Raw genomic sequence first — 111191 nt, 5'->3', positions numbered from 1 at the left:
GCCGGAGACGACGAGCATCGGGCCGCGATCGGCGCCGGTCTTCTCGGCCTTGACTTCGGTGGCCGGGTTGAGGTTCGCGAACGCGGCCTGGAACAGCGGGATGCCCGAGCCGGCGACGTGGAACTGCTCGTACAGCTCGTGCGCCTCCTCCTCGCTGACGGCGTTGGCGAAGCCGTACCGGAACTGGTCGAAGGTGAGTGTGACGGCGCGGTGCCGGTTGGCCGGGTTGACCAGCACGGGAGAGGCGGCCTTCAGCGCGGCCACCGGCAGCGGCAGGACCCCGCGCGACGGCGCCGGATCGATGGCGCAGGTGGCGGCGGACAATCCCCGCCCGGCGAGGATCTGCGCGAGCACCCCGCCGAACGAATGGCCGATGATCGCGGGCGTGCGATCCAGCCGGTCGATGATCATCTGCTGGTACCCGGCGACGTCGCCGACGCTCTTGCCCGCGAACACCTCCGGATGCGCGTGCGCCTCCTCGACCGACGCCGGGTCGTCCGGCCAGCCGGGCGTGACAGCCACGTAGCCGGCGTCCTCGAAGAAGGCCGCCCACCGGTCCCAGCTGGAGTCCAGCAGCCACAGCCCGTGCACGAACACCACCGGTTGTTTCCCCGAGGTGTTCGCCCGGTCGATCTCCTCCTGCTCGGCAGGCGTGGGCGTCGGGTGAGTGTCGGTCATCGATCCTCCACGGGTCGGGCGGCACAGAGGATGCTGGACATCCGCACCGTTGCGCGGTGGACTGGAACTGCACAGCGCTGTGCTGAACGTGCACGTCCGGCCCCAGTACCGCTCCGAGGGTGGAACACGTGGCACTGACCTTGCGCATCGCCGACATCCCCGCCGGGGACCGCGTCGAGTTCCTCCACGACGCCGTCCGGAACCACGTCCTGCCGGTGGAGATGACCTTCACCCCGGACCCGGCCGACATCCGGGTCGACCTCCGGGTCAGCCAGGCGGGCCCGGTGAACTTCTCCTCCGCCCGTTCCAGCGCCAACGCGCTGCACCGCACCCCCGCGCTCGTCCGCCGCGACCACGTCCCGCAGGTGTTCCTCGCGGTCCAGGTCGCCGGTACGACGGTCGTCGAACAGGCCGGTAGCCAGGCGGTGCTGCGTCCCGGGGACATGACGATCTACGACAGCACCCGCCCCTACACCGTGCGGAACCGGGGCGAGACCGAGCTGCACTACTTCCGGGTCCCCCGCGACGCGCTCGCCCTGCCGCAGCGCCGGCTCGACCCGCTGCTCGGGGTGCGGATCGGCGCCGACACGAACCCGCTCGCCGCCGCCGTCAGCTCGTTCTTCACGACCCTCGCCCGCACCTCGGCCCTCGACCGGCCGGACGCCGCGGACACGGTCGCCGTGCCGAGCGTCCAGCTCGTGCGGGCGCTGCTCGCCGTGCACGCCGGTGCGGAGGGGCCGGCGGCCGAGCCGCTGGACGCCTCGCTCACCCTCCGCGTGCAGCAGTACGTGCGCGACCACCTGCACGAACGGGATCTCACCGCGGCCCGGATCGCCGCCGCGCAGCACGTCTCGGTGCGGCACCTCTACGCGACGCTGGCGCGGGAAGGTGTCAGCCTGCACGCCAGCATCCAGCAGCAACGCCTCGAGGAATGCCGGCGAGACCTGCGCGACCCGCGGCTCGCCCATCTCGCCGTCGCGACGATCGGCAGCCGGTGGGGAATCGTCGCCCCGTCGCACTTCGGCCGGTTGTTCAAGGCGGCCTACGGCACGACGCCCAACGAGTGGCGGCGGGGCGGGGCGCGGGCGGCCGACGCCCCGGACGCGTAACCGACGACTGCTCGCACGCCCTCGGCGCCGAACGACACCGCAGTCAGCCAGCGTTGACTTATATAAGTTTCATTTGGCATTCTCCTGCGCGTGCACGCGTTCGACGTTCTCGGCGACCCGGTGCGCCGACGCATCCTGGAGCTGCTCGCCGACGGCGAGCGGACCTCCGGCGCGATCACCGAGGCGATCCGGGCCGAGTTCGGGATCTCCCAGCCGGCCGTCTCCCAGCATCTGCGCGTGCTGCGTGACGCCGGGTTCACGTCCGTGCGGGCCGCCGGCACCCGCCGGTTCTACGCCGTCGAGTCCGCGCCGCTGAGCGAGATCGACGCGTGGCTGGACCGGTTCCGCCGGTTGTGGGACCAACGCCTGGACGCCCTGGGAACCGAGCTGGCCCGGGGCCGGCGTGCAGCCGGACGCCCGGCGGGCGACGGGCCCGCCGCACCGGCCGGGCCCGGTGATGCGGCCACCGATCCATCAGCGAAGGGGACATGACGATGAAGGACGTACTCGACGAACTGGCCGCCACACGCCGCACGATGGGGACCGCGGAGCTACCCGCCGGCGACGCCTACACCATCGAGCTGAGGCGTCACTACGGCGCGCATCCCGACGACGTGTGGGACGCCCTGACCAGCCCCGAGCGACTCAGCCGCTGGCTGGGACCGGTCTCCGGCGATCTCCGCCCCGGCGGGACGTTCGCGCTGGACGGCGGCGAGCACGGCGACATCCTCCGCTGCGAGCCGCCGCACCTGCTGCGGGTGTCCTGGATGTTCGGCCCCGAGGCCGACGAGTGGCCGGGAACCAGCGAGGTCGAGGTGCGTCTGTCCCCCGGCCCGTCCGGCGGCACCGCGTTCGAGCTGGTCCATGCCGCGGCCGTCGGGGAGCCGATGTTCCCCACCTACGGCCCGGGCGCCGGCGGCGTCGGCTGGGACCTGCACCTGCTCGCCCTCGCGACGCTCCTGGGCGGCGGCGGGACCCTCGACCACGAGGAGTTCCAGGCATCGCCCGACGGACGCGAGTTCAGCCGGCGCAGCGCCGCGGCCTGGGGCGAGGCCCATCTGGCCGGTGGCGGCGATCCGGACCAGGTCGCGGCCGCGGTCGAGGCGACCACGGCCTTCTACCTGCCCGACCCGAACGCGCCGACCGGCACGGGCCCACGCTGAACGGTGTGTGTCGCGTGAAGGCGCGGGAGCCGCCGCCCTCACCGAGATCCGAACCCGCGACGGCCGCGTTCGATGGCCGCACCCAGCGGCCGGTGTGGCTATCCCGCACTAGCCGAATCCGCTCTCTACCTGTCTAGTGCGGGGTTGACCACACTCATGACGAAGCCGCGGGACAACGTGAAGCGCATCAGCCGCGAGGCGAAGCGCCAGGGCGTGACCTTCGGCCTCGACCGCGAGGGTGCCAACCACACCGTCTACCGGATCGGGACGACCATCATCCCCGTCCCCCGGCACCGCGAGGTCAACGAGATGACCACCCAGGCCATCTACAAGCAGTGCGAGACCGAACTGGGGAAGGGCTGGTGGCGGCAGTGAGCTACACGGTGAACGCCACCCTCGTCGACGACGAGGGCTGGCGCGGCTGGCACGTGGAGGTCCCCGAGATCGACCGCGCGACCCAGGCCCGTACGGTCGCCGAGATCGAGGTGATGGCCCGCGACCTCATCGAGATCATGACCGGCGAGGACGTCGCCGGGCTCGAACTCGACGTGCACCTCGCGCTCCCGGCGATCGTGTCCGAGCGCCTGGCCGAGGTGAACCGGCAGCGCGCAGCGGAAGCCGCCGCCCGCAGCGCCGCGGCTCGCGCGGCGCGAGAGGCCGCCCTCGGCCTGAAAGACCACGGGCTGTCGGTCCGGGAGATCGGGAAGGTACTGGGCGTATCGCACCAGCGGGCCAGCCAGCTGACCAGCAAGTAGGGCCTGCAGGCTCAGGCCTACGCGTCGCCGGCCGGCGCCCGCCACCGTGCGGCGTCGCGCTCCGCCGCAACCTCGGCCGCGCGGCGCTGCTCGGGCGTCCACGGCAGCGCGACCTCGTGCTCGAGCTCGGCGAGGCGATCGGCGGCGGTGACGAGCGTGCCGCGTGATCTGAGCGCCTGGGTGGGCCTCGGTGGTGCCGTCCGCGCGGTGCCCGATCGCCTGGGCCCGGGCCGGGCCGGAACCGCGCAGGTAGGCCGAGAAACAGACCGGCCGGTCCAGCGCCGGCGTCGTGCGGCGCGTCCCGGCCCGCAGGGTGGCGTCGCTCGGCGACTCCGGGAACTGCCAGACGCAGGCACCGGTGACGCCGTCCATGTCGGCCGGCATGCCCACCGTCGGCGAGAACGACGCCGAGCCGCTCGACGACCCGACGTGAACTCCCGCGTCGAGCGGGACTCACCTCCCCCGGTCGACAGGTCCAGCGTTGCCAGGTTCGGCCCGTGCATCGGATCGAGCAGCCGGCGGGGCCGCCGGTCGAGCCCGTGCCAGGCACGGAGGATGCGCTCGACCTGGGCGGGTAGCGGTCCGGCCAGGCGAAATCCCACTCCCGCCGGACACGCCACAGGTCGACGACGGTCGACCCGCCGAGCGACTCCCATATCCCGCCGATCCGGACCGGCGTGACTGCGACGTCCCCGGCCGGGCGCTCGAAAGCTCCCGCATCGCACCGATCGGACCGAGCAGGAACAGGTCATCCCACGCCACGGCTCACCGTCCTCTTCCCCGGCCTGTGCCGGGTTCCGTGTTCACACCGGCAGCGAGTGCCGCGGCCGCTTCTCGCTGGGCTCGCGATCGGCTGGGCTGCCCTACGCGACGTAGGCTGCGTCGGGTGCCAACGTCGATGATCGTTCTGGCCCACCCTCGACAGGGCAGCTTCTCCCACGCCCTGGCTGAGATCGCCAGAGACGCCCTTCGCGGCTCTGGGCACCAAGTCACCTGGCACGATCTCCACGGCGAGGAGTTCGACCCGGTTCAGGTTCCTGACGGCCTCGACACCACTCGGCCAGAAGGACGCTCAGCGTTCACCTCAGGAGCTGACGCGCTGACCACGCAGCATCGCCGCGAGTTGGCCGCAGCCCACACGCTGGTCGTTGTCCATCCGAACTGGTGGGGAAAGCCGCCGGCAATCATGGCGGGCTGGATGGACCGGGTCCTGGTGTGAGGTTCCCCCGCCGGCTCGGAGTGCTGGTTAGCTGACCGGGGCCGGGTCGGCCCCGTTGGCGGGTGTTGCGGGTTGATCGTCCAGGACGTCCTCCTGGGCGCGCCACGTGGCCTCGTACTCATCCGGTGAAAGCCAGCCGAGGCGGGCCTGGATGCGTTCGGTGTTATACCAGCCGTCGATGTAGGCGAACAGCTCGTTCTCGGCCTCCTCACGGGTCCGCCACGATCTCCGGTAGACGAGCTCGGTCTTGAGTGTGGAGAAGGAGTTCTCCATGAGCGCGTTATCGTAGGAATCGCCGACCGATCCCATGGATGCGAGAATCCCGTGGCCCTCCAGGCGCTGCCCGAATCGCAGCGACGTATAATTCGAGCCGCGGTCCGAGTGATGAACTATTTGTCCGCTGGCGATGTTGCGGGTCCAGACCGCGTACTCGAGCGCGCCGAGGATGAGGTCGGTGTCGCAGCGGTCCGAGCAGCGCCACCCGACGATGCGGTTGGAGAACGCGTCCCGGACCGCGGCCAGCCAGAACGCGCCCTCCCCGCAGGGGATGCGGGTGGCGTCGGCGACCCACAGCCGGTCGGGCGCCGTGGCGGTGAAGTCGCGGTTGACCAGGTCCGGAGCTGGGGGTGTGGCGCGGGTTCTGTCTGGTCGAGGCAACACGCCAGCGTTTGCGCAGGAACGCGCCCTGCAGCCCGTCCTCCCGCATCAGCCGCTCGACCCGCTTACGGGACACGTGGAGTCCGCGGCGGCGCAGGGTCGCGTGTACTCGCGGAGCGCCGTAGGTGGCGCCGGAGCGGTCGTGGATCTCGCGGATCTGTTCGAGGAGCTCGGCGTCGGCGCGGCGGCGCTGCGGCGGGTCGCGTTGTTGGGTGAGCCAGCCGTAGTAGGTCGACGCGGCGACACCGAGAACTTTCAGTATCGGGGCGATTCCGAACCGCTCCTTCAGCGCCTCGACGGCTCTCACCACTTCCTCCTTGTCGGGTCCATCTCCTGGGCGAGAAAAGCGCTGGCCGCCTTGAGGATCTCATTTGCGCGGCGCAGTTCGGCGTTCTCCTTGCGCAGCCGGCGCAGTTCCTCGGCCTCGGCCGTGGTCGGGCGGTCGTGGCGCTCGCCATGGTCGGCCTCGGCCTGGCGGATCCAGTTCCGCAAGGCTTCATGGTGCACGCCCAACTGCTCGGCCAGCCGCCGTATCACCGGCTTGGGGTCGGACTCCCGGTAGAGACGCACCGCGCGCTCACGCAGCTCGTCGGGGTACTTCTTCGGTGCTGCCACGGAGACTCCTTACACGGCCCTTCAGCCATGATCGTCGACCTCCGAGCAAGCGGGGGAACCTCAGGCGTCGTCTGATACGACCGCGCGGCCGGGGATCAGGCTGCGGTCGCACTACCGCGAGCCACCGCGTGGATCACCGGCACGGTCGGCACCGAAGCCAGCAGCACTGCCATCACGAGCAGCGTTCTCCACCACGCGCGCACCATCTATCTCCGAGGTCTTCAGCTGTCGGACTGAAGGTAGGAACAAACGGTGCACAGCGCTGGCGAATGGAACTATCTATTCCCAGTTGCGAACGGTGGGAATGTCGGACAGCTCCCGATCACGGCAGCTGGCACGGATTAGACTTCCAGATGGAAACGTACCCGAACTCCTCGTGACGCACGCCGTTATTGTCGACGATCAAGAAGTCTGCTGTTGCACGATAGTCAGCCTTCTGGCACGGCTCATTCGGGGTGGCGTTCATGTAGTTTACGTTCTCACCCTTTCGCTTGGCTGGAATCTGCCACGTGTACTGTGAGCCTGGGAACTTGCGGTGCAGAACCGCACTCACTCCAAGATATCGTTGCGGTGCCTTGCACTTGATGCGCGGATCAACCGTAACACTTCCTCTGCTGTGTCCCGATGCATGAGGAACTTCCATGATGATGTCGCAGTCGCCAACAGTCTTGGTCGCGGCCCGTGCCTCCGCCGGGTTGACTAGCACGGAACCAGCGACGACTACAGGAATTGCAAGTATAGCAACGACGATCTTGAGGGAACGCATTGTTGCCTCCGTATGTCGAGAGGCCCATCGCACCATGATTTCAATCGGTTCGTCCATGCTGGACACTCGATCGAGCGACAGTTGGTCACTGCTCGACGCAACTACTGGCGAGTATGTGCGCTGGGTAGCGTCCCACCTGCTAGCTCAGGCTTGCGTTGCGGGGCAGACGAAGCCAAGCGGTGGACTCTGCGTCCCAGCCGCTGAGCTGAGCCTTGCCAGCGGGGGTTGGGACGCGGAAATGGTGCGCCAATGCGAGGCCTGATGCGCTCAGGCGCACCGCAACAAGATCCTCTGCCGCCCGCTTCCAGTCGATGGCAGCCTGGTTGCTATTGAGACTCCGAAGGTATGTGCAGACAAGACGTTGATAGTCTTCGGGGCTATTAATTACGAAGATTTCCTCAGGTGACGGTTCCTCGAATACGAAGTTGCGGAGCGGCCTGTTCAATCTATTGAACTCACTGTTCTCGCTTCGCGACCATGCACTAGTCCCGTCGGGTAGATACGACGATGTCCAGAACGCTCCTACGGGCTTGTCTCCAAACAAGTTGTTGTCGGGGTTTTCGATCCGGATCGGTCGCAGATTATCCGAGTGTGTGAAGACGCTCTGAGGTGAGTCGACGCCCTCGCCCCTTAGCCATCCCCGGCTGAGAACTTCGGTGAGCTGACGAACCGCTTCATCGAGGGACTCGTCCGCTCGTGCGGTGAATGAGTCGACTGCGTACTGGTGGCCATTGGCAAACACGATGTCCCAGTACGTCTCGGTTTCATCCTGAGCGACCGGCGTTACCTGATGATCAACTAGAGATTGGGCTGCCTGCAGGATAACTGGGCCCCAGATTCTCGCGGTGGACATTAGCGGTTCCTCCACTTCACGGTTGCGTCGATATTTACCCTAGCCCGGGCTCTTCATGGCGGGCCGGGCGCAGATGACCCCCGAAAGAAGAAAGTGCCTCTCGGCCAGGTAGGACAGGGCTTGCTGAGGGCTCTGTTCACCGCGGTCGAGGAGGCACTTTCCGAGTGCAGGCTACAACCACCCGTCCGAAGCTCATCGTGACCGCTGACGGGGCCGGTGTGGTGTCGCACGCCGGTTCCCGTCTGCTGGCCGACGTCGCCGACCACACCACCCTGACCGGCGAGCTGTCCCAGGTCCTGGACGAGTTGCGGCGGCCGGGAACCGGCACGATCCAGGCCGGGTCCTGGTCGACCTCGCGGTCGCGGTCGCCGACGGCGCGACCACGATCTCCGAGATCGACGTCCTGCGTGACCAGGGCGAGTTGTTCGGGCCGGTGGCGTCGGACTCGATGTGCTGGCGGCTGCTCGACCGCCTCGACGAGGCGATCCTGGCCCGGGTGGCAGCGGCGCGGGCGAGGGCTCGGGAGGTGGTCTGTGACCAGCACGCCGAACACCACGGCATGTCCGCAGGGAAGCCGCCACGAAGCAGGCGGCGAACAAAGCGCTGCAGGACGCGCTCGCCGACCGGCCCGGGTTCTCCTCCTCCGGGATCGACCGGGAAACGCGCATCCGGATCGTGGCCGAGGCCTGGATGGCAAAGATCGAAGCGCGGGTCGAGCAGGGCGCCGTCGCACCGAACACACTGCGCGTCTACCGCTCCGTGTGGGACAACCACATCGCCGCCGCCGTCGGGGAGCTCCGGGTTAGGGACGCCACCGTCGGCCGGCTGGATGACTTCCTCATGGCGCTGCGTGCGCACCGGTCAGCATCGGTGACTCAGACGGCGAGGACCCTGTCCGGGGTGCTCGGACACGCAGTGCGAGACGGGGCACTCGCGCAGAACCCGATCCGGGACGTGTCCCGCATCCCCGGCGGCAGCGAGAAGGAGCCCCGCGCCCTGACCCCGCAGGAACGGGAACGATGGCTGGAAGCGCTCTCCGAGGACTACATCGCGCTACGCCACGACGTCCTCGACCTGACGCGGTTCCTGCTCTCGGCCGGGGTCCGCATCGGGGTGCGTGTCGACCACGGCGTCACCCGCGTCACCGGCCACGGCCTCGTGCGGGGCAAGACGAAGACCCGCGCCGGGGAACGCACTCTGGCGTTGACGCCGTGGACGCTGCAGATGCTCGAGGACCGGCTACGGATGCTCGGGGAGGGTCCGATCTTCCCGTCCACGGAGGGGACGTGGCGGGACCCGTCGAACACCGGCCGCGTGTTCCGGGAGGCCCGCAAGCGGGCCGGGTTCGACTGGTTGACCACGCACAGCTTCCGGAAGACAGCTGCGACGGTGATGGACCAGGGCGGGCTGACGGCCCGGGAGATCGCCGACCACATCGGGCACTCGCGGATCTCGATGACCCAGGACGTGTACATGGGCCGGCGTGTCGCTTCGGATCGGGCGGTGTCGGCGCTGGCCGCGGCAGAAGTGCGGGAGCAGCGCCAGGGCAAAGTGTGAAAGTAAGCGGAAAGCGAGATGTGGATCTGTCTGCTTGATCGCGTCCCGGTGCTCTGACCTGGGGGTTAAGCTCCTCCGATTGGACTCGAACCAATAACCGCCCGATTAACAGTCGGGTGCTCTGCCATTGAGCTACGGAGGACCGTTCACGCCGCCCGAACCCTCGTCCCGGCGACGGACAGAACTCTACAACACGCTCCGGAGCACCTCGGCAACCCCCCGTTCGGCCGCCGTTACCGCAGGTCGAGCCGGGATCCGGGTGCCGCACGACGGCCCCCGGCGGTCCGGGTACGGTCGCGGTCGGGAGGTGAGGGGAATGGTCAGGTTCCTCGTGGGGGTTGCCGTCGGGTACGTCCTCGGTACCAGAGCCGGGCGTGAGCGCTACGAGCAGCTCGTCCGCGCCTACCATCGCACCGTCGACCATCCCGCGGTCCAGGGCGCCGCGGGCGTCGCGCAGGCCGGGGTCGAGAACGTGGTGGGCAGGATCGGCGGCGAGCGCCGCGACGGCGAGAGCTGACGCAGACCGGCGGCGCGGGTCAGCGGCGGGCCACCGCGAACACCCGGCGGAACGGGAACCGGGTCCGGCCGTCGGGACCCGGCGGGTAGGCCGCCCGCAGGCGGGGCGCGAGCTCACCGACGAACCGGGCGTAGCCGGCGTCGTCGAGGGTGTCCCGGACCGGCCGCAGCGCGGAGCCTTCGATCCAGCGCAGGACGGGATCGTCGCCGTCCAGCGCGTGCAGGTAGGTCGTCTCCCAGACGTCAGCGTCGGCGCCGGCCGCGGACAGCAGCTCGGTGTAGCCCGCCGGATCGAGCACCGTCCCGGCAGCGCGGAGCGCGAGCCGGTCCCGCCACTGCGGCTGCGCGGCGAGCTCCCGGATCAGCACGTGCGACAGTGCGCCGAAGTTGCCCGGCACCTGCACCGCGAGCCAGGCGCCCGGCCGGAGCGCGGCCAGCCAGCGCCGCAGCACGTCGTCGTGCCCGGGCACCCACTGGAGCACCGCGTTGCTGACGATCGCCCCGGTGTCCGGCGCCGGTGTCCACTCGCGGACGTCGGCCGGTACCGCGTCGACGCCAGCGGCGCGGGCCGCACGGACCATCTCCGGCGAGGAGTCGAACGCCTCGACGGCCGCACCGGGGAACCGGGCGGCCAGCAGCCCGGTGAGGTGGCCGGGCCCGCACCCGGCGTCGACCACCCGGGGCAGGGCCGGATCGAGCGGCCCGATCCGGGCGACGAGATCGACGAACGGGCGCGACCGGTGGTCGTCGAACGCCCGGTAGAGCGCCGGTTCCCAGGTCGGGTTCACGGGCTTCCGGGCAGCCGATCCGCCAACCCCTCGGCGAGCCGGCGGGCGGCGACCGGGTCGGTGCCGGCGTCCGGACGGACCTGCAGGACCAGCCCGTCCCGGCCGGGCACCTTGCGCTGCAGCACCCAGGCCCCTCCCCCGGGCAGCTCGCGCCGGTTGCGGGTACGGATGGACTGGGTGACCCGCTCGTGCACCGCCTGCGGCACCTTCCCCGGCTCGGTCAGCCGGTACCGGACCGGGCGGGAGTCGGTCAGCAGCTCGACGGCCGGCCCGACCTGCTCGGCGACCGTCGGCGTCACCACCAGCGAGGTCTTGTCCCAGGCGGCCTTGGCGATCTCGTGCCAGCCGATCCGCTCACCGGACGGCGGCCACACCCCCCAGGAGGTGACCACGAGCATCCCGCCGCCGGACACCTCGGCCGTCGCGACGACGGCCTCCTCGTCGGCGAGGTTGTCCGCGACCGCGTCCGGCACCGGATCGCGGCCGAACAGCCGGCTCCACAGCCCCGTCACGACGCCACGCCCGATGCCTGTTCGCGGAGCGCGATCCGGTACTGCTCGAGCGGGACGAGCACGCCGAACAGCTCGTTGTACTCCTCGAAGTCAGTGGTCGCGTTGGTCCGCTGCAGCTGCGATTTCAGGTCGGCGATCTCCCGCTCGACCAGGCCGAGCCGCACCCCGGCCAGCACGCCGTTGACGTAGCGCACCTCGTCGGTGTTCCGCTTGGGCAGCTCCAGGTCCTCCACCGCCATCTCGCTGACCAGCCGCTTCACGTCCTCGGTTGCCACCTGCGCGACGACGGCGTCGAGCCACTCCGGGCCGTCCAGCCCGGACTGGACCCCACCGGCGGCCATGATCGCCCGGTGCACGGCCGCGAACTGCGGGTGCGTGAACCCGGCCTCGGGCAGCTCGTCGAACCCGGGCCCGACGACGCCGGGGATCTGCAACGCCGCCTTCAGCGCCTCCCGCTGCAGGTGCAGCCGGGCGTCGCCGCGGGGCGGCGCGGGCGGCGCGGCCCGGCGCCGGGACCGGCCCTCGACCGGGGCGCCCGCGGTCTCCCGCACCCGGCGCACGACGACGGCGATGTCGTCCCAGCCGACCCAGCCGGCGAGCCGGCGGGCGTACTCGTCGCGCAGGTCCTCCCGCTTGATCCGGGCGACCAGCGGGACGGTGCGCTGCAGCGCCGCGACCCGGCCCTCGGCCGAGCTGAGGTCGTGCGAGCGGAGCTCGGTGCGGATCGCGAACTCGAACAGCGGCTCGCGCCGGGCGACCAGGTCCTTGACGGCGGCGTCGCCGTGGTTGTTGCGCAGGTCGCACGGGTCCTGCCCGTCTGGGGCGACGGAGACGAAGGTCTGCGCGGCGAAGCTCTGGTCGCCCTCGAACGCCTTCATCGCGGCGCTCTGACCTGCGGCGTCGCCGTCGAAGGTGTAGATGACCTCGCCGCGGTCGAACGAGTCGTCGCCGATCAGCCTGCGGATGACCGAGACGTGCTCGGAGCCGAACGCCGTCCCGCAGGACGCGACCGCGGTCGGCACCCCGGCCAGGTGCATCGCCATCACGTCGGTGTACCCCTCGACGACGACGACCTGCCGCGACTTCGCGATCTCCCGCTTGGCCAGGTCGAGGCCGAACAGCACGTGCGTCTTGCGGTAGACCGGCGTCTCGGAGGTGTTGAGGTACTTGGCCTCGATGCCGTCGTCGTCGAACAGCCGCCGCGCCCCGAACCCGACGACGTCACCGCCGAGATCGCGGATCGGCCACAGCAGCCGCCGGTGGAACCGGTCGATCGCGCCGCGCCTGCCCTCCTTGGAGATCCCGGACTTGATCAGCTCCTCGAGCTGGAAGCCCTGGCCGAGCAGGTGCTTGGTCACGGTGTCCCAGCCGGCCGGGGCGTAGCCGCAGCCGAACGTCTCGGCGGCGGCGTCGTCGAACCCGCGCTCGGCCAGGAACTGGACGGCGGCCCGGCCGGCCGGGGTGCGCAGCTGCTCGGCGTAGAACTCGGCGGCCTTCTTGTTGATCTCCAGCAGGCGGCTGCGGGTGCCACGGTCGCGCTGCACCGACGAGCCGCCGCCCTCGTAGGTGAGCCGGACGCCGCACCGGTCGGCGAGCCGCTCGACCGCCTCGGGGAAGCCGACCATCTCCATCTTCATGATGAAGTCGATGACGCTGCCGTGCTCGCCGCAGCCGAAGCAGTGGAAGGTGCCGTGCGAGGGCCGGACGGTGAACGACGGCGACTTCTCGTCGTGGAACGGGCACAGGCCCTTCAGCGAGCCGGCGCCGGCGCGGCGCAGCGCCACGTACTCCTCGACGATCTCCTCGATCCGGGTGCGGCTGCGGACCTCGGTGATGTCTGAGTCCCGGATCCGTCCCGCCACGGGGGCGATTCTAGGCGCGCCCGGTCAGGGCGGCGGGACGGCGGCCCCCGCCGGTACCGGCTCGGCGTCGCGTCCCGGCCGGTCCCGGCCCCACCGCCCGGGGAACCTGCCCAGGCCGACGAACATCCCGACCAGCGCGATCGCCAGGCCGAGCACCGCCTGAGCGGTGAGCGGCTCCCCCAGCACCGGGACCGCGGTGAGCGCGGTCGTCGCGGGCACCAGGTTCAGCAGCGACGACACGTACACCGTCGACCGCCAGCGCAGCAGCAGGAACATCAGCACGAACGCGCCCGCCGAGTTGATCACCCCGAGCCAGACCACCGCCAGCCAGCCGCCGGGCGTCAGCGGCAGCCAGGCCACCCCGAGGAACGGGAACACCGCCAGGGTGGCGACCAGGGAGGTCGCCATCTGCACGACCACGCTCGTCACGACGGGGGTGCGGTCGTTGAACCGCTTCTGGTAGAGCGTCCCGGCGGTCAGCGCGAGCATGCCGAGCACCGGGAACACGACGCTCCAGCCCAGGCCGCCGCCGAGGTCGTCGGCCAGGACGACGTACACGCCGGTCGCCCCGATCAGCAGGCCGACCACCGGGGCGGGGCCGAGCCGGGTCGCGAGCAGCAGCGGGGTGAGCAGCCCGACCAGCAGCGGCGCCATGCCGAGGATCAGGCTGGACAGACCGGCGGGCACCCCGGCGGAGAGCCCGGAGTAGACGAACGAGAACTGCCCGACCTGCAGCAGCAGCGCGGTGACGGCGAGATGCAGCCAGGCCCGGCCGACCGGCAGCGCGGGCCGCAGCACCGCCGCGGCCGCCAGCATCACGGCCAGCGCGATCACGAACCGCCACAGCAGGACCGCGGGGACCTCCAGATGGCCGGTGGCGATCTTGCCCGCGATGAAGCCGGACGCCCAGAGCGGGACGAACAGCACGCTCAGTGCGGGCACCGGCCAGCGGGAACGGGTCACCGACCCACTCCATCGCGTTGCTAACGAGGTGGCAAGCCGAGGAGACCCCGGCCTCACCCGCACGGGCGGGGGCCGGGCCGCAGCGGGACTGCGGCCCGGCCGCGCTCAGACTGGGCTCAGACCGCGGTCGGGTCGCGGTCCGGTCGCGCCACCCGCCGATCCGGCTCCGCGCGGTTCCGGCGCGCGGCGGCCCACTCGTCGTACACGGCCAGTACGGCGGTCGCGAGCGGGATCAGCACCAGGGCGGACGCCACCCACACGACGTCCTCGCCCCGGTCGATCCACTCCACCGGGGTCCCCGCACCGAGCACCACCCACAGCACCGCGGCCGCGGCGGCCAGGACCAGCAGCGGCAGCACCGCCCGCAACACCCTCGCCATCCCCTCCTCCTCGCCAGCACGTCATCGACAGGACATTATCTATAGTTGTAGTGGTAGATTTACCTCATCGGCAACTTCACCACCGGCCATCACCGGGAGAACGGACACGCATGGGACTCGACCGGCTCGACGACCCCGACTACCCGTCGATGGCGATGGGCGAGGCCGCCCACGTCCTCGACGTCGAGCCGGCCTTCCTGCGCAGCCTCGACAGCGCGGGCATCGTCAGCCCGCACCGCTCGACGGGCGGCCACCGGCGCTACTCGCGCCGCCAGCTCGAGCACGCAGCCAGGCTGCGCGAGCTGCTCGACCACGGGCACTCCCTGGAGTCGGCGTCCTGCATCGACCAGCTGCGTACAGACCTGACCGCGAGCGAGTCACAGCTCCACGCGGCGCACGCGGAGGTCGACCGGCTGCGGCGGGCGATCGAGGACCTCGGCGGATCGAGCGGGACGACGACACCATCAGATCGATAGTCTTGACAGCCGGAAATCTCTAGTGCAGACTTGAGTTAAGTCAGAGCACACCGGCTCTGACCATCGGAGAAGAGACACAACACAGTCGGCCGGACCGCGGTTCCGCTGGCGCGGGCCCCGACCGGCCGCTGGGAAGGGGTGGTTCGACATGCTGATGCGGACTGATCCGTTCCGCGCACTGGACCGGCTCGCAGCGCAGGCCCTCGACGCGGGCGGGACCTGGTCCCGGCCGGCCGCGATGCCGATGGACGCCTGGCGCCACGGCGACGAGTTCGTGGTCGAGTTCGACCTTCCCGGCATCGACCCCGACGCGGTGGAGCTGTCGGTCGAGCGCAACACGCTGACCGTCAGGGCGGAGCGTCGACCGGCCGGTGCCGCCAACGCCGACCAGGTCGAGTGGGTCGCCTCCGAGCGCACCTACGGCGTCTACTCGCGCCAGCTGTTCCTCGGCGAGAACCTCGACACCGCCAACATCCACGCCTCGTACGAGGCCGGGGTGCTGCGCATCCGGATCCCGGTCGCCGAGTCGGCGAAGCCACGCACGATCGCGATCGCGTCCGGGCACTCCACCGACCGCACGCAGATCAACGCCTGATCCCGGTCGCCCGCAGCGACCGGACGTGAGGGAGGTGGTGGAGGTGACCGCCGATCCCACACCGACGCCCACGACGATCCCGCCCCCCGGGGACGCCGACGGCATCGGGCCCCGGATCGACGCGGTCTTCGACGAGGAGTTCCTGGCGGTCGTCGCCGCCTCCGGGCCGTGGCCCACCGGCACGGCCCCGCGGCGGGCGAGCGGGCGCGGGCGCCGGCCGGTCCGGGTCGGCACCCGGCCCCGTCGACCCGGGTCGCAGCACGGTGTCCGGCCCGCCGGGCGCCGCCGGCCGGCGGGCGGCCGGAACCGGATCCGGCCCGACCAGCGATCTCCTCCGCCGGCCCGCGTGCACTGACCGGCACCGCCCGGGCGGATCCGTCCCACGACCCGCCCGGGCCCGATCCCTCGTACTGTCGTCGGGGTGTCCGATCTCGCCGCGGCCTTCGAGACGCACCGGCCGCATCTGGTCGGCGTCGGCTACCGGATCACCGGGAGCCTCGCCGACGCCGAGGACGCCGCCCAGGAGGCGTGGCTGCGGCTGTCCCGGCTGCCCGATCCCGGCGCGGTCCGTGATCTGCGCGGCTGGCTGACCACCGCCGTCGCCCGGCTCTGCCTGGACCGGCTCCGGTCGGCCGCCGCCCGCCGCGAGCAGCACGTCGGCCCGTGGCTGCCGGAACCGGTCGTCGGCGGGGCCGATCCCGCGCTGGACGCCGTGCTGCAGGCCGACGACGTCCGGATGGCCGCGATGCTGGTGCTCGAACGGCTCTCCCCCGACCAGCGGGTCGCGTTCGTCCTGCACGAGGCGCTCGACCTGCCGTTCGCCGAGATCGCCGGGGTGCTCGGCTGCACCGAGGCCACCGCCCGGCAGCGGGCGTCGCGGGCCCGTCAGGTGCTCGCCGACGCACCCGTTCCGCCACCGGTCCCGGACGCCGAGGCCGCCCGCGTCCTGGCCCGCTTCGGCGCCGCACTGGCCACCGGCGACGCCCGCGCCGTCGCCGAGGTGCTGCACCCGGACGTCGTGTTCGTCTCCGACGGCGGCGGTGCCGTCCGGGCCGCCCTGCACCCGGTGCACGGCCCGGCGAAGGTGGCCCGGCTGCTGGTCGGGCTGGCCGGCCGCGGCGACCTGCCCGCCCGGCTGCGCCCGGCGACGGTCAACGGCACCCCCGGCTGGCTGCTGCCCGGCCCGGACGGCGACCCGCCCGCGGCGGCCGCCGCCGTCGCGGTGCGGGACGGCCGGATCGTCGCGATCTACGGCGTGCTGGACCCGTCCAAGCTCCGGTGACCGGCCGGGACCGCACACGCCGCGTCGAACCCCTGGTCGGTGATGCCGAGCGCGTGGTTCGCCCGGGCCCGCATGTTCTCGACCGCGATCATCTGGGTCAGCTCGACGAGCCCGGCCCGGCCGAACTCCCGTTCGAGCTCGGCCACCTGGTCGTCGGTGACGGTCATCGGCTGGGCGGTCATCGCGTCGGCGTAGCCGATCGCGAGCCGCTCCGCCGGGCTGAAGTGCGGACTGGTCGGGTACTCGTCGATGTGCCTGAGCCGGTCGACGTCCAGGCCGGAGTGCCGCTGCAGCATGGTGCCGAAGTCGACGCACCAGGAGCAGCCGACGACGGTCGCCGTCCGGTAGACGGCGATCTCCCGGACGCCCGCCGGCAGCAGGGTCGCCGCCCGCTCCCAGCCGAGCTCGCTGACCATCGACGCCCAGAACAGCCGGCGATGGTGCCGGGCGACGGCGAACGGCTCGGGCACGGACCCGTAGCGGCGGCGGGCGATGCGGTAGGCGAGACGGCCGAGCGGGCCTGCGTCGGCGTCGGTGACGGCGGGGATGCGGGGCACGGGAACCTCCCGGGTTCGTGCGGACGGGTCACCAGTGGGACGGGACGGGCCGGCGATTCGTGACGGCCGCGCTCGTGACCTGTGTCATGACGCGGTCCGGCGCCGGACGCGGCCGACGGCCCGAGCGCCGCCCGACCGGCGGCGCGAAACGCCTGCACGACACGGTTGCGCGCGGCTGCGCGAGCGGTCCCGGCGCAGCTGCGCGCACGGTCCGTGTGCGACCGGGCGGCCGGCGTGACGAATCCCCCGGCGTGTCCGGCGCGGTCCCGGCGTTCGCGATCGCGATCATCGTCGGGTGCGTGCTCGGGTCGATGTCGTCGCGGTGCTGGCGGCGGTTCTGGTGCTGGCCGGGTGTGGTGCCCCCGGATCATTCGTGGATGTCTGGGCCGCCGGGCCCGGCACTCCGACCGTGGACACCGAGATCACCGACCCGGACGGCCCGCACGGCACGGCCCGGTGGGCTCCCGCCGGCGAGGCGGACGCGGCGGGTGGCGCGGTCCGGGCGGGCAGGTCGGGCGAGACCGACGGCACCGAGGCGGCCGGGAACGCCCTCGCCGTGCTCGGGACCCTCGAGGTCAAAGGCCGCGCACCGAAGACCGGGTACGCCCGCACCGAGTTCGGCCGCCGCTGGGCCGACATCGACCGGGACGGCTGCGACCAGCGCAACCAGGTGCTCGCCCGGGACATGGACCGGGAGACGTTCAAGGCGGGGACGAACGACTGCGTGGTGCTGACCGGCACCCTGCGCGACGCCTACACCGGGCAGACGATCTCGTTCACCCGCGGCCAGGGCACCAGCGAGCGGGTGCAGATCGACCACGTCGTCGCACTGTCGGACGCCTGGCAGAAGGGCGCCCAGCAGCTGGACGCCACCGCCCGCCAGCACATCGGCAACGACCCGCTGAACCTGATCGCCGTCGACGGCCCCACGAACAGCCGCAAGGGCGACGGCGACGCCGCCACCTGGCTCCCGCCGGACACCGGCTACCGGTGCGCCTACGTCGCGCGGCAGGTCGCGGTGAAGGCCAGGTACGACCTGTGGGTCACCGCCGCCGAGCGGGACGCCATTGCCCGGGTGCTGGGCAGCTGCCCGGACCGTTCGGTCCCGACCGACGCCGACGCGATGCTCCCGGCGGTCAGCCTGCGCTGAGCGCCGCCGGGTGGCGGCCCGGTCCGCACACCGGTAGAAGCGGAGGCGTGCAGCCGGACGACGACGTCTTCGTGCCCTACGGCACGACGCACTGGACGGCGCTGACGATCGGCGCGGCGGTCGCCGTGCTGCTGGTGCTCGCCGGGCAGCGGATGCGCGGGACCGCCGCCCAGGTCACCACCGGCCGGGTGTTCGCGCTGGTGATCGTCGGCGTCCAGCTGTCGATGCAGGTCCGGCGGCTCCTCCCGGAGAACTGGGACCTCTACACCTCGCTGCCGCTGCAGCTCAGCGACCTCAGCTGGGTGGCCGCGGCGTACGCGCTGTGGACGCACCGCTGGTGGGCCTGCGCGCTGACCTACTACTGGGGCCTGACGCTCACCCCGCAGGCCCTCCTCACCCCGGCGCTGGACTCGCCGGACTTCCCGCGCATCGAGTTCCTGGACTTCTGGGCGCTGCACCTGTTCGTCACCTGGGCGGCGGTCTACCTGACCTGGGGCGTCGGGATCCGGCCGACCTGGCGCGGCATGCGCGCGACCGTCGCGGCGACCGTCGGCTGGGCGGTCGTGGCGTTCAGCGTGAACTCCTCGCTCGGGACCAACTACGGGTTCCTCGACCACAAGCCGTCGAACCCGTCGCTGCTCGACCTGCTGGGCCCGTGGCCGTGGTACCTGCTCGTGGAGTTCACGCTGGTGGTGGCCGGGTGGTGCCTGATCACCTGGCCGTGGACGCGCAGCCGGCAACGGGCGGACACCCGCGCCGGCTGATCCCGGCGGGTCAGGCCGCCGCGGGTTCCTCGGCCGGCACCGCCCGGCGGGGGAACAGCAGCGCCGTGACCACCAGGGTCGCCAGTGCCGCGGGCAGCGACACCACGACCGAGTTCAGCTCCGACGCCCGGCCCGACACCTCCCACGCGACGGTCACCGCGCCCCGACCACGATCGTCGCGATCGCCGACACGGTGCGGCCCGGCGCCAGAACAGCGCCGCCAGGATCACCGGGGTCAGCGCCGCGCCGTACATCGTGTAGGCGTACATCCGGAGTTCGAGCACGGTCGGGAAGAACTGGACCATCACGAAGGCCAGCACCGCGAGCAGCAGCACCGACAACTGCCCGACGGCGACCCCGAGCCGTCCCCCCGCGCGCTCGGGCCTGCCCAGGAAGACCAGGTCGTAGACGACGTTCGCCGAGCTGGTGAGCAGATGGGACGAGCCGGTCGTGACGATCAGCGCGAACTCCCCGACCAGCAGCAGCCCACCGACGACCGGTGGCGTGAGGTCCCCGCCGGCGAGCGCGAGCACCGCGGTATCCGCCTCGATGCCCGGCAGCAGGAGGCTCCCGCCGAGGACGACGACGTCGGTGGCGAACAGGTAGACCAGGCACACGAACAGGCCGAGGACGACGAGCGCCGAGGCAGCGCATCGGTCGAGGCGACCGACTTCAGACCGCCGGACATCGACAGGACGGTGACCAGCACGGCGGCGACCACCGCTCCCTGGGTATGCGAGACCGGCACCATCAGCGAGATGATGTAGCCCGCGCCGGTGAACTGGTACGCCGTGATGCCGACGAACGCGATGATGATCATGACCGTGCCGATGCAGCGCGCCGCCGCCCCGTAGCGGTCCTGGAACAGCTCCGGCACTGGTGACCTACGACCGGCTCGAGGCCGAAGGCGCCCGGCACGGTCTGCCCGTCGCGTCCCAGCGCAAGATCGGCCAGGTGCTCGCGGGCGGTCTCGACGCGCTGCGGCTGGCCACCGAGGGCGGGGTGAACGTCGTGTTCGGCACCGACCTGCTCGGCGAGATGCAGCAGCACCAGTCCACCGAGTTCAGCATCCGGGCCCGGTGGTGTCCTCGGCCGAGGTGGCGCGCTCGGCGACGACGACGGCCGCCCGGCTGCTGCGCGCCGAGGGTGAGATCGGGGTGGCCGCCCCCGGCGCGCACGCGGACTGCTGGTCGTCGACGGGGACCCGCTCGACGACGTCACCGTGCTGGCCGATCCGGCGCCCGCCCTGCACACGGTCCTCAAGGGGGCGCCCGGTCGTTGACGACGCCGGGATCGCCGGGAACGTCTGAGCACCGGCGGCCGGTCCACCGCGCCGGCAGCTCAGGCCGCTCGGCGGCACGGGGCACCTACCGGCATGCCCTCCGATGCCAGGCGACGGCCTGCTGATCGGTGAGCAGCGCGACCTGGTCGAGCACCACCCGCAGCCGGGCCCGGTCGTCCGGCGCGACGGCCCAGTCCTCGGCGCGGACCGGGTCGAGCCCGGCCGGCCCGCGCGCGACCAGCGTGGCGACCAGCTCGTGCAGCAGCTCGCGCTGCCGGGCCTGCATGGCCAGCCGCTGCGGGTCGCTCATCACGTACCGGGTGGCGAGCTCCTTGAGCAGCACCACCTCGGCCTGCGCCTCGACCGGCACGACCAGGTCGGCGCGGTGCCGGGCGAGCGGCGCGTCGCCGTGGGCGTCGAGGGTGGCGTCGGTGGCGGCGAGCGCGAACCGGCCGACCAGCTCGCTGGTCATCCGCTTCATGGCGACCAGGTCGTCGCCGCCCGCGGTGCGCACGTCGAAGCCGTGCACGGCGCGGACCACGGGCAGCGCGTTCAGCTGCGCGGCCGCCTCGGCGCAGGCCGCGGCGTCGGTGCCGAACCGGCGGGCGGCCTCCGCGGCGAGCGCCTCCCGCTCGGACCGCGAGGACAGCACGGCCAGGTCCATCCGGCCGGCCAGCACCGCGTCCTCGACGTCGTGCACCGAGTAGGCGACGTCGTCGGCCCAGTCCATGACCTGCGCCTCCATACAGCGCGCACCGGGCCGGGCGCCGAGCCGCACCCATTCCAGGGCGGGCAGGTCGTCAGCATAGGCGCCGAACTTGCGCTCGGCGCCGCGCCGGGCCCACGGGTACTTCGTGGCGGCGTCCAGGGTCGCCCGGGTCAGGTTGAGCCCGCCGGGGCCGCGCCCGTCCGACGAGCGGGCCTTGGGCTCCAGCCGGGTCACGATCCGCAGCGTCTGCGCGTTGCCCTCGAACCCGCCGCAGGCGGCGCCCGCCTCGTCGAGCGCGCGCTCGCCGTTGTGCCCGAACGGCGGATGGCCGATGTCGTGGGCGAGCCCGGCGGCGTCGACGACGTCCGGATCGAGGCCGAGCTCCTCGGCGATGCCGCGGCCGATCTGGGCGACCTCCAGCGAGTGCGTCAGCCGGGTGCGTGGGATGCCGGTGACCTCGGCGCCCTCCCCCGGCCCGACGACCTGGGTCTTCCCGGCGAGCCGGCGCAGCGCCGCCGAGTGCAGCACCCGGGCGCGGTCCCGGGAGAACGGGCTGCGCCGCTCCACCCGGCCGCGCTCCCCCAGGCCGGATCCCTTGGGCGGCTCGGGATGACGCCGCTCGGCGTCGGCCGGGGTGTACCCGGGGGACGGCGCGGCACCGGGCCTGGCCGCCGACGAGATCCCCTGCGGCCCGGCCGGCCCGGCCCGCTCAGCCGGCCCGGGCAGCACGGACGGCCCGGGTGTCCCGGACAGCTCCGGCAGCTCGGCCACGGCCTCAGCCCTGCCCGGAGCTCGCCGTGTCGACCGAGGCGTGGGTCAGCGCGTAGAACAGCAGCGCCCCGGTCTCCCGGTAGATGTAGCGCAGCTGGGTCTCCCGGGTCTGCACGATCGGCCCGCTGCGGGTCGGCGACGTCCACGCCTCCAGCCCGGCGTCCCGCGCCATCGTGCGGGCCCGCAGGCTGTGCCACGGGTCGGACACCAGCAGCGCCGACGACCAGCCCTGCGACCGGGCGCTCGCGGCGACCGCCTGCAGGCTGCCGAGGGTGTCCGCGCCCTCCGGCACCGCCTCCACCGCCGACGCCGGGACCCCGCGGGCGACCAGCCAGTCCCGGCTGGCCTCGGCCTCGGTGTAGCGGTCGCCGGTGCGACCGCCGCCGACCGTGACGATCCGCGGGGCGACGCCGTCGGCGTAGAGCTGGGCGGCGTGCCGCAGCCGGGCGGCGAGGACCGCGCTCGGCTCCCCGTTGTACTGGGCGGCCCCCAGCACGACGACCGCGTCGACCGGGCGCTGGTCGTCGACCCGGGCGACCTGCCAGACCCGCAGCGCGGTCACGCCGACGACGGCGATCAGCATCACCAGCCCGCCGACCAGCAGCCGGGCCCCCCAGGTCGTCCCGGTCCGGACCGGGCGGCGGGCGGGGGCCGGGCGGCCGCGGGCCGGTCCGCCGGGCGCCACCGGTGCCGCGCCGCCGAGGCCACGGCGGGAGGAGGCTGCGCTCATCCGCCGATCCGTCCGGTCGAGCCCGCCAGCGCCGCCGCCGATCGGCCGGCCCGCAGCGCGATCACCTGCGCGACGATCGACACCGCCGTCTCGGCCGGGGTGCGGGCGCCCAGGTCCAGCCCGACCGGGCCGTGGATCGCGGCGAAGCCGGCGTCGTCGACACCGGCCGCGGCCAGCCGCTCCCGGCGGGCGGCCTGGGTGCGGCGGGAACCGAGCGCGCCGAGGAAGCCGCGGCCGTGCGCCAGTCCCTCGAGCAGGATCGCGTCGAACGCCGGGGAGTGGTCGAGCAGGACCAGCACATCGGCGTCGGTGAAGGCGGCGACCGCGGCCTGCGCGTCGGCCACCGTGGTGACGGTGCGCGCCGACCAGCCGAGCAGCCCGGCCTGCGCGTGCAGCGCGGCGCCCAGCGCACCCTCGCCGACCACCAGCACCGACGGCACCGGCACCCACACGTCGACCAGCACCGGGGTGCCCGCGGCATCGCTCCGCTCGGTGGCGGTGGCGCCGCGGCGCAGCAGCGCGCGGGCCGCGGCGGTGGCCGCCTCGTCGACCGCGGGCGCGCCCAGCGACCCGTGCCCGGTCGCCAGGTCGGGCCCGGTCAGCACCAGCGCGGAGGTGCCGTCGAGGGTGGACAGCAGGGCCGCGGGGCGGGCCGCCTCCAGCGCCTCGCCGAGTGCCGCGGCCGGGCCGGGCGGCAGCGGGTGCCCGAGCAGGGTGGCGCCGCCGGCGCAGGCCAGCCCGGCTTCCAGCGCGGAGGACTCGGCGACCCGGGTGTCGCGAACCGCCGCCGCACCCGCGGCCGCCTCGGCGGCCAGCGGACCGGCCGCGTCGTCCAGCGCGCCGAGGTAGAGCAGGCCGGCCAGCTCGCCGGCCGGGGTGCCGGCCAGCAGCTGGCCGGACTCGACCGAGCCGAAGCCGTGCCGCTCCAGCACCCGGACCACGCCGATCCCGGCCGATCCGGCGGCCGCCCACCGGCTCAGGGCGGCGCCGAGCGCGCGGCGCGGATCGGCGGGGGGCTGGGACGGACCGGTGCTCACGGCCGCCAGGGTAGCGACGGGGACCGACAGGTTCCGGAGGGGAGCGCGGCCGGCCGCGCCGGGGACCTTCCGGGGCCGCCGCCGGGGTCGCAGTTCCGGATCACAGGGCCGGGTCGCAGGGCCGGGTCACAGGGCCGGGTCACAGTTCGGAGACACGTGAGGAGGCCGACACGACGAGTGCGGCGCGGAACCGTACTATTCCGGCACGCGTTGTACGCGTCGACGACACATCCGATCGCGAGTCAGGAGTCATGGACCCCAGCGACAGTCCCGGCGCCGTCCGGCATACACCCGGACGGCGACCCCGCATCGCCCTCGTTCCCGCCCGTACCCACGGGCCCGACCGCCGGGCGGTGACGCTCCGGTGATCGGCACGATCCTCGGAATCCTGCTCGGCATCCTGGTGGTCCTGGCGATCACCGCACTCACCGGCTACTTCGTGGCGCAGGAATTCGGCTACATGGCCGTCGACCGCTCCCGGCTCAAGGCCAAGGCGGCCGAGGGCGACACCGGAGCGATCCGCGCACTCGACATCACCCGGCGCACCTCGTTCATGCTGTCCGGCGCCCAGCTCGGCATCACCGTGACCGGCCTGCTGGTCGGTTACGTCGCCGAGCCGCTGATCGGCAACGGCATCGGCGAGCTGCTCGGCGTGGTCAACGTGCCGAGCGGCATCGGCGTCGCGATCGGCATCACGTTCGCGCTGCTGCTCTCCACCGTCGTCCAGATGGTCTTCGGCGAGCTGTTCCCGAAGAACCTGGCGATCGCCCGGCCGGAGCCCGTGGCGCGCTGGCTGGCGCTGTCCACGAAGACCTACCTGGCGATCTTCGGCTGGATCATCAAGCTGTTCGACGCCGCGTCCAACCTGCTGCTGCGCGCGCTGCGAATCGAGCCGGTGCACGACGTCGAGCACTCGGCCACCCCGCGCGACCTGGAAGCGATCATCGACGACTCCCGCGACTCGGGCGATCTCGCCCCGGAGTTCGCGGTCCTGCTGGACCGGGTCGTCGACTTCACCGACCGGACGGCGCGGGCCGCGATGATCCCGCGGCCGCGGGTGTCCTGGGTGCGCGACGACGCCACCGTGGAGAGCCTGATCGGCCAGATGGCCGTCCAGCACTCCCGCTACCCGGTGCTCGGAACGCCGCCCGACGCGGCCGACCCGGACAACGCGATGGAGCTGGTCGGCGTCGTCTGCCTCAAGGACGTGCTGGCGCTGTCCGAGCGCACCGACCTGGGTGGCCGCGGCGCGGCCGACGTCCTGGTATCGGAGCTGATGCGGGCGCCGGTGCTGGTGCCGTCCTCGCTGCCGCTGCCGCAGGTGATGGCCCGGCTGCGAGAGGAGGGCGAGGAGCTCGCCTGCGTGCTCGACGAGTACGGCGGCCTGGCCGGCGTCATCACCGTCGAGGACGTGGCCGAGGAGCTGGTCGGCGAGATCACCGACGAGCACGACCAGGCGGGCACCGACCAGGCCCGGCAGGCCGAGGACGGCTGGGTGGTGCCGGGCGACCGGCACGTCGACGAGGTCGGCAGGCTGATCGACGCCGAGCTGCCCGAGGGCGACTACCAGACCGTCGGCGGCCTGGTGATGGCCGAGCTGCAGCGGCTCCCGGAGCCGGGTGACGAGATCGTCATCATGATCCCGGCCGAGAGCCCCGACGACCCGCCCCGGGCGCTGCGGATCAGCGTCCAGGAGGTGGACCGGAGGGTCCCGTCCACGGTGCACCTGGTGTGGACCGAGCCCGCCGGGGCCGATGAGCAGGAGGTGCGGGCATGAGCGTCACCTCGATCGTCGTCTCCATCGCCCTGGTCGGGCTGAGCGCGTTCTTCGTGGCGGTGGAGTTCGCACTCGTCGCCGCCCGGAACTACCGGCTGGAGGAGGCCGCGCAGACCTCGGCGTCGGCGCGCGCCGCACTGCGCAGCGCGAAGGACCTGTCGCTGCTGCTGGCCGGCTCCCAGCTGGGCATCACGCTGTGCACGCTGGGGCTCGGTGCGGTCGCGAAACCGGCCGTCGACTACGCCCTGCGGCCGGTGTTGGAGGGATGGGGGCTGGCCTCCGGCATCGCCGCGGTCGTGTCGTTCATCCTGTCGCTGATCGTGGTCACCTTCGTCCACCTGGTGGTGGGCGAGATGGCGCCGAAGTCCTGGGCGATCTCGCACCCGGAGCGTTCGGCGATCATGCTGGCGATCCCGATGCGCGGCTTCATGGTGCTGACCCGGCCGATCCTGGTGCTGCTCAACGGCCTGGCGAACCGCTGCCTGCGGGCGGTCGGCGTCGAACCGGTCGACGAGATGGCCTCCGGCCGCAACGCCGACGACCTGCGCGAGCTGGTCGACCACTCGGCGAAGACCGGTGCGCTGGACCGGGAGCGGCGTGACCAGCTGGTCACCGCACTGGAGCTGGAGCGGACGCCGCTGAGCGAGCTGGCGCACGAGCCCTCCGGGGTGGCGGCCGACGACGACGTCAGCACCGTCCAGGAGACCGCCCGGCGGACCGGCCACCTGCGGCTGATCGTCCGGGACGGGGACACCCCGATCGGCTACGTGCATGTGCGGGACACGCTGACCCGCGAGCCCGGCACCCGGGCCCGCGAGCTGATGCGGCCCGTCCTCACGCTCCCGGCGGACACCCGCTACAACGCGGCGGTGAACACGATGCGCGAGCAGCGTGCACACCTGGCGCTGGTGGAGTCCGACGGCGACCTGATCGGCATCATCACGCTGTCCGACCTGGTGGAGCGGCTGCTGCCCGAGCCGGTGTAGCACCGGCGGCACGCAGATCGGCCCCCGCCCGTGGCCCCGGGCGGGGGCCGATCCGTGCTGTGCGGGGCCGGTCAGCAGCCGAGCAGCCGGGTGGCGAGGTAGGTCTCGACCTGGTCCAGCGCGACCCGCTCCTGGGCCATCGAGTCCCGCTCCCGGATGGTCACGGCCTGGTCGGTCAGGGTGTCGAAGTCGACCGTGATGCAGAACGGCGTGCCGATCTCGTCCTGCCTGCGGTAGCGGCGGCCGATCGCGCCGGCGTCGTCGAAGTCGACGTTCCAGCTCTTCCGCAGCTGCGCCGCGAGGTCGCGGGCCTTCGGCGACAGCTCCGCGTTGCGCGAGAGCGGCAGCACCGCGGCCTTCACCGGGGCGAGCCTGCGGTCCAGCTTCAGCACGACGCGCTTGTCCACGCCGCCCTTGGCGTTGGGCGCCTCGTCCTCGGTGTAGGCCTCGATCAGGAAGGCCATCATCGACCGTCCGACGCCGGCCGCGGGCTCGATCACGTACGGCCGGTAGCGGGTGTCGGTGGCCTGGTCGTAGAACGACAGGTCCACGCCCGAGTGATTCGAGTGCGTCGTCAGGTCGAAGTCGGTGCGGTTCGCGATGCCCTCGAGCTCGCCCCACTCCTGGCCGGTGAAGTTGAACCGGTACTCGATGTCGACGGTGCGCTTCGAGTAGTGGGAGAGCTTCTCCTTCGGGTGCTCGTACTGCCGCAGGTTCGCACCGTCGATGCCCAGGTCGGTGTACCAGCGGGTGCGCTCGTCGATCCAGTACTGGTGGATCTCCTCGTCCTGCCCCGGCTCGACGAAGTACTCCATCTCCATCTGCTCGAACTCGCGGGTCCGGAAGATGAAGTTGCCCGGGGTGATCTCGTTGCGGAAGCTCTTGCCGATCTGGCCGATGCCGAACGGCGGCTTCTTGCGCGAGGTCGTCTGCACGTTCAGGAAGTTGACGAAGATGCCCTGGGCGGTCTCCGGACGCAGGTAGGCCATGCCCTCCTCGGACTCCACCGGGCCGAGGAAGGTCTTCAGCATCATGTTGAACTCGCGCGGCGCGGTGAACTGGCCGCGGGTGCCGCAGTTCGGGCAGGGCACCTCGGACAGGTCGTTCGGGTCGGCGGCCTCCGGGTCGCGGCCCTTGCGCTCGGCGAACTCCTCGGCGAGCTGGTCGGCGCGGTAGCGCTTGTGGCACGACGTGCACTCGACCAGCGGGTCGGTGAACGCGTTGACGTGCCCGGAGGCGACCCAGGTCTGCCGCGGCAGGATCACCGACGAGTCCAGGCCGACGACGTCGTCGCGGCCGGTGACCATGGTCTTCCACCACTGGCGCTTGATGTTGTCCTTGAGCTCGACGCCGAGCGGACCGTAGTCCCACGCCGACCGGGTACCGCCGTAGATCTCCCCGGAGGCGAAGACGAATCCGCGACGCTTGGTCAGCGCGACGATGGTCTCGATCTTGGCGGAGGTCGGCTTGCTGGCCACTGGCGGTACTCCAGGTCCGGGATTCGGGAATGCCCACCCGCGGATTCGCAAGGTGGGTTCTACAGATTACCGGCCCCGCATGACCCGATTCCGGCCGCCCGGCTCAGCCGAGCAGCGAGGGGTGGTGGACGGCGGACGCGCCCGGAGCCACCGACAGCAGGGTCTCGAGCGTCGACTCGGTCGTGGTGTCGGCCTCGGCCAGCAGCGGGTGCACGTGCTCGCGGACCGGGAACGGCCCGAGCGCCCGCCGGTAGGCGTCGACCGAGTCGAAACGGACCGTCAGCACCCACTGCTGCCGGTCCTCGATCGCCCGGCCCGCCTCGCCGCCCCGGCAGCCCGGCTGGGCGGCGAGCAGCTCCAGGGCGCGGGCGGTGCGCGCGGTGAAACGGGGGGCCTCGTCGGGCGACACGGTGAACCGGCAGACCAGCAGCACGGCGCGACGATAACGAACACGCCTACCATGTCGGGTGCGGCCGGCTGGGCTCGATCAGCGCCGGGGGTGTGGCCGCCATCTCCGGGGACGGGACGGAACCACGATGTCTGCCGCAGCGGAGACCACCCGGACCCCGGGGTCGGACGAGCACGCCGGGGAGCACCACCCCGCGCCGGCTCCCGGCCCGGTCCGCGATCCGCGCACCCTCGCGGCGGCCGGGGACCTGCTGCGCGCGCTGGCGGCGCCGGTGCGGATCGCGATCGTCCTGCAGCTCCTGGAGCACGCGCGCTGCGTGCACGACCTGGTCGACGCGCTGGGCGTCACCCAGCCGCTGATCAGCCAGCACCTGCGGGTGCTGAAGTCGGCGGGTGTGGTCGAAGGTGAGCGCAAGGGCCGGGAGGTGCTCTACTCCCTGGTGGACGACCATCTCGCCCACATCGTGGTGGACGCGGTGGCGCACGTGGAGGAGGACTCGTGAGCGATCAGGCGGTGCAGGACGGGGTGGAACAGGCCGAGCGGGCCGAGCGCTCGACGGCCGGTCCGCGCGGCATCCGGGCGACCCGGCAGCGGGCGGCGGTGATCGCGCTGCTGGACCGGATCGAGGACTTCCGGTCCGCCCAGGAGATCCACGAGGAGCTCCGCCGCACCGGCGAGGGCATCGGCCTGACGACGGTGTACCGGACCCTGCAGACCCTCGCCGAGGGCGGCGAGGTCGACGTGCTGCGGACCGGCTCCGGCGAGGCCGTCTACCGGCGCTGCGCCAGCGAGCACCACCACCATCACCTCGTCTGCCGGCGGTGCGGCGCCGCGGTGGAGATCGAGGGGCCCGCCGTGGAGTCGTGGGCGCAGTCGATCGCCGAGCAGCACGGCTTCACCGACCTGTCGCACACCCTGGAGATCTTCGGGCTGTGCCGAGCGTGCTCGGCGGCCCGCGGCTGATCCCTCAGCGATCGCAGCCCGGCAGCCCGGGCCGCTCCCCCAGCCCGAACGGATCCAGCGGTCGCGGGTCCGGGGTGGGCGTCCAGCGGCCGTCGATGATCGCGTAGGTCCACTGCGGGCCGCTGCGGGCCAGCCGGCCGAGGGCGTCCACCAGCCGGTCGACGTCGGACCCGGTGCTGCGCAGGCCGAGCGAGGCGCGGACCGCGTCGTCGCCGTCGTTGCAGCGGGCGAGCAGCGGGTGCGCACAGAACCGGCCGTCCCGCACGCCGATGCCGTGCTCCGCGGACAGCGCGGCCGCGACCAGCCCTGCCGGGCGATCGCCGAGGGTGAACGAGACGGTCGCGGTCCGGTCCGGCGCGTCGTCGAAGATCGACAGCGTGCGCAGGCCGGGCACTGAGGCGAGCCCGGCGTGCAACCGCATGGCGAGCGCCCGCTCGTGCGCGGGCAGCTCGTCGTCGATCACCGGCTCCAGCGCGCGGCAGGCCGCCGCCAGCGCGGCCGCGCCGAGCACGTTCGGCGTGCCGCCCTCGTGCCGCTGCGGCGCGGGCAGCCAGGCCACCTCGGTGCGGTCCGCGGCGACCGCCACCGACCGCACGGCGCCGCCACCGGCGAGGTGCGGCTCGGCGGCGTCCAGCCAGTCCCGGCGCCCGACCAGCACACCGGCCCCGAACGGCGCGTAGATCTTGTGCCCGGACAGCGCCAGGTAGTCGGCTCCCCAGCCGGCCAGGTCGAGCCTGCGGTGCGGAGCGAGCTGAGCGGCGTCCACGCAGACCCGGGCACCGGCGGCGTGCGCGATCGCCACGACGTCGGCGATCGGCAGCAGCTCACCGGTCACGTTCGACGCCCCGGTGACGGCGACCAGCGCGGCGTCCGGGCGGGCGGTGAGCTCGGCGCGCAGCGCGTCCAGGGTGTCGACGATCGTGCGGCCGGCCCGGACGACCCGGTGCTCGCCGTGCCGCCAGGCCAGCAGCGTCGCGTGGTGCTCCAGGTCCAGCGTCACCACCGGCCCCGGCACCGCGCGGGCGAGCAGGCCGAGCGCGTCGGTGGTGTTGCGGGTGAACACCACGGCGTCGCCGGGCCGGGCGCGGACGAAGCGGGCGACGTCGGCGCGCGCGTTCTCCAGCAACGACGTGCAGACCCGCGAGGTGTAGCCGGCACCCCGGTGCACGCTGCCGTGGTAGGGCAGCACCTGCGCGACGTGCGCGGTGACCGCGGCCAGCGCGGGCGTCGAGGCGGCCGAGTCGAGATCGCAGTACCGGACCGGCCCGCCGTCGACCAGCGGCACGGTGAGATCGGCGCCGGTGACCGCGGGGAGCGCGGCGGCGGGGCGGGTGGTGTCGTGAAGCAGGGCAGCGGTCATGTCCGTCCTCCGGATCACAAGGATCCGGGGCAGCCGTGCTGCGGGTGCCGGATCCGCGCTTGCCGGCGCGGGTGTCGCGACGGCCCGGTCATCACCCGGGGCACCCCACCGCGGAGGAGGGTTGCCGGCCAGCAAGCCGGGGCTTCGCGCTGGCACTCGTGACCTTTCGGTGCACGAGGCTAGCACCGGCCGCCGGATCGGAGGCACGGTGGCCGCCCGGAGAGGCACAGGTCACAGAACGTCTCATAACGCGACACCGTGCCGCGGCAGCCGCCGATACGGTGATCCACCGGAGGTGGGGTCGACGATGACCGACACGCACGACGACGGCGCACCCGGCGACGGTGCCCACGCGGCACCGACCACGGTGCGGCGGATCGACGTCCCGGAGTCCGGCGAGCTGGCACAGCTCGCGGCGGTCTTCGAGGACCTGCAGTACGTGCTGCGCTGCTGTGAGCACCTGGTGACCGCGCTCGGCGGGCCGGAGTCCGGCCCGGTCCGGGTGGACGCCGACCCAGCGCTGGTCGAGGCGCTGTGGACGGGGGCGGTGATCGGCTACGTCCGCTGCTTCTCCGGCCGCACCAAGACCCTCACCAAGGCCGACCTGGAGAAGCTGGAGCTCGACGGCGACGTCGGCGACTTCCACGAGATGGTGGTCAAGCTGCGCGATCACTACGCGTCGCGGCACGTGAACCCGCGCGAGTCGTACTCGATCGGGGTCGCCCAGTCGAACGACGGCACCCCGCGCGGCGTCGCGATCGTCTCCACTCCGCGGCCGCTGGTCGACGAGACCACGGTCCGCCTGCTCGGCCGGGTCGCCTACGGGCTGTCCGGGCTGGTCGACGCCCGGATGACGAAGTCGCAGAACGACGTGCTCGGCGTCGCCCACGACATGACACCCGCCCAGCTCTCGGCGTTGCCGCCGGTCCATCTCGCCGGCGAGGCGGAGGCCGCCGGACCGGCCGACGGGGGGAGCCCCTCCACCGGGTGACGCCCGCGGTGCATGGATCGCCGCACACCGGTAACCCTCCTGTCGACGAGCACGATCACCGACGAGGAGGCAGTCCACAGATGACGACCCGCACGACCACCCCTGACGCCGTCCACACCGCGCTGGACGGCGTCACGTTCCCGGCCGGCAAGGACGAGCTCGCCGCCGGGGCGGAGCGCAACGGCGCCGACGCCGCGACCGTCGAGGCGATCCGGGCAGTCCCGGCCGCGGTCTACGGCTCGGTCGCGGACGTCGTCGCCGCGGTCGACACCGCCGACGAGTCGCGGGAGGAGACCGAGCAGCTGCGGGCCCAGCGGCGCGCCCGGCACACCCACCCGGGCCTGTCCGAGGCGACCAAGGACGTCGACCCGGTCAACCCGATCGCCGAGGAGCTCGGCACCAACCGCAAGCGGTGAGGACGGGGCCGGGCCGGGCGACCGGCCCGGCCGTCCACGAGTTCAGTCGTCCACGAGTTCTGTGCGCATGCTCGACGCCGACGACACGACCAGCATCAGCAGCGTGCCCATCGGCGCCTCGGCCAGGCCGGACGCCGGGAACGCGTAGCGCAGCGTCACGTCCCAGCCGCGCTCGCCGCGCACCACCCGCGGGGTCCCGAACAGACCCTCCCCCACGCCGAGACCGACCCGCGACGGCACGTCCGGATCGGCCAGGTCCCACGCCACCACGCAGGTGATGTTGAGGACCGGCAGGCCCTCCTCCAGCTCGGTGCCCTGCACGACGCACAGCACGCCGCCGTGCGCGAAGGTCAGGGCCCCGTCGTCGTCGACGACGACGTCGTGGAACCGCTCGAGGGCCGCCCGGGCCGTCCCGAGCATCCCGGTGATCACCGCGTCGGTCACTGGCTCCGTACCCCGTCCGCCGTGCCGGCGTTGTCCTGCGCCCCGCCGAACCGTCGGTCGCGGCGGGCGTAGATCTCGATCGCCTGCCAGATGTGCCGGCGGTCGAAGTCCGGGAACAGCGTGTCCAGGAAGACCATCTCGGCGTACGCGCTCTGCCAGAGCAGGAAGTTCGACGTCCGCTGCTCCCCCGACGACCGCACGAACAGGTCGACGTCGGGCATGTCCGGCTCGTCCAGGTGCCGGGCCAGCATCCGTTCGTCGATCTTGTCCGGGTTGATCCGCCCCTCGGCGGCGAGCCGGGCGATCTGCCGGACCGAGTCGACGATCTCCGCCCGGCCGCCGTAGTTCACGCACATCGTGAGGTTCAGGACGTCGTTGTGCCGGGTCCGCTGCTCGGCGACCTCGAGTTCCTTGATCACCGACCGCCACAGCCGGGGCCGCCTGCCCGCCCAGCGGACCCGCACGCCCATCGCGTCCATCTCGTCCACCCGGCGGCGGATCACGTCCCGGTTGAAGCCCATCAGGAAGCGGACCTCGTCCGGGCTGCGCCGCCAGTTCTCGGTGGAGAACGCGTACGCCGACAGCCAGCCGACACCCATCTCGATGCAGCCGCGGGCGACGTCCATCAGCGATGCCTCGCCGCGCTTGTGGCCCTCCGTGCGGGGCAGGCCGCGGGCGTTCGCCCAGCGGCCGTTGCCGTCCATCACGAGGGCGACGTGGCGCGGCACCAGCGCCGCCGGGATCGCCGGGGGCCGCGCGCCGGACGGGTGCGGTGGGGGAGGCTGGAACGGCACGTCCTGCACCCTACGTCGGCCCCCGGGACGGCTCAGATCCGGAACTGCTCGTCCGGTTCCTCGCGCACCGGCCAGGCCGGCACCTCCGAGTCCTCCAGCCGCTCCACGGTCTCCCGCAGCTCCCGCATCCCGCGGTGGCCGCGGGCCCGGTCGACCTCGGACAGCGGCTCACTGTCCTCCGGGCGGATCACCGGCAGCATCGGGATCGCCGGCCAGGCGCCGTCCTCGGTGCGGGCCCGGACCTGGCGCATCGCCCGCGTCGGACCGTCCGGCGGGGACTCGGGCAGCAGCTCGGTCCGCAGCGGGATGAGCTGGGTGGGTGCGACCGGCAGCCGCTGGGTCGCGGCGGCGAGCCGGCGGGTGCGCTCGGTCGCGGCCGCGTCGTCCCGACCGTCCCGGCCGTCCCGGGTATGGGGTGGTGGGGTCACGTGCGCCTCTCCGTCGGATCCGATCGGTCAGCTTCGATCACGGGAGCGTAACGAGCGGCGGAGCGGGGTTGCCCGGCGGAAGCCTGGATCACCCGGTGGAGTCGGCGGATGTCGCGCGATGCGCGACCGGCGGTCCACCGTCGGTCGGCCGGGCACCGGCCGGACCGTTCGACGCCGCCGGGATGCCTTCCGGCGGGCGCTGCGGCGCAACCGGATCCGGCCCGGGACGGGTCCGGGGCCTGCGGTCCACCAGCGGCAACGAACGGAGCTGCCGCTCCAGGTGCCACTGCAGGTGGGCCGCGACCAGGCCGCTGGCCTCGCGGCGGGTCGGGTCGGCCGAGGCGTCGGCGACCGTCCAGTCACCGTGCAGCAGCGCCTCCAGCAGCGTGACCGTCTCGGCGGCCGGGGTGACCGACCCGGGTGGACGGCAGCGCGGGCAGACCATCCCGCCGCCGGCGACGGTGAACGCCCGGTGCGGTCCCGGTGTGGCGCAGCGCGCGCAGTCCGACAGCGACGGCGCCCAGCCGGCGTGGCTCATCGCGCGCAGCAGGAATGCGTCCAGCACCAGCACCGGTTCACGCAGGCCGTCGGCCAGCGCCCGGGTCGCGCCGAGCAGCAGCAGGTACACCCGCAGCGACGGCTCCCCCTCCTCGGAGACCAGCCGGTCGGCGGTCTCCAGGATCGCGCAGCCGCACGAGTACGCCGACCAGTCGGCGACGATCGCCGGGGCGAACGCGTCGACGGTCTGGGCCTGGGTGACGACGTCGAGCGTGCGGCCGGTGTAGCACTGCACGTCGACGTGGTTGAACGGCTCCAGCCGCGCCCCCCAGCGCGACCGGGTGCGGCGCACACCCTTGGCGACCACCCGGATCTTCCCGCGCTGCCGGGTGAGCATCGTGACGATCCGGTCGGCCTCGCCGAGCTTCTGCACGCGCAACACGATCCCGGTGTCGCGGTACAGCTGGGCCATGCACCCAGCGTAGGCGCTGCCCCGCGGCCCGGCGCGCAGGCTCGGCTCAGAAGCCGAGCTTGCGCAGCTGCTTGGGGTCGCGCTGCCAGTTCTCCGCGATCTTCACGTGCAGGTCGAGATAGATCTTCGTGCCGAGCAGCCGCTCGATCTGCCGCCGGGCGTCCGAACCGACCTGCTTGAGCCGGGCACCGCCGCGGCCGATCACGATCCCCTTCTGGCTGGACCGCTCGACCCAGACGATCGCGTGGATCTCCAGCAGGTTCGCCTTCTCGATGGTCTCCTCGACCGTGACCGCGATCGAGTGCGGCAGCTCGTCCCGCACCCCCTCCAGGGCTGCCTCCCGGATGAGCTCGGCGACCAGGGTCTCCTCCGGCTCGTCGGTGAGGTCGCCGTCCGGGTAGAGCTGCGGGCCCTCCGGCAGCTGCGCGACCAGCAGATCGGAGAGCAGCGACACCTGGAACCCGGACTGCGCCGAGGTCGGGACGACCTCGGTGAAGTCCATCAGCCCGGAGACCTCGGCCAGCCGCTCCGCCACCTGTTCCGGCGGTGCCAGGTCGGTCTTGGTGACGACCGCGATCACCGGGGTGTGCGCGGCGACCTTGCGCAGCTCCTCGGCGATGAACCGGTCGCCGCGTCCGACCTTCTCGTTCGCCGGGACGCAGAACCCGACGACGTCGACCTCCGCCCAGGTCTCGCGCACCACGTCGTTCAGCCGGGAGCCGAGCAGGGTCCGCGGCCGGTGCAGACCGGGCGTGTCGACCAGGACGATCTGGGCGTCCTCGCGGTGCACGATGCCGCGGATCGCGTGCCGGGTGGTCTGCGGCCGGCTGGAGGTGATCGCGACCTTCCGGCCGACCAGCGCGTTGGTCAGCGTCGACTTGCCGGCGTTCGGCCTGCCCACGAAGCAGGCGAAGCCGGACCGGAAACCCTCCGGGGAAGTCGGGAGCGTCACGCGGCGGCACCCAGCCGGCCGAGGATCTCCCGGCCGATCGGCAGGGCCGCGGTCGCCGCCGGGGACGGCGCGTTGAGCACGTGCAGGATGGACCCGGCCGCGCCGGCGCCGTCCGGGCCGGGCTGGTCGAGGAACAGGAAGTCGTCGACCAGGGTGCCGTCGGCCTTCACCGCCTGCGCCCGGACGCCGGCGCCGGCCGGGTGCAGGTCCTCCGCGGTCACGTCGGGAAGCATCCGCTGGATCTGGCGGACCATCGCCCGGCGGGACAGCGACCGCTGCACCTCGCCGATGCCGTAGCGCCAGTGCTTGCGGGCGATCCGGATCATGCCGGGGTAGGTGAGGGTGCCGAGCAGCTCGGCGGGCCGGATCGTGCGCCAGTCGTAGCCCTCCCTGGCCATCGCCAGTACGGCGTTCGGCCCGGCGTGCACGTGGCCGTCGATGCCGCGGGTGGCGTGCACCCCGAGGAACGGGAACTCCGGATCGGGCACCGGGTAGATCAGGCCGCGGACCAGCGACGCGGCCCGCTCGGAGAACCCGGAGTACTCGCCGCGGAACGGGACGATGCGCACGCCCGGATCGGCGCCGGCCAGGGTGGCCAGCTCGTCGCAGCGCAGGCCGCCGCAGACCACCACCCGCTTTCCGAGCAGGTCGCCCTGCGAGGTCCGGACCACCACGTCGGACGGGCGCCGGGCGAATCCGGTGACGGCCCGGCCCAGGTGCACCTCGCCGCCCGCCTTCTCCACCAGCTCGCCCAGCTTCTCGGCGATCGCGCGGTAGTCGCAGATGCCGGTGGAGGGCACCCACAGCGCGGCGAGGCCGCGGACGTCCGGCTCGTAGGTCTTCATCCCGTGCTCGTCGAGCCGGTGGTTCTCCACCCCGTTCGCGTCGCCGCGGCGGGCCAGCTCGTCGAGCCGGGGCAGCTCGGCGGGCTCGGTCGCCACGACCAGCTTCCCGCACACCTGGTGCGGCAGGTCGTGCTCCCGGCAGAACGCGACCGTCTCCGCGCACCCGGCGACCGCGAGCCGGGCCTTGTAGCCGCCGGGCGCGTAGTACAGACCGGAGTGGATGACGTTCGAGTTGTTGCCGGTCTGGTGGTTCGCCAGCCGGGGCTCCCGCTCGACGACGGCGACCGACAGCCCGGCGGCGGTCGCGGCGAACGCGGTGGCCAGGCCGACGATGCCGCCGCCGACGACCACCAGGTCGTAGGACGGTGTCGGGGGCAGCCCGGCATCGGCCGGGATCGCCCCCGGGGCGCCGTCGCGGTCGCTTCCAGCCATCGGTTCCTCCTCCGGTCCCGCGGCGGGCGGGGCCGTTGTGCTGCTCGTCCGCACGGCCGGTCCGGGCCGTGCCGGGGTGCTACGCCCGGTCGGCGCGGACCGCGCCGCTGTGCTCCGCCGGGTCGCCCGCGGCCGGGTCGGGCCCGTCGTCGGCCCGCGCGGGCGTGGTCTCGTCGTCTGCCACCGGTTCGAGCGGGCTGACCAGCACCGATGTGATCCGGATCCGGCCGCGGGCGTCCTTGCCGCCCTCGCCCTCCAGGCGGAGCAGGCCCTCCACCTCGGCTACCGCGCCGGGCAGCGGCACCTTGCCCAGGCGCTGGGCGAGCAGGCCGCCGACGGTGTCGACGTCGGCCGTCTCCAGCGCCCGGCGCAGCTCCTCCTCCCGTGGGGTGCCGCGGAAGCGCCCGGCGAACAGCTCCTCCAGGTCCTCGACCGGCAGCCGGGAGGCCACCCGGAACGCGCCGTCGTCGACCTCGGCGACCTCGGGGATCTCCTCGGTGTCGTACTCGTCGGTGATCTCCCCGACGATCTCCTCGAGGATGTCCTCGATCGTCACCACACCGGCCGTGCCGCCGTATTCGTCGACGACGACGGCCATGTGGTTGCGGGTGCGCTGCATCTCGCGCATCAGCTCGTCGCTGCGCTTGGAGTCGGGCACGAACGCGGCCGGCCGGAGGATCTCGGGCAGCGACTTCTGCGGGGCGCCGCGGAACTGCGCGTCGTCCCGGGCCCGGACCAGGTCCTTGAGGTACGCGACGCCGATCACGTCGTCGATGCCCTCACCGAGCACCGGGATCCGCGAGTAGCCGCTCTTGAGGGCCAGCCGGAGCACCTTGTCGACCGGGGTGTCGCGCTCGGCCCAGACCACGTCGGGCCGCGGCACCATGATCTCCCGGACCGGGGTCTCCCCCAGGTCGAACACCGAGTGGATCATCTTGCGCTCGCCCTCGTCGACCACGCCCCGGTTGCTGGCCATGTCGACGAGCTCGCGCAGCTCGACCTCGGTGGAGAACGGCCCGTCCCGGAAGCCGGGGCCGGGGGTGATCGCGTTGCCGAGCAGGATCAGCAGCTTCGCCAGCGGGGACAGCACGGTGCCGAGCGCCCGGATCGGCGCCGCGAGCAGCAGCCCGATCCGGTACGGGTGCTGGCGGCCGAGCGTGCGCGGGCCCACCCCGACCAGCACATAGCTCGCGATCACCATGATCACCCCGGTCAGCAGGAGGCCGATCCACGGCGCGGAGAACAGCGGCGCGAGCGCGACCGCGAGCAGGATGACGGCGACGGTCTCGCAGGTCACCCGCAGCAGCATCAGCAGGTTGACGTGCCGCGGCCGGTCCGCGACGACCGCCGACAGCGCGTTGCCGCCGGCCCGGCCGCTGCGCACGACCGCCTCGACCCGGGCCCGCGAGATCGACATCAGGGCCGAATCGGCGGCCGCGAACACCCCGGCCAGCAGAACGAGAAGAAGTGTGGCGACGATCAGCCAGACGGTGGTCACTGGTCCTCCGGAGCCGCGTGATCAGGGTCGGACGGTACGGTCACCGGCCCGTTTCCTCCTCGAAACCGGCGGCGCCGAGCAGCCGGTCGTCGCTGCGGCGCTGGGCCTCCCGGGCCCGCAGCTGGGCCCGGTCGTCACGCCAGCGGACCAGCAGCCGGTTCTGCAGCGCGAACATCTCACGCTCGTCCTCCGGTTCGAGATGGTCGTAGCCGAGCAGGTGCAGGATGCCGTGCACGGTCAGCAGGTGCAGCTCGTCGGCCAGGGTGTGGCCCGCCTTGCGGGCCTGGTCCCTGGCGAACGCCGGGCACAGCACGACGTCGCCGAGCAGGGCGGGGCCGAGATCCGGCGCATCGGGGCGCCGGCCGTCCTCGGCGAGCGAGTCCATCGGGAAGGCCATCACGTCGGTGGGGCCGGGCTCCTCCATCCAGCGGACGTGGAGCTCCTCCATCGTGTCCAGGCCGACCGCGGTGACCGCCAGCTCGGCGGCCGGGTTCACCTTCATCGCGTCCAACGCGTACCGGGCGACCGACACGATCTGTGCCTCGTCGATCGCGATCCCGGACTCGTTGACGACCTCGATGCTCACCCGTGTCGCCCCGTCCCCACCCGTCTCGTCCGTCTGGTTCCCGGCCAGCGTAGACGGGTGGTCCGACACTATCGGCGGCGCCCGCCGTGCCGGGTCGGCGGACCGTTGCGCGGCGCCCCGTTCCCGGCGTTCACCGCCGCGCGGCGCTCGGACACCGCGTCGAACCGGGCGTAGGCGTCGACGATGTCGGACACCAGCCGGTGCCGGACGACGTCGGCGCTGTCGAGGTAGGAGAAGTGCACGTCCTCGATGCCTTCGAGGATGTCCTGCACCACGGCGAGCCCGGAGCGGGCATTGCCGGGCAGGTCGACCTGGGTGATGTCACCGGTCACCACGATCTTCGAGCCGAAGCCGAGCCGGGTGAGGAACATCTTCATCTGCTCGGGCGTGGTGTTCTGCGCCTCGTCCAGGATGATGAACGCGTCGTTGAGAGTGCGCCCCCGCATGTACGCCAGCGGCGCGACCTCGATCGTCCCGGCGGCCATCAGCTTGGGGATCGACTCCGGGTCGATCATGTCGTGCAGCGCGTCGTAGAGCGGCCGCAGGTACGGGTCGATCTTCTCGAACAGGGTGCCCGGCAGGTAGCCGAGCCGCTCCCCCGCCTCGACCGCGGGCCGGGTCAGGATGATCCGGTTGACCTGCTTGGCCTGCAGCGCCTGCACGGCCTTCGCCATCGCCAGGTAGGTCTTGCCGGTACCGGCCGGGCCGATCCCGAACACGATGGTGTGGGAGTCGATCGCGTCGACGTAGCGCTTCTGGTTCAGCGTCTTCGGGCGGATCGTCTTGCCGCGCCGGGACAGGATGTCCAGGCTCAGCACCTCCGCCGGGGACTCGCCCATCCGGCCGCCCTCGGCGGCGTCGGCGTCGGCGTCGGCGAGCATCGCCACGGTGCGCCGCACCGTGTCCGCCCCCACCAGCTGACCACGCCCGGCGAGGGTGATCAGCTCGGTGAACACCCGCTCGGCGAACGCGACGTCGCCGGGATCACCGGAGAGGGTCAGCTCGTTGCCGCGGACGTGGACGTCGGCGGCCAGCTCGTCCTCCGCGGTGCGGAGGCTCTCGTCGCGCGAGCCGAGCAGCGAGAGCAGGGCGCTGTCCGGTACGGACATCTTCGACCGGACGGTCCCGCCCGGTGCCGCGTCGGACCGCAGGTCGGTCCGGGGGATGGAGCCGGGGTCGGTGCCGGTCAAGGGTGTGATCGCCTGCCTCTGTCTCGCGCGGTCGGTTGCCGGAATGGTACCCGCGCAACGCCGCCCGGCACCCGCCCATTCCGGCTCACCCGTCGACGAGCCCCTCCAGTGCACCCAGCGCCGCGGCCCAGCCGGCATGCGCGGGATCGATGAGCTGCACGTGGTCGGCGCCCTCGACCCGGACCAGCTCCGCGGAGTCGCCCGCCGCGGTCGCCTCGGCGACGAACGCCTCGCTCTGCGTGATCGGGACCGTCTCGTCGGCGGTGCCGTGCACGCACACCGACGGCACCCCCAGCGGCACCCTGCGGATGGGGCTCGCGATCGCGTACCGCTCCGGCGCCGAGCGCGGGGTGCCGCCGACCAGGGCGTCCACCGCGCTGTCGCCCAGGGACGCGGCCGCGGCCAGGTCGAGCACACCGGCCAGCGGGACGACGCCTGCCATCCGCACCACCGGATCGGCACCCGGGTCTCCGGGCTGCTGGCCCGGCCGGGCGGCCAGCCAGGCCGCCAGGTGCCCGCCCGCGGAATGCCCGAGCGCGTAGACCTTGCGGAGGTCGAACCGGGTGCTGCGCAGGGTGGACAGGTGGTCGGCGGCCATCGCGACGTCGTCGAAGGTGGCCGTCCAGCCACCGCCCGCGTCGACCCGGCGATACTCGACGTTCCAGGTGGCGAACCCGGCCGCGACCAGCGCGGCCGCCACCGGGCGCATCAGCCCGAGATCGCTGCCGGCCCGCCAGAACCCGCCGTGCACGACGACGACGATCGCCCGCGGCAGCGGCCGGTCCTCCGGCACCGTGAGCTCGCCGAACTGGTCGGGATGGCCGCCGTAGGCGATCCGCTGCGGCTCGGGCGGGGTGGCGGTCGCGGTGGCCTCCGGCTCGGCGGGGACGTCGTCCCCGCCGCCGCAGGCACCGATCAGCGGCGTCGCGGCGAGACCGCCCAGGAGCACCCCGAAGGTGCGGCGGTCGATCCGCGGAGAGTGGTGTGGATCACGCACGCGGCGGATCATCGCACGTGAACGGGACGACGACGAGCAGATCGACCGGAACGGGACCGTCCGGATGCAGGGCGCGGACCCGGACGGTGGCCTTCCGTCCCGGTCCGCCGGTGGTGCATCTGCGCCCATCCGGTGGCCGGGGCGTGGCCCGTGCCGACCATCATCGGCCACCTGCTGCCGCACGGGGCCGCGCCGGCGCTCAGCCGCCCGGATCGGCGGCGTCCCAGCGCCCGGTCCGGACCGCGATCGCACCGAGTGCCACGCAGGCGGCGGTCGAGGCGCGCAGGACCTCGGGGCCCATCCGGACCGGGACGGCACCGGCCCCGGTCAGCGCGGCGAGCTCGTGCTCGTCCACCCCGCCCTCCGGGCCGACCGCCAGCAGCACCTCACCGGACCGCGGCAGCTCGACGTCGGCCAGGCCGGCCCGAGCCGACTCGTGCAGCACCAGCGCGAGATCCGCCCCGGCGACCCGCTGCGCGAGCTGCCGGGTGCTGACCGGCTCGCCCACCTCGGGCTGCCAGGGCCGGCGGGCCTGCTTCGCGGCCTCGCGGACCGTGCTGCGCCAGCGTTCCAGGGCCTTCGCGCCGCGCGGGCCGTCGTCCCACCGGGCCACACAGCGGGCCGCCTTCCAGGGCAGGAACCCGTCGGCGCCCGCCTCGGTCGCGGTCTCCACCGCCAGCTCACCGCGGTCGCCCTTGACCAGTGCCTGCGCGACGACGACGCGGACCGCCGGCCGGGGAACGTGCACCACGTCGAGCAGGCGGACCGCCAGCGCGTCGCGGCCGACCGGGGCGATCGCCTCGGCGTGCGCGACAGCGCCCCGGCCGTCGGAGAGCATCAGTGCCTCGCCGGGCCGGAGCCGCCGGACCGTCGCGGCGTGCCTGCCCTCCGGGCCGTCGAGGACCGTCTCGGCGCCGGCCGGGGCGTCGATGCCGTCGACCAGGAAGAGCGGCGCCGTCGTCACGACGGCGGGGGGAGGCGGCGCAGGATCTCGCGGAGCATCCCGGTGTGCTCGGCCAGCGTCGCGGTGTGCTCCGCCAGCGTCGCCGCGTGCTGCTCGTGCAGCCGGGTGTGCTCGGCCAGCGTCGCGGTGTGCTCCGCCAGCGTCGCGGTGTGCTGCTCGTGCAGCCGCGTGTGCTCGGCCAGGGTGCCGGTGTGCCCGTCGACGATGTCGCGGACGTCCACGACGGTGTCGGCGACGGCACGGAGGGTCTCGTCCTGGGAGTCGACACGGCGGGTCAGCGTGGCGATCTCGGATCGGGTCACGCCGCCCACCATGACAGCCGGACCGGTCCCACCGCGGCGGTTCGCGAAGATCGGGGAACGGCAGCCGCGGACGTCGGCACGGACGCCCACGGCGGGGCGTCTCATCGCCCGCCCCAGGTGTCGCGCAGCCGGGAGAACAGGCCGTGCCCGTTGCGCGCGCCGCCGACCAGATCGGGCTGCTCCTCGCCGCGCAGCCGCGCCAGCTCGCGCAGCAGCTCGGTCTGCTCCTTGTCCAGCCTGGTCGGCACCGCCACCTCGATGTGCACGAGGAGATCGCCGTAGCCGTCCACCCGGCCGGTGGAGCGCAGCCGGGGCATGCCCTTGCCGCGCAGCGTCCGGACCGCGCCGTGCTGGGTCCCCGCCTCGATCCCGATCTCCTCCACGCTGCCGTCGAGCAGGGTCAGCGGCAGCGTCGTCCCCAGCGCGGCGGCGGTCATCGGGAGCGGCAGCGTGCAGTGCAGGTCCGAGCCGTCCCGGGTGAAGATCTCGTGCGGGGCCTCCTCGACCTCGACGTACAGGTCGCCGGCGGGCCCGCCGCCCGCACCGACCTCGCCCTGGCCGGCCAGCCGCACCCGCATCCCCTCGGCGACGCCGGCCGGGATCTTCACCGCGACGTTGCGCCGGGACCGGACCCGGCCGTCACCGGCGCACTGCCGGCACGGCTCCGGGATGACCTCACCGAACCCGCGGCAGGTGGGGCAGGGGCGGGCGGTGACGACCTGGCCGAGGAACGACCGCTGCACGCTCTGGATCTCCCCGGAGCCGCCGCAGGTGTCGCAGGCGGTCGGGTGGGTGCCCTCGGCGCAGCCGGATCCCTGGCACTGAGTGCACATCACCGCGGTGTCCACGGTGAGATCGCGCTGCACGCCCGCGGCGCACTCCTCCAGGGTCAGCTCCATCCGGATCAGTGCGTCCGCACCGGGCTGTACCCGGCTGCGCGGGCCCCGGCCGCGGCCACCGGCCGCGGTGCCGCCGAAGAAGGCGTCCATGATGTCGCTGAACCCGCCGAAGCCGGCGAACGGATCGCCGCCACCGGCACCGCCGCCACCGCCGCGCGGGTCCAGCGGGTCCCCGCCGAGGTCGACGATCCGCCGCTTCTCCGGATCGGTCAGCACCTCGTAGGCCGCGCTGACCTCACGGAAACGCTCCTGCGCCGCAGCGTCGGGATTGACGTCCGGGTGCAGTTCCCTGGCGAGTCTGCGGTACGCCCGCTTGATCTCCGCGGCGTCGGCGCCCTGCTCGACGCCCAGGATCCCGTAGTAGTCGCGTGCCACCTGGCTCTTTTCCTCTAGGTCCTTCGTTCACTGGCGGCGGGGAGGTCCGCCGATTACCGCCCGGTCAGGATCTCACCCACGTACCGGGCGACCGCATGCACCGCCGAGATCGTGCCCGGATAGTCCATCCGGGTCGGTCCGACGACGCCCATCCCGCCCAGCGGTGTCCCCGAGCCGTACCCGACGGTGACCACCGACGCGGTCCGCAGGTCCTCGGCCTCGTTCTCCTCGCCGATCCGCACCGTGACCAGCCCGGACTCCTGGGAGGCCGCGAGCAGCCGCATCACGACGACCTGCTCCTCCAGCGCCTCCAGCACCTGGCGCAGCGAGCCGGGGAAGTCACCGTGGCTGCGGGTGAGGTTGGCCGTGCCACCGAGCACCATCCGCTCCTCCGGATGCTCGACGAGCGTCTCGATCAGCACCGTCGCGACCTGGGTCAGCGACATCCGAAGGTCGTCCGGGCCGGTCTCGGGGAGCTCGGCGACCGCGGCGGACGCCTCGGAGAGCTTCCGGCCGTTCAGCGCATTGCCGAGCATCTCCCGCAGCCGGGACACGTCGGCGTCGTCGAGGACGTCACCGAGATCGACCACCCGCTGGTCGACCCGGCCGGAGTCGGTGATCAGCACCAGCATCAGCCGGGCCGGGGTCAGCTGGACGACCTCGAGATGGCGGACGGTGGAACGGGTCAGCGTCGGGTACTGCACGACGGCGACCTGCCGGGTCAGCTGGGCGAGCAGCCGGACGCTGCGACGGAGCACGTCGTCGAGATCGACCGCGCCCTCCAGGAACGACTGCACGGCCCGCCGCTCGGCCGCGGACAGCGGCTTGACCTGCGAGATCCGGTCGACGAACTGGCGATAGCCCTTGTCGGTCGGGATCCGCCCGGCACTGGTGTGCGGCTGGGCGATCAGCCCCTCCTCCTCGAGGACGGTCATGTCGTTGCGCACGGTCGCGCTGGACACCCCGAGGTTGTGCCGGTCGACGAGCGCCTTCGATCCCACGGGCTCGTGGGTGGAGACGTAGTCGGCCACGATGGCCCGCAGTACCGCGAACCGCCGCTCGTCGGCATTCATGTCCCGCGCACCTCCCCGGGCGGTGGGTCCCCGTCGGCTGTCCCGTCCATTCTATGCGCCGACGGGCGGTGCGGGCCGGGCCGTCGCCGCGGCGTGACCGGCGTCCCGCTCCGGGGCCAGCAGCAGGTCGGTCACCACCCGGTCGGCCAGCAGCCGGCCCCGATCGGTCAGCACGGCCCGGCCGGCCGCGTGCACGAGGGGTTCCAGCAGGCCATCGCCCGCCGCCCGGGCGGCGGCGTCCCGGCCCGCCGGATCGAGCAGGTCCAGGGCCATCCCCTCGGCCAGCCGCAGCCGCAGCATGACCCGCTCGGTGTAGCGCTCGGCGGCGGTGAGGTGCTCCCGGCCGCCCTCGGGCGACTCGCCCGCGGCGAGCCGGGCGGCCCAGCGCGCCGGATGCTTGACGTTCCACCAGCGCACCCCGGCCAGGTGCGAGTGCGCGCCGGGCCCGACGCCCCACCAGTCGCCGTCGCGCCAGTAGCCGAGATTGTGCCGGCAGGCGGCCCCCGGCAGCGACCAGTTCGACACCTCGTACCAGTCCAGGCCGGCCGCCCGCAGCCGCGCGTCGAGCAGCTCGTAGCGGGTGGCCGCGACGTCGTCGTCCGGTGCGGGCAGCTCGCCGCGACGGACCCGGCGGTGCAGCGCGGTCCCGTCCTCGACGATCAGCGCGTAGGCCGAGACGTGGTCGGCACCCGCCTCCAGGACGGCGTCGGCGGAGCGCCGGAGGTCGTCGTCGGTCTCGCCCGGGGTGGCGTAGATCAGGTCCAGGTTGACGTGGCCGAACCCGGCCGCCCTGGCCTCCCGGGCGGCGGCGACGGCGCGGCCGGGGGTGTGCGTGCGGTCGAGCACGGCGAGCACGTGCCGGGCGGCGGACTGCATGCCGAGCGACACCCGGGTGTAGCCGCCGTCGCGGATGCCGGCGAAGAACCCGGGCGAGGTCGACTCCGGGTTGGACTCGGTGGTGACCTCCCAGCCCGGTGCGGTCCGGAACTCCGACCGGACGGCGTCGAGCACCGCGGACAGCCGCCCGGCGCCGATCAGTGACGGCGTGCCACCGCCGACGAACACGGTCTCGACGATCCGGTCGCCGACCGTGCGCGCGGCCAGCGCGATCTCCCGGCGGGCGGCGTCGAGCCAGCCGTCCGGCGAGGACGCGTCACCGGCCAGCTCGGAGGCGGTGTAGGTGTTGAAGTCGCAGTAGCCGCAGCGGGTCGCGCAGAACGGCACGTGGACGTAGATCCCGAAGGGGGGTGGCACGCCTTCCGAGTGTGCCACCCCGCCGCAGCGCACTCAGCGCACGATCCCCCGGCGGGCCCGCCGCACCGCGGCCTCGAGGGCACCCAGGTCGAAGCCGTGCACCGGGTAGGACACCCGGCCGGGTCCGGTCTCGAGCAGCTCCAGCAGCACGTCGTCGTCCGGGCGGTGCCGCAGCGTCACCAGCAGCCGCGCCGTCAGGAGCCACTCCGCGCCCGGGCGCCGGTGGCCGACGACGTGGAGCTCCGGCTCGGAGACGGCGGACCACGGGAGGCGCACCGGCCGCTCCCGCTCGATCGGGGCGACGAGCTCGATCCCCTCGCCGGTGAACCTCACCCGGCTGTGCCGCCGGATCCGGGCCAGCCCGGCGGCCGTCCCGACCACGCCCAGCAGGCAGATGCCGCCGACCGAGCAGAACAGCACCCATCCGACGGGACCGAGTTCGGTACGGCCGCGCAGGTCGAGCACGATGCCGGCGGCGCAGACCACGACGATCGCGGCCGCGGCCACGGCCGGCGCGGCAACCCGCAGCACCGCTCCCCACGCCGGCCCGAAGGTGCCCGGCACGGGTTCCGGACCGGCGGCCGGGCGGGCGGCCCAGCCGGACCCGTACGCCGCCCCGGCCCGATCGAGCGGGCCGGTCCCGATCTCACCGGACGGCACCCGGCACCGGCGCAGCCGGTCCCGCACTGCCCGGGCGTCGAACCCGGCGAGGCCCGGCCGCAGCCGCCCGGCCGGCACGTCGATCTCGAGCACGTGACCGGCGTGCAGGTACCGGGGCGTGCCCCCGTTCCACCGGCGGACCTCCCGCACCCCGGCGCCCAGCACCTGCGCCGGGGTCAGCCGGACCGGATCCGGCCAGCCGTGGGCGACGATGCCGCCGGCCCCGATGTGCAGTCGCCGGCCCCGCCCGCGCAGCGCGGAGCGCACGGCCAGGGCCGCGCCGAGCCCGAGCACGCCCACCACGATCGCGGCCGCGACGAGCACGCCGGTCAGCCCGTCCCCGGGCCGTCCGGCACCGGTCGCCGCCGTCGGCACGAGCAGCAGCGCGGCCGCACCACCGGCCACGACCCGGGGGCAGGTACACGGCGGAGGGCCACGGCCGGAGCGGCTCGTCGGCGGAGGTGCCCTCGGGCATCGCGGGCGGATCGGGGGGTGCTCATGACGGGATCGTCGGCTGCCGGAGGGGCGTCGCACGGCGGATCGGCCGTCCTCGTTCGCAGGTACGAAGCCCCGGGCGGATCGACAGACCGGGTTCCGCGGTGAATCATCGGGGGCGGGCAGCCCGGTGAGCCCCGTCCCACTATGCGAACTGCCCTTTGGCTCCCGTCCGGACACCGTGAGAGGCTGGACAACGTGCACGCGCTCCGTCTCCGCCTCGTGGCCCGTCGCCACGTGGACCTGAACCGGACACGCAGCGCGCTCTGTCGCCGTCCCTCCTGACGGCCCCGTATTCCCACCCCGGGCCGCTCCGCGTCCGTCCCGGGCCGGGGTGTGCCCGCGCCACCGACACCCGGAGCACCCACCACATGGCGCCCTCGAAGACCGCTCCCGGCCGCGCACGCGGCCAGGGCCAGTGGAAGCTCGGCCACCGCGAACCGCTCAACCCTAACGAGCGGAGCAAGCGCGACGACAATCCGCTCAACGTCCGGTCCCGGATCGAGAACATCTACGCCAAGCGCGGTTTCGACTCGATCGACCCGGCCGACCTGCGCGGGCGTTTCCGCTGGTGGGGGCTGTACACCCAGCGTCGTCCCGGGATCGACGGCGGCCGCACCGCGGCGCTGGAGCCCGAGGAGCTCGACGACTCCTACTTCATGATGCGGGTCCGGCTCGACGGCGGCGCCGTCTCGGCCGCGCAGCTGCGCGCGCTCGGCGAGGTGTCCCGGGACTACGGCCGGGACACCGCCGACGTCACCGATCGCGAGAACATCCAGTACCACTGGATCCGGGTCGAGGACGTCCCGGCGATCTGGACGAAGCTCGAGGGCCTGGGCATGCAGACCACCGAGGCCTGCGGTGACTGCCCGCGGGTGGTGCTCGGCTCCCCGGTCGCCGGGGTGTCCGCCGCGGAGGTGCTCGACCCGACCCCGGCGATCGACGAGATCGTCCGCCGGTTCATCGGTGACCGGGAGCTGTCCAACCTGCCGCGCAAGTTCAAGTCGGCGATCTCCTGGCAGCAGGACGTGGCGCACGAGGTCAACGACATCTCGTTCGTCGGCGTCGAGCACCCGGAGCACGGCCCCGGCTTCGACCTGTGGGTCGGCGGCGGCCTGTCCACCAACCCGAAGATCGCGCAGCGGCTCGGGACGTGGGTGCCGCTCGACGAGGTGCCCGACGTGTGGCACGGCGTCGTGCAGCTGTTCCGGGACTACGGCTACCGCAGGCTGCGGCACCGCGCCCGGATCAAGTTCCTGATCGCGGACTGGGGCGCGGAGAAGTTCCGTCAGGTGCTGCAGGACGAGTACCTGGAACGGCCGCTGCTCGACGGCCCGGCGCCCGAGGTCCCGGAGCGGCCGATCGACCACGTCGGCGTGCACAAGCAGAAGGACGGGCGCAACTACGTCGGCGTCGCGCCGCCGTCCGGCCGAGTGTCCGGCACGACGCTGATCGCCGTCGCCGAGGCCGCCGAGCGGGCCGGCTCGGACCGGATCCGGTTCACGCCGTACCAGAAGATCGTCGTGCTGGACGTCGCCAACGACCGGCTGGACGGCCTGATCGAGGACCTCAACCGGCTGGGCCTGCCTGCCCGGCCCTCCACCTGGCGCCGGTCGACGATGGCCTGCACCGGCATCGAGTTCTGCAAACTCGCGATCGTCGAGACCAAGGAGCGGGCGATCCGGCTGGTCGAGGACCTGGAGAAGCGGCTGGCCGACGTGGTGCCGGACGTCCCGATCAGCCTGCACCTCAACGGCTGCCCGAACGCCTGCGCCCGCACGCAGGTCGCCGACATCGGCCTGAAGGGCCAGATCGTCACCGACGCCGACGGCAACCAGGTCGAGGGCTTCCAGGTGCACCTCGGCGGCGGGCTCGGCCTGGACGCCGGCTTCGGCCGGAAGCTGCGCGGGCTCAAGGTCACCAGCGCCGAGCTGGGCGACTACGTCGAGCGCATCGTCCGGAACTTCGCCGCCCAGCGCGCGGACGACGAGCGGTTCGCGCAGTGGGTGCTGCGCGCCGACGAGGCGGACCTCAAGTGAGCGCGGGAGGCACGGAATGAGCCAGCGAGCCGCACCGTTCTACTGCCCGTACTGCGGGGAGGAGGACCTCCGGCCGGCCGAGCGCAGCCAGAACAGCGCAGGCGGAGCGAGCCTGAACGCCGCGTGGTGGTGCGCCGGCTGCCTGCGCACGTTCGTCGTGACCTTCGTCGGCATCGGCGTCCCGGAGACATCTGGAGCGGATCGATCATGAGTGTTGCCCTGGAGACCGACCTGCGCGCGACCGCCGAGCGCGGCGCGGCCGAGCTGGGCCCGGACGCGACGGCCGAGCAGCTGCTCGGCTGGGCGGCGGAGACGTTCGGCGACCGGCTGATCGTCGCGTCCAACATGCAGGACGCGGTGCTGGTCGACCTGGCCCACCGGGCGAAGCCCGACGTGGAGGTCCTGTTCCTGGAGACCGGCTACCACTTCGCCGAGACGATCGGCACCCGGGACGCGGTCGACGCCGTCTACCCGGAGCTGACGATCGTCAACGCGGCCGCCGAGCAGTCGGTGGCCGAACAGGACAGCGAGTACGGCCGCGACCTTTTCGCCCGCGAGCCGGACCGCTGCTGCGCGCTGCGCAAGGTGGTGCCGCTGCAGCGCACGCTGTCCGGGTACGACGCCTGGGTCACCGGGGTGCGTCGGGTGGAGGCGCCGACCCGGGCGGCCACCCCGCTGATCACCTACGACGACAGGTTCGGCCTCGTCAAGATCAACCCGATCGCGGCGTGGAGCGACGCGGACATGGACGCCTACATCGCCGCCCACGGGATCCTGGTGAACCCGCTGGTCGACGCCGGCTACCCGAGCATCGGCTGTGCACCGTGCACCGCGAAGCCCGCCCCGGGCTCCGATCCCCGCTCCGGCCGCTGGTCGGGCCGGGCCAAGACCGAGTGCGGCCTGCATGGCTGACACGGACTCACGAGGGAGATGGGTGTGACCACCGCTGTCACGAGCCCGAAGCTGGACGCGCTGGACGCGCTCGAGTCGGAGGCGATCCACGTCTTCCGCGAGGTGGCCGGCGAGTTCGACCGGCCGGTGATCCTGTTCTCCGGCGGCAAGGACTCGACCCTGCTGGTGCACCTGGCGGTGAAGGCGTTCGCCCCCGCCCCGGTGCCGTTCCCGCTGCTGCACGTCGACACCGGCCACAACTATCCCGAGGTCATCGAGTTCCGGGACCGCATCGCCGCGACGCTGGGCCTGCGGCTGGAGGTCGCGCGGGTCGAGGACTACCTCGCCGACGGGCGGCTGGTGGAGCGGGCCGACGGCACCCGCAACCCGCTGCAGACCCAGCCGCTGCTGGACGCCATCGCCGAGCACCGCTTCGACGCCGTGTTCGGCGGCGGCCGCCGGGACGAGGAGCGGGCCAGGGCCAAGGAACGCATCATGTCGCTGCGCGACGCGTTCGGCCGCTGGGACCCGCGCAAGCAGCGGCCCGAGCTGTGGAACCTCTACAACGGCCGGCACGCGCCCGGCGAGCACGTCCGGGTCTTCCCGATCTCGAACTGGACCGAGCTCGACGTGTGGCGCTACATCCGCCGCGAGGGGATCGAGCTGCCGCCGATCTACTTCGCGCACTCCCGGCCGGTGTTCCGCCGGGACGGCATGTGGCTGGCCGAGGGCCCGTGGGGCGGGCCGCGCGCCGGCGAGACCCTGGAGACCCGCACGGTCCGCTACCGGACCGTCGGCGACGGGTCGTGCACCGGCGCAGTCGAGTCGACCGCGTCCACGCTGGACGAGGTGATCGCCGAGGTGACCGCGTCCCGGCTCACCGAACGGGGCGCCACCCGGGCCGACGACCGGCTCTCCGAGGCCGCCATGGAGGACCGCAAGAAGGAGGGCTACTTCTGATGGCCGGCACAGACTCGGCACAGCCGCGGGACCTGCTGCGGTTCGCCACCGCCGGCTCCGTGGACGACGGCAAGTCCACCCTGGTCGGGCGGCTGCTCTACGACACGAAGTCGGTGCTGGCCGACCAGATCGAGGCCGTCGAGCGCGCCTCGATCGACAAGGGACTGACGACGCCGGACCTGTCGCTGCTGGTCGACGGCCTGCGGGCGGAGCGCGAGCAGGGAATCACGATCGACGTCGCCTACCGCTACTTCGGCACCCCGACCCGCGAGTTCGTGCTCGCCGACACCCCGGGCCACGTCCAGTACACCCGCAACACCGTCACCGGCGCCTCCACCGCGGAGCTCGCGGTGCTGCTGGTCGACGCCCGCAACGGCGTCGTCCCGCAGACCCGGCGGCACGCCGCGGTGCTGTCGCTGCTGCGGGTGCCGCGGCTCGTGCTGGCCATCAACAAGATCGACCTGATCGACTACGACGAGGCCAAGATCGCCGACATCGAGCGCGAGTTCACCGAGCTCACCCGCTCGCTCGGGTTCGACGACGCGGCCGTCCGGGTGATCCCGCTGTCCGCGCTGGTCGGGGACAACGTCGCCACCCGCAGCGGGCGCACCCCCTGGTACACCGGTCCGACCCTGCTCGAGCACCTGGAGGACGTCCCGGTCGGCGGGGTGGGCGGGAGCGCGGCGGCCGACGCCCCGTTCCGGCTCCCGGTGCAGTACGTGATCCGGCCCCGCAACGGTGCCGAGGCCCGCTCCGCCGACGCCTCGCTCGGGGACCTGCACGACTACCGCGGCTACGCCGGGCAGGTCGCGTCCGGCACCGTGCGGCCCGGCGACGAGGTCGTCGTCCTGCCGGAGGGGCACCGGACGACGGTCTCCGAGGTGCGCACCGCGGACGGCCCGCTGGCCGTGGCCGGCGCCGGACTGTCGGTGACCGTGCTGCTCGCCGACGACATCGACGCGCCGCGCGGCGCGATGATCGCCGCCGCGGGCGATCCGCCCGAGGTCACCACCGAGCTGGACGCGACGCTGTGCTGGCTCGCCGAGAAGCCGCTGACGCCCGGCGCCCGGCTGCTGCTCAAGCACGGCACCCGGACCACCCCGGTGATCGTCGGTGCGCTGGCCGCGCGGCTGGACACCGAGGCGGTCACCTACACCGACGCCCCGGACCGGCTGGAGATCAACGACATCGGGCGGGTGTCGCTGCGGGTCGCCGATCCGCTGCCGGTCGACGCCTACGCCCGGGTCCGGACCACCGGCGGGTTCCTGCTGATCGACCCGCCGACCGGGAACACGCTGGCCGCCGGGCTGGTCGGCGATCCGCTCGCCGCCGTGCCGGGCGCCGGGGGCTGAGAAGACGGGCGCCGGGACACCGGGCGCCCGGACACCGGGCGCCCGGACACCGGAGCCACCCGGCGCGCGGCGACACACCGACCGGCAGACCGACCGACGCATCGTCCGACGCACCGGCCCGGTCACGCAGCACCGCGTGACCGGGCCGGTCGCATTCCGGACGGCGGCGCAGCGCACGCCCGGCACCCGGCCGGCCGGACCGGCTCGGCCCCGTCGGACCCGGTCCGTCCGGTGCCGGCTGCTCCGTCCGGCCGGCCCGGCTGGTCTGGCCGACGCGGCGCACGTTCCTCCGATCGCGGCCAGGGTGTCCGGACACCCTGGCCGCGCTCCCAGCGGCCGGACGCCGGCTTGTCCGCACCGACCGGCCGATTCACCATGGAACGATGCGCCACGACACCGCCCCGGGCACCGCCCGAGCCGTCGTCGCGCGCGTCCGGCCGGTCGATCTCGAGCGGTTCTGGCCCTCGCGCCGCACGGACGCCTTCGACGGGTCCTGTCGTCCCTGCTGACCGGCCCGTAGCGCCCCCGCGCCCGGCCAGGACCGAGCCCCGCCCCCGGCACGGCCCGCGGTGTTCCCGCGCGCCCCCGAACCGCCCCCACCAGAAGGACCCATCGTGCGCACGCTCATCGTCTTCGCGATCGTCGGCTTCGCAGCCCAGCTCGTCGACGGCGCCCTCGGCATGGCCTACGGCGTCACCTCGACCTCGCTGCTGCTGGTCGCCGGGATCAACCCGGCCACCGCGAGCGCGTCGGTGCACCTCGCCGAGGTGGGCACCACGCTCGCCTCCGGCGCCGCGCACTGGCGGTTCGGCAACGTCGACTGGAAGCTCGTGCTCAAGCTGGGCGTGCCCGGCGCGGTCGGCGCGTTCCTCGGCGCGACGGCGCTGTCGGCGCTGTCCACCGAGAGCGCCGCGCCGTACATGGCCGGGATCCTGCTCGCGCTCGGCGTTTACATCCTGCTGCGCTTCTCGATCCGGCCGCCGCGGGTGTCCGCGGCCCGCCGCTCCCCGCACGGGGCGCGCTTCCTGTCCCCGCTCGGCGTGGTCGCCGGCTTCGTCGACGCCTCCGGTGGCGGCGGCTGGGGCCCGGTCGCCACCCCGGCGCTGCTGGGCGCGGGCCGGACCGCGCCGCGCACCGTCGTCGGGTCCGTCGACACCTCGGAGTTCCTGGTGGCCGCCGCCGCCAGCGTCGGCTTCCTGATCGGGCTGGGGCACGAGGTGCTCGATCCGGCCACCATCGGCGGACTGCTGATCGGCGGCGTGCTCGCCGCCCCGCTGGCCGCCTGGCTGGTCACCAAGATCCCCGCGCCGGTGCTGGGCACCGCGGTCGGCGGCATCATCATCCTCACCAACGCGCGGGTCGTGCTGCGGACCTTCGACGCGGGCACCGTCACGACCGTCGCCGTGTACGTGACGGTCGTGGCGCTGTGGGTCGCCGCGATCTCGGTCGCGGTCGCCCGGCTGCGCCGCACCCGCGCCGAGGAGGCCGAGCAGGAGCCGGTGGGCGCCGGCACCTGAGCCGGCAGGCGGGCCCGCTGTCCGGACACTCGTCCCGCCCCGCGGACGCCTCTTGCCCGGATCGTTCCGCCGGATCACGATCGTCGGGTGACCGGTCCCGCCTCCCGCAGCTGCGCGGCGCACCCGGCCCTCACCCGGCACCTCGTGCCGCATCTCGAGCAGTTCTGGCCGTCCCGCCGGCCGGCCGCCTTCGACGAGTTCTGTCCCGGCCCGGACCTGCGCCGCTGAGCGCGGCGCGGTCCCGCCGCGTCCCGGACCGTCCGTCGTCGAAGGAACCAGTCGTGACCCGAACCGTCACCGGAGGCCGCCCGTGAGCGCCCCCGGACATCCCACCGATCCCACCGATCCCGCCGACTCCGCTGGTCCCACGGCCTCCGCGGGCGGTGACGTCCCCGCGCAGCGGCGGCTCGCCCTCAACGAGGACTGGGCGGCGACCGTCGTCGGCCTGCTGCTGCTCGCCCTGATCCTCAGCGGACTCTGGCCCGGGTGGCTGGTCCCGTGACCGATCAGCAGACCACCACCGGCCCCCGTTCGACGACGGCCTGGGCGCTCGGCGGCGTCGCCGTCGTCGTCGCGATCGGGGCTCTCGTTCGGTTCCTGGAGCAGGCCGTCCCGGACGCCGCCGCGGACACCGCATGGGCCGAGATCGCCGAGGCCGTCGAGTACCCGGTGTACGCGATCCTGCTCGGCCTGCTCGGCAACGTGCTGCTCACCGTCACCGGGCTGCGCGAGCGGCTCTCCGGCGGGTTCCGCACCGAGTTCTTCATCAAGACCGGCCTGGTGCTGCTCGGCGCCTCGATCGACTTCTCGGTGATCGTGCGGGCCGCCGGCCCGGCGGTGCTGCAGGCGCTGGTGCTGATCACCGCCGTGTTCGGCTTCACCTGGTGGCTGGGCGGCAAGCTCGGGGTGGACGACAAGCTGCGGGCGCTGCTCGCCTCGGCCGTGTCGATCTGCGGGGTGAGCGCGGCGATCGCCGCCGCGGGCGCGGTGCAGGCGAAGAAGGAACAGCTCGCCTACACCGCCAGCCTGGTGATCCTGTTCGCGCTGCCGTCGATCTTCCTGCTACCGGCCGCGGTGAGCGCCCTCGGGCTCTCCCCCGCCGTCGGCGGCGCCTGGATCGGCGGCAACATCGACACCACGGCCGCGGTCAGCGCGGCCGGTGCAATCGTCGGCGAGGAGGCGCTGCAGATCGCCACGATCGTCAAGACCACGCAGAACGCGCTGCTCGGGGTGGTCGCGGTCGCGCTGACCGCCTACTTCGCGCTGAAGGTCGAGCGGACCGGATCGGCCCGGCCGGGCGTGCGGGACTTCTGGGAGCGGTTCCCGAAGTTCGTGCTCGGCTTCCTGGCCGCGTCGATCATCGCGACGGTCTTCATCGGCGTGGTCGGCTCGGACGCGGCCCGGCCGCTGATCAGCGACGTCAACGCCTTCCGGACGACGTTCCTGATCCTCGCGTTCGTCTCGATCGGGCTGGAGTTCCGGGTGGCGCCGCTGCGCGACGCCGGCTGGCGTCCGGTCGGGGTGTTCGCCGCCGCGACCGGCGTCAACCTGGCCGTCGGCCTGGGGCTGGCGGTGCTGCTGTTCTCCGGGGTCACGATCTGACCGCAGGGCCGGGGCCGCACCCGGTGCGGCCCCGGTTCAGGCGGCCGAGCTGGCATCCGCGCTGCGGCCGGGCAGCGCGCCCAGCACGGCCCGGGCGACGGCGTCGTTGTAGCGCAGGCTCTGCGCGTTCATCCCGGGCCGGGTGAACGCCCCGGCGACCTTCACCGTGGTGTGCGGGCCGACCGCGAAGCGCCGCTCGTGCACCCCGCCGTCCGCGGTGTACAGCGCGCCGTCGGCGGGACGCACGGACAGCAGCCCGGTGTTGCGCAGCGGGCTGCCGTCGTCGTCGTGGAGGATCTCCTCGACGGCCTCGCCGCGCTCCAGCAGCCCGCGGAGCAGCGGATCGGCGGTGCGGGACAGGCTCGGGTCGGGCAGCCGCGCGTCCACCAGCACCTGCGCGGTGACCGGATCGGCACCGGCGAGCGTGGCGCTGGTGGCATGGAAGCCGTCCCGGTCGACGGTCACCTCCATTCCGGCGCCCAGGAACTTCAGGTGCCCGCCGCGGGAGAGCGCGAGCATCTCGCGGACCCGGAAGCCGGGCGGGCCGGAGGCGACGGAGTTGAAGAAGCTCTGCCACCACGGCAGGTCCCGGGCCCGAGAGCGCGGCGAGAGCACGCCGGAGCCGGCCAGCCTGGTCGTCTCGCCGAAGACCGACAGCATCGCCACGAACGCGCCGAGGTGCGGGGTGTGCCGCTCGTCGACGTGCTGGCGCAGGTCCTCCGCGATCCGCTCCCGGACCGCCGCCTGCAGCGACTCCAGATCGGAGGCGTGCAGTCCCTCCAGCGGCCGGTCGAGCGCGGTCAGGTCGAGCCGATCGAGCGGGTCCGGGACGGTGGCGGCGATCAGCTCCGCCTCCTCCGCCGAGTCGTGCGGCGCCGCGGCGAAGCGCGCCGCGAAGTCCGCCCAGCCGGTGCGGACCCGGTCGGGATGACCGTGGAACAGCTCGTGGTACCAGCCCCAGCCGATCTCCTTGGCCATCAGCGGCCAGACCTGCTCGCGGAAGTCGACCGGACCGCCCCCGGCGACCAGCCGGTCGGTGACCTCCGGCGGGAGGAACCGCGGCAGCGGCGGGCGGCTGCCGCGCAGCTGGTAGTGCGTCTTCGAGTGGTAGGTGGCGCCGCGCGGCGAGCCGGCGACGAGCACCGGCTCGCGGCCGGACGGGACGTACCGCAGCCGGCCGGGCCCGCCGTCGTCGTCCGGGACGAACCGCCCGCCGCGGCCCTCGAACAGCAGCACCACCAGGTCGACGAACGCCAGCCCCAGCCCGCGGGCGAGCACCGGCTCCCCCGGCTCGATCACCGACAGGTCGGAGTCGGAGGTCTGCTCCGGCGGCAGGTAGCGCAGGCCGAGATCGCGGGCGCGCGCCTGCAGCTCGCGCTCGGCGGGGGTCGGTGCGGCGTCGAGGTGCCCGGAGGCCAGCACGACGGCGTCGGCCCGCAGCGTCGCCCCGGACGCCAGCCGGACCACTTGGTCGGCGTCGTCCTCGGTGACCGACTCCGCCGTCGTGCGGTGCACGTGCACGCGCATCCCGGCGGGCGCCCGGTCGAGCACCTCGCGCAGCACGGCGCCGAGGTAGTGGCTCTGCAGCCGCCGGGTGGGGAAGGTCGACGCCGTCACCGTCGCCAGCTCGGCGGCGCCCTCGGGTCCGAGCTCGGCCTGCGGGTCGCCGTGCTCGCGCAGCTCCCGGGCCCACTCCCAGAACGACGGCCCGGGCGCGACCGGACCCTCGCAGACCACCGAGTCGTCGGTCCACATCGTGACGTCGGCGGCCATCGAGTTCATCGCCAGCAGCGGGGACTGGGCGTGCCGCCAGATCCGCCCGGCGCCGGCCGGGTACGGGTCGACCAGGTGCACGTCGAGACCGGGGCCGGCCAGGACGTCGGCGTGCACGCCGGGCGCACCGGCGACCATGCGTTCCAGCACACCGACGCCGCGCGGGCCGGCTCCCACGATCACCACGGCGGGAGCGCGCGGAGCCGGGCGGGCGCCGGTACTGCCGGACCTCGTGCTGCCGGACCTCGTGCTGCCGGACCTCGTGCTGCCGGACACAGTGTGGTTGGTGGACATCGACGCTCCTGGGGAGAGTGGGACCGGGCGGCGGGGCCGGGTCTCACAGCGCCGTGCGCAGCCGGCACAGATCGACGTGCCTGCGCTTGACCAGGGGGACGTCCACGGGTCCACGGTAGGCCGACCACCCCGCGCCGGGCCACCCACCGGATCGTCGCACCCGGCCCGGCACCCCGGCCGGTCACCGGCCGGGACGGTGACGGCGGGTGCCCACGACAGGCGGATCCACTCACCCGCCCGACGCACGATCACTCTCTGCCGCAGAGACGATCACGACCGGTCACCGACGAATCGCCCCCGGCCACCGTGTCCTGCGTCGCACCCGTGTTCTACACGTCGTCAAAGACGGCGGACGCGGGTACAACGGAGATCGACCCACTGAATCGAGCCGGATGCATCGACCCGATGCCACACCCGACCCCGACACGTTCAACGGAGAACGTCGCATGACCGCAGAGCTGATCCGCCCGGAGACCCCGGGCGGCACACCGACGGGCGGCGAGCACCCGATCCCGGCGCCCGCCGCCGAACGCAGTGCCGTCGACCGGCTGCTGGACTCCCTCGACGACCTGGTCCGCAGGCACCGGGCGCTCGCCGCGCACGACGGCGGCTGTGCCTCGCTGCACGCCGAACTCATCGCCGCCGAGCTCGACCAGCAGCTCGCGGTGCTCCGGACGGTGCCCCGGCAACCGGGGCACTGAGCCGCCGGCCCGAGCCGCGCGTCCCGGGCCGGCGGTTGTCTAGGGTTCGACCGTGTCCGAAACCCCTGTGCCCGATGCAGCCGTGCCCGATGCAGCCGTGCCGGCCGAGCTCGTCCATCTCGACGTGACCGCAGGCGTCGCGACGATCACGCTCGACTCGCCGCACAACCGCAACGCGCTCTCCGCCCAGCTGCGCCGCGAGCTGCTCGCCCACCTCGACACCGCGATCACCGACGCCGGGGTGCGCGCGATCGTGCTGACCCATACCGGCACGGTGTTCTGCGCCGGGATGGACCTCAAGGAGTCGAAGGGCGCCGACGCGCAGCAGCAGGGCGTCACCGAGGTCCCGCGGATCCTGTCGACGCTGTGGGACTCCCCCACCCCGGTCGTCGCCCGGCTCGCCGGACCGGCCAGGGCGGGCGGGGTCGGGATCGTCGCCGCCTGCGACGTGGCGGTGGCCGCCGAGCCGGTCACCTTCGCGTTCTCCGAGGTCCGGATCGGCGTCGTCCCGGCGGTCATCTCGGTGACCGTGCTGCCCCGGCTGGCCGCCCGGGCCGCGCACGAGCTGTTCCTGACCGGCGAGACGTTCGATGCCCGGCGGGCCGCGGCGATCGGTCTGATCAACAGCGCGGTGCCGGCCGAGCAGCTCGACGACGAGGTCGCCCGCTACACCGGGATGTTCCGATTGGGCGCCCCGGGCGCGCTGGCCGGGACCAAGGCGATGCTCCGCCGCGAGCGGCCGGCCACGATGGCGGAGGACTTCGCCGCGATGAACACCCTGTCGGCATCCTACTTCGCCTCGGACGAGGGCCAGGAGGGGATCAGGGCGTTCGGGGAGAAGCGCAGGCCGGCCTGGGTTCCGCAGGACTGACCGGGCGGACCGGCCTACCCTGGTGGGCATGACCGCTCCGGCACCCGGGATCAGCACCGACCCGGACACGGTGGCCGAGCTCCTGGCCGGACGCCGGCTGGTCGCCCTGACCGGTGCCGGACTGTCCACCGACTCCGGGATCCCGGACTACCGCGGGCCCGGCTCGCGGCCACGCAACCCGATGACGTACTCCGAGTTCGTCTCCGGGGTGCCCGCGCAGCGCCGCTACTGGGCGCGCAGCCACGTCGGCTGGGCGCGGATGCGCCGGGCCGAGCCGAACCCCGGGCACGTCGCGCTCGCCGCGCTCGGGGCGGCCGGCCTGGTCGAGCGGTTGATCACCCAGAACGTCGACGGCCTGCACGACGCCGCCGGGCACCGCGGGGTGATCGACCTGCACGGCCGGATCGACGAGGTGGTGTGCCTGGACTGCCGCCGGACCAGCCCGCGCGAGGAGCTCCAGGCCCGGTTGACGGCGTCGAACCCGGGATTCACCGAGGCGCACAGCGCCGAGGTCGAGACGGCCCCGGACGGCGACGCCGCCGTCGAGATCACCGAGGGGTTCCGGATCGTTCCCTGCGGCGCCTGCGGCGGCACGCTCAAACCGCACGTGGTCTTCTTCGGCGAGAACGTCCCGCGCGACCGGGTGGCCCGCTGCTACGCCGCGGTCGGCGCGCTGACCCCTGACGACGGCGCGCTGCTGGTCGCCGGGTCGTCGCTGCAGGTCATGTCGGGCCTGCGGTTCGTCCGGGCGGCGTGGAAGGCCGGGGTCCCGGTGGTGATCGTCAACCGGGGGGCGACCCGGGGCGACGAGCTCGCCACCGTCCGGGTGGACGCCGGCTGCTCGGAGACCCTCACCGCGCTCGCCGCGCGTCCGCTCTGATCCCCCGGTCCCGGCCGTCGGGCGCCCGGTCGAACCGCTCGGTGACCCGGTCCAGCCCGATCGCCACGCCCGCGCACAGCGGCAGCACCACGACGGTCACGAACACGACCTGGAAGAGGAACGGGAGCTGGGTCAGCCACAGCTCGAAGGCGTCCCAGGCGTCGATGATCGTGCGCACACTCCACACGGTAGTACGGCCGCGCAGCGGCTAGGTTCGGGCCCATGTTCGCTGTGTACGCCCAGGAGCCCAACGCCGACGCCCCACTCGACTCCCTCGTCGTGGGCGAGCGACCCGATCCGGAGGTCCCGGACGGCTGGGTCTCGGTGTCCGTCTCCGCCGCCAGCCTCAACATGCACGACCTGTGGACCCTGCGCGGTGTCGGCATCAAACCCGACCAGTTCCCGATGATCCTGGGGTGCGACGGCGCGGGCACCCTCGACGACGGCACCGAGGTCGTGCTCTACCCGATCATCGGCGACCCGGACTGGCGCGGGGACGAGACCCTGGACCCGAAGCGCACCCTGCTGACCGAGCGGCACCAGGGCACGATGGCCGACAAGGTGATCGTCCCGGCCCGCAACGCCGTCCCCGCGCCGAAGGGGCTCACCCCGGCGCAGGGCGCCGTGCTCGGCACGGCCTGGCTCACCGCCTACCGCATGCTGTTCACCAGGTCCGGTCTGCAGCCCGGCCAGACGGTGCTGGTCCAGGGCGCGTCCGGCGGGGTGTCGACGGCGCTGGTCCAGCTCGGCGTGGCGGCCGGCCTGACGGTCTGGGTCACCGGCCGGGACGAGGAGAAGCGAGCGCTCGCCGAGCGGCTCGGCGCGCACGCCACCTTCGAGTCCGGGGCGAAGCTGCCCGGCAAGGTGGACGCGGTGATGGAGTCGGTCGGCGAGGCCACCTGGAAGCATTCGATGCGAGCGCTGAAGCCGGGCGGGCGGATCGTCATCTGTGGCTCCACGTCCGGGCCGAACCCGCCCGCGGACCTGCAGCGGCTGTTCTTCCTCCAGCTGGAGGTCGTCGGCTCGACGATGGGGACCCGGGAGGAGCTGGCGAACCTGATGGACTTCGTGGCGACCTCCGGCATCGCCCCGGAGATCGGGATGGAGCTCCCGATGGAGTCGGCGAAGGAGGCGTTCGAGGCGATGGCGGCCGGTCGGACGGCCGGCAAGGTCGTGCTGACCCGCTGAGCGGACAACCATATCGTCCCGCGTCACAAGTCTGTTACGTGATCCGGATGTGATGCAGTCGTGATGCACCCGGATGGCGGTGGCCGGTGTCCATCCACGCTGGTCCAGGCCATGTTCGTCACCGCAGTGTGACAACCGCCCGGCGCTGGGGTCCGGTTTCCCCAGGACAGGGTCGGATTTCGCCGGTTCGGCAAGTACAGTCCGTCATCGTGACCGAGCCTTTCAGTCGACGGGCGTCGGGTGCTGCCACCATGGCAGCCCCGGCGCCTGGAGCCACGGGTGTCGTCGAGTTCCTGGATCGGGTCGACCACGCCGTGGCCACAGCCCTGTCCACCAATCCCTCCACGACCGAGGTCAGCCGTGACGGCTGGCGGGTCCTGCTGATGCTCGCCCGCGGCACCGGCCGCAGCATGGGCGAGATCGCGGGACACACGTCGCTGCCCGCACCCACCGCGACCCGGATCGTGGACCGTCTGGTCGAACGGAAGCTGGCCTACCGGTCGGCCGATCCGCTCGACCGCCGCCGGGTGCTGGTGCACCTGTCGGCCGAAGGGCGGACCGTGGTCGAGTCGGTGTGCCAGCGGGTGCAGCGCATCCTCTCCCCGCGCCGCACCCCCACCGCCCGTGCCGCCGCGTGCGACAGCACGATCCCCGGCCCCCGCGCAGGATCCGTCGTGTAGAGCTCCCTCTCCTCTCCTCTCCCCTCCCCTCCCCTCGCCCCCACGTACACCACGGGCCCGGAACCCCTCAGGGATCCGGGCCCGCTCTCCTGTCCGGGTGCGCTACTTCTTGGGCTTCTCGGTCGCCTGGCCGCCGCCGGTGGACAGCGCCGCGACGAAGGCCTCCTGCGGGACCTCGACCCGGCCGATGGTCTTCATCCGCTTCTTGCCCTCCTTCTGCTTCTCCAGCAGCTTGCGCTTGCGGCTGATGTCGCCGCCGTAGCACTTGGCGAGCACGTCCTTGCGGATGGCGCGGATCGTCTCGCGGGCGATGATCCGCGCGCCGACGGCGGCCTGGATCGGCACCTCGTACTGCTGGCGTGGGATCAGCTCGCGCAGCTTGGTGGCCATCGACGTGCCGTAGGCGTACGCCGAGTCCTTGTGCACGATGGCGGAGAAGGCGTCCACCGGCTCGCCCTGCAGCAGGATGTCGACCTTGACCAGGTCGGCCGCCTGCTCGCCGGCCTCCTCATAGTCGAGGCTGGCGTAGCCGCGGGTGCGCGACTTCAGCGCGTCGAAGAAGTCGAAGATGATCTCGCCCATCGGGATCGTGTAGCGCAGCTCGACCCGGCTCTCGGACAGGTAGTCCATCCCGCCGAGCTGGCCGCGCCGGCTCTGGCAGAGCTCCATGATCGTGCCGACGAACTCCGACGGCGTGAGGATCGTGATCTTCGTGATCGGCTCGCGGATCTCGGCGATCTTGCCGGTCGGCCAGTCGCTGGGGTTGGTGACCTCCAGCTCGGCGCCGTCGTCGGTGGTGACCTGGTAGACGACGTTGGGCGCGGTCGAGATGAGGTCCAGGTCGTACTCGCGCTCCAGCCGGTCCCGGGTGATCTCCAGGTGCAGCAGGCCGAGGAAGCCGCAGCGGAAGCCGAATCCGAGCGCCGCCGACGTCTCCGGCTCGTAGGTGAGCGCGGCGTCGTTGAGCTGCAGCTTGTCCAGCGCCTCGCGCAGCTCCGGGTACTGCGAGCCGTCGATCGGGTACAGCCCGGAGTAGACCATCGGCTTCGGCTCGCGGTAGCCGGTCAGCGGGGTGTCGGCGCCGTGGCGCTTGCTGGTGACGGTGTCACCGACCTTCGACTGCCGGACGTCCTTCACCCCGGTGATCAGGTAGCCGACCTCGCCGACCCCGAGCCCGTCGCTCGGCTTCGGCTCGGGGGACACGATGCCGATCTCCAGCAGCTCGTGCTCAGCGCCGGTGGACATCATCTTGATCTTCTCGCGGGGCGCGAGCTTGCCGTCCACGACGCGGACGTAGGTGACGACGCCGCGATAGGTGTCGTAGACCGAGTCGAAGATCATCGCCCGGGCGGGCGCGTCGGCGTCGCCGACCGGCGCGGGCACCTGGGCGACCACCGCGTCGAGCACCGCCTCCACGCCCTCGCCGGTCTTGGCGGAGCAGCGCAGCACGTCCTCCGGCTCGCAGCCGGTGATGTGCGCGATCTCCGCGGCGTAGCGCTCCGGATCGGCCGCCGGGAGGTCGATCTTGTTCAGGACCGGGATGATGTGCAGGTCCTTCTCCATGGCCAGGTAGAGATTGGCCAGGGTCTGCGCCTCGATCCCCTGCGCGGCGTCGACCAGCAGGATCGCGCCCTCGCAGGCCTCCAGCGCACGGGACACCTCGTAGGTGAAGTCCACGTGCCCCGGCGTGTCGATCAGGTGCAGCACGTGCTCGGTCTGCTCGCCGTCGGCGTTCTTCGCCGTCCACGGCAGACGCACGTTCTGCGCCTTGATCGTGATGCCGCGCTCGCGCTCGATGTCCATCCGGTCCAGGTACTGCGCCCGGGCGCTGCGCTCGTCGAGCACGCCGGTCACCTGCAGCATGCGGTCGGCCAGCGTCGACTTCCCGTGGTCGATGTGCGCGATGATGCAGAAGTTCCGGATGCGCTCCGGCGGGGTGAACGTGCGGTCGGCGTACGTCGTCACTCGGTTGTACTCGGCTTTCGCTGTCGCGTCGGGTCCGCGACCATCGTCCCATGTCGCGACCGGCGGCCCCCACGGCAGCCGGGTGCGCCGGTCGGGCCGGGCTCCTGCGGAGGAGGGATCGCCGCGGGAGGGGCCGGCGAGGCGGCCGGACGAGGGGCCCGCGGTGCTCGACGGTAGATTCGTCCCGTACCGCGTCTGGAGAGGTCCGGTACCGGCGGAGCGGCCCCGCAGGGAGCCCGGAATTCCCCGCTGGTAGCCTTGACCGCTGAGCGCTCGGCGTGCTCGCCCGGGACGGTACGACCGTCCGGTGCCGCCGGAGCGGACCGGACTCGAGCAGACCAGCCGAAACTCAGCAGGCAGGAAGACCAGGTAGACGTGGCCAACATCAAGTCGCAGATCAAGCGGGTCAAGACCAACGAGAAGCGCCGCCAGCGCAACAAGTCGGTGAAGTCGTCGGTCAAGACCGCCATCCGCCACTTCCGCGAGGCCGCGGAGCAGGGTGCGGACAACGCCGCCGAGCTGCAGCGCAAGGCGGCGCGAGCACTGGACAAGGCGGCCGGCAAGGGCGTCATCCACAAGAACCAGGCGGCGAACCGCAAGTCGTCGCTGGCCAAGCAGCTCAACAAGATCGGCTCCTGAGCAAGCCGCTCGCGCAGCACGACGGCGCCGTCCCGCACCGGGGCGGCGCCGTCGTCGTGTGTGGGGCCTTTACGGGTCAGCGCGCCGTGCGGGCCTCGACGACGGCCAGCACCGCCCGTTCCAGCGCGTAACCGGGATCGGCGGCGACACCCTTCACGTCGGCGTTGGCCCGGGCGGTCGCGGCGATCGCCACGGCCAGCTGCTCGGGACGCCACTGCCGGACGGTGCCCTGCGCCTTGCGGATCTTCCACGGCGGCATGCCCAGCTCGCCGGCCAGCCGGTTCGGGTCGCCGCGGCCCGCGGAGCCGACCTTCGCCAGTGTGCGCACCGAGTCGGCCAGCGCGTCCGCGATCAGGACGTGCGGGACCCCGAGCACGAGGGCCCAGCGCAGCGCCTCCAGCGCACCTCGGCGGTCCCCCGCCACCGCCGCGTCGGCGACCGCGAAGCCGGACGACTCGGCGCGACCGCGGTGGTAGCGGCGCACCCCGGCCTCGTCGATCTTCCCGCCGGTGTCGGCGACGAGCTGCCCGGCTGCCGCGGCGAGCTCGCGCAGGTCCGATCCGACCGCCTCGACGAGCACGGCCAACGCACCGGGGGTGATGCTCCCGCCGTTGCGCCGCACCTCGACGTGCACGAAGTCGGACCGCTCGTCGGCGCGGGTGATCCGGTTGCAGGTGGTCACCTGCGCGCCGGCCTTCTTCAGCAGGTCGACCACCGCCTTGCCCTTGGCGCCGCCGGCGTGCTGGGCGACCAGGACGATCCCCGGTGCCGGATCCTTCGTGTACTCGGCGAGCGCAGCGAGCATGTCCTTGGTCGTGTCCTGGGCGTGCGTGAGCACGATCACCCTGCTCTCCGCGAAGAGCGACGGGCTGAGGTGGCCGGCCAGCTCGCCGGGCGCGACCTCGGACGTGCGGAACCGGCGCAGCTCGACCTCGGGATCGTCCTGCCGGATCCGGCGGACCAGCTCCGACACCGCCCGTTCGGCCAGGAACTCCTCGTCGCCCACCACGAGCTGCAGCGGGGCGGGCGGTCCGGCGTCACGCATCCTGCTCACGCCGTTCATCGTGGCCCACTCCCCCGACAGCCGGTGAGCCGCGTCCCCATCGAGGCGGTTCGGCTGGCCAGGGGCGCACCACGTCGCGTAGCGTTCTCGTCGCCCGGCGGATCTTCGGCCGGCCACAACCGCATATGGCTCATCCAGAGGGGCAGAGGGAACGGCCCGTTGAAGCCCCGGCAACCGGCGTCGCACGACGATCCGCCCGCTTGCGCGTGACCGCGCAGCAGGACGTCGACGAACACGGTGCCAATTCCGACCCGCCGGCCCGGCGGGACAGATGAGGAGATCTCGTGACTCTCACTGCTGCGCCCGAAACGACCTCCGCCTACGACCTCGGCCCGGCCCGCGCGCTCTCCTGCCGGGAGTGCGGCCACGAGGTGCCGCTGGCCGCCGAGTTCGCCTGCCCCCGGTGTTTCGGGCCGCTCGAGGTGGCCTACGACTTCCCGAAGGTGACCCGGGCGGCGATCGAGGCCGGACCGAAGTCGATCTGGCGCTACAAGGACCTGCTGCCGGTGCCGAGCACCGTGCAGGAGCACCGCAACACCGAGCCCGGCCTCACCCGGCTGATCGAGGCGGACAACCTGGCCCGTGCGCTCGGTGTCCGGAAGCTGTGGGTGAAGGACGACACCGGCAACCCCACCCACTCGTTCAAGGACCGGGTCGTCGCGGTGGCCCTCGCCGCGGCCCGCGAACTCGGCTTCTCGGTGCTGTGCTGCCCGTCCACCGGGAACCTGGCGAACGCCGTCGCGGCCGCCGCGGCCCGTGCGGGCTGGGACTCGGTCGTGCTCATCCCGTCCTCCCTGGAGCAGCCGAAGATCATCACCACCGCGGTGTACGGCGGCACGCTGCTCGCCGTGGACGGCAACTACGACGACGTGAACCGGCTGGCCACCGAGCTCGCAGCGGAGCACGAGGACTGGGCGTTCGTGAACGTCAACGTCCGCCCGTACTACGCCGAGGGCTCCAAGACCCTGGGCTACGAGGTCGCCGAGCAGCTGGGCTGGCGGCTCCCGCAGCAGGTGGTCGTCCCGGTCGCCTCCGGATCGCAGCTCACCAAGATCGACAAGGGGTTCACCGAGCTGGGCCGCCTCGGCCTGGTCGAGCCGACCCCGTACACCGTGTTCGGGGCGCAGGCCACCGGCTGCTCGCCGGTCGCCACCGCGTTCGAGGCCGGCCACGACGTGATCCAGCCGCAGAAGCCGGACACCATCGCCCGGTCGCTCGCGATCGGGAACCCGGCCGACGGTCCGTACGTCCTGGACTCCGTCCGGCGCACCGGTGGCTCGCTCGCGCACGTCTCCGACACCGAGGTCGTCGCGGGCATCCGGCTGCTCGCCGAGACCGAGGGCGTGTTCGCCGAGACCGCGGGCGGGGTCACCGTCGCCACCACCAGGAAGCTGCTCGAGGCCGGCAAGCTGGACCCGGACGCCGAGACCGTCCTGATGATCACCGGTGACGGGCTGAAGACCCTCGACGCGGTGTCCGGTGAGGTCGGCCCGACGGCCACCGTGCCGTCCACCAGCGCGGCCGTGCGCGAGGCGCTGGCGCATCGCGGCTGAGCCGGACCGGGCGGGCCCGCCGGTCCCGGCCGGGCGGCGGCCCCGCCCACCCGGCGCCGGACGGGGCCCGCCCCGCACGACGACGGTCAGCTCCGCCGGGTCGGCCCCGGTCACCGCGAGATCACCCGAGCGGTCGGTCCTGGCGACCACGATCCCGGCGCGCAGCATCCGATCGACCAGCTCCGGGTTCGGGTGCCCGTAGCTGTTGCCGATGCCCGAGCTGACCAGCGCCGCGCGGGGCCGGACCGCGTCGAGGAGTCCCGGGACGACCTTCCCGGAACCGTGGTGCGGCATCTTCAGCACGTCGGCCCGCAGGTCGCTGCCCGAGGCGATCAGGTCGTCCTGCGCGGCGAGCTCGATGTCGCCGGTCAGCAGCACCGATCCGGCCGGCGTGACGGCGTGCAGCACCAGCGAGCCGTCGTTCACCGCGGTGCCGTCGTCGCCGTCCACCGAGCCGGGTGGCCGTACCGGGCCGATCACCCGCACCCGGAGTTCGGGCCAGCGCAGCTCACCACCGCGGGCGAGGGCGACGACCGGCACGCCGGCCCGGCCGGCGACCCGGACGAGTTCACGCATCGCCGACGCCGGCTCCCGCACCGGTCCAACGGCGACCCCGCCGGCCCCCCGGCCGCGCAGCGCCCCGGCCAGACCGCCGTGATGGTCGGCGTGCAGGTGGGTGATCACCACCAGGTCGATCACCCGGACACCGAGCCGGTCCAGGCAGACGTCGACGGCGTCGTCGGTCGGCCCGGTGTCGACGAGCACCGCGTGCCCGGCGACACCGGTGGCCAGCACCAGGGCGTCGCCCTGCCCGACGTCGCAGGCGATCACCCGCCATCCCGCCGGCGGCCAGCCGGGCGGCACGAACCGGGTCGGGACGAGCACGATCAGCGCGCCCACCAGCGCCGCGACCAGCGCGGCCCGCAACCGTGGGACCCGGCCCAGCGCCAGCAGCGCCAGCAGCATCCCGGCGAGCAGCAGCGCGCCGGCCGTGCCCGCCGGCCACGGCACCTCCGCCCCCGGTACCGCCGCGGCCCGGTCCCCGACCAGCACCAGCCACTGCACGAACGGGCCGGCGAGCCGGGCGCACAGCCAGGTCGCGTCCGCGCTGACCGCCGAGAGCACGGCGCCGAGCACGCCGAGCACGGTCGCCGGTGCCACGGCGGGGGCGGCGAGCAGGTTCGCGACCACGGTGACCAGACCGATCCGGCCGTTCAGCCCGGCCAGCAGCGGGGCGGTGGCGAACGCCGCGACGACCGGGACGACCAGTGCCTCCGCCGGGCCGGGTGGTACGCCGCGGCGCCGCAACGTGGCCGACCAGCGGGGTGCGAGCAGGACCAGCGCACCGGTCGCCGCGACCGACAGTGCGAACCCGGCGGCGACGGCGAGCGCCGGATCGGCGAGCAGCAGCCCGAGCGCCGCGGCGGACAGCGCGGGCAGCGCCGACCGGGCCCGCCCGACGGCCAGCGCGAGCAGCACGATCGCGCCCATCACACCGGCCCGCAGCACCGACGGGGACGGCCGGGCGAGCACCACGAACCCGACGAGGGCCAGCATCGCCGCGGCCGCCGCGATCCGCGGATCCACGCGGAACGCGCGGAGCAGGAGCAGCACCGCCCCCGTCACCACGGTCACGTTCGCCCCCGACACCGCGACGAGATGCGCGAGACCGGCGGTGCGGAAGTCCTGCTCGGTCTCGGCGAGCTGGGAGCGGGTGTCGCCGATGGCGAGCCCGGGGAGCAGGCCGGCCGGCGCCTCGGGGAGCGCGGCGAGCGAACCGTCACGCAACCCGTCACGCAGCCCACCGGCCACGGTCTGCCACCAGGGCGGCGGCCCGACATCCTGCGGCGCGCCCCGCACCCGCAACACCGCGACGGTGAGATCGGGCCGCTGGGCCGGTGCCAGCAGCCCGGACGCGGTGACGGCCTGCCCGGGCAGCAGCCCGGCCCAGCTGTCGGCCGGCGCCAGCAGCAGCACCTTCCCGCCGGTCGTCCACGAGCCGTCCCCCGCCGTCGCGGCGACCAGCTCGGCCGGGGCGAGCGCGATCGTCCGCGCCGAACCCGACTCGTCGCCGCCACCGGGACCACGCAGGATCCGCGGGTCGTCGCCCAGCACCACCCGGACCTCCGCGGCCGCGCCGCGCTCGGCGGGCCCCCGGAGCGGGTGTGCGGCCAGCGCCGAGGCGTGCCCGGTCACCAGCACCGCTGCCACCACCGCGCAGCCGCCCGCGGCCAGCACGATCGAGCCCGGTGCGGACGCGCGGGCGCTGATCCGCGCCCGGAGCAGCACGGTGAGGACGACCGTCGCCGCGGTCAGTGCGGCGGCGATCCCACCGGCCGTCCCGCCGAGCAGCCCGCACAGGACAGCGCCCCAGGTCGCCAGCGCCGCGGGGACGAGCCGGAGATCGGGCGGGGCGGGGCGGTCCTCCCCGTCCGTGCTGCCTGTGCCGACCGTGCCGAGTGCACGGTCACCGCCCGGGCCCGGCCGAGGGGTGGTCCGCCACCCGGCGCCGGAACTCTGCCGGCTGTGCATCAGACCCGGACCAGGTCCTTGAGCTGCGCGAACCGGCGTTCGCCGATCCCGTCGATCTCGCGTAGCTGCTCCACCCGGCTGAACCGGCCGTTCGCGGTCCGCCAGTCGACGATCTTCGTGGCCGTCACCGGCCCGACGCCGGGCAGCGCGTCGAGATCGGCCGCCGTCGCCCGGTTGAGATCGACCTTCCCGGTGCCGGGTGCGCCGGCGGCACCGGGTTCGGCGCCGGAAGCCGGTTCGCCGCCGGGGACCGCCGGCGCGTCCGGTGCGGCGCCGGGGACACCGATCGCGATCTGCTCGCCGTCGCCGACCCGGCGGGCCAGGTTGACCCCGGTCAGGTCGACGCCCGGCAGCGCGCCGCCCACCGCGTCGACCGCGTCGGCGACCCGCGAGCCGTCCGGGATCCGGACCAGCCCCGGCCGCGCCACCCGGCCGACGACGCTGATCACCAGCGGCCCGGCGGTGACCGGCGCCGCGGCGTCCGGGAGGTCGGCGCCCTCCGGGCCCGCCGCGGCGACCGGGGCGGCCGTCACCTCCGGCAGCCCGGCGACAGGCTGTGCGGTGGGCCTGTTCGACCACACCCCGGCACCGGCCAGCAGGGCACCGCCGAGTACGACACCGACCAGCACGATCGCGGCCGGCCGGCCCGGGTCGACCCGGGCCCCGGACAGCGACGGCGGCAGCCATCGCAGCGCGGTCCGGCGCAGCAGGGACGGACGGGCGCCGTGCGGTGCGGCACCGGCGGGCCGCGCGGAACTGCGGCCCGGCGGGCGCGATCCCGCAGCGACCGGGCCGGGAACCACGATGTCGAGCGGAACCGTCGGCGGGTCCGATCCCCGGCCGGTCGGGGCCTCCGGGACCCGGCCGCCGGCACCCGGCGCCGCGGCCGGACCGGGACGGTCCGGTGCCCCGGCGGGCGGGCGCCGCGGCGGGTGCGCGGTCAGCCCGGCGAGCCGCCGGGACGGGACTCGACTGACATCCGACCTGGTCACGCCCCCGACGCTAGGAGCGCGGACGGGTCGTGCAGCGGCGAGTTCCGAACCTGTGGATGTACCGGCCGGTTGTGGACGAACCGGGTTCCGCGGGGCCCGCAACGCCGGTCATCACCGGTGCCCGCTGGTACACATCGACCGGTGCCGGCGACCGCCGGACGAACGGTCACGGAGGTGCTGGCGGTGCGGCGGAGCTCATCCGGCGGGAACGACCACGACCCCCACCAGGCCGGGGCCGACGTGCGCCCCGATCACCGCGCCGACCTCCGACACCTGCACCTCCGCGGCGTGCGGCAGCTGCTCGCGGAGCCGGTCGGCGATGTCCTCGGCCCGGTCCGAGGCCCCGAGGTGGTGTACCGCCAGCCTGGCCCCCGGCCCGGCCGCCGCCCCGACGGCCAGTGCGACGAGCCGTTCGGTCAGTCGCGCCGTCGTGCGCACCTTCTCCAGCGGTGCGATCCGTCCCTCGGACAGGTGCAGCAGCGGTTTCACCGCGATCGCCGCCCCGAGCAGCGCGGAGGCCGCACCGATCCGCCCACCTCGGCGCAGCCGTTCGAGGTCCTGCACCCCGAACAGCACCCGGCACCGGGCCGCGACCGCGGTGGCCGCGGCCTCGGCCGCGGCACCGTCGCCGCCACCGGCGGTGACGTCCGCCGCGGTCAGCACGGCGAAGCCCAGCCCCATCGCGACGGCTCGCGAGTCCACCACCCGGATCCGGTCCGGGGCGGTCTCCTGGGCGGCGAGCCGGGCCGCGTCCCAGGTGCCGGACAGCTCACGCGACAGGTGCACCGACACGATCTGCTCGGCGCCACCGCGCAGGATGTCCTCGTACAGGGTGGCGAACGCCGCCGGGGCCGGCCGCGAGGTCTGGACGTCGAGGTTCCGGTCGGCGAGCGCGGCGACCAGCTCGGCCGGGGTGATGTCGACGCCGTCGCGGGCGGTCCGGTCGCCGTAGCGCACCTCCAGCGGCACGACGCGCAGTCCGCGCCGCTCCGCCAGGCCGGGCGGGAGGTAGGCGGTGGAGTCGGTGACCACGGCGACCGGCGAGCTGGACACGCGGGGACCCTACCGGGGTGCGGGGGCCGGGCCGGGCGGACTGCCCGCCCGGCCGTGCGGTCGCGGGGAGCCACGGCGCCCGGCGCGGTACCCTGCCCGGTGGTTCACCGGAAGATCGGCGCCAGGGCCCGCTGGGCCTCGAGGTACCGGTCGTGGGCGTCGTCGAGCCGCCGGCGCTGCCGCGGATCGGGCGTGAACTCGCGGTCCACCCGCACCATCCGGGCCGCGAGCCCGGCGACCGAGCCACCGGTTCCGACGGCGAGCCCGGCGAGCATCGCGGCGCCGAGCACTCCGGCGTCGCGCTCGGCGGTGCGCCGCAGCGGCCGGTCGAGCACGTCGGCCTTCACCTGGCACCACAGGTCGCTGTTCGCCCCGCCGCCGCAGACGGCGAGCGCGGGGACCGGCGCGCCGGCGGCGCTCTCCAGCGCGGCGAGCACGTGCCGGGCGGCGTGCGCGACCCCCTCCAGCACGGCCAGCGCCAGCTCGGCACGGCCGGTGCCGAATCCGGCGCCGAGCCAGTGGGCGCGCAGGTGCGGGTCCCACAGCGGGGCCCGCTCGCCGGCCAGCTGCGGGAGGAACAGCACCGTCCCGGGCGCGGCGGTCCCGGCGAGCCCGAGCAGTTCCTCGACGGTCCCGCCCAGCACCGAGCACGCCCAGCTCAGGGCGTCGCCACCGGCCTGGGTCGGCCCGGCGTGCACGTGCAGGCCGCGCCAGGTCGGGAAGGTGACGATCCCAGGGGCGCCGCCACCGGGCGTCGCGGCGACGGCGACGACCTCCGAGGTGCCGGCGACGTCGATCGCGTCGCCCGGGGCGGCGATCCCGCCCCCGAGCAGCGCCGACCAGGCGTCCATCGTCCCGACGGCGACGGGCAGGCCCGGCGGGAGGCCACCCGCCCCGGTGGTCTCCCCCGCCACCGAGGCCGGGTCGGCCAGTGCGGGCAGCAGCGCGCGCAGGCCCGGGACGAGCAGGTCCAGCCATGCCGGATGGTCGCCGTCCGGGCCGACCAGGCCGATCGAGGACAGCGGATCGGCGACGGCCCGGCCGGTCAGCTGCGCCAGGATCCAGTCCTTCGGGGCCAGCAGCCGGGTGGTGCGCCGCCACACGTCGGGGCGGTGGGTCCGCAGCCAGGCCGCGCGGGCGGCGGGGTGCGAGGCGTCGACCGTCCCGAGCCCGCCGCGCACCCGCGCCCGGTCGGCCGCGGCCAGCCGCTCGGTCAGACCGGCGGCGGTCTCCGCGCAGCGGCCGTCCTGCCAGGTGATCGCCGGGTGCAGTGGCGTGCCGGCGTCGTCGGCGACGAGCTGGGTGTTGACCTGCGCGCACAGTCCGACGGCGGTGAGATCACGCAGCGCCCCGGCCGCGTCCAGCTCGGCGACGGCACCGGTCAGCCCGCGCCACCAGTCCGCCGGATCCTGCTCGGCCCAGCCCGGCCGGGGCCGGTGGGTGGGGTGGCGGCGGGTCGCCGCGGCGATCCGCTCGCCGTCGTCGGTGAACACGGCCACCTTCACCGAGGTGGTGCCGAGGTCGATTCCGAGCAGCCTGCTCACGACGGGGTGTCCGCTGCGGCCGGGTGCCCGGCGAGGAGCTCCGCGAGCGCGTCACCGACGGCCCGGTGCGCCTCCCAGCCCCAGTGCATGCCGTCCGGGTTGCCGCGCCCGCCGAGGACGTGCGCGGCGACCAGCGGTGCCACGTCGAGCAGCGACACCGCGGGAACGCCCGCCGCCCAGGCCCGGATCGCCGCCTCGGTGGCCGACCGGTGCGGGTGGGCCGATCCGTAGTCGGCGGCCCGGTGCACCGACGGCAGCATCGCCACCACCGGCAGCCCCGGTCGCAGCGCGTGCACCCCCGCCCGGCAACGCTCCAGGTGCTGCACGGTGAGCCGGGGCGGGAGCGTCGCCGGGCCGCCGCCGGGCAGCCGGGCCAGCGCGGGTGCGAGCACCGGCTGCGCGCGCCGGTAGCCGGCGCGGACGATCCGGCGCAGCGACGGCGGCCGCAGCACCGGGATCAGCTCCCGCAGCGCGGTCGGCAGCGGGGAGGGCAACGAGTCCATCCCGGACACGCCGAGGACGACGGCGCCGACCCGGGGCAGCGCCGCCCACACCCGGGGATCGCCGGTGATCGCGGCCCAGGCGTGCCGGGCCGTCCACCCGGCCCTGGCGACCAGCTCCACCTCGCCGCCGAGCCGGTGCGCGGCGACGTTCGGCCACAGCCGGGCCTCGTCCGCCGGGTAGGGCCGGTCCGGACCGTGGAAGGCCAGCGAGTCGGCGACGACCAGGAGGTCAGGCACCGATGTTGTACCCCGACAACCGCCAGCGCGGATGGTCGTCGCGCCGGGCCACCACGGCCCACTTCGCGTTGCCCATGCCACCGATCACCGGCCACGCCGACTCCGGCAGGTCGAGCAGCCCGCACACCATCCCGGCGATCATCCCGCCGTGCGCGACGAGCAGCACCGAGCGTTCCACCGGGTCGTCGGCGTACTCCAGGTCCAGCTCGGCGACGACCGGCAGCGACCGGGCGACGACGTCCACCCGGGACTCACCGCCGGGCGGCGCCCACCGCGGGTCGGACCGCCAGGAGGCGATCGCGCCCGGATCGGCGGTCTCGATCTCGGCGACGGTGCGGCCCTGCCAGTCGCCCAGGTGCGTCTCGCGCAGCCGCTTGTCCACCGACACCGGCAGCCCGGACAGGGCCGCGACGGCCATCGCCGTGTCGTACGCGCGGCTCAGGTCGGAGGTGATGATCCGGTCGAACGCCACGCCGGCGAGCAGGGGTGCCGCCGCGGCGGCCTGCGCGCGGCCCTCGTCGGTCAGCTGGGTGTCCAGGTGCCCCTGCATGCGGCCGCCGGCGTTGTACCCGGTCTGGCCGTGCCGTAGCAGTGTGACCCGCCGCAGCGTCATCCCGCGTCGTCCTCGTCATCGCCCGGCGGCTGGGCCCGGGGCACCTCGATCGCCGGGCAGTCCTTCCACAGCCGGTCCAGCCCGTAGAAGCCGCGCTGCTCGGTGTGCATCACGTGCACGACGATGTCGGTGAAGTCCAGCAGCACCCAGCCGTTGTCGGCGTCGCCCTCGCGGCGGGTGGGCTTGCTCCCCCGCTCACGCAGCTTCTCCTCGACCGCGTCCACGATCGCCTGGACCTGGCGCTCGTTCTGCGCCGACGCCAGCAGGAAGCAGTCGGTGATCACCAGCTGCTCGGACACGTCGAGGGCGATGATGTCGGCGGCCTTCTTGTCCGCCGCGGCGGCCGCAGCCACCGTCGTCAGCTCGATCGCCTCCGGTGATGCCGTCACTGCGCTTCACGTCCCCCGCTCGGTTACCTCGGACGGACTCGCCCGACGACACCACAGTGTGTCAGCCGCGCCGCCGGGGGTTGGGCGGCGGGCACCGCGCGGGATAGGTTCACGCCCACGGTGGACCGTCGAAGGAGACTCCCCATGGCGTTGGCCCCCGACCTCGAGGGCGTGCAGTGCGAGCCGGTCAACTTCGCGTGGGCCCGGGACGACGTGCTCCTCTACGCGGTCGCCGTCGGCGCGGGCGCCGAGGATCCGGCCGCCGAGCTGGCGCTGACCACCGAGAACACCGCCGGTGTGCGGACCGTGGTGCTGCCCTCGTTCGCCGAGCTGGTGACCCGCACCGCCCGGGTCGATCTCGGCGACATCGACCGGTCCCGGCTGGTGCACGCCGAGCAGTCGTTCCGCCTCGCCGCCCCGCTCCCGGTGGAGGGCCGCGCCCGGGTCACCTCGACGGTCACCGAGGTGCTGGACAAGGGCTCCGGCGCGCTGGTGCGGACCGAGGCGGAGGCGGTCGACGCCGAGACCGGCGCGCCGCTGCTGTCTACCGTGCGCTCGGTGTTCATCGGCGGCGAGGGCGGGTTCGGCGGCGCCCGGGGCTCGCGGCCGCCCAACCCGGTCCCGGACCGGGCACCCGATCACGTCGTGACCTACCGGACCTCCCCCGGCCAGGCCCTGCTCTACCGGCTCACCGGGGACCGCAATCCGCTGCACACCGACCCGGAGTTCGCCGCCAAGGGCGGCTTCGAGCAGCCGATCCTGCACGGCATGTGCACCTACGGCTTCACCGCGCGGGCGCTGGTCGCGACCGTCTGCGACTCCGACGCCGGGATGCTGCGCGGGATGGACGCCCGGTTCACCCGGCCGGTCGTCCCCGGCCAGACCCTGACCGTCGCGGTGTGGCGGGACGGGGACGCGGTCGCCTTCCGGACCGCGGTCGGCGACGAGATCGTGCTCGACCACGGGTCGGCGACGCTGGCGGGCTGACCGGGCTGACCGGGCTGACCGGGCAGTCGGGCCGGTCGGGCGACCGGGCCGGTCGGCCTTGCGGCACTGCGGCCTTGCGGCTCAGGAGACCGCGACGGCGACCCGGGCCTGCACCGGGTCCCCCGGATAGTCCGCCCCGCCCCGGTAGGCGAGCTCGGACAGCGCGTCCAGCGCGGCGATCTGCGGGTAGCTGCGGTGCGGGTCGTTGCGGTGCGGCCAGCGGTGGTCGAGCTCCCGGAACGCGACGGCCCGGTGCCGGGTGGTCGCGAGATAGCGCGGGTTGTCGCGGACGAACCGGGCGTAGGCGTGCCGCAGCTCGGGCCGGCGCGGGAGCTCCACCCGGACGAACCGGTCGACGTCGGCGCCGATCTCGTGCACGTACTCCCCGCACAGCTGCACGACGAACGGCGCGGCCCACGGCTCGTCCACCCCGAACAGCTCCCGCACCGCGCGCTGGCGCAGGCCCGCGTTCTCGCTGCGCGACATCCACGCGGCCACCACCGCCTGCCGCCGCGGGGTCAGCCGCGCGACGTACGTCGCGGCGGGCCACGGGAACGCCACCCGGTACGGGATCTGGACGGGATCGCCGTCGACGTGCACGTCGTGGTCGGCGACGCCGCCGCCCGCGTCCTGCACGAGCTGCGCCGACACCGCCCCCCAGGAGGCCAGCGCGTGCATGGCGACATGCGCGTCCCGGCGCACCGGTGGCGGCACCGCGCGCAGCAGGAGCCCGGCGACGGCCGGGGTCGGGACGTCGATCACGACCCCACGGTAACCCGATCAGCGCAGCTCAGCGTCACCGACTGTCAGATTTTGCACTCTGTCATCACTCACTCGGCGGGGAGTGACGACCGAGGATCGACCCGCCGCCGGAGCCCGCCGACCCGGACGTCTCGATCGCATCTCGACCTCGGGCCCATCTTGCCCACCACGAAACCAGGTCGTAGGTTAGCCAACGCTAATCAGGTGCCCCGCGATCCGCAGCGGGCGGTCACCGGGGGGAGGTGGGCGGGCGATGAGCGCTGCCACGGGTGTGACCGTGCCCGGGACGCCGCCGGGCCGCACACACACCGGGATCGGCGTGCGCGCCGCCGGGCTGCTGGTCTCCGGCGCCGTCCTGCTGGGGGTGTGCCTGCTCAGCGTGATGGTCGGCGCCAAGGAGATCCCGGCGTCGACCGTTCTGGACGCGTTCACGGCGTTCGATCCCACGAACAACGACCACCTGTTCGTCCGGCTGGAACGGGTGCCCCGGACCGTGCTGGGACTACTCGTCGGGCTGGCCCTCGGCCTGGCCGGCACCGTGATGCAGGCCGTCGCCCGCAACCCGCTGGCCGATCCCGGCGTGCTCGGGATCAACGCCGGGGCGTCGCTGCTGGTCGTCGTCGGCATCACCACGTTCGGCCTGACCGCGCTGTCCGGCTACGTCTGGTTCGGGTTCGTCGGTGCCGCACTGGCCGCGGTCGTCGTCTACGGCGTCTCCGCGCTCGGCCGGGAGGGCGCCACCCCGATCAAGCTGGCCCTCGCCGGCGCCGCCGCGAACGCCGCGTTCGTCTCCTTCACCACCGCCGTGCTGCTCACCAACTCCGACGCGTTCGAGCAGTTCCGGCTCTGGCAGGTCGGCTCACTGGCCGGCCGGGACTGGGAGGTCGTCACCTCGGTGACGCCGTTCATCGCGCTCGGCGCCGTCGTCGCGCTGCTCTCCGGCGGGCTGCTCAACACCCTCGCCCTCGGCGACGACATGGCCAGGGCGCTCGGCGCGAACATCACCCGGGCACGGGTGGTCTCCGGGCTGTCGGTGGTGCTGCTGTGCGGCGCCGCCACCGCCGCGGCCGGGCCGATCGGGTTCGTCGGGCTGGCGATACCGCAGGTCGCGCGGTTGATCGCCGGCCCGGACAACCGGTGGCTGCTGCCCTACGCCGCGGTGCTCGCCCCGGTGCTGGTGCTCGGCGCCGACGTGCTCGGGCGGATCATCGCCCGCCCGGGCGAGGTGCAGGTCGGGATCCTCACCGCCGTCATCGGGGCGCCGGTGTTCATCGCACTGGTGCGTGGACGGCGGGTGAGCAGCCTGTGAGCATCGAGGCCCCCCGGGCGACCGGCCCCGGCGACGGCGCGTCCGTTCCTACCGACACGGCGTTCGGCGCCGTCGAGCGGGCCGCGGTGCTGCGCAGCCGGGCGGCGGCCCGGGTCCGGCGGATCGGCGTCGGCCTGTCACTCGGCGCGGGCGTGCTGCTGGTCGCCGCGGTGTCGCTGTGTGTCGGCGAGTCGCTGATCCCGCTGCCCGACGTGCTGTCCACCCTCGCCGGGCAGGGCAGCCGCAACACCAACTACGTGGTCCTGGAGCTGCGGCTGCCGCGGATCGTCACCGCGATCCTGGTCGGGATCGCGTTCGGCATGTCCGGCACCGTGATCCAGTCCCTGCTCGGCAACCCGCTGGCCAGCCCGGACGTGATCGGGATCAGCACCGGGGCCAGCACCGCCGCAGTGTTCGGGATCGTGCTGTTCGGCCTGGACGGACTGGGCGTGTCGGCGATGGCGCTCGGCGGGGCGCTGCTCACCGCGGCCGCCATGTACGCGCTGGCCTGGCGCAACGGCGTCACCGGCTACCGGCTGATCCTGGTCGGCATCGGGCTGGCCGCGCTGCTGCTGAGCGTGATCAGCTACTTCATGACCCGGGCGCAGGTCACCAGCGCGTCCGACGCGCTGGTCTGGATCAGCGGCAGCCTCAGCGGACGCAACTGGTCGCAGGCCGTCCCGCTGGCGATCACGCTGGCGGTGCTGGTCCCGGTCACCGTGCTGCTGGCCCGGGTGCTCGGCCTGCTCGGCATGGGCGACGACGCCGCGAAGGGGCTCGGGGTGCCGGTCCAGCAGGCCCGGCTGGGGCTGCTGGTCTCCGCCGTCGCACTGGCCGGGGTGGCGACGGCGGCGAGCGGGCCGATCGCCTTCGTGGCGCTGCTGGCCGGGCCGATCGGCCGCAGGCTGGCCCGCGACGGGAGCCCGGCGCTGCTCGCGTCGGCCCTCGTCGGTGCCCTGATCGTGCTGGTCGCGGACTTCCTCGCGCAGCACACACCGGGCCTGCCGCTGCTGCCCGTCGGGGTGCTCACCGGCGCGATCGGCGCGCCCTACCTGTTGTTCCAGCTGGCGACGATGAACCGCGCCGGCCGAGGAGGATGACGATGACCCAGGACACGGCCGGCAGCCCGCGGCACACCCTGCGCGCCGAGCACCTCCGCCTCGCCTACGACAAGCGCGAGGTCGTCGCGGACCTCAGCATCGACGTGCCCACCGGGGCCGTCACGATGATCATCGGCCCGAACGGCTGCGGGAAGTCGACCCTGCTGCGCGCGCTGGCCCGGCTGCTCACCCCGGTCGAGGGCACCGTCTACCTCGACGGCCGGGACATCGGCGAGGTCCCCAACCGCGAGGTCGCCACCGTGCTCGGCATCCTGCCGCAGTCCCCGGTCGCACCGGACGGCATCACCGTCACCGACCTGGTCAGCCGCGGCCGCTACCCGCACCAGGGCTGGTTCCGGAAGTGGAACGCCGAGGACGACGAGGCGGTCGCGCACGCGCTCGCCGTCACCGCCACCGGTGAACTCGCCGACCGGCCGGTGGACCAGCTCTCCGGTGGCCAGCGGCAGCGGGTGTGGATCGCGATGGCCCTGGCCCAGCGCACCGACCTGCTGCTGCTCGACGAGCCGACCACCTATCTCGATCTCGCCAACCAGGTCGAGCTGCTGGACCTGCTGACCGACCTGAACCGCCGGTCCGGCACGACGATCGCGGTCGTCCTGCACGACCTCAACCTCGCCTGCCGCTACGCCGACCACCTGGTCGCGATGCGGGCCGGTTCCATCATGGCCGAGGGCCATCCGTCCGAGATCGTCACCTCCGAAATGATCAAGGAGGTGTTCCGGATGGACGCCGACATCCTGCGCGACCCCGTCTCCGGGACGCCCATGATCGTGCCGATCGGGCGGCACCACGTCTCGGCCACCGCGCCGAGCAGCACGGACGAAGTGGAGAACACAGCATGAGGTTCCAGCGACGACGCCTGGTGGCGGGCGTGGCGACCCTGCTCGCCGGCGCACTCGTCCTCGCCGGCTGCGGCCAGGTCGAGGAGACCCCGGCGACCGACGGCGCCACCATCGAGACCATGTTCGGGCCGGTCACGGTGCCCGCGGACCCGCAGCGCGTGATCGCGCTGGGCTGGTCGGACGCGGAGGCGGCGCTGGCGCTCGGCGTGCAGCCGGTGGCCGTGAGCGACTGGATGGCCTTCGGCGGCAACGGCGTCGGCCCGTGGGCGGACGACCTGGTCACCGAGCCGCCGACGCTGCTCGGCACGCTCGAGCTCAGCTACGAGCAGATCTCGTCGCTCGAGCCGGATCTCATCCTCAACACCCGCTCGGACAACAGCCGGGAGAAGCACGACGAGCTGTCCAAGATCGCGCCGACGGTCTCGGCGCCGGCCGGCGTCGTCGCCTACGGCACGCCCTGGCAGCAGCAGCACGAGATGGTCGCCGCGGCGCTCGGCAAGCAGGACGAGGGCGCCCAGCAGATCAGCGAGATCGAGCAGGCGTTCGCCGACGCCCGGGCCGCGAACCCCCAGTTCGAGGGGAAGACGGTCGCGGTAGGCGCGTACTTCAGCGACCAGTACGGCGGCTACGTCCGCGGCGACGGCCGGGTCGACTTCATGGAGAACCTCGGCTTCGTGAACAAGCCGGAGATCCAGGACCAGGCCGGGGACAGCTTCTACATCGAGCTGGCCCGCGAGCAGATCGAGCAGCTCAGCGCCGACCTGACGGTGATGTTCCCGATCGGTGCCGACGCCACCCCGCTGCGCGAGGACCCGGTGCTGAACCAGATCCCGGCCGCCCGGGCCGGCCACCTGCTGATCCTGGACGACGCCACCCTGGTCGAGGCGTTCTCGGCGGGATCGACGCTGGCGACCCGGTACGCGATCGACAACGCCGTGCCGCTGTTCGCCGAGACCCTGTCCTGACACCCCTCCCCCGTCACCGGCGGACCGCCGGTGACGGGGGAGGGCCGGCGCTACGCTCCCGCCGGTGACGACGGCGAACGCGCAACAGTGGTCGGTGTGGGCCGGTAGCGGCGGGGACTTCTGGGCCGCACTCGCGGCCCGGTTCGACGCCGGGGTCGCCGGCTACCTCCCGGAGTTCCGGGCGAACGCGGCCGCAACGGCGTGATGTACTTCGACGACCCGGCCGCCGCGTTCGCGAACCTGCACCGCGCGCTGCGTCCCGGTGGCCGGATCGCGCTGCAGGTCTGGCAATCGCTCGCCGAGCAGGAGTGGCTGACCGTCGTGCACCGTGCGCTGGAGCTCCCCGATCCACCCGCGGACGGCCCGGGCCCGGTGTCGTTCGGCGATCCGGACCGGTGCCGGGCGTTGCTGTCCGGTGCCGGGTTCACCGACGTCCGGATCACCGGGGCGCGCAGCCCGATGTGGTTCGGCACCGACGTCGACGACGCGACGGCCTTCCATCTCGACCGGGTCGCCGCGGCGCTCGCCCGGCGGCCGGAGCCCGCGCGGCGGGCCGCGCAGGACGCGCTGCGCCGGGTGCTCGCCGGGCACGCCGGGCCGGACGGCGTCGCGCTGGGCTCGGCCGCCTGGTTCGTCCGGGCCGTCCGCGGCTGAGTGCCGGCGGCGGGCGTACCGGTCAGCGCGGCCGCAGCACGTACCCGGTGTAGCCGTAGTCCGCACCGAACTCCTCGCGCACCCGGATCTCCCGCCCGACCTCGTCGAGCACCTCCGGATCCACCCCGTCGGCGCGCAACAGCTCCAGCCGCGCGGCGAGCGGGCGGTAGTAGGCGTCCCAGTCGCAGTCCGGGAGCAGGTAGGTGGCCGCCACCGTGTACCCGGCCTGCTGGGCGGCGGCGACGTTGCCGGCGGTCGTCCGCATCGCCGGGTACCCGGCGTCCCAGAACTGCCTGGCCCCGGGCGACGGGTCGGTCGTGGTCCACTCGGCCTCGGTGAGCACCAGGGTGCCGCCGGGGGCGAGCAGCCGCCGCCAGGAGGCCAGTGCCGCGTCGAAACCCATGATGTAGGCCGAGCCCTCGGCCCAGACCAGGTCGGCCTCGCCGTCGGGCAACGGCAGGTCGTCCATGGTCGCGACCAGCGGGCGGACCCGCTCGCCCAGTCCGGAGATCGCTGCGCGCGCCTGCAGCCGTGCCAGGTAGGGCTGGTGCGCGTCAACAGCGATCACCTCGCCGCCGGTCGCGGCGGCCAGCGGCAGCGTCGCCGGGCCGGTGCCGCTGCCGATGTCGACGATCCGCGGTGCCTCCGGCAGCGGTCCGACGAGCTGCAGCAGCAGCGCCGTGGTCTCCTCCGAACCGGGTGCCTCACGGGGCAGGTCCTCGTGCGCGGCCAGGAAGGCCTGCTCCAGCGGTGTGCTCACGGCCGCGGATCATGCCCGGCCGGGCCGGTCCCCGCAGCAGACATACCCAGGCATGATGAAATCCGTGCACCTCGACACCTGGCTGACGGCGTCCCGCCGCTCGCGATCTACCTGCTGTGCGCGGTGGTGGTCGGCGTGGAGAGCGTCGGTGTGCCGTTGCCCGGCGAGATCGTGCTGGTGGGGGCCGCGCTGCTGGCCGCCCGGCCCGGGCCGGGGATCGATCCGGTCGCGCCGGCCGGGGCGGCGACGGCCGGCGCGGTCGTCGGTGACTCGATCGGGTACTCCGTGGGCCGCCGGTACGGCACCGGCCTGCTGGACCGGCTCGGCCGCCGGTTCCGCGCCATCTGGGGCCGGACCACGTCGCGGTGGCGCGCCGGGTGTTCGATCGGCACGGCGGGTGGGCGGTGCTGTTCGGGCGGTTCGTCGCGCTGCTGCGGATCCTGGCCGGCCCGCTGGCCGGGACGATGCGGATGCGCTACCCGGCGTTCCGCACTGCGAACGCCACCGGTGCGGCGCTCTGGGCCGGCGGCACGGTGGCGGCGGTGCAGCTGCTCGGGCTGGTCGCCGAGGCCTGGCTGAAGCGGTTCTCCTGGGTGGCGCTGGTGGTCGCCGTCGTGCTGGGGCTGCTGGTGTCGCGGCAGGTCCGGGCCCGGCTGGAGCGGGCAGCGTCCGACGAGTGACGCCCCGGCCGGCCGGCCGATCCGCTCGGCCGGCCGCGGGGCCCGGCCTCAGGGCCGGATGACGACCTTCAGCGCCTGGTTGGCGGCGGCGTTCTTGAACACGTCGTACGCCTCGTCGATCTGGTCGAAGGTGAACTCGTGGGTCCCCATCTTCTCGGCCGGGATCCGGCCGCCGGCGACCATCTTCAGCAGCGTCGGGATCGAGACGGTGTCGACCAGGCCCATCGTCAGGGTGACGTTGGAGATCCACATGTCCTGCATCGGCAGCTCCACCGGGGTGCCGTGCACGCCGACATTGGCAATGGTGCCGCCGGGCCGCACCAGCGACGCGGCGGTCAGCAGGGTCTCCGGGTAGCCGACCGCCTCGATGGCGACGTCGACGCCGAGCCCGTCGGTCAGCGCCGTCACGTCCCCGACGGTGCCGGGCCCGACCTCGACGGCGTCGGTCGCGCCGAACTCCAGCGCCTTCTCCAGCCGGAACTTGTTGGAGTCGATGGCGATCACCTTCGACGCGCCCCACAGGCCGGTGGTGAGCACCGCGGACAGGCCGACCGCGCCGGCCCCGACGACGGCGACGGTGTCACCGGGCCGGACGTTGCCGGCCAGCACGCCCACCTCGTACCCGGTGGGCAGCGAGTCGGCCAGGAAGATCGCCTGCTCGTCGCTGACGCCCTGGGGTACCGCGTAGAGCGAAGTGTCGGCGTAGGGCACCCGGACGTACTCGGCCTGGGTCCCGTCGATCAGGTGCCCGAAGATCCAGCCGATGCCGCCGACGGTCTGGCAGTGCGACGGCATCCCGCGCTGGCAGTACGCGCAGCGGCCGCACTTGGTGATCGCCGGGACGAGCACCCGGTCGCCGACCGAGAACCCGCTGACCGCCCCGCCGACCTCGGTGATCGTGCCGACCGCCTCGTGACCGAGGATCCGGCCGTCGGTGACCGCCGGGACGTCGCCCTGCAGGATGTGCAGGTCGGTGCCGCAGATGGTGGTGGTGTCGACCTTGACGACGACGTCGGTCGGGTCCTGGACGGCCGCGTCCGGGACGTCCTCCCAGGCCTTGCTCTCCGGGCCGTGGTACACGAGTGCCTTCATCTGCTGCCTCCGCGTGGTCGCAGGTGGGTCTGGTCCAGCGTCCTCGACGCTAGTGACCCGGAACACATTCGACTGTCGCGATATGGGACTGTTCCACAGCCGGTGGGTGCCGTGGCAGGGCCGGTCGTCCCGGGAACGGGACACTCTCAGCCGATGTAGCTGATCCCGAATGCGTCGATCTTGCGGTACAGCGAGGACCGGGCGATGCCGAGCATCTCGGCTGCCTTGTAGCGGTTGCCGCGCGACTCGTAGAGCGCCTGGATGATCGCGTCGCACTGGGCGGCCTCGAGCATCGACATCCGCGGCGCGCGGCCGGTGAAGCAGGACGCGGGCAGGTCCGGCGCCTGGATCACGCCGACCGGTTTGCGGGCCACCACGTAGCGCAGCACGTCGGTCAGCTCGCGCAGGTTCCCCGGCCAGGCGTACCCCTCCAGTACCCGGACGACCTGCAGCGACAGCCGCAGCGACCGGCCGCCGGAGAGCGAGTGCAGGATGGACAGCGCGATGTCGCCGAGCTCGTCGGCGCGGTAGCGCAGCGCCGGGACCCGGACGGTCTCGTGGAAGTGCCGCAGCAGCAGCCCGTAGGGCCGGGTCGCGTCGACCGACGCGGAGTCGACGCAGCCCGCGACGAGCAGCGGCCCGGGCATCGCGACCAGGGTACGCAGCGACTCGTCGAGCCGGCGCGCGGCGACCGGGCCGAGCAGGTTCAGCTGGGACAGCACCAGCAGGTGCGGCCGGTCCCCCGGTTCGCGGGCGACCGGGGCGAGCGGGTCCGGGCCGCCGTTCCCGATCGTCGCGCAGTCGACGACCCGGGTGCGGCCCTGCGGGTGCGCCCGACGGAACTGCTCGACGGCCAGCGTCCGCTTCCCGGCGCCGGCCTCCCCGACGAGCAGCTGGTGCCGCCCCTGCCCGACCGCGGCGGCGACCTCGTGCCGGGCCCGCAGGTACGGGCTGAGCAGCTCGCGGTTGGCCCGCCGCCGGGCCTCGGAGTGCGCGCGGCCCTCGCCGTCGCGCAGGTCGGCGGCGTAGTCGCGGCGGCCGGTCGGGGCGACGTGCGAGCCCTGCCGCCGCACCGCCTCCGGGACGACCGCGGCCCGGGACTCGTCGACCGGCCCGCCGGCGACGACGCAGCCGCCGCCCGGGACCGGCGTCACGCCGAGCTGCGCGCACCGCCCGGACGGCAGGTCGGCGTGCCGGGTCCCGTCCTCGCACAGCACGGCGCCGCCGAGCGCGAGATCGGCGAGCGCCTGCTGGTCGGCGGCGGGCAGCCGACGCACCCCGGGCGAGGTGAGCAGGAACGCCCCGTCGGTGGCCAGCACCCAGGCGTGGCCGGTCGCCTCGGCTGCCGCGTACCCGTCGTGCACCGCCCTGGCGAGCCGGGTCCGGCGGTCCCGGACGAGCGCGCCGACGTCCGCGGCGAGCCCGCGGGCGACGGCGAGCCCCAGCTCACCGGGCGGGTCGGACACGTGCCCGAGGACGACGACGGCGTCGCACGGCCCGCCGTCGTCCCGCCCGACGACGGCGGCGGCCTCGGCCAGCCAGGTCAGGTCCGGATGCAGGTGCTCGGGACCGTCGACGCGGGCCGCGCCGCCGGTGTGCGGGGCGAGCGCGGCGGCGGTGGTGCCGACGACGTCCTCGGCGAGCCGGAACCCGGGCGTGAACCCGACGGCGTCGAGCAGCGCCGCGAGCCCGCCACCGCCGTCCCGGCGGACCCGCAGCACGCCGTCCTCCCCGACCAGCGCCAGCGAGCACGGCAGGTCGGGGGTGAGCGTCAGGAACCGGGCGAACACCTCGTCGGCCTCGACGACCGCCGAACCGGCGGCCTCGTGCCCGGCGAAGACCGGCTCCCCCACCTTCGAGCGTTCCCAGGAGCGGAGCACCTCGGGGCGCACCGCGGGCGACCGGCCGGCGGCGCCGTCGGCCAGGAAGCTGCGGCGCGCCGACTCGATCGCGACCGGGTCCGTCACCGTCGTCAGGCGTCGGTGTCGAGCAGCTCCTGCAGGTAGCTGTCGACCTGCCCGATGTAGGTCGGCGAGACACCGAACAGGGCGAGGTGCCCGAGCAGGTCGTCGATCACCCGGATCGTGGCGTGCGGGGTGAGCTCCAGCTCGGCCTCGTGGTCCCGGACCGGGAAGAACATGTCCTCGTTGATCGGGATGATCCGGGCGACGGCGGTGTTGCGGCCCAGTGCGGCCTCGAGGTCGCCGCCGGTGTGCCGGGCGACGTCGCCGCGCTGCCACTTCCAGGCCATGCAGAGCAGGTCGTTGGGGTCCATCTGGGTGAAGTAGGGCTCCAGGAAGCCCTCGATGAACGCCTCCTTCGACTCGAACTCCAGGGCCCGCCACAGCTCCTGCTTCCAGAACTCGGTGGAGAAGCCCATCACCGCCCAGATGCCGGCGTGCCGCTTCAGGCCGTCGACGACGTCGGCGTTGGAGGAGTACTCGCCGTCCTTGAAGCCGGGATCGGAGGTGATCGCCTCGATCAGGGCCTTGGTGTAGAGGAAGTCGTGCGGGGTGTTCTGCGCGGTCCCGGCGATCGGGGCGGCCCGCCGGACCTTCCCGGGGAAGCGCACCATCCACTCGTAGGTCTGCTGGGCGCCCATCGAGCCGCCGACGACGAGCTGCAGCGTCTCGATGCCGAAGTGCTCGCGCAGCAGCTGCTCCTGGGCGCGCACGTCGTCGCCGATCCGGACGTGCGGGAAGCGCGACATGGCGATCTTCGCGTTCACCCCGGCGGCGTTGTGCGGGCTGGTGGACAGCCCGTTGCCGATCTGGTTGATCACGACGATGAAGTACCGCTCCGGGTTCAGCGCCCGGTCCGGGCCGATGTAGACGTCCCGGAAGATCTGGTGCGTGCCCGAGTACCAGGTGGTCACCAGGATCGCGTTGTCCCTGGCCTCGTTCAGCGTGCCGAACGTGGCGACGGCCAGGTTCAGGTCGGGGATGACCCCGCCCTCCTCCAGGGCGAACTCCCCGATGCTCACCAGGTCGTAGTCACCGTGGAACTCGTGCGTGTAGTAGGGGTTCTCGATCGCCATTGATCCTCTGCTCCTCGACGCCGCGGGCCTGCTCCGTGACTCTCCCCCGTGGTGAGTCGGGACACAAGGAGCGGCGTCCGGCGCGCCCGGCGTGACCTTCCGGAAGGTCAGGTCCAGAGCACGACGAGCACGAGCATGCCCAGCACGACGAGATTGCCGAGGACGACCAGTGCCAGCCACGGCCAGCCGGGCGACGCGGGCGCCCCGGCGGGGGCCGGGGCCACGGTCGCGGGTTCGTCGTGCAGCCGGTGGCGGGGGCCGGAGCGGCGCAGCGACTCGATGTCGGAACGGCCGAGGATGGGCGCGGTCAGGGCGTCGGCGTCGACGTTCATACCCGGTCAACGCGCGACTCGACGACAGGGAACCGCAATTCGACCCCTCGTGTCCCGCAACATGATCGAAGTTGCGCCGTGTGTCGCGCGGGGCACCGGGCCACCCGCAGGCCCCGCCGTCCCGCGGGGCGGCCGTCACCCCGCGTGCCCGGTCGCGCGGGCGGCCGCTGGACGTACGCTGCGCCACACGGGCTATGCGATGGTGGGCCTGCTGGTGCTCGGTGCGGTGCTGGCGATCATGGCGGCGCCGGCGGCGGACCGCCGCGACCGGGAGCGCGAGCGGGCCCGGCTGCGGAACGTCGAGCGCAAGCTCGACACCGTCCTCGACCACCTCGGGATCGGCTATGAGCGGCCCGACCTGAGCCGGGTCGAGGCGCTGCTCGCGGAGGACAGCGACGTGGCCGCGGTGAAGGCGTACCGGGAGACGACCGGCGCCTCGCCGGTCGAGGCGAAGGAGCAGATCGACCGGATGCGGGATCGCACCTGAGTCCGGCCGGCCGGGCTCAGAACGAGAACCGGGACACCTTCTCCGGGTGCAGCTGCACCCGGACGTTGTCCCCGGCGAGCATCCCGGCCAGATCGTCGGCCCGGTCGTCGGCCCGGTCGCCGAGGTCCCAGTAGCGGCCGGCGAGCCGGGTGACCAGATCGTCCACCCCGTCGTCGTGCAGCGTGGTGCGGCCGGCGACGGCGACCCAGCGTTCGCGCTCGCCGACCGGGGCGACGACGACCAGCGACGCGCGCGGATCGCGTTCGAGATGGCGCAGCTTCGGCGAGCCCCGCAGCGTGAACAGCGCGATCGTGCCGTCCGCGGCGGCCTCGAACCAGACCGGCCGCGGCTGCGGCGGCTCCGCGGCCCCGGCGACGGTCAGCAGGCCGAGCAGCGGTCGGCCGAGGAACTCGACGTCCTCGGCGGTGAGTGCGGTGCTGGTGCTCATCGTGTTCCTCCCGTGGGTCAGCCGCGCCAGGCACCGGCGGCGGCGGCGCGGACGACGTACTCCTCGAAGGGCCGCGGTGCGCGTCCCAGCACGGTGGCGACCCCGTCGGTGGTCGCGGCGCCGGCGCCGCGTTCCATCATGACGAACATGGCGGTGACCAGCTCCGCCTCGTCGCGGTGCAGGCCCTGCTCGACGAGCGACGCGGTGTAGGCGTCCGGGGACACCTGCCGGTAGCTGATCGGCCGGCCGGACCCGCCGGCGATCAGGTCGACGGCCTCGGCGAAGCACACCGCGCGCGGGCCGGTCAGCTCGTGCACCAGCCCGGCGTGCCTGCCGGGCTCGGTGAGCACGGCCGCGGCGACGTCAACGACGTCCTCCAGCAGCCGGGAGACGATCCGCCGGCCGGTCTTGCCGGTGGCGCCGAGTACCAGCGTTCTGTCCGTGGCTGTGGTGGTCATGGAACCGAGTCAACGCCGCCGGATCGGACGATTCCATGGACAGGAAGCCGGATCTCCTGTGTGTTCGTCTAGCCTGGCGGGGTGGACCCGTTCGGTGACCTGTTCCGCGGGATCCGTGCCCAGGGCTCGCTGTTCGGCAGCTCGACGCTGACCGCACCGTGGTCGCTGCGGTTCGTCGACGGCGCCCCGCTCACCCTGTGCACGGTGCTCGACGGCGCCGGATGGATCGTGCCGGACGGGCGTCCAGCGGAGCATCTCGCGGCCGGCGACATGCTGGTCGTGCGCGGTCCGGCCCGGTTCTCCTTCGTCGACGCGCCCGGGACGGCCGCCGAGCCGATCGAGTGCGGCGAGTCCTGCGCGGTGCCGGAGCTGGGCGGCACCCGGCACCGGCTCGGCTGGCACGACGACACCGCCGACCGCCCCGGTTCGACGACGCTGGTGACCGGCGCGTACCCGGTGACCGGCGAGATCGGGCGGCGGCTGCTCGACGCGCTGCCCGACGTGCTGCGGCTGGTGCCCGACGGCACCGCGGACGCGGTGCGGGCGCTGCTGTACGCGGAGGTCGCCGTCGACGCGCCCGGTCAGCAGGTGGTGCTCGACCGGCTGCTGGACTGGCTGCTGGTGTGCACGCTGCGCGAGTGGTTCGACCGGCCCGGCGGAGCGCCGCCCGCCTGGTACAGCGCGCACCGGGATCCGGTCGTCGGCCACGCGCTGCGCCTGCTGCACGAGGAACCGGCCGCGCCGTGGACGGTGTCGTCGCTCGCCGAGCGGGCCGGGGTGTCCCGGGCGACGCTGGCGAAACGGTTCACCGAGCTGGTCGGCGAGCCCCCGCTGACCTACCTGACCGGCTGGCGGATGACCCTCGCGGCGGACCTGCTGACCGGCCGGGACGGCGCCACCGTCGCCGAGGTCGCGCGGAGCGTCGGCTACTCCGACGCGTTCGGGTTCAGCGCGGCGTTCAAGCGGGTGCGCGGGGTGACCCCCAGCGACTTCCGGCGCACGGGCGGCGGGCCGGTCACCGGGTCACCGCCCGGGTCGCCGGCCGCCGAACGGTCCGGCTGAGCCCACCCGGCCCCGGTCTCAGCTCCCGGCGCCGAACGTGTCCTGCACCGCCCGCGTCGCCCGGCGCAGCGCCGCCACCAGCGTCGACTGCTCGCCGTCCAGGGTGCACAGCGAGATCGGGCACGGATCGACGTCGAGCACCGGCACGAACGCGACGTCCGGATGCCGGAAGCTGTCCGCGACCGATCCCCCGGTGATCGCGATCGCCGCACCCCGGCCGACGACCTCCAGCAGCTCGTCCATGGTGTGCACGACCGGGCCGTAGCGCACCGGCGCCCCGCTGGGCCGCGGATCGCAGGCCCACCACCGCACCCACACCCGGTCGCTGCGGTCGTCGTCGACGTGCGGCTCCCCGTCGAGATCGGCGAGCGTGACCGCGGACCGGGCGGCCAGCCGGTGCCCGGCCGGGAGCGCGACGACCCGGGGTTCGTGCCGGACCAGGTCGAACCGCAGCCCGCCGGGGTCGGCGACCGGCGGCCGGACCAGTGCCGCGTCGACGGTGCGGTCGCGGACCGCGCTCACCTGCTCGTGCCACGGCAGCTGGACGAGCTGGACGCTCACCGCCGGGGCTTCGCGCTGCAGCAGCTCCAGGATCCGCCGGGTGTGCGTGCCGGTCGCCGCGCTCATGAACCCGAGCCGCAACACGCCGTGCAGGTCCCGCCGGTACGCCTCGATGCCGGCGACCGCCCGGTCGGCCGCCGCCAGCGCCGCCCGGGCGTCCGGCAGGAACCGGCGGCCGGCCTCGGTGGGGACGACCGGATGGGCGCTGCGGTCGATCAGCTCCACCCCGAGCCTGCGCTCCAGCGTGCGGATCTGCTTGCTCAGCGCCGGGCCGCTCACCAGGAGCCGGGCGGCCGCACGGCCGAAGTGCCCCTCGTCGACGACGGCGACGAGATAGCGCACCAGGTGCAGGTTCAGGTCCACGGCGACTCCTCGTCACCAGTGTTGCACGCCATGCCGATACCGGCGTCAGCACCTGCGGTGATAACCGATCGGTTCACGCGAGCGCCGGAACTTGTCCTGGACGCCGCGCCGCCCGGCGGGCGAGCCTCTGCCGCACCACCAACGACGGAGGTACCACCACATGAGCCGTTACGAGCAGGAGTTCGTGACGATGTTCGCCGGGCTGGAGAAGCAGCTGGAGAACATCGAGAACCCGCGGCACCGGAAGATCCTCAAGAACTACCGCCTGCACGGTCTGCTGGAGGTGTCCGGGCGCTACCAGGAGCTGCTCGCCCCCGAGATGACCGTCGAGCACCCGCAGTACCGGCTGCACGAGGGCGGCCAGTCGATCGTCCTGGACGGGATGGCCGAGGTGACCGGCTTCTACGAGTCGCTGGTCGCGGCCAACGCGCTGGTCATGTGGGTGGCCGACCAGGACATCGCGGTCAACGACCACGGCTTCTCCGGCGAGGTCGTGTTCAACGCGTTCGTCCCGGCCCCGATGCTCGGGGAGAGCGCGTTCGGCAACGTCCGTGCCGGCGACGACCCGGCCGAGATGTACCTGCTGCGCCGCACGCTCGCGTTCGTCTGGCCCTACGACGAGCGGGGCAGGCTGATCGGCGAGCACGTCTACGAGGACGGCGCCTCCCGCGAGATCACCCGCCCGGACCCGGCCGACGTGATCACCGCCGAGCGGGCCGCCGAGCTGCTCGCCCCGGAGATCGCCCGGGAGCTGCCGTGAGCGTCACACTCGTCACCGGGGCGGCCGGCGGCCTGGGCGCGGCGATCGCCGCCCGGCTCGCGCAGGAGCAGCCGGTGCTGCTCACCGATGTCGACGCCGGCCGGCTCGCCGAGGTCGCCGGCAAGCTCGCCGCCGACGGCGCGCGGGTCGCGCACGCGGTGTGCGACGTGGCGGACCGGGCGTCGGTCCGGGCCGCGTTCGACGCCGCCGAGGCCGAGCTCGGCGAGGTCGACACGCTGGCGAACGTCGCGGGCATCGGGATGTTCGTGCCCTTCACCGAGCTCACCGAGCAGCAGTGGGACCGCACGTTCGCGGTGAACACCCGGGGCACCTTTCTCACCTCGCAGGAGCTGTTCCTGCGCCGGGCGGGCCGGCCGGGCGCGATCGTCAACATCGCCTCGATCGGCGCCCGGCTCGGCCTGGAGGTGCTCGCCGACTACGGCCCGTCCAAGGCCGCGGTGATCGAGCTGACGCACGTGCTGTCCCGGGTGGGGGCACCGACCGGGCTACGCGCCAACACCGTGATGCCCGGGCTGATCTGGACCGACATGTGGCGCACCACCAGCGAGTGGCTGCTGGCGAACGACCCGGCGCACGCCGGGTCGACCCCGGAGACGATCTTCCAGGGGTTCGTGGAGTCGATGGTGCCGATGGGGCGCCCGCAGACCCCGGAGGACCTCGGCGAGATGGTCGCGTTCCTGCTCTCCGAGCGGGCCGCGAACGTGACCGGCCAGACCATCGCGGTCGACGGCGGCACCGTCCTCACCTGATCCGCCCGGGCCGGCACCGGCTGACCGGGCGGCGGGCGCCGCCCGGTCAGTCCTGCGGCTCGGCCACCTCGAACGGCAACAGCACCTGGAAGCGGGTGTTCCCGGGCTCCGAGAGCACCCGCAGGTCGCCGTGGTGTCGGCGGACCACGATCCGCCAGGAGATGTCCAGGCCGAGGCCGGTGCCCTCGCCGACGGCCTTGGTGGTGAAGAACGGCTCGAAGATCCGGGAGCGGATCTCCTCCGGCACGCCCGGCCCGGTGTCGGCAATCTCGACCAGCAGCCGGTCGCCGTCCCGGCCGGTGCGCACGGTGAGGGTGCCGTGCCCGTCCATCGCCTGTACCGCGTTGTCGATCAGGTTCGTCCACACCTGGTTCAGCTCGGCGGCGTAGACCGAGATCGGCGGCAGGCTGCGGTCGAAGTCCTTGACCAGGGTGACGCCGTCGCCGAACTTGCCGCCCAGCATGACCAGCGTGGACTTCAGCAGGTCGTGCACGTCGACCGTCTGGTACGGCGCCCGGTCCATCTGCGAGTACTGCTTCGCGGCGCCGACCAGGGTGGACATCCGGGTCGTCGAGTCGGCGATCTCGTTCATCAGCAGCTCGGTCTCGACCGTGTAGTTCAGCCAGCGGACCGCGCTCTCCAGCAGCGGCTCGGGCACGCTCGCCCGGACCTGCTCCAGCCAGTCGACGTCGATCCCGGCGGCGGCGAAGTTCGGGGTGACGTCCCAGGCGCCGGCGATGCGCTGGTCCTCCATCCACTCGCCGACCGCGTCCTCGGCGTCGCCCGCCTCGATCGGGCTCAGGTCGGGCGCCTTGCCGACCCGGTCGGCGGCGTCCTCCTGCAGCCTCATCAGGGTCTCCAGATCGGCCCGCTGGTAGGGGCCCGCCGCGATCAGGCCGAGCTTGTGCCGCATCGCGGCGACCCGCTCGCGCAGCGTGGCCGTCGCCCGGACCGCGGCCGCGGCCGGATTGTTGAGCTCGTGGGTCAGGCCGGCCGACAGCGAGCCCAGCGCCAGCAGGCGCTCCCGCTGGGCGACCGCCTGCTGGGTGTTCTTGATCCCGAAGAACAGCCCCTCGAGCAGGTGCAGCGCCATCGGGAACCACGCCTGCATGAGCACCGCGAGCTTCTCCGCGTCCAGCACGTAGAACCGGGACGGCACGGTGACCCGCAGCGAGTTGCCGTACACCTGCGGGACCCGGTCGCCGAGGTAGGCGGTCCACGCCCCGGCGTACACGCCGCGCTGCGAGGTCCGCTCCACCTCGACGTCCTCGCTGCCGGACCGCCTGCTGATCACCACGGCGCCCTCGATGAGCACGAAGAAGCAGGTCGCCGCGTCGCCCTCGGTGTAGACCGGGCCGGGCTGGTGCAGCTCGACCCGGCCCTGCTCGCAGAGCGCGGTGAGCTGCTCGTCGGCCAGCTTCTCGAACAGGAACAGGGTGCGCAGCTCGTCCGGGTCGCAGCTGGTCTGCACGGCTTCGGTCATGACGGGTTCTCCAGGTACCGGTGGACGAGCGACACGGCCATCGCCCCGTCGCCGACGGCCGACGCGACCCGCTTCACGGACTCGGCCCGCACGTCGCCGGCGACGAACACCCCGGGCAGGCTCGTCTCCAGGTGCAACGGATCGCGGTCGGCGTTCCATCCCGCCGGGCGCCTGCCGTCGGTCAGGAGATCCGGGCCGGCCAGCACGAAGCCGCCCGCGTCCCGCCGGATCCGCTCGCCCAGCCACTCGGTCCGCGGGCTGGCGCCGATGAACACGAACAGGTAGCCGGCGTCCACCGTCTCGGTCTCGCCGGTCGCGCGGTCCCGCTGCGTCAGCTTCTCCAGGTGCTCGCCGCCGGTGGCCTCGACGACCTCGGTGCCGGTGCGGACGGTGATCGCGTCGATCCCGTCGATCTGCTCGATGAGGTACTGCGACATGGAGTCCTGCAGGCCCGGGCCGCGCACCAGGATGGTGACGCTGCGGGCGAAGCGGGCGAAGTACACCGCGGCCTGACCGGCGGAGTTCGCGCCGCCGACGATGTAGACGTCGTCGCCGGAGCAGGCCGACGCCTCGGTCAGCGCGGAGCCGTAGTACACGCCGCGGCCGACCAGGTCGGCCAGCCCGGGCGCGGTGAGCTCCCGGTAGGAGACCCCGGTGGCGAGCACGACGGCGTGCGCGTGGATCGCCGTGCCGTCGGCGAACCGGACCGTCCGGGCGCTGCCGTTGGCCTCCAGCCCGACGACGTCGCGGGTGGTCAGCACCTCCGCGCCGAGCCGGACGGCCTGTCGGCGGGCCCGGTCGGTGAGCTGGGCGCCGGACACGCCGTCCGGGAAGCCCAGGTAGTTCTCGATCCGCGAGCTCTGCCCGGCCTGGCCGCCGGTCGCGGTGCGCTCGACCAGCACGGTGCGCAACCCCTCGGACGCGCCGTACACGCTCGCGCCGAGCCCGGCGGGGCCGCCGCCGACCACGACGAGATCGTAGAAGTCGGTGGCCGGGACCGTCGCCAGCCCGACCCGGTCGGCGAGCTGCACCTCCTCGGGCGCCACCAGGCACTCACCGGCCGGCGAGATCACCACCGGCAGCCGGGAGTCGTCGACCCCGGCGGCGGCCAGCAGCCGGCACGCCTCCGGCGCCTCCACCGGGTACCAGCGGTACGGGACCTGGTTGCGGGCCAGGAAGTCGCGGAGCTCGTGCGAGCGGGCCGACCAGCGGTGCCCGATCACCCGGGTCTCGCAGACCTCGCGGCGCTCGGCCCGCTCCCACGCCTCGATCATCGCGTCGACGACCGGGTAGAGCTTCTCCTCCGGCGGGTCCCACGGCTTGAGCAGGTAGTGGTCCAGGTCGACGACGTTGATCGCGGTGATCGCCGCGGAGGTGTCCGCGTAGGCGGTGAGCAGCACCCGGCGGGCCACCGGGTAGAGATCGAGGGCGTGTTCGAGGAAGTCCAGGCCGTTCATACCGGGCATCCGGTAGTCGGCCAGGAGCACGGCGACGTCGTTGCCGCGCAGCGCCATCTCCTTGAGCGCGTCGAGCGCGGCCTGGCCGGACTCGGCGCGGACCACCCGGAACCGCTCGCCGTAGCGGCGGCGCAGGTCGCGGGCCACCGCCCGGGAGACGCTGGGATCGTCGTCGACCGTCACCAGTGCGGGTTTGGCGGGCAGGAACGAGCCGGCGGACGACGCCGGGGATTCCGTCATGACACCATCCTGCCGTGCCGACGGCCGTCGTGGCAGGCTCATCGGGCGGCCCGCGCTTCCCGGCCGCTGCGGCGTAGCGGGCGGTAGGCGAGCCGGCGCAGCGCGGTCTCGGCCGGCCCGCTCCATCGCGTCGGCCGGCCAGGTCCCGATCCCGACCGCCGGCGCCGACCAGCGGGTGCGGTGGGCGCCGAGCGCGAGCCCGGACCCGCCGAGCAGCCGGGCCCGGACCACCGACCGGGCCAGGTACCCGCTCGTCGAGCGGCGGCCCGGCGCGACCAGCGCGCGGACCGGCCGCGGGGTGCTCCCGCCCGCCCGGGTCCCCGGCCGGACGGCCCGGTCGCGGGCGCGGCCGGACTACGCTGTCGCGACACGGCCCGGCGCTGCCGGCGAGGATCTCCGACGGTGGTGGCTGGCATGTCCGATCAGGCCGGGGGCGCCCGCCCGCAGGTGAACCCACGGCTCGCGGCCGATCTGGTCGACGTGTTCGTCTACGTCGTCGTGCTGAACCTCTTCGTCGAGTACCTGCCCCGGGTGCTGAGCGAGACGTTCACCCTCACGCTGCTCACGGCCGTGCTGCTGAAGGCCGTTCTGGAGGTCGTGCTCGTCGCCAAGCAGCGGGTCGTCGCACGGCTGCGCGGGGCGTCCACCCCGCTCGGGAAGGTGACGGCCGCGGTGGCTCTCTGGCTGGTCGCGTTCGGGAGCAAGTTCGTCGTCCTGGAGGCGGTCGACCTGGTCTTCGGCGACCGGGTCAGCCTCGGCGGCTTCGTCTCGGTGACGCTGCTGGTCGTCACCCTGATGCTGGCGCGCTCCGGCGTCCGGTGGCTGCTGCACGGATCCGATGGGCGGGTGCCGCAGGTCGACGCCCGGTAGCGGTGCGGGTTCGCCGGCCGGCACCGGGAGCGCGGCCGGGGCTGCTCGACACCGCGCGACCGGCCGGGTGGCCACCTCCAGCTCGGCCGCCCGTGGGGCCGGTGATCGACGTCCGGCAGTGCCGAGGTGTGCGGGACTGCCGGTCGGGCCCGGACCGGCTGCGGGCACCACGTCGAGCCGGGCGTCAAGTGGGCACCTGCAGCCGGGGTGTGTCGCCGGTCAGAAGCTCAGGTCGACGAGGGCCGGCGGGCGCCGCGGATCCATCCTGATCAGTCGCGTGTCCGGACTGCGCAGCACGGCCCGGAACCGCTCGGGCCACCGGCCGGGATCTGCTCCGAGGTAGCGGGTGAGCTTGCGGCGGGCACGCTCGACGTCCATGTCGACGACCTCGGCGCGACCGGTCAGGGCCACCTGGAGCACCTCCCCCGTGGCGAGGTCGCAGGAGTCGACGACCAGCGCGACGTCCGGGTCGACGGCGAGCCGGGCCGGCAGCCGGCTGTACGAGCCGGTGATCCACCAGAGGGCCTGCTCCTCCCACAGGAACCAGATCGGCCGGACCGTCGGTCCGCTCGTCGCGAGGTGCGCGACCAGCGGACGGGCCAGGAACTCGTCGGCCGACAGGCCCGCCCGGACTGCTCCGTTCGACATGGTCGGCACGCTAGGAGCTGGAGTCCGGTGGAGGTCAAGCCGGTGGGACCGCACGGCACCGGGCTCGATCTACCGGCTGCCGGTGCTCGGATCCCAGGTCACCGTCCACGTTCGCCCGCGGCAGTTCGCGCACCGTGACCGACCCTCGGAGGGCTTCCCTTCTCGGACTCGACCCGATCTGCCGATTCCCGCGCTGAGGGGCGACTCTCGGCGGACGTGCCTCGGGACGGAGGCCGGTCCCCCTCCATGCACGCGCCTGCTCGGACGCGGCGCGTCGGTCGCGAGTGCTAACATCGCACCACTACATCCCCCACGCCTCTCCTCGATGCGCACTTGGGGGATTTTTTCGTCTGCTTGGGTCGGGGATGTGCGCAGGATGCCTCCACGACCTCGTCCGCCTCGTCCCCGCGGCTCGCTGCCCTACGACAAGCCGCCGCTGAGCCTGGACGAGCTCGTCGACCGGCTCGCAGATCGCGGACTGAGGATCCCGGACCCGAACCGAGCTCGCAGGCACCTGCAGCACATCGGCTACTACCGCATCTCTCCCTACACGATCCCGTTCCGGCACGGCGAACCTGACCACGAGTTCCGGGAAGGCACGGCGTTCGACGATGTGCTCGACCTCTACACCTTCGACCGCGCCCTGCGTCTGCTGGTCCTGGACGCCCTCGAGCGCGTAGAGGTCGCCGTGCGCACCGCACTGACCGACCACATGTCGACGACGTACGGCGACCCGCACTGGTACATGCGCAGCAGGCACTTCGGCGACTCCCGCAGGCACACGAGGTTGCTGAAGATCGTCCGGGACACCTGCGACGAGCGGCTGCGCGGTGCACCGGAGACCGGCGAGGACTCGCTGGTCCACCGCTCGGCCCTCGAGCACTACCTGACGACGTACGGCTCACCCGAGCTTCCGCCGTCCTGGCTGATGGTCGAGACCCTGACGATCGGTCAGCTGGCCGGCGCGTACCGCAACCTGGGCAGGCGGGCCGACCGGACTGCGGTCGCCAAGAACCTCGGGCTGACCACCCCCGTACTGGAGTCCTGGATGCAGACCTATGTCCGCGCGCGCAACATCTGTGCCCATCACGGGCGGTTGTGGAACGTCGGCCTCGGCGTCTACCCCGCGATCCCGACGACACCCGCGATCTCATGGCTCCAGGGAGCGGACTCCCTGCCGGAGCGGTCGCGAAAGCGCCTCTACCCCGTGCTCGTGTCCCTGCAATCGGTTCTCGGCTCGGTGTCCCCCGGCAGCGGGTGGGCAAGGCGGCTGCACAACCTCCTCAGTACCCGGCCCCAGATGAATCTCCGCGGCATGGGCGTCCCCGACGGCTGGGCGGCCGACGACTTCTGGCGACCGCATCTCCTTCCCTGACACCCTCGTCGACACCCACTCGGTACGGGTCCGGCCTCAACGGCCCATTTCGACGATCTTGTCCCCGTGGGCGTCCCGGCGAGAGGAAGACAGCTCAGCGTCCCGGATCCACATAGACGGGCTGCGTTCGGAAATGTACTGCCGCTGGGAAAGGACCGACCGGCCGAACCACCGTTGATCGGGCCGCTGAAATGCGGATTCACTGGTGGCCGCCGGTCGCCGTCGGCCGGGCTGGTCCGTACCGGATTCGCACCCACATAGCGCTCGCGCCGTCATCCGCCATCGGCCGCGGAGGCGAGCTAGCGTGAGGAGGGTGGCCGTGAGACGCGCTGAGCCAATGGACGCCGGCGCCATCGCGAGGGTCCACGTCCGATCGTGGCAGGCCGGGTACCGAGGCCAGCTACCGGACGAACTCCTGGATTCACTGAACGCGACGGACCGCGTGGCCCGTTGGGAAGCCGAGATCGAAGCGGCAGAGTGGCCGGGCCGCGGCACATTGCTCATCGAGGACCACGACGCCCGGGTCGCAGGCTTCGCTCACCTTGTACCGAGCCGAGATGGCGACGACGGTCCGGACTCGACGGGCGAGATCGCGTCGTTCTACATCGACCCCACCTCGTGGGGACAGGGCTTGGGCAGCCGCCTCATGCACAGCGCGCTCGCAGAGCTGGGTAGTGCGTATCGGACCGGCACGCTGTGGGTCCTGGAGACCAACAATCCGGGCCCAGGCCTTCTACGAGGCCACCGGCTGGGCTCGCGACGGCCAAGGCAAGGACGACCTGATGGCCGGAGTCACGATTCGAGCCTTGCGCTATCGGCACGAGCTACGAGCACTCTTCCGCGACCGTCGAGCCCCGCTTCCGCTGCTCTCCGCCGACACTTACGCCACCCACCTCAGGGATCTCACTTCTGATACAGCGCTGGATGTACGGCGATCGACCGACCCTACGAGGCGACACCGGTAGACCGGCACCGCCCGCCGGCGGTCACGCCGAGCACGGCGTCAGCAGTCGTCCTCGGGGACCAGGCCCTGCTCGCAGGCGTACTGCAGCTGAACCTCGCCGCTGGTCGGCGCGCGACCGGCGGACGTACCCGGGTCCAGGTACCCCTGGTAGGCCGCACAGGACGGGTCGAACTGCCCGGCGGCCATCACCCGCTGCGCGCAGCCGGCATCGGACGTCGCCCGCGCGGCCCCCGCAGGGTCCGGGTGCTCGCTGCTACGGGCAGCCTCCTGCGCCCGCCTCTCCGCCGCGGCGACCCGGTCGTGGGTCGCCACGATCGCCTCGTCCACCGCCGACCGCAGCCCGGACGAGCCGGCATCGACCCGGGGCAGCAGACCGGTGGCGGGCGCGGAGGAGCTCGTCGCCGACGGGGCCGCCGGTTCGAGGGCGACCCGGTCCGCACCCGACGCGGCGCTGCACGCGGACGCGGACGCGGCGAGGGTGGCGGCGACGGCAGCGACCAGGACGTGGCGACCGATTCCCATGGACCCCCCTCTACCCGACGGCCGACCCCGTGAGCTGGGGTTCTGCCCACTGTGTCGCGAACGGTCCAACGAGGGTTACTGCGACTGCGGATCGTCATCCGATCCGGTGTCGGCTCGACGCTCGACGACGACCGGGCAGGTAGGGTCCGGGCCCATGTGGCTCCCGCTCGCGAAGCGCCCCCGCACCGCCTGAGGCGGTGCACCCCGCCGTCCGGCCTCGCGGTCCGACGGCCTCTGACCCGTGCCGACATGGGCTCGTCGTGCAGACGTGCCACCGCCGCGTCCCCCTCCGGTTCACAGGGACTGCGCGACCGTGGAGACCACACCCGCCGTCTGCTGCCACTCCGACGGCTCCACCCGATACCCGACCCCGCTGGACGCCGTTCTCCGACGGCTGCGGTGCCCGCTGTGCGATGCCGCTGCGCTGCAACGGAACACCGACACCCTTCGGTGCCCGGCGGGGCATTCCTTCGACATCGCCCGCCAGGGCCATGTCACGCTGCTGCCCGGCCGGCGCCGCCACCGCGGGGACACCGCGGCGATGGTGGCGGCACGCGAGTCGTTCCTGGGACAGGGCCACTTCGGGGCACTGCGTTCGACGATCACGGCGTTCGCCGTCGAGCACACTCCCCGGCAGGACGGACTCGTCGCCGATCTCGCCGGAGGCACCGGCCACTATCTCGGAGCCGCCCTCGACGCGCTCCCGGGTGCGTGGGGCGTGATCCTGGACCTGTCCGTGGCGGCGCTCCGACGCGCAGGCCGCGCCCATCCGAGGGCCGCTGCCGTCGGCGCGGACATGTGGCAGCCACTGCCGCTCGCGTCGAGATCGACCGACGTCGTGCTGAACGTCTTCGGTCCACGGACACCGGCGGAGATCGATCGTGTCCTGACGCGTGACGGGATCGCGATCGTCGCGACCGCGGGCGCCGACCATCTGCGCGAGCTGCGCGGCCGACTCGGCGTGGTCGGCGTAGACGCCCGTAAGGCGGACCGGTTGCGCCACGCCTTCGCGGGCTTCACGGCCGTCGCCCGGCAACAGGTGCGATGGCGGCTCGCTCTGGAGCCCGGCGAGGTCCGCGCGCTCGTCGGCATGGGGCCGAGCGCCCATCACGTCGACGGAGACCATCGTGATCGCGTGCTCGCACGGCTTCCGCGGATCGTGGGGCTGACCGCCGCGGTGGACGTCGTCGTCCTCCGTCGGGATGCGACCCGGGGCGCCGGATGACGCGACACGTCGGGCGATCGGAGATCGCCCCGGACGCCCGATTCCGGAGACCGTGCGCAGTCGCCTGCCGTCAGGGCAGCAGGGTGAACGCGTCCACGTGCCGCGACCGCACGATACGGAAGTGGCGGTGGTCGAGGGTCGCGACCTCGGCGATCCCCAGCCGCTCCGCCAGCGCGACCACAGACGCATCGCTCCTCCCGAGCGGCAGGTCCGCGTAGGTCTCGACGAGGTCCGCCATCCGCGCGTAGTCGGCGGAGGTGAGCTCGACGGTCCGGAAGTCTCCGGCGGCAAGCGATCGTAAGAACGCTGACTCCGCCCGCGAACTACCCTTGTGCTGCAGCAGATAGCCGACCTCGGCGACGATCGGCGCGGGCATCAGCATCGGGCGGCCGCTCATATGCAGCGCCGCGAACAGATCGACCGACGCCCGATGATCGGGGTCTCTGGACAGGCCTGCCGCCACCAGTGGCCCCGTGTCACAGACGATCACCTATCGGCCGAACCCCTCAGCGAGGATCTCGTCATGATCAGCCCCGGCCCGGGTGCCGTCCCCGGGCTCGATCCCGAAGAACGCCGGTGGCCACGGCCGCACGCCCTCCAACCGCTGACGCAGATCGGAGAGCACAGCAGGTACGTCCTCGTCCGGCAACTGTTGCACCAGACGGTTCAGCTCCTCGCGCTCACCCTCCGCACCCACGACGACGATGGTATGCCACACCGCCACCTGTCGAGGACCGAGACACGTGGCGCAGGAGGCCCGCGTCTCAACGGGGTCCCCGCCACGACGGCAGGTCAGCGTCCCGGATTCAGGTAGAGGCTGCGCTTGGAGATGTACTGGACGACCCCGTCCGGCACCAGGTACCAGACCGGCCGCCCCGCGGCGACGCGCGCCCGGCAGTCGCTCGACGAGATCGCCATGGCCGGCACCTCGACGGTCGTCACCGACCCCCGCGGCAGGTGCCCGTCGGCGAGCTCGTAGCCCGGCCTCGTCACACCGACGAAGTGGGCGTGCGAGAACAGCTCGTCGATCTTGTGCCAGGACAGGATCTGCTGGAGCGCGTCGGCGCCGGTGATGAAGAACAGCTTCGCCTCGGGCATCGCGGCGTGCAGGTCGGCCAGGGTGTCCGCGGTGTAAGTGGGGCCGTGCCGGTCGATGTCGACGCGGCTGACCGTGAAGCGCGGGTTCGACGCCGTCGCCACGACCGTCATCAGGTAGCGGTCCTCGGCGGGTGAGACGTCGCGGTCGGACTTCTGCCACGGCTCCCCGGTCGGCACGAAGATCACTTCGTCGAGGGCGAACCGGTCGGCCACCTCGCTGGCCGCCACGAGGTGGCCGTGGTGGATGGGATCGAACGTCCCGCCCATCACCCCGATCTTGCGCTGCATCGCCGCAGACTATGTCGCTCCCCCGGCCTGGTGCAGCCCCGGTGCGCCCGGATACAGGTGCCGGAACTGCACGCTGATCCGCGGCCCGGACACCGCCATCTTCGGCACGCTGTGCTGCCACGTGCGCTGGCAGCTCCCGCCCATCACCAGCAGGTCGCCGGACGCCAGCGGGAACGACACCGACGCCCCGCCCCCGGTGGGCCGCAGCCGCAGCGGCCGGGTCGCCCCCAGCGACACCAGCGCGACGACGGCCTCGGGCCGCTCCCGCGCGACCCGGTCGCCGTGCCACGCGACGCCGTCCGCCCCGTCCCGGTAGAGGTTCACGCCGATCTGGGTGAACCGGACGCCGTACCGCTCCCCCAGTTCGGCGGCCATGTCCCGCAGCCGCACCGGCGGCCCGTCCGGCATGTCCGGTGTCCAGCGGTGGGTCAGTCGCGGCTCGTCGACCATCCGGTCGTACATCCGGCGGCGGTGCCCGCGGAACGGCACCGACCTGCGCAGGTGGTCGAACAGCGCGTCCGGCCCGGGGACCCAGCCGGGTGCGACGTCCACCCATGCACCGTGCGCCAGCTCGTGCCGGAACACCGGCGCCGGCTCCGCCCCGACCTCGGCGAACAGCGATCCCTGCCAGCACGCGTCCACCCGACGGAGCCTATCCCGAATCGAACAGAAGTTCGAGCAATCCGGCTGGGACGATCTTCGTCACGACGTCGCCGACTCCGCGCGCCGAGCGCGCCGTCCCGTCGTACCTCGGACTCCGGCGGGCGGTCGGCGTGTCGGGATCGGCCTGCCGTTCGTGCTGGTCATCGGGGACCCGGCGCTCGGCGGCGACGGACTGCGTGACTCGATCAGCCGGTACTGGCACTCCCCGGTGCGCGACGTGTTCGTCGGCAGCATGTGCGCGATCGGCGGCTGCGCGACCCGCCGTCGTCGGACCCGGCGCCGGCGGCCTGAGCCGACCCCGGACAGGCGAACGGGCCGGTCCGGAGGCCCCCTCGTACCCGAACCGGCCCGCCCACCAGGGCGGTCTGCTCAGCCGACCGGACCGGCAGCCATCTCCCCGCCGGTCGCACCGGTGATCAGCTCGAGCACGCCGGCCAGCGGCTCGGGGACCGGGGACTCCTTCTTCTCGTCCTTCTCGTGGCCGTGCTCGTGCTTGTGCTTCTTGTCGTGCTTGTGGTGACCGTGCTCGTGGTCACCGTCCTTGCCGTGGCCCTTGCCGTGGTGGCCCTTGCCGTGGTCCTCGTGCTTCGAGTGGTCCTTGCCGGAGGACTCCTCGTAGCCGGTGGAGCCGGCGAAGGCCATTCCGGGGCCTGCGACGGCCAGGGGGAGCAGGGCCGCGCCGACGATCGCGCCGCGAACGGACTTCCGCATCTCACAACCTCCTTGTTGATCGACAGACCGTCGCAAACGGTCTTGCCGGGGTAACGAGGACTGCGTGCGACCGCAACGGAGCGTCACCCGATCGCGTCACGCTCCGAGGTCGTCGCAGGTCGGCGGCGGCGCGCCGTCAGGAGGTGGCCCGCGTCGCGGCCTCGCCGAGGATCGGCAGGTAGGAGTCCAGCACCCAGGGGATCGACAGCACCGACGGCGCGGAGCTCGCGACCACCCGGTCGGCGCCGACCACCGGCGCGAAACCGCCGGCCGCCATCGCCGGGATCAGGTCGACGCCCGGGGCGGCGCGGAACGCCTGCTCCTCCTCCGGCGTCGCGAAGAACGCGATGAGCAGGTCCGACTCGACGCCGGACACCAGCTCCGGGCTCACCGTGTAGTAGACCTCGTCGCCGCCGGGGGCGTTCTCCTCGACGTAGGGCGCGAGCACGAGCCCCATGTCGGTGACGAGCTGGACCCGCACGTCGCCGGCCCGGAACACGCCGAGCGAACCGGCGTCCATCCCGCCCGAGTAGACGAAGGTCCGGCCCGCCAGCTGCGGGAACCGCTCGACCGCCCCGCCGAGGAGTGCCTGCGTCTCGTCGATCAGCTCCCGGGCCCGCTCCGGCTCGCCCAGCGCGTCACCCGCGATCCGGGTCTGGTCCTGCCAGCCGGTGGAGTAGGGCGCATCCGGGTAGGCGACGGTCGGCGCGATCGACGACAGCTGCTCGTACTCGGCGGGGGTCAGGCCCGAGTAGGTCGCGAGGATCAGGTCCGGCCGGGCCGCGGCGACCTGCTCCAGCGGGACCGCCGCGAGATCGTCGGTGCCGATGACCTGCGGGAACTCTCCACCGGACGCCTCGATCGCGTCACGCACCCAGGGCAGCACTCCCTCGGCGTCACCGCCGTAGACGGTCCGCGGGATCGCCACCGGCACCACGCCGAGCGCCAGCGCGACGTCGGCGTTCGCCGCGCTCAGCGTGACGACGCGCTGCGGGCGTTCGGGGACCACCGTCTCGCCCAGGACGTGCGGGATCGTCACCGGGAAGCCGCCGGTGCCGGCAGCGGTGGTGTCGGCCGGGCGCTCGTTCCCCCCGCAGGCGGTGAGCAGGAACAGGCCGGCGGCTCCGGCCAGCACCCCACGGCGGGTGACGGTGGACTGCGGTACTGCGACGGGCACGGAGATCCTCTTTCTGACGGGGAAGGCGACCCTAACCTCACCACCGGTGGAATCGGCTCGGATACGGTCGTGGCGATGGACACGACATGGCCCGTGCTGACCCCGCTGACGCCGGAGATGCGCTGGTTCCAGCGCGGTGTCGCCCTGCTCGCGGCCGGTGGTGTGACGCTGACGGCCCTACTCGCGGTGGACGGGCTCGCGGCCTGGCAGTGGATCGTGTGGGCCTCCGGCCTGGTACTGCTGCTCGCGTCCGCCGTCGCGACATGGCGGTTGCCCGGCAGCCGGCCCGGCCGCGTCGCGAACCCGGAGGTGCTGCGGGCCTCCCGGTGGCGGGACCGCCGGCCGGCACGGCGGGCACTCCTCGCCGGACGCGAGCTGGACGCCGACGGCCGACGGCACGCCGCCGTGGCCGTGCCACCTGGTCGATCGACGTGGTGCAGGTGCCCTTCTTCGGCACCGTCGTGGGATTCCAGCTCGCGCTCCTCGCGGTGCGGACCGATCCCGACGCGATCACGTTCTTCGGCCCCGTGGTGATCGCGATCGGGTTCGTCGGGTTCGTCGCCGCCGCCGTGTCGGGCAGCCGCCTGCCCGCTGCTGCCGCCCGGCGGGCCGGGATCATGCCGGAGATCCTCGACCACGCCGTTCGGCGGGCCGACGTGCACACCCACCGAGCCGGCTGAGACCGTCGGGACGGCCCGGGGTGACCCGCGGGTAGCGTCGCCGCCATGCGCGCTCCGGACGCCGGTGACCGGGCTCCCCGACCTGCCGGCCCCCGCTCCCCCGCCGTCGCCGACCGGCCGGACCTCCCGAGCTACCCGACTGGCGACCCCGGACCCGGACCCGGACCCGGACCCGGACCCGGCAGCAAGGCCGGGCCCGGAACTGCGGCCGGTGCCGGTCCCGCAGCCGGATCCGCGGCCGCCGGCGGGCCCGACCACGGCACGCGTACCGGGCCGGCAGCCGGGGAGCCCAGTACCGGCCACGTCACCCCGGCCGGGCCGTGGCCGACGGTGCGCCCACCGTCCACCCGGGCGGTCGTCGCCGGGAAGGCGTCCGCGCTGGCCGGCGTCGCCTGGTTCTGCGTCGTGTTCTCGGTCGCCACCGACGTTCTGTCCCGGGCCGAGTACTTGCTGGCCGGTGTCGTCGGCGGCGGGGTGCTGAGCGCGGTCGGCGTCGTGCTGCTGTGGCTGTACGCCTCCCGCACCCCGGCCCGGGTCGCGCCCGCCCGCGGTCCGGACATGGGACTGGCCACCGACCGGGCCGCCGCCCGGGCGCTGCTGCGCTCCGGGGGCACGCCGGACGCCGAGCAGCGCAGGCTCGTCGCCGTCGACGTGCAGGCCGACGCCCGGTTGCCGCAGCTCACCGGCGCGACGTTCGCCCTGCTCGGCCCGCTGGTCGTCGCCGTGGCGAACGCGAGCGGATCGCTGCCCTGGCTCGGCCCGGTCACGGCCGGGCTGATCGTACTGGTGCTGGCCACGCTGGCCCGGCACACCTGGTCGGCGTACACGTTGCACCGGATCGCGGACCGCCGGCACGTCGTGCCGCGCTTCGAGGGCACCGGCACTCCGTGGCGGCCCTGGCCCTGACCGGTCAGCCGGCCCCGGCGGTCACCGGCCCGATGTAGCTGCCCGGCCGGGTCGCGCCGTCCTGCCGCTGTACCGCTGCACCCGGCCAGCCCAGCACCGACGACGTCGTCTCGTCCGGCGGTGTCACGACCAGCTCGGTGGGCGTCCAGTCGCCGCCCGGCAGCCAGGTGATCACCGTGTGCGCGGTGCCCCCGGGCTCCAGCCGCACCGGGCCGGGGTGCTTTGCGGAACGCGGCAGCGAGTACGACGGGCCGAAGGTCGGGTCGTCCGGACCGCGCAGGTCGACGCCGCCGAACCCGCTCGTCGTGCAGGACCGCGACGAGGTGTTGGTCCAGACGACCGTGGTGTGCCGCTGGCCGGCCTCCCCGGTCGTGGCGCCGACCGCGGCGTCCAGCTCGGCGTCGGTGCACCGGCCGGTCCCGTCCTCGTTCCCGCCGGTCGGCGCGGGTGTCCCGGTGGCGGTGCCGGTCACCGGAGCAGGCGTCGCGGACGCCGACGTCGACGCCGGCGCCGACGGGGTGGCGACCGGCCCGCCCGCCGAGGGCCAGCCGTCGCCGCCGCAGCCGGCGAGCAGCAGGCCGGCCGCGCACGACGCCACCGCGAACGGCACCCGGGTGATCCTCATGGGGACACCCTTGCGCCACGGACCGCTCGCCCGCATCCGGACGCCGCCCGGTCCACCCGGCCGGGTGGCGGCGGTCAGACCGGGAGCAGCCCCTCCACGACGTCGGCGAGCTGGGTCGCGGTGCGGCACTCGTGCATCGGCAGCACGTCGGCGTACTTCTTCGCCGCGGAGTCCCCGGTGCCCCACATCCGCTGCGGCTCCGGGTTCAGCCAGTGCGCGTGCCGGGCCCGGCCGGTCATCATCGCCAGGCCGCGCAGGTTCGGATCGCGGTAGTTGGTCCGGCCGTCGCCGAGCACCAGCAGCGACGTCCTCGGGGTGATCACCGCGGCGTAGTGCTCGACGAAGTCACCGAACGCGCTGCCGTAGTCGGAGTGCCCGTCGAACGCGGTCAGCCGGGCCTCGCGCAGCACCCGCGCCATCACCCCGCCCAGCTCCGCGCCCGGCTCGAACAGGTGCGTCACCTCGTCGGTGCGCTCCACGAACGCGAACACCCGCACCTTGGAGAACTGCTCGCGCAGCGCCTGGACCAGCAGCAACGTGAAGTGGCTGAAGCCGGCGACGGACCCGGACACGTCACACAGCACGACCAGCTCGGGCCGCCCCGGCCGGCGGGTGCGGTACGCGGGCTCCATCGGCACCCCGCCGGTCGACATCGACCGCCGCAGCGTCCGCCGCAGGTCCAGCCGGCCACGGTGGGCCCGGCGGCGCCGGGCGGACAGCCGGGACGCGAGCCGCCGGGCGAGCGGATGCACGGTGCGGCGCAGCTCGGCGAGCTGGGCGGTGTTCGCGGTGAGGAAGTCGACCCGGTCCGGCTGCTTCGGGGTCGCCGAGCGGGCGACCTGCTCGCGGCCGCGCTGCTCGGCCGTCCGGCGGCGCACCTCGTCGCGCACCATGTCCCGGAACCGGGCGATCCGGTCCCGGATCTCGCGGCGGCGGACCTCGGAGACGAAGTCGGTGTCCTCGTCGTGGCGCAGCCCGTCCAGGATCCGGGCGAGCAGCGTGTCCGGGGAGAGCGCGTTCAGCGCCTGGTAGGCCGACCAGTTGGGCTGTGCGGCCTGCCCGCGCACGCCCTGGCCCGCGGCGCCGGACGTGCCGATCGCCTCGACCGCGGCGCGGGCCAGCTCGCGCAGGGTCTCCTCGTCGCCGTCGCGGAGCAGATCGGCGAGGATCTCGCGCAGCGCGTCGACGTCGACCGGGCCGGTGCCGTCGCCGGTCGCGTCGTCGGTGCGGGGCACGTCGACCTCGGACACCCCGGCACCGAGCGCGGGCGGGAACCACAGGTCGAACAGCGCGTCGAAGGTGTCGCGCTGGCCGGACCGGCGCAGCAGCGCCGCGGCGAGCCCCTCGCGGAGCTGGTCGCGGTGCAGCAGGTCGAGCGCGCCGAGCACGCGTGCGGCGTCGACCGTCTCTCCCGGCCCGACGGCGACGTGGTGCCGGCGCAGCGCGGACACGAAGTCGACGAGATGCCCGGGCAGGCCGTGCTCAGGGCCGGACGTCGGCGGTGCGGTCACCGACCCATCATGCGCGAGGGGACCGACATTTCGCGACGTCCCGGCCGTGCCGCCGAGCGACGGCCGGGACGTCGTCGTTCACCGCGGTCCCACACCGCGGGGTCCTCCACCCCTCAGCCGAGGTCCACCGGCACCGGGTTCGGGGTGAACGGCAGCTCGCCGGTGACCAGCCGCAGCGCACCGCCGAAGCCGCCGGGGCCGTTCGCGTGGTCGAGCGCGCTGCGCAGGTCGGACACCCCGTTGGCGCCCGCGACCGGGGCGAGGTTCAGCGTGGACAGCACGCCGAGCGCGGTGCCGTCACCGGAGAGGTAGCCCGAGCCGGAGTCGCCCGGGATGCCCGGCAGCACCGTGCCGACCTGGTGCGTCCAGCCGCCGCCGGTGGTGCCGAGCGAGACGCCGGTCCTCGGGCGCAGCGCGGTGATCCCCTGGCGCAGCGAGGAGTTGCCGTAGCCGAAGACGGGATCGCCGGCCCGGGTGCCGTCCGGGTCGACGCCGGTCGGGCCGCCGTAGAACGGCATGGTCGGGTTGGTCCGGCCGATGTCGGCCGGGTCGATCCGGACCAGCGCGAAGTCGTTGTAGCGGCAGGCGTCCGGATCGGTCTCGCCGGTCTCCTGCATGGTCAGCCAGGACGAGTAGGCCAGCGTGCCCGGGTGCTCCGCGCCCTCGATCTCGACCGGTGTCCCGAGCGGCAGCGAGCCGGTCTCGCAGCCGTCGATCTCGGTGGTGGCGCCGGTGCCCGCGCAGTGCGCGGCCTGCCCGAGGAAGACGTCCGCGCCGTCGGTGAACACGAAGTTCGCGGTGCACTGCGCCTCGCCCGCGGTGTAGGTCATCACGCCCGGCACGACGGTCGCCTCGTCCGGCGTCGCGAACCCGGGCCCCTCCTGGGCGGACGCGGTCCCGGCGGCCGCGACGACGAGCGCCAGCACGGCCGCCGCCGCGCCGGCCCGGGCGAGGTGACCGCGGGCCGGTCCGGCCGGGCGGGCTGCCCGGGTGGTGCGGTCGCGCTCCGGCACGGCGGTCATCGGCGTCGGGCCTCCGGATTCGTCACGGTCGGGTCACCCGGCTCAACTGGCGCGGCGCCCCGCGGTTACGCGACGTACCGCCGGATCGCCGATCTTCACTCCATCGAGCGGCTCTCTTGCTCGGCCGGACGGCGGATGGTAACCGTCCGTCCGGCTCAGTTGAGTCGCAGCTCGGCGGCCGCCTTGTCGGCGTCCGAACGGTGCTTGAGCACGACGCCCAGGGTGGCCCGCACGGCGTCGTCGTCGAGGGTGTCCAGGCCGAGCGCGAGCAGCGTGCGGCCCCAGTCGATGGTCTCCGCGACGCTGGGGACCTTGCGCAGCTCCATCGCGCGCAGCACCCGCACCGTGCGGACCAGCGCGTCGGTGAGCTGCTCGGTCAGCTCCGGGACCCGGGTGAGCACGATCCGGCGCTCCAGGTCGGCGTCCGGGAAGTCCAGGTGCAGGAACAGGCAGCGCCGCTTGAGCGCCTCGGACAGCTCGCGGGTGGAGTTGGAGGTGAGCAGCACGAACGGCCGCCGGTTCGCCGTGACCGTCCCGAGCTCGGGGATGGAGACCTGGAAGTCCGACAGCACCTCCAGCAGCAGGCCCTCCACCTCGACGTCGGCCTTGTCGATCTCGTCGACCAGCAGCACCGTCGGGTCGGTGCGGCGGATCGCGGTGAGCAGCGGGCGCGGCAGCAGGAACTCCTCGGAGAACACGTCGTCGCGGGTGGTGTCCCAGCCCTCCTCGCCGCGGCCGGCGGTGATCCGCAGCAGCTGCTTGGCGTGGTTCCACTCGTAGAGCGCGCGGGCCTCGTCGATGCCCTCGTAGCACTGCAGCCGCACCAGTCCGGCGTCGGTCGCCGCCGCCACCGCCTTCGCCAGCTCGGTCTTGCCGACCCCGGCCGGACCCTCCACCAGCAGCGGCTTCCCGAGCCGGTCGGCCAGGAACACCGTGGTCGCGACCGCCGTGGACGCCAGGTAGCCGGCGTCCCCGAGCCGCTCCACCACGTCGGCCACCGAACCGAAGGTGGGCTGGTGGGTCGCGTCGCGTGGGGTCACGGCGATCATCCTGCCCTGCTCCCGGACGCGGCGCCGCCCCCTCCCCGGGGGCGGGGGGGGGGGCGGGGGGCCCCCCCCCCCGCCGCCCCCCCCCCCCCGCCGGCCGCGCCCGCCCCCCCCG

Annotated in this window: 125 protein-coding genes, 1 tRNA gene, 4 pseudogenes and 2 riboswitches (1 of these 132 running past the window's edge); of the genes and pseudogenes, 55 read left to right on the top strand and 75 right to left on the bottom strand. The window is 73.6% G+C overall.

What is annotated here, in order from left to right; all coding sequences use genetic code 11:
* A protein-coding gene (locus ABZ881_RS07965) for an alpha/beta hydrolase (RefSeq protein WP_358482756.1) crosses the window boundary here: on the bottom strand, positions 1-678 show its 5' portion. It extends 183 nt beyond the left edge of the window; the window shows 678 of its 861 coding nt (coding positions 1-678); its start codon is at positions 676-678; its stop codon lies beyond the left edge, outside the window.
* A 128-nt stretch (positions 679-806) separates the two neighbouring features.
* Between ABZ881_RS07965 and ABZ881_RS07960 the strand changes: the two genes are divergently transcribed.
* The 7 genes from ABZ881_RS07960 (at position 807) to ABZ881_RS07930 (ending at position 4924) form a co-directional block, all read left to right on the top strand.
* On the top strand, positions 807-1787 hold the full coding sequence (locus ABZ881_RS07960; RefSeq protein ID WP_358482754.1) for a helix-turn-helix domain-containing protein: 981 nt from the start codon (positions 807-809) through the stop codon (positions 1785-1787).
* Between the two features lie 90 nt (positions 1788-1877).
* Positions 1878-2279, top strand: coding sequence for a metalloregulator ArsR/SmtB family transcription factor (locus tag ABZ881_RS07955; protein WP_358482752.1), 402 nt, complete (start codon positions 1878-1880; stop codon positions 2277-2279).
* Between the two features lie 2 nt (positions 2280-2281).
* Positions 2282-2950 (top strand): SRPBCC domain-containing protein, encoded by a 669-nt coding sequence (locus ABZ881_RS07950; RefSeq protein WP_358482750.1) that lies wholly within the window; start codon positions 2282-2284, stop codon positions 2948-2950.
* 156 nt (positions 2951-3106) lie between these two features.
* Positions 3107-3325: a hypothetical protein gene (locus ABZ881_RS07945; protein WP_358482749.1), complete on the top strand. Its 219-nt coding sequence runs from the start codon at positions 3107-3109 to the stop codon at positions 3323-3325.
* Positions 3322-3705, top strand: a complete 384-nt coding sequence (locus ABZ881_RS07940) for a hypothetical protein (RefSeq protein WP_358482746.1) — start codon at positions 3322-3324, stop codon at positions 3703-3705. Before ABZ881_RS07945 ends, ABZ881_RS07940 begins: the two co-directional genes overlap by 4 nt.
* Before the next feature lie 289 nt (positions 3706-3994).
* Positions 3995-4138: a hypothetical protein gene (locus ABZ881_RS07935; protein WP_358482745.1), complete on the top strand. Its 144-nt coding sequence runs from the start codon at positions 3995-3997 to the stop codon at positions 4136-4138.
* Between the two features lie 453 nt (positions 4139-4591).
* On the top strand, positions 4592-4924 hold the full coding sequence (locus ABZ881_RS07930) for an NAD(P)H-dependent oxidoreductase (protein ID WP_358482743.1): 333 nt from the start codon (positions 4592-4594) through the stop codon (positions 4922-4924).
* Between the two features lie 27 nt (positions 4925-4951).
* On the opposite strand, the gene ABZ881_RS07925 is transcribed toward ABZ881_RS07930, so the two are convergent.
* The 5 genes and pseudogenes from ABZ881_RS07925 to ABZ881_RS07905 all read right to left on the bottom strand — a co-directional run bounded on the left by ABZ881_RS07925 (position 4952) and on the right by ABZ881_RS07905 (position 7815).
* On the bottom strand, positions 4952-5581 hold the full coding sequence (locus ABZ881_RS07925) for an IS3 family transposase (RefSeq protein WP_358482741.1): 630 nt from the start codon (positions 5579-5581) through the stop codon (positions 4952-4954).
* A 19-nt stretch (positions 5582-5600) separates the two neighbouring features.
* Positions 5601-5888: pseudogene (locus tag ABZ881_RS07920) on the bottom strand (IS3 family transposase); the annotation flags it as partial.
* Complete coding sequence (locus tag ABZ881_RS07915) at positions 5885-6196, bottom strand: transposase (RefSeq protein WP_358482740.1); 312 nt, start codon at positions 6194-6196, stop codon at positions 5885-5887. The pseudogene ABZ881_RS07920 and the gene ABZ881_RS07915, both read right to left, overlap by 4 nt.
* A 322-nt stretch (positions 6197-6518) precedes the next feature.
* Positions 6519-7019 carry a hypothetical protein gene (locus tag ABZ881_RS07910; RefSeq protein ID WP_358482739.1) on the bottom strand — a complete coding sequence of 167 codons (501 nt, stop codon included), beginning with the start codon at positions 7017-7019 and terminating at the stop codon, positions 6519-6521.
* Positions 7020-7101: 82 nt separating this feature from the next.
* Positions 7102-7815 (bottom strand): hypothetical protein, encoded by a 714-nt coding sequence (locus ABZ881_RS07905; RefSeq protein ID WP_358482738.1) that lies wholly within the window; start codon positions 7813-7815, stop codon positions 7102-7104.
* A gap of 690 nt (positions 7816-8505) precedes the next feature.
* On the opposite strand from ABZ881_RS07905, the gene ABZ881_RS07900 reads away from it, so the two are divergent.
* Positions 8506-9372 carry a tyrosine-type recombinase/integrase gene (locus ABZ881_RS07900; protein WP_358482737.1) on the top strand — a complete coding sequence of 289 codons (867 nt, stop codon included), beginning with the start codon at positions 8506-8508 and terminating at the stop codon, positions 9370-9372.
* A gap of 70 nt (positions 9373-9442) precedes the next feature.
* Here ABZ881_RS07900 and ABZ881_RS07895 read toward each other — a convergent pair.
* Positions 9443-9514: transfer RNA gene (locus ABZ881_RS07895), tRNA-Asn, on the bottom strand.
* A gap of 174 nt (positions 9515-9688) precedes the next feature.
* Here ABZ881_RS07895 and ABZ881_RS07890 point away from each other — a divergent pair.
* Positions 9689-9889, top strand: coding sequence for a hypothetical protein (locus ABZ881_RS07890; RefSeq protein WP_358482736.1), 201 nt, complete (start codon positions 9689-9691; stop codon positions 9887-9889).
* A gap of 19 nt (positions 9890-9908) precedes the next feature.
* On the opposite strand, the gene ABZ881_RS07885 is transcribed toward ABZ881_RS07890, so the two are convergent.
* From ABZ881_RS07885 to ABZ881_RS07865, 5 genes are all read right to left on the bottom strand, one after another.
* Positions 9909-10676, bottom strand: a complete 768-nt coding sequence (locus ABZ881_RS07885) for a trans-aconitate 2-methyltransferase (RefSeq protein ID WP_358482733.1) — start codon at positions 10674-10676, stop codon at positions 9909-9911.
* The gene (locus tag ABZ881_RS07880) at positions 10673-11188 is read right to left on the bottom strand and encodes a hypothetical protein (RefSeq protein WP_358482731.1); all 516 of its coding nucleotides are present in this window, start codon (positions 11186-11188) and stop codon (positions 10673-10675) included. The genes ABZ881_RS07885 and ABZ881_RS07880 overlap by 4 nt, the downstream gene beginning before the upstream one ends.
* Entirely contained in the window at positions 11185-13050 is a 1866-nt protein-coding gene (gene dnaG, locus ABZ881_RS07875; protein WP_358482729.1) for a DNA primase, read from the bottom strand. The genes ABZ881_RS07880 and dnaG overlap by 4 nt, the downstream gene beginning before the upstream one ends.
* A 24-nt stretch (positions 13051-13074) precedes the next feature.
* Complete coding sequence (locus ABZ881_RS07870) at positions 13075-14013, bottom strand: DMT family transporter (RefSeq protein WP_358482728.1); 939 nt, start codon at positions 14011-14013, stop codon at positions 13075-13077.
* Positions 14014-14129: 116 nt separating this feature from the next.
* A complete protein-coding gene (locus tag ABZ881_RS07865) occupies positions 14130-14393 on the bottom strand; it encodes a hypothetical protein (RefSeq protein ID WP_358482726.1) in 264 nt (87 codons plus the stop codon).
* A 110-nt stretch (positions 14394-14503) separates the two neighbouring features.
* On the opposite strand from ABZ881_RS07865, the gene ABZ881_RS07860 reads away from it, so the two are divergent.
* From ABZ881_RS07860 to sigJ, 4 genes are all read left to right on the top strand, one after another.
* On the top strand, positions 14504-14869 hold the full coding sequence (locus tag ABZ881_RS07860) for a helix-turn-helix domain-containing protein (protein WP_358482725.1): 366 nt from the start codon (positions 14504-14506) through the stop codon (positions 14867-14869).
* 148 nt (positions 14870-15017) lie between these two features.
* Positions 15018-15464 (top strand): Hsp20/alpha crystallin family protein, encoded by a 447-nt coding sequence (locus tag ABZ881_RS07855; RefSeq protein ID WP_344020137.1) that lies wholly within the window; start codon positions 15018-15020, stop codon positions 15462-15464.
* A 43-nt stretch (positions 15465-15507) separates the two neighbouring features.
* On the top strand, positions 15508-15819 hold the full coding sequence (locus ABZ881_RS07850) for a hypothetical protein (RefSeq protein ID WP_358482723.1): 312 nt from the start codon (positions 15508-15510) through the stop codon (positions 15817-15819).
* Between the two features lie 66 nt (positions 15820-15885).
* Positions 15886-16746, top strand: coding sequence for an RNA polymerase sigma factor SigJ (sigJ, locus tag ABZ881_RS07845; protein ID WP_358482721.1), 861 nt, complete (start codon positions 15886-15888; stop codon positions 16744-16746).
* On the opposite strand, the gene ABZ881_RS07840 is transcribed toward sigJ, so the two are convergent.
* Entirely contained in the window at positions 16713-17303 is a 591-nt protein-coding gene (locus tag ABZ881_RS07840; RefSeq protein ID WP_358482720.1) for a carboxymuconolactone decarboxylase family protein, read from the bottom strand. The two genes, sigJ and ABZ881_RS07840, sit on opposite strands and share 34 nt — an antisense overlap.
* Before the next feature lie 295 nt (positions 17304-17598).
* On the opposite strand from ABZ881_RS07840, the gene ABZ881_RS07835 reads away from it, so the two are divergent.
* The gene (locus ABZ881_RS07835) at positions 17599-18453 is read left to right on the top strand and encodes an HNH endonuclease family protein (RefSeq protein ID WP_358482719.1); all 855 of its coding nucleotides are present in this window, start codon (positions 17599-17601) and stop codon (positions 18451-18453) included.
* Between the two features lie 47 nt (positions 18454-18500).
* Entirely contained in the window at positions 18501-19217 is a 717-nt protein-coding gene (locus ABZ881_RS07830) for a TIGR02206 family membrane protein (RefSeq protein WP_358482717.1), read from the top strand.
* A 10-nt stretch (positions 19218-19227) separates the two neighbouring features.
* On the opposite strand, the gene ABZ881_RS07825 is transcribed toward ABZ881_RS07830, so the two are convergent.
* The 8 genes and pseudogenes from ABZ881_RS07825 to ABZ881_RS07790 all read right to left on the bottom strand — a co-directional run bounded on the left by ABZ881_RS07825 (position 19228) and on the right by ABZ881_RS07790 (position 23746).
* Positions 19228-19374 carry a hypothetical protein gene (locus tag ABZ881_RS07825; RefSeq protein WP_358483112.1) on the bottom strand — a complete coding sequence of 49 codons (147 nt, stop codon included), beginning with the start codon at positions 19372-19374 and terminating at the stop codon, positions 19228-19230.
* Positions 19375-19474: 100 nt separating this feature from the next.
* Positions 19475-19834: pseudogene (locus ABZ881_RS07820) on the bottom strand (hypothetical protein); the annotation flags it as partial.
* Between the two features lie 90 nt (positions 19835-19924).
* Positions 19925-20037 (bottom strand): annotated as a pseudogene (locus ABZ881_RS07815) (hypothetical protein); the annotation flags it as partial.
* A complete protein-coding gene (locus ABZ881_RS07810) occupies positions 20034-20267 on the bottom strand; it encodes a hypothetical protein (protein ID WP_358483110.1) in 234 nt (77 codons plus the stop codon). The gene ABZ881_RS07810 and the pseudogene ABZ881_RS07815, both read right to left, overlap by 4 nt.
* A 13-nt stretch (positions 20268-20280) precedes the next feature.
* On the bottom strand, positions 20281-20469 hold the full coding sequence (locus ABZ881_RS07805; protein ID WP_358482715.1) for a hypothetical protein: 189 nt from the start codon (positions 20467-20469) through the stop codon (positions 20281-20283).
* 115 nt (positions 20470-20584) lie between these two features.
* Positions 20585-21889 carry a deoxyguanosinetriphosphate triphosphohydrolase gene (locus tag ABZ881_RS07800; RefSeq protein WP_358483101.1) on the bottom strand — a complete coding sequence of 435 codons (1305 nt, stop codon included), beginning with the start codon at positions 21887-21889 and terminating at the stop codon, positions 20585-20587.
* Positions 21890-21983: 94 nt separating this feature from the next.
* On the bottom strand, positions 21984-22562 hold the full coding sequence (locus tag ABZ881_RS07795) for a YdcF family protein (RefSeq protein ID WP_358483098.1): 579 nt from the start codon (positions 22560-22562) through the stop codon (positions 21984-21986).
* A 143-nt stretch (positions 22563-22705) separates the two neighbouring features.
* Positions 22706-23746, bottom strand: a complete 1041-nt coding sequence (locus ABZ881_RS07790; protein ID WP_358482714.1) for an XdhC family protein — start codon at positions 23744-23746, stop codon at positions 22706-22708.
* Positions 23747-24110: 364 nt separating this feature from the next.
* Here ABZ881_RS07790 and ABZ881_RS07785 point away from each other — a divergent pair, with 364 nt between their 5' ends.
* Complete coding sequence (locus ABZ881_RS07785; protein WP_358482712.1) at positions 24111-25523, top strand: hemolysin family protein; 1413 nt, start codon at positions 24111-24113, stop codon at positions 25521-25523.
* Positions 25520-26509: a hemolysin family protein gene (locus tag ABZ881_RS07780; protein ID WP_358482711.1), complete on the top strand. Its 990-nt coding sequence runs from the start codon at positions 25520-25522 to the stop codon at positions 26507-26509. The genes ABZ881_RS07785 and ABZ881_RS07780 overlap by 4 nt, the downstream gene beginning before the upstream one ends.
* A gap of 71 nt (positions 26510-26580) precedes the next feature.
* Here the strand turns inward: ABZ881_RS07780 and ABZ881_RS07775 are convergent, their stop codons facing one another.
* Both ABZ881_RS07775 and ABZ881_RS07770 read right to left on the bottom strand, forming a co-directional pair.
* The gene (locus ABZ881_RS07775) at positions 26581-27987 is read right to left on the bottom strand and encodes a glycine--tRNA ligase (RefSeq protein ID WP_344020162.1); all 1407 of its coding nucleotides are present in this window, start codon (positions 27985-27987) and stop codon (positions 26581-26583) included.
* A 103-nt stretch (positions 27988-28090) separates the two neighbouring features.
* Positions 28091-28420, bottom strand: a complete 330-nt coding sequence (locus ABZ881_RS07770; protein ID WP_358482708.1) for an antibiotic biosynthesis monooxygenase family protein — start codon at positions 28418-28420, stop codon at positions 28091-28093.
* A gap of 103 nt (positions 28421-28523) precedes the next feature.
* On the opposite strand from ABZ881_RS07770, the gene ABZ881_RS07765 reads away from it, so the two are divergent.
* Both ABZ881_RS07765 and ABZ881_RS07760 read left to right on the top strand, forming a co-directional pair.
* Positions 28524-28898, top strand: coding sequence for a metalloregulator ArsR/SmtB family transcription factor (locus tag ABZ881_RS07765; protein WP_344020166.1), 375 nt, complete (start codon positions 28524-28526; stop codon positions 28896-28898).
* A 23-nt stretch (positions 28899-28921) separates the two neighbouring features.
* Complete coding sequence (locus ABZ881_RS07760) at positions 28922-29359, top strand: Fur family transcriptional regulator (protein ID WP_358483096.1); 438 nt, start codon at positions 28922-28924, stop codon at positions 29357-29359.
* Between the two features lie 4 nt (positions 29360-29363).
* Here the strand turns inward: ABZ881_RS07760 and ABZ881_RS07755 are convergent, their stop codons facing one another.
* Complete coding sequence (locus tag ABZ881_RS07755; RefSeq protein WP_358482707.1) at positions 29364-30719, bottom strand: aminotransferase class V-fold PLP-dependent enzyme; 1356 nt, start codon at positions 30717-30719, stop codon at positions 29364-29366.
* A gap of 50 nt (positions 30720-30769) precedes the next feature.
* A riboswitch (SAM riboswitch) is annotated at positions 30770-30883 on the bottom strand.
* Positions 30884-31026: 143 nt separating this feature from the next.
* Between ABZ881_RS07755 and ABZ881_RS07750 the strand changes: the two genes are divergently transcribed.
* On the top strand, positions 31027-31710 hold the full coding sequence (locus ABZ881_RS07750) for a hypothetical protein (protein WP_358482705.1): 684 nt from the start codon (positions 31027-31029) through the stop codon (positions 31708-31710).
* An 80-nt stretch (positions 31711-31790) separates the two neighbouring features.
* On the top strand, positions 31791-32126 hold the full coding sequence (locus ABZ881_RS07745) for a DUF2795 domain-containing protein (protein ID WP_358482703.1): 336 nt from the start codon (positions 31791-31793) through the stop codon (positions 32124-32126).
* 42 nt (positions 32127-32168) lie between these two features.
* On the opposite strand, the gene ABZ881_RS07740 is transcribed toward ABZ881_RS07745, so the two are convergent.
* The 16 genes from ABZ881_RS07740 to ABZ881_RS07665 form a co-directional block, all read right to left on the bottom strand.
* Entirely contained in the window at positions 32169-32570 is a 402-nt protein-coding gene (locus ABZ881_RS07740; RefSeq protein WP_358482701.1) for a hypothetical protein, read from the bottom strand.
* Entirely contained in the window at positions 32567-33364 is a 798-nt protein-coding gene (locus tag ABZ881_RS07735) for an isoprenyl transferase (protein ID WP_344020181.1), read from the bottom strand. Before ABZ881_RS07735 ends, ABZ881_RS07740 begins: the two co-directional genes overlap by 4 nt.
* Before the next feature lie 32 nt (positions 33365-33396).
* Entirely contained in the window at positions 33397-33792 is a 396-nt protein-coding gene (locus ABZ881_RS07730) for a hypothetical protein (RefSeq protein ID WP_344020183.1), read from the bottom strand.
* An 88-nt stretch (positions 33793-33880) separates the two neighbouring features.
* Positions 33881-34762, bottom strand: a complete 882-nt coding sequence (gene recO / locus ABZ881_RS07725) for a DNA repair protein RecO (protein ID WP_358482699.1) — start codon at positions 34760-34762, stop codon at positions 33881-33883.
* A gap of 46 nt (positions 34763-34808) precedes the next feature.
* Positions 34809-35714 carry a GTPase Era gene (gene era / locus ABZ881_RS07720; protein ID WP_358482697.1) on the bottom strand — a complete coding sequence of 302 codons (906 nt, stop codon included), beginning with the start codon at positions 35712-35714 and terminating at the stop codon, positions 34809-34811.
* Positions 35711-36991, bottom strand: a complete 1281-nt coding sequence (gene lhgO / locus ABZ881_RS07715) for an L-2-hydroxyglutarate oxidase (protein WP_358482696.1) — start codon at positions 36989-36991, stop codon at positions 35711-35713. The genes era and lhgO overlap by 4 nt, the downstream gene beginning before the upstream one ends.
* 79 nt (positions 36992-37070) lie before the next feature.
* A complete protein-coding gene (locus tag ABZ881_RS07710; RefSeq protein ID WP_358482694.1) occupies positions 37071-38489 on the bottom strand; it encodes a hemolysin family protein in 1419 nt (472 codons plus the stop codon).
* Between the two features lie 40 nt (positions 38490-38529).
* A complete protein-coding gene (ybeY, locus tag ABZ881_RS07705; protein WP_344020192.1) occupies positions 38530-39075 on the bottom strand; it encodes an rRNA maturation RNase YbeY in 546 nt (181 codons plus the stop codon).
* A 68-nt stretch (positions 39076-39143) separates the two neighbouring features.
* Positions 39144-40265, bottom strand: coding sequence for a PhoH family protein (locus tag ABZ881_RS07700; protein WP_358482692.1), 1122 nt, complete (start codon positions 40263-40265; stop codon positions 39144-39146).
* A gap of 85 nt (positions 40266-40350) precedes the next feature.
* On the bottom strand, positions 40351-41262 hold the full coding sequence (locus tag ABZ881_RS07695) for an alpha/beta hydrolase (RefSeq protein ID WP_358482691.1): 912 nt from the start codon (positions 41260-41262) through the stop codon (positions 40351-40353).
* Positions 41263-41461: 199 nt separating this feature from the next.
* Positions 41462-42226, bottom strand: a complete 765-nt coding sequence (locus tag ABZ881_RS07690; RefSeq protein WP_358482690.1) for a 16S rRNA (uracil(1498)-N(3))-methyltransferase — start codon at positions 42224-42226, stop codon at positions 41462-41464.
* The gene (locus ABZ881_RS07685) at positions 42223-42528 is read right to left on the bottom strand and encodes a hypothetical protein (RefSeq protein WP_358482687.1); all 306 of its coding nucleotides are present in this window, start codon (positions 42526-42528) and stop codon (positions 42223-42225) included. Before ABZ881_RS07685 ends, ABZ881_RS07690 begins: the two co-directional genes overlap by 4 nt.
* Positions 42529-42629: 101 nt before the next feature.
* On the bottom strand, positions 42630-43802 hold the full coding sequence (gene dnaJ / locus ABZ881_RS07680; RefSeq protein WP_358482685.1) for a molecular chaperone DnaJ: 1173 nt from the start codon (positions 43800-43802) through the stop codon (positions 42630-42632).
* 53 nt (positions 43803-43855) lie between these two features.
* Complete coding sequence (gene hrcA / locus ABZ881_RS07675) at positions 43856-44875, bottom strand: heat-inducible transcriptional repressor HrcA (protein ID WP_358482683.1); 1020 nt, start codon at positions 44873-44875, stop codon at positions 43856-43858.
* Between the two features lie 51 nt (positions 44876-44926).
* On the bottom strand, positions 44927-46147 hold the full coding sequence (gene hemW / locus ABZ881_RS07670) for a radical SAM family heme chaperone HemW (RefSeq protein ID WP_358482681.1): 1221 nt from the start codon (positions 46145-46147) through the stop codon (positions 44927-44929).
* Between the two features lie 15 nt (positions 46148-46162).
* The gene (locus ABZ881_RS07665; RefSeq protein ID WP_358482680.1) at positions 46163-47194 is read right to left on the bottom strand and encodes a hypothetical protein; all 1032 of its coding nucleotides are present in this window, start codon (positions 47192-47194) and stop codon (positions 46163-46165) included.
* 461 nt (positions 47195-47655) lie between these two features.
* Between ABZ881_RS07665 and ABZ881_RS07660 the strand changes: the two genes are divergently transcribed.
* The 9 genes from ABZ881_RS07660 (at position 47656) to ABZ881_RS07620 (ending at position 55645) form a co-directional block, all read left to right on the top strand.
* Positions 47656-49323, top strand: coding sequence for a nitrite/sulfite reductase (locus ABZ881_RS07660; RefSeq protein WP_358482678.1), 1668 nt, complete (start codon positions 47656-47658; stop codon positions 49321-49323).
* Positions 49324-49339: 16 nt separating this feature from the next.
* Complete coding sequence (locus ABZ881_RS07655; protein ID WP_344020209.1) at positions 49340-49534, top strand: Insertion element protein; 195 nt, start codon at positions 49340-49342, stop codon at positions 49532-49534.
* Entirely contained in the window at positions 49531-50235 is a 705-nt protein-coding gene (locus ABZ881_RS07650; RefSeq protein WP_358482676.1) for a phosphoadenylyl-sulfate reductase, read from the top strand. The genes ABZ881_RS07655 and ABZ881_RS07650 overlap by 4 nt, the downstream gene beginning before the upstream one ends.
* Positions 50236-50259: 24 nt before the next feature.
* Positions 50260-51174 carry a sulfate adenylyltransferase subunit CysD gene (gene cysD, locus ABZ881_RS07645; RefSeq protein ID WP_358482674.1) on the top strand — a complete coding sequence of 305 codons (915 nt, stop codon included), beginning with the start codon at positions 50260-50262 and terminating at the stop codon, positions 51172-51174.
* Positions 51174-52526: a GTP-binding protein gene (locus tag ABZ881_RS07640; RefSeq protein ID WP_358482672.1), complete on the top strand. Its 1353-nt coding sequence runs from the start codon at positions 51174-51176 to the stop codon at positions 52524-52526. The genes cysD and ABZ881_RS07640 overlap by 1 nt, the downstream gene beginning before the upstream one ends.
* Positions 52527-53140: 614 nt before the next feature.
* Complete coding sequence (locus ABZ881_RS07635) at positions 53141-54043, top strand: sulfite exporter TauE/SafE family protein (protein WP_358482670.1); 903 nt, start codon at positions 53141-53143, stop codon at positions 54041-54043.
* An 87-nt stretch (positions 54044-54130) separates the two neighbouring features.
* Positions 54131-54271, top strand: coding sequence for a hypothetical protein (locus ABZ881_RS07630; protein ID WP_358482669.1), 141 nt, complete (start codon positions 54131-54133; stop codon positions 54269-54271).
* 82 nt (positions 54272-54353) lie between these two features.
* On the top strand, positions 54354-54545 hold the full coding sequence (locus tag ABZ881_RS07625) for a hypothetical protein (RefSeq protein WP_358482668.1): 192 nt from the start codon (positions 54354-54356) through the stop codon (positions 54543-54545).
* On the top strand, positions 54542-55645 hold the full coding sequence (locus ABZ881_RS07620; protein WP_358482666.1) for a putative sulfate exporter family transporter: 1104 nt from the start codon (positions 54542-54544) through the stop codon (positions 55643-55645). Before ABZ881_RS07625 ends, ABZ881_RS07620 begins: the two co-directional genes overlap by 4 nt.
* Positions 55646-55681: 36 nt before the next feature.
* On the opposite strand, the gene ABZ881_RS07615 is transcribed toward ABZ881_RS07620, so the two are convergent.
* Entirely contained in the window at positions 55682-57604 is a 1923-nt protein-coding gene (locus ABZ881_RS07615; protein ID WP_358482665.1) for an FAD/NAD(P)-binding protein, read from the bottom strand.
* Positions 57605-58158: 554 nt separating this feature from the next.
* Here ABZ881_RS07615 and ABZ881_RS07610 point away from each other — a divergent pair.
* From ABZ881_RS07610 to ABZ881_RS07600, 3 genes are all read left to right on the top strand, one after another.
* Positions 58159-58413, top strand: a complete 255-nt coding sequence (locus tag ABZ881_RS07610; RefSeq protein WP_358482663.1) for a hypothetical protein — start codon at positions 58159-58161, stop codon at positions 58411-58413.
* A gap of 97 nt (positions 58414-58510) precedes the next feature.
* Positions 58511-59284 (top strand): enoyl-CoA hydratase-related protein, encoded by a 774-nt coding sequence (locus ABZ881_RS07605; RefSeq protein WP_358483094.1) that lies wholly within the window; start codon positions 58511-58513, stop codon positions 59282-59284.
* Positions 59285-59312: 28 nt separating this feature from the next.
* The gene (locus tag ABZ881_RS07600) at positions 59313-60164 is read left to right on the top strand and encodes an NAD-dependent protein deacetylase (protein WP_358482662.1); all 852 of its coding nucleotides are present in this window, start codon (positions 59313-59315) and stop codon (positions 60162-60164) included.
* Here the strand turns inward: ABZ881_RS07600 and ABZ881_RS07595 are convergent.
* Positions 60136-60342: a hypothetical protein gene (locus ABZ881_RS07595; protein ID WP_344020233.1), complete on the bottom strand. Its 207-nt coding sequence runs from the start codon at positions 60340-60342 to the stop codon at positions 60136-60138. The two genes, ABZ881_RS07600 and ABZ881_RS07595, sit on opposite strands and share 29 nt — an antisense overlap.
* A gap of 44 nt (positions 60343-60386) precedes the next feature.
* Here ABZ881_RS07595 and ABZ881_RS07590 point away from each other — a divergent pair, with 44 nt between their 5' ends.
* Both ABZ881_RS07590 and ABZ881_RS07585 read left to right on the top strand, forming a co-directional pair.
* Entirely contained in the window at positions 60387-61352 is a 966-nt protein-coding gene (locus tag ABZ881_RS07590) for a zinc-binding dehydrogenase (RefSeq protein WP_358482659.1), read from the top strand.
* A gap of 251 nt (positions 61353-61603) precedes the next feature.
* Positions 61604-62032 carry a MarR family transcriptional regulator gene (locus ABZ881_RS07585; RefSeq protein ID WP_358482657.1) on the top strand — a complete coding sequence of 143 codons (429 nt, stop codon included), beginning with the start codon at positions 61604-61606 and terminating at the stop codon, positions 62030-62032.
* Positions 62033-62134: 102 nt separating this feature from the next.
* On the opposite strand, the gene lepA is transcribed toward ABZ881_RS07585, so the two are convergent.
* Positions 62135-63997, bottom strand: coding sequence for a translation elongation factor 4 (gene lepA / locus ABZ881_RS07580; RefSeq protein WP_358482655.1), 1863 nt, complete (start codon positions 63995-63997; stop codon positions 62135-62137).
* A 375-nt stretch (positions 63998-64372) separates the two neighbouring features.
* Here lepA and rpsT point away from each other — a divergent pair, with 375 nt between their 5' ends.
* Positions 64373-64636, top strand: a complete 264-nt coding sequence (gene rpsT / locus ABZ881_RS07575) for a 30S ribosomal protein S20 (RefSeq protein ID WP_344020241.1) — start codon at positions 64373-64375, stop codon at positions 64634-64636.
* 76 nt (positions 64637-64712) lie between these two features.
* Here the strand turns inward: rpsT and holA are convergent, their stop codons facing one another.
* Positions 64713-65681, bottom strand: coding sequence for a DNA polymerase III subunit delta (gene holA / locus ABZ881_RS07570; RefSeq protein ID WP_358483093.1), 969 nt, complete (start codon positions 65679-65681; stop codon positions 64713-64715).
* A gap of 145 nt (positions 65682-65826) precedes the next feature.
* Positions 65827-65977, top strand: a riboswitch (SAM riboswitch).
* Between the two features lie 6 nt (positions 65978-65983).
* On the opposite strand from holA, the gene thrC reads away from it, so the two are divergent.
* Complete coding sequence (thrC, locus tag ABZ881_RS07565; protein WP_358482654.1) at positions 65984-67252, top strand: threonine synthase; 1269 nt, start codon at positions 65984-65986, stop codon at positions 67250-67252.
* Between the two features lie 291 nt (positions 67253-67543).
* Here the strand turns inward: thrC and ABZ881_RS07560 are convergent.
* The 7 genes and pseudogenes from ABZ881_RS07560 to rsfS all read right to left on the bottom strand — a co-directional run.
* Positions 67544-69784, bottom strand: a pseudogene (locus ABZ881_RS07560) (ComEC/Rec2 family competence protein); the annotation flags it as partial.
* Positions 69784-70776, bottom strand: coding sequence for a ComEA family DNA-binding protein (locus ABZ881_RS07555; RefSeq protein WP_358482652.1), 993 nt, complete (start codon positions 70774-70776; stop codon positions 69784-69786). The gene ABZ881_RS07555 and the pseudogene ABZ881_RS07560, both read right to left, overlap by 1 nt.
* 195 nt (positions 70777-70971) lie before the next feature.
* Positions 70972-71829: a DegV family protein gene (locus ABZ881_RS07550; protein ID WP_358482651.1), complete on the bottom strand. Its 858-nt coding sequence runs from the start codon at positions 71827-71829 to the stop codon at positions 70972-70974.
* A gap of 104 nt (positions 71830-71933) precedes the next feature.
* On the bottom strand, positions 71934-73373 hold the full coding sequence (locus tag ABZ881_RS07545) for an FGGY family carbohydrate kinase (RefSeq protein ID WP_358482649.1): 1440 nt from the start codon (positions 73371-73373) through the stop codon (positions 71934-71936).
* Positions 73370-74113 carry a diglucosylglycerate octanoyltransferase gene (gene octT / locus ABZ881_RS07540; protein ID WP_358482648.1) on the bottom strand — a complete coding sequence of 248 codons (744 nt, stop codon included), beginning with the start codon at positions 74111-74113 and terminating at the stop codon, positions 73370-73372. The genes ABZ881_RS07545 and octT overlap by 4 nt, the downstream gene beginning before the upstream one ends.
* Positions 74106-74726, bottom strand: a complete 621-nt coding sequence (locus tag ABZ881_RS07535) for a histidine phosphatase family protein (RefSeq protein WP_358482646.1) — start codon at positions 74724-74726, stop codon at positions 74106-74108. The genes octT and ABZ881_RS07535 overlap by 8 nt, the downstream gene beginning before the upstream one ends.
* Positions 74723-75115, bottom strand: a complete 393-nt coding sequence (gene rsfS, locus ABZ881_RS07530) for a ribosome silencing factor (RefSeq protein WP_358482644.1) — start codon at positions 75113-75115, stop codon at positions 74723-74725. Before rsfS ends, ABZ881_RS07535 begins: the two co-directional genes overlap by 4 nt.
* A 144-nt stretch (positions 75116-75259) precedes the next feature.
* On the opposite strand from rsfS, the gene ABZ881_RS07525 reads away from it, so the two are divergent.
* Positions 75260-76102: a MaoC/PaaZ C-terminal domain-containing protein gene (locus ABZ881_RS07525; protein ID WP_358482643.1), complete on the top strand. Its 843-nt coding sequence runs from the start codon at positions 75260-75262 to the stop codon at positions 76100-76102.
* Positions 76103-76183: 81 nt separating this feature from the next.
* Here the strand turns inward: ABZ881_RS07525 and ABZ881_RS07520 are convergent, their stop codons facing one another.
* Positions 76184-76864 (bottom strand): hypothetical protein, encoded by a 681-nt coding sequence (locus tag ABZ881_RS07520; protein ID WP_358482641.1) that lies wholly within the window; start codon positions 76862-76864, stop codon positions 76184-76186.
* Between the two features lie 253 nt (positions 76865-77117).
* Between ABZ881_RS07520 and ABZ881_RS07515 the strand changes: the two genes are divergently transcribed.
* The 6 genes from ABZ881_RS07515 (at position 77118) to ABZ881_RS07490 (ending at position 81755) form a co-directional block, all read left to right on the top strand.
* On the top strand, positions 77118-78173 hold the full coding sequence (locus ABZ881_RS07515; protein ID WP_358482640.1) for an iron chelate uptake ABC transporter family permease subunit: 1056 nt from the start codon (positions 77118-77120) through the stop codon (positions 78171-78173).
* Complete coding sequence (locus tag ABZ881_RS07510; protein ID WP_358482637.1) at positions 78170-79273, top strand: iron chelate uptake ABC transporter family permease subunit; 1104 nt, start codon at positions 78170-78172, stop codon at positions 79271-79273. The genes ABZ881_RS07515 and ABZ881_RS07510 overlap by 4 nt, the downstream gene beginning before the upstream one ends.
* A gap of 2 nt (positions 79274-79275) precedes the next feature.
* Positions 79276-80136, top strand: coding sequence for an ABC transporter ATP-binding protein (locus ABZ881_RS07505; protein WP_358482635.1), 861 nt, complete (start codon positions 79276-79278; stop codon positions 80134-80136).
* Complete coding sequence (locus tag ABZ881_RS07500; protein WP_358482634.1) at positions 80133-81101, top strand: iron-siderophore ABC transporter substrate-binding protein; 969 nt, start codon at positions 80133-80135, stop codon at positions 81099-81101. Before ABZ881_RS07505 ends, ABZ881_RS07500 begins: the two co-directional genes overlap by 4 nt.
* A 64-nt stretch (positions 81102-81165) precedes the next feature.
* Positions 81166-81306 (top strand): hypothetical protein, encoded by a 141-nt coding sequence (locus tag ABZ881_RS07495; protein WP_358482632.1) that lies wholly within the window; start codon positions 81166-81168, stop codon positions 81304-81306.
* Positions 81306-81755 carry a hypothetical protein gene (locus ABZ881_RS07490; protein WP_358482630.1) on the top strand — a complete coding sequence of 150 codons (450 nt, stop codon included), beginning with the start codon at positions 81306-81308 and terminating at the stop codon, positions 81753-81755. The genes ABZ881_RS07495 and ABZ881_RS07490 overlap by 1 nt, the downstream gene beginning before the upstream one ends.
* A gap of 22 nt (positions 81756-81777) precedes the next feature.
* On the opposite strand, the gene ABZ881_RS07485 is transcribed toward ABZ881_RS07490, so the two are convergent.
* A complete protein-coding gene (locus ABZ881_RS07485) occupies positions 81778-82515 on the bottom strand; it encodes a class I SAM-dependent methyltransferase (protein WP_358482628.1) in 738 nt (245 codons plus the stop codon).
* 107 nt (positions 82516-82622) lie between these two features.
* Positions 82623-82859, bottom strand: a complete 237-nt coding sequence (locus ABZ881_RS07480; RefSeq protein ID WP_358482626.1) for a hypothetical protein — start codon at positions 82857-82859, stop codon at positions 82623-82625.
* Between the two features lie 33 nt (positions 82860-82892).
* On the opposite strand from ABZ881_RS07480, the gene ABZ881_RS07475 reads away from it, so the two are divergent.
* Complete coding sequence (locus ABZ881_RS07475) at positions 82893-83195, top strand: hypothetical protein (RefSeq protein WP_358482624.1); 303 nt, start codon at positions 82893-82895, stop codon at positions 83193-83195.
* Between the two features lie 48 nt (positions 83196-83243).
* Here ABZ881_RS07475 and ABZ881_RS07470 read toward each other — a convergent pair whose 3' ends face one another.
* The 4 genes from ABZ881_RS07470 to ABZ881_RS07455 form a co-directional block, all read right to left on the bottom strand.
* The gene (locus ABZ881_RS07470; protein WP_358482623.1) at positions 83244-84287 is read right to left on the bottom strand and encodes an alcohol dehydrogenase catalytic domain-containing protein; all 1044 of its coding nucleotides are present in this window, start codon (positions 84285-84287) and stop codon (positions 83244-83246) included.
* A gap of 146 nt (positions 84288-84433) precedes the next feature.
* Positions 84434-86254: a helix-turn-helix domain-containing protein gene (locus tag ABZ881_RS07465; RefSeq protein ID WP_358482621.1), complete on the bottom strand. Its 1821-nt coding sequence runs from the start codon at positions 86252-86254 to the stop codon at positions 84434-84436.
* Positions 86255-86259: 5 nt separating this feature from the next.
* Positions 86260-87324, bottom strand: a complete 1065-nt coding sequence (locus tag ABZ881_RS07460) for an alpha/beta fold hydrolase (protein WP_358482619.1) — start codon at positions 87322-87324, stop codon at positions 86260-86262.
* A 107-nt stretch (positions 87325-87431) separates the two neighbouring features.
* Positions 87432-87656 carry a hypothetical protein gene (locus ABZ881_RS07455; RefSeq protein WP_344020308.1) on the bottom strand — a complete coding sequence of 75 codons (225 nt, stop codon included), beginning with the start codon at positions 87654-87656 and terminating at the stop codon, positions 87432-87434.
* A 199-nt stretch (positions 87657-87855) separates the two neighbouring features.
* Between ABZ881_RS07455 and ABZ881_RS07450 the strand changes: the two genes are divergently transcribed.
* Positions 87856-88143 carry a hypothetical protein gene (locus ABZ881_RS07450; protein WP_358482618.1) on the top strand — a complete coding sequence of 96 codons (288 nt, stop codon included), beginning with the start codon at positions 87856-87858 and terminating at the stop codon, positions 88141-88143.
* Between the two features lie 16 nt (positions 88144-88159).
* Here ABZ881_RS07450 and ABZ881_RS07445 read toward each other — a convergent pair whose 3' ends face one another.
* Both ABZ881_RS07445 and ABZ881_RS07440 read right to left on the bottom strand, forming a co-directional pair.
* On the bottom strand, positions 88160-88591 hold the full coding sequence (locus tag ABZ881_RS07445; protein WP_358482616.1) for a pyridoxamine 5'-phosphate oxidase family protein: 432 nt from the start codon (positions 88589-88591) through the stop codon (positions 88160-88162).
* 17 nt (positions 88592-88608) lie between these two features.
* Positions 88609-89049 carry a hypothetical protein gene (locus ABZ881_RS07440; RefSeq protein WP_358482613.1) on the bottom strand — a complete coding sequence of 147 codons (441 nt, stop codon included), beginning with the start codon at positions 89047-89049 and terminating at the stop codon, positions 88609-88611.
* Positions 89050-89130: 81 nt separating this feature from the next.
* Here ABZ881_RS07440 and ABZ881_RS07435 point away from each other — a divergent pair, with 81 nt between their 5' ends.
* On the top strand, positions 89131-90111 hold the full coding sequence (locus ABZ881_RS07435) for an AraC family transcriptional regulator (RefSeq protein ID WP_358482611.1): 981 nt from the start codon (positions 89131-89133) through the stop codon (positions 90109-90111).
* A gap of 18 nt (positions 90112-90129) precedes the next feature.
* On the opposite strand, the gene ABZ881_RS07430 is transcribed toward ABZ881_RS07435, so the two are convergent.
* A complete protein-coding gene (locus ABZ881_RS07430; RefSeq protein ID WP_358482609.1) occupies positions 90130-91035 on the bottom strand; it encodes a LysR family transcriptional regulator in 906 nt (301 codons plus the stop codon).
* Between the two features lie 160 nt (positions 91036-91195).
* Between ABZ881_RS07430 and ABZ881_RS07425 the strand changes: the two genes are divergently transcribed.
* Together ABZ881_RS07425 and ABZ881_RS07420 are read left to right on the top strand one after the other, a co-directional pair.
* Positions 91196-91795: a hypothetical protein gene (locus ABZ881_RS07425; RefSeq protein WP_344020319.1), complete on the top strand. Its 600-nt coding sequence runs from the start codon at positions 91196-91198 to the stop codon at positions 91793-91795.
* Positions 91792-92565 carry an SDR family NAD(P)-dependent oxidoreductase gene (locus ABZ881_RS07420; protein ID WP_358482608.1) on the top strand — a complete coding sequence of 258 codons (774 nt, stop codon included), beginning with the start codon at positions 91792-91794 and terminating at the stop codon, positions 92563-92565. Before ABZ881_RS07425 ends, ABZ881_RS07420 begins: the two co-directional genes overlap by 4 nt.
* A 46-nt stretch (positions 92566-92611) precedes the next feature.
* Here ABZ881_RS07420 and ABZ881_RS07415 read toward each other — a convergent pair whose 3' ends face one another.
* Together ABZ881_RS07415 and ABZ881_RS07410 are read right to left on the bottom strand one after the other, a co-directional pair.
* The gene (locus ABZ881_RS07415) at positions 92612-94048 is read right to left on the bottom strand and encodes an ATP-binding protein (protein ID WP_358482606.1); all 1437 of its coding nucleotides are present in this window, start codon (positions 94046-94048) and stop codon (positions 92612-92614) included.
* The gene (locus tag ABZ881_RS07410; protein ID WP_358482605.1) at positions 94045-95745 is read right to left on the bottom strand and encodes an FAD-dependent oxidoreductase; all 1701 of its coding nucleotides are present in this window, start codon (positions 95743-95745) and stop codon (positions 94045-94047) included. Before ABZ881_RS07410 ends, ABZ881_RS07415 begins: the two co-directional genes overlap by 4 nt.
* Positions 95746-96159: 414 nt before the next feature.
* Between ABZ881_RS07410 and ABZ881_RS07405 the strand changes: the two genes are divergently transcribed.
* Positions 96160-96615 (top strand): hypothetical protein, encoded by a 456-nt coding sequence (locus ABZ881_RS07405; protein WP_358482604.1) that lies wholly within the window; start codon positions 96160-96162, stop codon positions 96613-96615.
* 219 nt (positions 96616-96834) lie between these two features.
* Here the strand turns inward: ABZ881_RS07405 and ABZ881_RS07400 are convergent, their stop codons facing one another.
* Complete coding sequence (locus tag ABZ881_RS07400; protein WP_358482602.1) at positions 96835-97263, bottom strand: pyridoxamine 5'-phosphate oxidase family protein; 429 nt, start codon at positions 97261-97263, stop codon at positions 96835-96837.
* Between the two features lie 376 nt (positions 97264-97639).
* On the opposite strand from ABZ881_RS07400, the gene ABZ881_RS07395 reads away from it, so the two are divergent.
* Positions 97640-98638 carry an Abi family protein gene (locus ABZ881_RS07395; RefSeq protein ID WP_344020331.1) on the top strand — a complete coding sequence of 333 codons (999 nt, stop codon included), beginning with the start codon at positions 97640-97642 and terminating at the stop codon, positions 98636-98638.
* Between the two features lie 337 nt (positions 98639-98975).
* Positions 98976-99551, top strand: a complete 576-nt coding sequence (locus ABZ881_RS07390; RefSeq protein WP_358483091.1) for a GNAT family N-acetyltransferase — start codon at positions 98976-98978, stop codon at positions 99549-99551.
* Between the two features lie 90 nt (positions 99552-99641).
* On the opposite strand, the gene ABZ881_RS07385 is transcribed toward ABZ881_RS07390, so the two are convergent.
* A complete protein-coding gene (locus ABZ881_RS07385; protein ID WP_358482600.1) occupies positions 99642-100124 on the bottom strand; it encodes a hypothetical protein in 483 nt (160 codons plus the stop codon).
* A 313-nt stretch (positions 100125-100437) separates the two neighbouring features.
* Here ABZ881_RS07385 and ABZ881_RS07380 point away from each other — a divergent pair, with 313 nt between their 5' ends.
* Positions 100438-101349, top strand: coding sequence for a putative RNA methyltransferase (locus tag ABZ881_RS07380; RefSeq protein WP_358482597.1), 912 nt, complete (start codon positions 100438-100440; stop codon positions 101347-101349).
* Between the two features lie 70 nt (positions 101350-101419).
* Here ABZ881_RS07380 and ABZ881_RS07375 read toward each other — a convergent pair whose 3' ends face one another.
* The 6 genes from ABZ881_RS07375 to ABZ881_RS07350 form a co-directional block, all read right to left on the bottom strand.
* Positions 101420-101839 (bottom strand): PIN domain-containing protein, encoded by a 420-nt coding sequence (locus tag ABZ881_RS07375; protein ID WP_358482595.1) that lies wholly within the window; start codon positions 101837-101839, stop codon positions 101420-101422.
* Positions 101840-102046, bottom strand: coding sequence for a hypothetical protein (locus tag ABZ881_RS07370; RefSeq protein WP_358482593.1), 207 nt, complete (start codon positions 102044-102046; stop codon positions 101840-101842).
* 95 nt (positions 102047-102141) lie between these two features.
* Positions 102142-102735, bottom strand: coding sequence for a nicotinate-nucleotide adenylyltransferase (nadD, locus tag ABZ881_RS07365; protein WP_358482591.1), 594 nt, complete (start codon positions 102733-102735; stop codon positions 102142-102144).
* A gap of 9 nt (positions 102736-102744) precedes the next feature.
* Entirely contained in the window at positions 102745-103377 is a 633-nt protein-coding gene (locus ABZ881_RS07360; RefSeq protein WP_358482588.1) for an alpha-ketoglutarate-dependent dioxygenase AlkB, read from the bottom strand.
* A 390-nt stretch (positions 103378-103767) separates the two neighbouring features.
* Positions 103768-104109: a hypothetical protein gene (locus tag ABZ881_RS07355; protein WP_358482586.1), complete on the bottom strand. Its 342-nt coding sequence runs from the start codon at positions 104107-104109 to the stop codon at positions 103768-103770.
* Positions 104110-104245: 136 nt separating this feature from the next.
* Positions 104246-105286, bottom strand: coding sequence for an iron-siderophore ABC transporter substrate-binding protein (locus ABZ881_RS07350; RefSeq protein ID WP_358482585.1), 1041 nt, complete (start codon positions 105284-105286; stop codon positions 104246-104248).
* A 431-nt stretch (positions 105287-105717) separates the two neighbouring features.
* On the opposite strand from ABZ881_RS07350, the gene ABZ881_RS07345 reads away from it, so the two are divergent.
* Complete coding sequence (locus ABZ881_RS07345; RefSeq protein WP_358482584.1) at positions 105718-105966, top strand: hypothetical protein; 249 nt, start codon at positions 105718-105720, stop codon at positions 105964-105966.
* A gap of 330 nt (positions 105967-106296) precedes the next feature.
* Positions 106297-106872, top strand: a complete 576-nt coding sequence (locus ABZ881_RS07340; RefSeq protein WP_358482582.1) for a hypothetical protein — start codon at positions 106297-106299, stop codon at positions 106870-106872.
* A gap of 4 nt (positions 106873-106876) precedes the next feature.
* Here ABZ881_RS07340 and ABZ881_RS07335 read toward each other — a convergent pair whose 3' ends face one another.
* The 4 genes from ABZ881_RS07335 to ABZ881_RS07320 form a co-directional block, all read right to left on the bottom strand.
* Positions 106877-107497, bottom strand: a complete 621-nt coding sequence (locus ABZ881_RS07335; RefSeq protein ID WP_358482580.1) for a DUF4232 domain-containing protein — start codon at positions 107495-107497, stop codon at positions 106877-106879.
* A gap of 74 nt (positions 107498-107571) precedes the next feature.
* Positions 107572-109008 (bottom strand): VWA domain-containing protein, encoded by a 1437-nt coding sequence (locus ABZ881_RS07330; RefSeq protein ID WP_358482578.1) that lies wholly within the window; start codon positions 109006-109008, stop codon positions 107572-107574.
* Positions 109009-109121: 113 nt separating this feature from the next.
* Positions 109122-110030 carry a serine protease gene (locus tag ABZ881_RS07325; RefSeq protein ID WP_358482577.1) on the bottom strand — a complete coding sequence of 303 codons (909 nt, stop codon included), beginning with the start codon at positions 110028-110030 and terminating at the stop codon, positions 109122-109124.
* 155 nt (positions 110031-110185) lie between these two features.
* A complete protein-coding gene (locus tag ABZ881_RS07320; protein ID WP_358482576.1) occupies positions 110186-111070 on the bottom strand; it encodes a MoxR family ATPase in 885 nt (294 codons plus the stop codon).
* Positions 111071-111191: the final 121 nt, after the last annotated feature.

The sequence above is a fragment of the Pseudonocardia sp. NPDC046786 genome (genome assembly GCF_040645415.1).
Lineage (GTDB): Bacteria > Actinomycetota > Actinomycetes > Mycobacteriales > Pseudonocardiaceae > Pseudonocardia > Pseudonocardia kongjuensis.
Note: the sequence above shows the minus strand (reverse complement) of the source record. Positions and strands in the feature narration are given on the sequence as shown.

What these genes read in the sequence shown, in the direction of transcription:
- ABZ881_RS07610 (WP_358482663.1), top strand. Translation starts at nt 58,159, where the DNA reads ATGACCGCAGAGCTGATCCGCCCGGAGACCCCGGGCGGCACACCGACG.
- ABZ881_RS07650 (WP_358482676.1), top strand. Translation starts at nt 49,531, where the DNA reads ATGAGTGTTGCCCTGGAGACCGACCTGCGCGCGACCGCCGAGCGCGGC.
- ABZ881_RS07385 (WP_358482600.1), bottom strand. Translation starts at nt 100,124, where the DNA reads ATGGGAATCGGTCGCCACGTCCTGGTCGCTGCCGTCGCCGCCACCCTC.
- ABZ881_RS07325 (WP_358482577.1), bottom strand. Translation starts at nt 110,030, where the DNA reads ATGACCGCCGTGCCGGAGCGCGACCGCACCACCCGGGCAGCCCGCCCG.
- ABZ881_RS07910 (WP_358482739.1), bottom strand. Translation starts at nt 7,019, where the DNA reads ATGGACGAACCGATTGAAATCATGGTGCGATGGGCCTCTCGACATACG.
- ABZ881_RS07590 (WP_358482659.1), top strand. Translation starts at nt 60,387, where the DNA reads ATGTTCGCTGTGTACGCCCAGGAGCCCAACGCCGACGCCCCACTCGAC.
- ABZ881_RS07865 (WP_358482726.1), bottom strand. Translation starts at nt 14,393, where the DNA reads ATGGCGAGGGTGTTGCGGGCGGTGCTGCCGCTGCTGGTCCTGGCCGCC.
- ABZ881_RS07425 (WP_344020319.1), top strand. Translation starts at nt 91,196, where the DNA reads ATGAGCCGTTACGAGCAGGAGTTCGTGACGATGTTCGCCGGGCTGGAG.
- ABZ881_RS07795 (WP_358483098.1), bottom strand. Translation starts at nt 22,562, where the DNA reads ATGCTGATCGCCGTCGTCGGCGTGACCGCGCTGCGGGTCTGGCAGGTC.
- ABZ881_RS07855 (WP_344020137.1), top strand. Translation starts at nt 15,018, where the DNA reads ATGCTGATGCGGACTGATCCGTTCCGCGCACTGGACCGGCTCGCAGCG.
- ABZ881_RS07890 (WP_358482736.1), top strand. Translation starts at nt 9,689, where the DNA reads ATGGTCAGGTTCCTCGTGGGGGTTGCCGTCGGGTACGTCCTCGGTACC.
- ABZ881_RS07900 (WP_358482737.1), top strand. Translation starts at nt 8,506, where the DNA reads ATGGCAAAGATCGAAGCGCGGGTCGAGCAGGGCGCCGTCGCACCGAAC.
- ABZ881_RS07395 (WP_344020331.1), top strand. Translation starts at nt 97,640, where the DNA reads ATGCCTCCACGACCTCGTCCGCCTCGTCCCCGCGGCTCGCTGCCCTAC.
- ABZ881_RS07535 (WP_358482646.1), bottom strand. Translation starts at nt 74,726, where the DNA reads ATGACGCTGCGGCGGGTCACACTGCTACGGCACGGCCAGACCGGGTAC.
- ABZ881_RS07445 (WP_358482616.1), bottom strand. Translation starts at nt 88,591, where the DNA reads ATGAGCACCAGCACCGCACTCACCGCCGAGGACGTCGAGTTCCTCGGC.
- ABZ881_RS07390 (WP_358483091.1), top strand. Translation starts at nt 98,976, where the DNA reads ATGGACGCCGGCGCCATCGCGAGGGTCCACGTCCGATCGTGGCAGGCC.
- ABZ881_RS07455 (WP_344020308.1), bottom strand. Translation starts at nt 87,656, where the DNA reads ATGAACGTCGACGCCGACGCCCTGACCGCGCCCATCCTCGGCCGTTCC.
- ABZ881_RS07515 (WP_358482640.1), top strand. Translation starts at nt 77,118, where the DNA reads ATGAGCGCTGCCACGGGTGTGACCGTGCCCGGGACGCCGCCGGGCCGC.
- ABZ881_RS07750 (WP_358482705.1), top strand. Translation starts at nt 31,027, where the DNA reads ATGACCGACACGCACGACGACGGCGCACCCGGCGACGGTGCCCACGCG.
- ABZ881_RS07500 (WP_358482634.1), top strand. Translation starts at nt 80,133, where the DNA reads ATGAGGTTCCAGCGACGACGCCTGGTGGCGGGCGTGGCGACCCTGCTC.
- ABZ881_RS07470 (WP_358482623.1), bottom strand. Translation starts at nt 84,287, where the DNA reads ATGAAGGCACTCGTGTACCACGGCCCGGAGAGCAAGGCCTGGGAGGAC.
- ABZ881_RS07765 (WP_344020166.1), top strand. Translation starts at nt 28,524, where the DNA reads ATGTCTGCCGCAGCGGAGACCACCCGGACCCCGGGGTCGGACGAGCAC.
- holA (WP_358483093.1), bottom strand. Translation starts at nt 65,681, where the DNA reads ATGCGTGACGCCGGACCGCCCGCCCCGCTGCAGCTCGTGGTGGGCGAC.
- ABZ881_RS07480 (WP_358482626.1), bottom strand. Translation starts at nt 82,859, where the DNA reads ATGGCGCGGAACCGGCGGCCGAGCCGGTCCAGCAGGCCGGTGCCGTAC.
- nadD (WP_358482591.1), bottom strand. Translation starts at nt 102,735, where the DNA reads ATGCAGCGCAAGATCGGGGTGATGGGCGGGACGTTCGATCCCATCCAC.
- ABZ881_RS07405 (WP_358482604.1), top strand. Translation starts at nt 96,160, where the DNA reads ATGTCCGATCAGGCCGGGGGCGCCCGCCCGCAGGTGAACCCACGGCTC.
- ABZ881_RS07450 (WP_358482618.1), top strand. Translation starts at nt 87,856, where the DNA reads ATGGTGGGCCTGCTGGTGCTCGGTGCGGTGCTGGCGATCATGGCGGCG.
- ABZ881_RS07355 (WP_358482586.1), bottom strand. Translation starts at nt 104,109, where the DNA reads ATGCGGAAGTCCGTTCGCGGCGCGATCGTCGGCGCGGCCCTGCTCCCC.
- ABZ881_RS07505 (WP_358482635.1), top strand. Translation starts at nt 79,276, where the DNA reads ATGACCCAGGACACGGCCGGCAGCCCGCGGCACACCCTGCGCGCCGAG.
- ABZ881_RS07525 (WP_358482643.1), top strand. Translation starts at nt 75,260, where the DNA reads ATGGCGTTGGCCCCCGACCTCGAGGGCGTGCAGTGCGAGCCGGTCAAC.
- ABZ881_RS07655 (WP_344020209.1), top strand. Translation starts at nt 49,340, where the DNA reads ATGAGCCAGCGAGCCGCACCGTTCTACTGCCCGTACTGCGGGGAGGAG.
- ABZ881_RS07950 (WP_358482750.1), top strand. Translation starts at nt 2,282, where the DNA reads ATGAAGGACGTACTCGACGAACTGGCCGCCACACGCCGCACGATGGGG.
- ABZ881_RS07490 (WP_358482630.1), top strand. Translation starts at nt 81,306, where the DNA reads ATGTACTTCGACGACCCGGCCGCCGCGTTCGCGAACCTGCACCGCGCG.
- ABZ881_RS07600 (WP_358482662.1), top strand. Translation starts at nt 59,313, where the DNA reads ATGACCGCTCCGGCACCCGGGATCAGCACCGACCCGGACACGGTGGCC.
- ABZ881_RS07905 (WP_358482738.1), bottom strand. Translation starts at nt 7,815, where the DNA reads ATGTCCACCGCGAGAATCTGGGGCCCAGTTATCCTGCAGGCAGCCCAA.
- lhgO (WP_358482696.1), bottom strand. Translation starts at nt 36,991, where the DNA reads ATGGCTGGAAGCGACCGCGACGGCGCCCCGGGGGCGATCCCGGCCGAT.
- ABZ881_RS07410 (WP_358482605.1), bottom strand. Translation starts at nt 95,745, where the DNA reads ATGACGGAATCCCCGGCGTCGTCCGCCGGCTCGTTCCTGCCCGCCAAA.
- ABZ881_RS07640 (WP_358482672.1), top strand. Translation starts at nt 51,174, where the DNA reads ATGGCCGGCACAGACTCGGCACAGCCGCGGGACCTGCTGCGGTTCGCC.
- ABZ881_RS07745 (WP_358482703.1), top strand. Translation starts at nt 31,791, where the DNA reads ATGACGACCCGCACGACCACCCCTGACGCCGTCCACACCGCGCTGGAC.
- ABZ881_RS07440 (WP_358482613.1), bottom strand. Translation starts at nt 89,049, where the DNA reads ATGACCACCACAGCCACGGACAGAACGCTGGTACTCGGCGCCACCGGC.
- ABZ881_RS07585 (WP_358482657.1), top strand. Translation starts at nt 61,604, where the DNA reads ATGGCAGCCCCGGCGCCTGGAGCCACGGGTGTCGTCGAGTTCCTGGAT.
- ABZ881_RS07860 (WP_358482725.1), top strand. Translation starts at nt 14,504, where the DNA reads ATGGGACTCGACCGGCTCGACGACCCCGACTACCCGTCGATGGCGATG.
- ABZ881_RS07415 (WP_358482606.1), bottom strand. Translation starts at nt 94,048, where the DNA reads ATGACCGAAGCCGTGCAGACCAGCTGCGACCCGGACGAGCTGCGCACC.
- recO (WP_358482699.1), bottom strand. Translation starts at nt 34,762, where the DNA reads ATGGCCCAGCTGTACCGCGACACCGGGATCGTGTTGCGCGTGCAGAAG.
- ABZ881_RS07945 (WP_358482749.1), top strand. Translation starts at nt 3,107, where the DNA reads ATGACGAAGCCGCGGGACAACGTGAAGCGCATCAGCCGCGAGGCGAAG.
- ABZ881_RS07755 (WP_358482707.1), bottom strand. Translation starts at nt 30,719, where the DNA reads ATGACCGCTGCCCTGCTTCACGACACCACCCGCCCCGCCGCCGCGCTC.
- ABZ881_RS07660 (WP_358482678.1), top strand. Translation starts at nt 47,656, where the DNA reads ATGGCGCCCTCGAAGACCGCTCCCGGCCGCGCACGCGGCCAGGGCCAG.
- ABZ881_RS07400 (WP_358482602.1), bottom strand. Translation starts at nt 97,263, where the DNA reads ATGTCGAACGGAGCAGTCCGGGCGGGCCTGTCGGCCGACGAGTTCCTG.
- hrcA (WP_358482683.1), bottom strand. Translation starts at nt 44,875, where the DNA reads ATGAATGCCGACGAGCGGCGGTTCGCGGTACTGCGGGCCATCGTGGCC.
- ABZ881_RS07460 (WP_358482619.1), bottom strand. Translation starts at nt 87,324, where the DNA reads ATGGCGATCGAGAACCCCTACTACACGCACGAGTTCCACGGTGACTAC.
- ABZ881_RS07335 (WP_358482580.1), bottom strand. Translation starts at nt 107,497, where the DNA reads ATGAGGATCACCCGGGTGCCGTTCGCGGTGGCGTCGTGCGCGGCCGGC.
- ABZ881_RS07780 (WP_358482711.1), top strand. Translation starts at nt 25,520, where the DNA reads ATGAGCGTCACCTCGATCGTCGTCTCCATCGCCCTGGTCGGGCTGAGC.